Here is a 115,343-nt window from a genome sequence, read left to right on the forward strand (position 1 = left end):
ATGAATTTCATCAAAAAGATACTGCTGCGCATAGGCACAAAAAACATTGGTGACACCTGGGTCAAATCCGCTTCCTAAAAGCCCTAAAATGCCAGCTTTTTTAAATTTTTCATCGCGTGCCCATTGCTCTTTATACTCAAATTTTGCCACATCAGGGTGCTCATAATTTGCGGTATCTAAATAATCCACTTGCGTCTGAATACAAGCGTCCATGATGGTTAAATCTTGATAAGGCAATGCAATATTCATCACAAGGTCAGGTTTTACCTTCTCAATCAACGCCACCAGCGCATCAACATCATCAGCATCAACGTGTGCCGTGTCAATTGAGACCCCCAGTGATGCTTTGATCTCTTTTGCGATTTGGTCACACTTTGATTTTGTGCGACTTGCCAATGTAATGTGCTCAAAAACATCATGATTCATGGCACATTTTTTGGTAGCGACTCGACTCACGCCACCGGCTCCGATAATCAATACATTTGCCATAGATTTTACCTCTTTAAAGTTTTTAGTATTATTTTTGCATGTTTTAAGGCGCGTGAGCGATGAGAAAATTGCGCTTTGACATCCGCATCCAACTCACCCAGTGTCTTATCATAGCCTATGGGTTCAAATATTGGATCATACCCAAAACCATGATTGCCTCGCTTCTCATCAATCACATGGCCGTACATCCAACCATGCACACAAAATGCGCCGGCATCACATACCAAAGCAATCGCTGCGGTGTAGTGTGCGGGTGTTCTTGAGAGATTTTTTTCTTTTAGTGTTTTGATAAGTTTATCAAGATTTTGCGCCGCATTTGCCTCATCTCCAGCATATCGTGCACTATAAATTCCCGGCTCTCCCCCGAGTGCATCAACACTAATACCGCTATCATCGGCTAAGACAATCGCCTCTTTGTCTGAGAGCTTTTCATAAACAGCTTTGGCTTTAATGAGCGCATTTTCTTTAAAACTAGTTCCATCTTCTATAATCTCAAAGGGCTCAAGCACTTCCTCATAGGAGTACACTTGTCCCCCTTGTAGGTAAGATTTAAACTCTTTGATTTTCCCTTGGTTTGCTGTGGCCAAAATAATTTTCAATACATTCCCTTTATGTCCCAAAATCACCGGGAGAAGTTTCAATATTTTGCAAAAATTCTATCTATTTTTTGTTTAAAAAATAGCATTTTTTTAAAAAGGAAATCAAATTTATGAGGATGGCGCTACACGCCAAGGGGAAAAACGATATTGTCACCCCTTAGTATGCAGCTGTAACATTAATTAATAGGCTTAGGAGTCGTAGCCGTACTCTCAGGCAATTGGGGATAGGTTATGAGCGGTTTTTTACCCTTGAGTGCCTTTAAGAATGTCTCGATTTTTGAGGCATCTTTATCATCAATGGTAATACCCAGTTGGATACTTCCCATCATCTTAATAGCTTCTTTGAGTGACCACACCTCGCCATTGTGAAAATAGGGAGCGGTTTCTGTGATATTTCTCAAGGTCGGCGTTTTTACCATGCCATTTTTATCCCCTTTAAAATCACCCACATTAGCAAATTTATACTTTTGTGCTATTTCAAAAGGTTGCATCGTCCCACCTAAAGCAATGCCGGTGTGACAAGCCGCACACCCTTTATCAATAAAGATATTTAACCCCTCTTTTTCAGCTTTTGACAGAGCCTCTTTATGGCCATTGAGAAATTTATCAAAACGTGATGGCGTAATTAAGATTCGTTCAAAAACAGCAATGGTTGATGTAATCTTGGCAAAATCAATCTTTACATTCGCACCATAAGCTTTTTTAAATGCGCTCACATAAGCAGGAATGGAAGTAACCACCCCTTCAATGTGCTCGGGAGTAGCAGCCATCTCCGCATCGGCTAGCGTGGGACCCATCGCTTGATCAGCCAAATGGGGGCTTCTGCCATCCCAAAATTGGGCACTAAAAAATACGGAGTTATACACCGTAGGAGAATTCAAGTGGTGTGGATTTGGGGTCCATTGGTTACCAATGGCCACGCTAAGCCCATCAACCCCTCCTAAACCAAGATTATGACAGGTATTGCAGCTGATTAGCCCACTTTTTGAGAGTCGGGGATCAAAATAGAGTTTTTTGCCCAAAATAACCTTGGCATCGGTGATGGGATCTTTGGGATCATCGATGAGCTTTAAAAGCTCCTTTTTATTGTCAGGAATCGCGCGTAAACCATGCTCTTTAGCTTTTTCTATCAAAGTATTAGCACCATACAAAACGCTTGCCCCGAAGACACACAATATCATCACTTTGACGTGCTTCATCATCTCCCCTTTATCATAAAATATTTTATTTTAATCTTTTTTTCTTTAGTTACTGCTATAATCTAAATAAATCTTTTTCGATTGGAGGGATTTTGTTCAGATTTTTTGAAAATATTGGCGATGTTGTTGTGGATAATGTGAAACACTTTATCGACCTTTATAAATTTTCTATTATATGTTTCTTCCATATCTTTAATCCCAAAAGTTATAATCCTGCGAGCAAAAAAATATTAATAGAAGAAATTTATTACACCTCCATCCAAGTATTGCCGGTTTTTTTACTCTCCGCTATCATATTTGGCGCTCTTTTTATGGGCTTTATTGTAGATTTATCTCTGCGATATGGCTTGCAAAATTCTCTTAGCACTATTATTGTCAAATTTATCATAGTAGAATTTGTACCTTTTTTTATGGCGCTTTTTATCTCTCTTCGTACGGGATTGCGAGTGGGTATCAAAATAGCGAGAATGCGTGTCAATAATGAATTTAATAGCTTGAAGCGCTATAAGATTCATGACATGAATTATCAATTTACACCCAGAGCTATCGCGAGTATGATCAGCTTTTTGTCGCTTGCTATTCTCTTTTCTGTCATTATGATTCTCAGTGGGTATGTTTTTATGTTTTTTTCTATTAATATGAAATTTGATACGTTTATTGCAATGCTCGTGAAAGTTGTCAGTATCAAAGATATTGTATTATTTACTCTCAAATGTCTGTTTTTTGGATTCATTATTATTGTTATTCCCAGCTTTTCAGGCTCTATTATCAAAAAAAGGTATATCGAAATTCCTCTTTTTATCTCAAAAACGATGATGGTGCTTTTTGTTTTTATTGTTGTTACGGAGGTGATATCATTAACCATACAGTATCTATAAAACTATTTAGTGAAGTCGCTCTATTGCAACAATATTTGAAGCACAAAGAGGTGGCACTTATTAGCAAAAATACCCCTTTGCTCGCAAATCTCACGGTAATAGACAATATTGCATTGATTTTGGAATATCACAATCGTTGCAGTGTCAATGTGGCTATCATCAAGGTGATGGAACTCTTAAAAAAATGTCATATTGAAACCATTCGAGACAAAAAACCGCATCAGCTGAGTAGAAAAGATATAATAAAAGTAAAGTATTTAAGAGCCCATGTGAGTGATTACAACATGATTGTCATCGACAGACCGTTTATGATACTCGATGAACACAACGATATTGATTGTATTTTTGAAATGTTTGAGCTTTTAGATGAAAAGGATGTGGAGATCGTCGATCTTGAATCAAATCATTATTATAAGGATAAACAATGTCATATAATAAAATGAGGATAGCCGTAGGAATTTTTACAATTTTTACCATTGTAGCGCTTGGTGCCACAGTCTATTTTGTCCTAAAGCACAAAGGAATGTTTGAGAAAAAATACTCTTATGCCTTTTATGCCACCAGTGTAGAGAATTTAAATGTCGGCACGCCCATTAAATATTCTGGATTTGAAATTGGATATATTAGCCAAATAGACTTGACTTATGCGGGACGAGCTTTTGTACAATTTGTAGTCAATAAAGAGTATCAAAAGTGGATTAATTACCATTCCTATCTTAAATTGACAAAGCCCCTATTAGGCGAATCTACGATTTCACTCATATCAGAGGCCAATAATCCACCTCTCTCGCCTCATGCTATTTTAGGTTATGAAGTCCAAGATGATATTGACTCACTCATCGTAGCCCTTCAACCGGTACTCCTTGATGTCAAAGACATGATTAAAAATATTGACATGCTCACTAAAGAAATCGCCGACCCTCATGGTGCGTTTATTAATACTCTCAAAAATGTTGAGACAATCAGTGGCAAACTTGCCCAAAAAGATTCCCTCATCGAAGCTATGACCGGAGAACGCCAAAGCAGTCACAATATCATCCAAACCATAACATCACTCAAAGAGAGCATGCAGGAGATAAAACAAATCACAATAAAACTCAATACACTCTTAAAAGAAGTCGATCATGATATCATCACCCCAAGCAAAAAAATCCCTCATCATATTAATGATATTTTACAAGATATCAAACAAAAATTAAAAACCTTAGACAACCTTGTCAATACTCTTGGAAAATCCGATCAAGATGTCGTCTTGCTCAAGGAACAAATTCTCTTGGGTGTTGACAAAACAAACACACTCATCGACACGATTAACCGTATCGTCGAAGAAGAGAAACACAAGGTGACACTGCCATGAGAAGTACTATTTTGATACTATTTTTATTGATTTTCACGGGATGCTCTTTTAAGACAACACCACAAGATATGTGGCGAAAAAACGCGGCTACTGCATTTGAGCGTTATAGCGATTATTATCTCAAAGGGGAAACCGCCCTCGCGTCAGCATCACTAAACAGTGCTATCAAAAATGCAAAAAGCAGTGCGGATTTGAGACCATTGTCCAAGATATACTTGGGAACTTGTGCTTTGCATATCGCCGTTTTAATCGATGATCCTTGCTCTGAATACAAAGCAATCCGTGACATGTTAGACCCTGAGCATAGTTCTTGGGATTACTACAATATGCTACAAAAAAACTTTGATAACATCACCATCAAAAATCTACCTCCACAATATGGTGATTTTGTTACCGCAATGCAAAAAGAAGATTTTCAAGGAGCCTTTCAATCTATCCAAAAAATGCCAAAAACATCTTCTTTGCTTATTGCTGCCTCATTGATGCGAAAACATTTGAATGAATCACAAATCCATGAAATCATCAACGCGGCATCCTTCCGCGGCTATAAGAAAGCAGTCGTACGATGGCTTGGGTTTTTAAAAGAAAAAAGTAGTGGCATTAAAAAGCAGAAAATAGATAAAATGTTAGATTTATTGACCCACTAATCATGCGGTTTTGATTTTGGACTTTTTAAATAAAAAATAGATCAATAATCCCCATAATATCACGCTACTAACATCAGAAATCCAACCCAAATCTTCAGAGCCATCAATCAAAGTAATGGGATTAATCTTGGCAATATCAAAGAGATAATCCAGACCTAAACCAAAAACAATACTCCCTATGACAATGCTACAGAGATAAATATAGAGTGATTTTGAGCCCAAAATCTTTTTTACCACACCCATCGTCACGATATTTGTAGCCGGACCTGCACACAAAAATACAAAAGCAGCACCCGCACTCACCCCTGAGAGCATGAGTGAGGCGGCGATAGGAAGAGATGCTGTGGCGCAAACGTACATCGGCACGGCAATGGCGATAGACAATAGATACGCAATCCACGCATGGGTCATCAATATATCACTAAGATTTTGAGGGATCATGATACTAATCAGAGCACCCAAAATCAGCCCATAAAACAGAGGTTTTGCGATATCACTCAAAAGGGTGACAAAACTATAATGCCATGCCTTTTTAAAAGAGAATTTTTTATGAACACCCTGTGGTTGTGATGATTTAATAAACGATGTTTTATGAAAATTCACACCCTTTAAAGGCGTCACTTTCATGGAGAATTTTGGCGCTTTTATCGGTGCCTCTTTATCAAAAAAATTTGTCAAAATACCGGCAATCATTGCAATCACAATCGAGGTAATCACGCGATAAATCGTAAAAACAAAACCAAAAATACCATAGGTTGCCAAAATCGAATCCACACCAGTGATGGGGGTGGAGATTAAAAATGAGAGTGTCGCTCCTTTACTCGCACCACTTTTTTTGATCCCCGTAGCCAAGGGCACCACACCACAAGAACAAACCGGTAGGGGAATCCCAAAAAGCGTGGCTTTTATCACTGAGAAGATATTGCCTTTACCTAAATGTCGGCTTACAAGATCTTGTGGGACAATCTCATGTAAAATCCCCGCAAATAGCAGTCCAAATAAAATATAAGGCGCCATAGCATTACTGAGCATCATCAATGAAATAAAGAAATCTAACACAATTTGCATGGCACGAATCCTTCGGTTTAAAATTTATTTTTATATAATGTAGTATAATATTACGGCATCATATCAATATTAATATTAATTATCAATAAGGTTTAGAAATGAATCAAAAAGTTGAAGACATTTTTGAGTATCACGAACAGACAAAGCACTCATACTCAAGGTACGCGCGCTCTTTGGGCTATATGGATTGGGCCAATCAACCCGACCCTTACCGCTTTTATCAAGGGGCACCAACACGAAAACTTCCTATCATGATAGAGGCAAAAACACCTGCTTATCATGATCTTTTCACCGACACGCTACTAGCCCGCGAACTCAATATTGACACGCTATCGCAATTTTTGCAATTTTCACTCGCTCTTGCGGCTATCAAGACAGATGGCTTCAATGAATGGGCTCTGCGCTGCAATGCTTCTAGTGGCAATTTGCACCCGAGTGAGGGCTATTTGATCTTGCCACCATGTCATGATATCAGCACCCAAACAACACTAACGCACTATGCACCAAAAAATCATAGCTTAGAGATTTTAGGAACATTTGAAAGTGATATTTGGAACCATTTACCTAAAGATTCTTTTTTTATCGCTATCTCCTCTATCCTCTACCGAGAGATTTGGAAATATGGTGAGCGCGCGTTTCGTTATTGTCTTTTAGATGCAGGACATGCACTCAGAGCTCTTCAAATCAGCGCACAAACATTAGGCTGGCATCATCAACTCATCGGAGCAATCAGCGACACTCAAATCTCTAAAATTTTTGGCTTTGATCAACCACAACGTTTTAATGAAAATGAAAAAGAGGCGCCAGAGATGCTGCTACTCATTTCTTCGCAAAAACCTGAAAACCTACCTGAGATTGCGCCACTACTTCAAAATCTATTCCCCAATGTGGAGACCATCGCCAATCATATCGCCCAAAATTATCAATCATGGCCTTTGATTGATATCATCGAAAAAGCAACGCATGCATCGATTCAAAAAACTAAAACTCAAAAGATATCTAACCTCCTGCGCGAATGCAAAAAAGAAGCCAAAGAGGTAATTTTAGAAAGAAGAAGTGCCCAAGTGATGGATCAACATAAGAGTAACATCACGTACAAAGAGTTTATGATTATGCTTGAGAGTACCCGCGAATGCTTTAGCGGGCTTGATAATGCCATCAACCTCATCATCTTTGCGCATCGAATCACCGGTTTGAAAGAGGGGCTTTATATTTATATAAGAGAGGCCACGTTCAAAGAAAAATTACAACAATCGATGCATCCCTCTTTTTCTTGGGAAAAAAGAGATGAAAATTTGTATCTACTAAAAAGGGGGGATTTTAAAACGAGTGCGAGGAATATCTCCTGCGCGCAAGCCATCGCCAGTGACTCCGCCTTTAGCTTGGGGATGCTTTGTCATTTTCATGATGAAATCTCACAAAAGGGGACGCACCGTTACAAAGAGTTGTATTGGGAATGTGGAGCCATCGGACAACAACTCTATCTAGAAGCAACGTCTCTGGGTCTCAGTGCTACGGGAATCGGCTGTTTTTTAGATGATATTTTTCACACACTCTTAGGACTCAAATCAGACACGTTTCAATCTTTATACCACTTCACCATAGGACGAGGAATAAAAGATGAGAGACTCATGAGTAAAAAGCCTTATAATTAAACATTATAACTTTATATGATTACTATTTAATCACTATTATGTATAATAATGATATTTACTTTTGTATAATCCTAATCAGAAATTCGTTTTCTAAAAAAAAATAGGAGAAAAACATGGTAAAGATACTTTCGAAATATTTATCCATACTAGCGTTCATTGGTATGAGTTTCACGATACAAGCTGCCGATACAATTAAAATTGGAGTGCTACATTCTCTTTCAGGCACGATGGCGATTTCAGAGACAGCACTCAAAGATACTGTTTTGATGTTAATTGCAGAGCAAAACAAAAAAGGTGGCGTCCTGGGTAAAAAACTTGAGCCTGTTGTTGTGGACCCTGCATCAAATTGGCCTTTGTTTGCTGAAAAGATGCGAGGATTATTAAGTAAAGATAAAGTGGCCGTGACATTTGGCTGTTGGACATCCGTTTCAAGAAAATCTGTACTTCCTGTTGTCCAAGAATTAGATGGTATTTTGTTTTATCCCGTCCAATACGAAGGCGAAGAATCTTCTAGAAATGTCTTTTATACGGGAGCGGCTCCTAACCAGCAAGCCATCCCTGCGGTTGATTATCTTATGAATGAAGTTGGCGTTAAAAGATGGGTATTAGCAGGAACTGATTATGTTTACCCAAGAACCACAAATAAAATCTTAAAAGCGTATTTGAAATCAAAAGGCGTCAAAGATAGTGACATTATGGTCAACTACACCCCATTTGGATATTCAGATTGGCAAAGTATTGTCTCAAAAATCAAAAAGTTTGGAAGCAGTGGCAAAAAGACTGCCGTGGTTTCTACAATAAATGGAGATGCTAATGTTCCTTTTTATAAAGAATTGGCAAATCAAGGAATCAGCGCAGAAAATATCCCTGTGGTTGCATTTTCTGTTGGTGAGCAAGAACTTTCAGGCCTTGATGCTAAACCACTAGTAGGTCATCTTGCCGCTTGGAATTACTTTGAAAGCGTTGAGAGTCCGGCAAACACGAAGTTTATAGCGGATTGGAAAGCATTTACCAAAAATCCAAAAGCGGTCACCAATGATCCAATGGAAGCGACTTATATCGGATTTCACATGTGGGTTAAAGCTGTTGAGAAAGCAGGAACCACAAAACCAGACGCTGTGATTGATGCCATGGTCGGAGTTTCCGTACCAAATTTAACTGGCGGAATTGCTACGATGATGCCAAATCACCACTTGACAAAGCCGGTATTTATCGGTGAAATCCAAGGAAATGGTCAATTTCAAACGGTCTGGAGAACACCAGGTGAAGTTGTTGGCGATGCTTGGAGTGATTTTCTACCGGGAAGTAAAGATTTGATTTCAGATTGGAGAAAACCTTTAAGTTGCGGTAATTACAATGTAAAAACCGGAAAATGCTCAGGACAAAACTTTAAATAATATCTTGGCCGGGATCTTCCCGGTCACCTATACTGGAACAATATGAAACTATTTATAAAAATCATACTTTTAAATTTATTATTATTTTCATCACTCTTCTCTAGCGATTTTGTGAGTGAACTGTATCCTTTTACAAAAAGCTATAGTTTTAAACAAAAAGAGCAAACAATACAAAAACTTGCTCAACAATACTCAAATGATGAAGTACTACATACTTTGTTTACTTCTTTGCTTGATGGAACTCTTTACTTTATAAAAGAGAGCAAAAAATTTGTTGTTGTAATTAAAAAAGATACAGATGCTTACGAAATCATCGATCTTATGACAAAAAAGAGATTGAAACCGATGAGTAAGTATCTACTTCAACGTGTCAAAACTAATAATAAATTAAGAAGTATCACAAGAAGTCGTCTTGCGGATTTAAACCTTTTTTCAAAGAATCAAGATACCAGGCTAAAATCTGCAAAAAATATTTTAAAAAATTTAAACCAAGACTCAATGGTTTTGATCAATAAAGCACTAAAAAGCGAAAAAGATGCATCAGTAATTCGGGTGTTAGGAGAAGCGAAGAGTATCTTACAAGTAAATTACGGCACGCAAGCCGAGCAATTAGTAGCCGTTCAAAAATTGGGTGATTTCCTCTCTCCTCAAGCTTTGGAGGCACTGCAAAAGTTACATGACACAAGCGCAAATCAAGAAATCAAAAAACTAGCAGCCACCGCAATCGCCACCATTCAATCCAAGAAATCTTTTTATGCCTTTGTTGAAAAAGCATTTTTTGGACTGAGCTTAGGCTCGATTCTTTTACTTGCTGCTATCGGACTGGCGATTACCTTTGGTGTGATGAAGGTAATCAATATGGCCCATGGTGAGATGATGATGATTGGCGCGTACACGACTTATACCCTGCAACAAATATTACCGAATATGACAGAATACTCAGTCATCCTTGCAATTCCTCTTGCATTTATCGTGAGTGGCCTGATTGGTATTATCCTGGAGCGCCTTGTCATCAGGCATCTTTATGGCAGACCATTAGAAACCCTTTTGGCTACATTTGGAATCAGTTTAATTTTGCAACAATTGGTGCGAAGTATCTACTCCCCTCTCAATCAAGAGGTCAAAACCCCACAATGGATGAGTGGCGCTTGGGAGATAAACGGGGCACTCTCTTTAACCTATAACAGGCTCTATATTATTATTTTTGCCCTTTTAGTCTTTGCAGGAATTTTACTACTTTTAAATAAAACATCTCTAGGATTAAAAGTACGCGCTGTCACACAAAATCGTGAAATGGCGCAAGCCATGGGCATCCGAACGGGACTCATCGATGCCCTCACTTTTGGCTTGGGCTCCGGAATTGCAGGAATCGCAGGAGTAGCCCTGAGCCAACTCACCAATGTCGGACCAAATCTTGGACAATCTTACATCGTTGATTCATTTATGGTCGTCGTCTTTGGAGGCGTGGGTAATCTTTGGGGCACGCTCATTAGTGCTTTGACACTAGGAGAGATCAATAAGTTTATCGAGCCGGTCGCGGGGGCCGTATTGGCCAAAGTCATCATCCTTGTCTTTATCATCTTATTTATACAAAAACGACCTCGCGGACTCTTTCCGCAAAAGGGTCGCGATGCGCAGGATTAAAATATGAAAACAAGAAAACCTATAGTATTACAGATTTTAGATGGTGACAAGGGCGGAAAAATCGTACTTTCCCTTCTTTTTTTAATTGTGGCCTTTGTTTCGATTACCAATCTATTTGTCTCTCATGATTCAATCTTTTATTCTTCAACATACTTGGTGACCTTGTTGGGGAAATACATCACCTTTGCTCTTTTAGCCCTTGCTCTGGACTTAGTCTGGGGATATATCGGAATTTTAAGTCTGGGTCATGGCGCATTTTTTGCACTAGGCGGATATGGCATGGGTATGTATCTCATGCGACAAATCGGAGATCGTGGGGTTTATGGTAATCCACTACTACCAGACTTTATGGTTTTTATGAACCTCAAAGCCTTGCCTTGGTTCTGGCACGGATTTAATCATTTCTTTTTTAGTATGTTTATGGTCGCCCTCGTCCCAGGACTCTTAGCTTTTGTATTTGGATGGCTCGCCTTTAGGTCCAGAGTCACGGGTGTTTATCTCTCAATCATCACACAAGCTTTGACTTATGCCCTCATGCTTGCTTTTTTTAGAAATGACATGGGACTTGGTGGCAACAATGGCTTAACAGATTTTAAAGATATTTTAGGATTCAATCTTGATAGCGATGCGACACGCGTCACGCTGTTAATCCTCTCTTTTTTGGCACTTCTCATAGCTTACATGATCAGCAGATTTATAATCAATTCAAGGCTAGGTCGCGTTTGTATTGCCATTCGTGATTCTGAAAGCCGTGTGAGGTTTTTGGGCTATAAGGTGCAACAATACAAACTTTTTATCTTTGTGGTCTCTGCTATCTTTGCTGGTATCGCAGGAGCACTTTATGTCCCTCAAGTGGGCATCATCAATCCCAGCCTCTTTTCACCGCTTTTTTCAATCGAAATCGTAATTTGGGTGGCTGTTGGAGGAAGAGGAACACTCTATGGTGCAATCATCGGTGCCTTTATCGTCAACTATGCAAGTACTTACTTTACGTCTGCCCTACCGGAGGTTTGGCTTTACGCTCTTGGCGGATTGTTTGTTGTCTCAACACTATTTTTACCAAAAGGCATCGTCGGACTGATGTCAAAATTAGAAATCTATCGAAACAAAAAAAAGGCAACCCATGTTCTTTCTTAAATCCAATAATGCCGACAATGTCGGAAAACTAGAAAGTGGAGAGCGTATCTTGTATCTGGATAATGTCACCGTGAGTTTTGATGGTTTTAAAGCACTCAATGCGCTGAGTTTAACCGTCAATTACCGAGAACTTCGATGCATCATCGGCGCTAATGGCGCGGGAAAATCCACTATGATGGATGTGATTACCGGCAAAACGAAACCCCAAACCGGAGATGTGATATTTGGGCGAGCGGTCAATCTCCTTGAGATGGATGAGCCTTCAATCGCGGAGATAGGCATCGGTAGAAAATTCCAAAAACCAACCGTGTTTGATGGACACAGTATTTCTGAAAATTTGGAACTTGCTATGAAAGCAGACAAAAGATTTTTTAAAACCTTATTTGCTAAAATGAGTGGAGACGAAAAAGATAAAATCGAAAAAGTGATGGAATTAATCGGATTACAAGATTTTTATAACAAAAAAGCCAGTATTCTCTCACACGGCCAGAAACAGTGGCTGGAAATTGGCATGCTCGTCATCCAAGAACCAAAGCTCCTACTTGTAGATGAACCTGTGGCTGGCATGACACCCGCTGAGGTTGAGAAAACCGGTGAAATCTTAACCAATCTCGCCAAAACCAATAGCGTCGTGGTCGTCGAACATGACATGGAATTTATCCGAAGTATCGCCAAAAAAGTAACGGTATTACATGAAGGCTCTGTCCTAGCAGAAGGGCCAATAACCAGCATCCAAGAGAATGAAAAAGTTAGAAAAGTATATTTAGGTGAGTGATATGTTAAAAATAAATAAAGCCAATCAATTTTATGGAGAAAGTCACACTTTGTGGGATCTAAGCTTGGAGATAAAACCTGCAAAATGTACTTGTATCATGGGAAGAAATGGCGTGGGAAAAACAACGCTCACCAAAGTCATCATGGGATTGCTCCCCATAAAAAGCGGTGTAATTTTATATGAAGGAGATGATATCTCAAAACTAGGTTCTGATAAAAGAGCGGGGCTGGGAATCGGATATGTGCCACAAGGCAGGGAGATTTTCTCGAACCTATCCGTCAAAGAAAATCTTGAGATTGGATTACTAGGCAATCGAAATAATCTCAGAAAAGTGCCCGATAAGATTTATGAACTCTTTCCTGTTTTAAAAGAGATGTTGAAGCGAAAAGGCGGCGATCTTAGTGGAGGACAGCAGCAGCAACTCGCCATCGCCCGAGCCTTATGTCTGGAACCAAAACTTTTGATACTAGATGAACCCTCAGAGGGAATCCAACCCAACATCGTCCAACAAATCGGAGGCGTCATCGACTATCTCACCAAAGAAGAGAAACTGACCGTCGTATTGGTTGAGCAAAAATTACCCTTTGCAAGAAAACATGGCGATGAATTTTATATCATCGAACGCGGTAAAACAGTTGCAAATGGAGAAATAGCAGCATTAAGTGATTCTCTAATCAAACAGTTTTTGTCGGTATAAGATGAGCATCGCTTTAGAGTTCAAAGAGAATATATTTAGACTCACAAAACTCAAACTTCCTGCACGATATTATCACTTTTGTGATGAAGAAAACTACATCAAACTCCTATGTGTCGGAGAAGGAATCTTTCCTGGTGACAAGTGGCGTACTAAAATAGCGTTGGAGAATTCAAGCGTGATTTTTTCAACAGAATCGGCAACAAAAGTCTACCCCTCAACCCAAGAATTTAGTATCAATACTATCGCCTTATCTCTCAATAATTCAAATTGTGAATTTATCAATGATGAGTTGATTTTATATAAAAGTTCAAAATTGATTCAATTTCTAAAAATCCATGCCGATAAAGAATCCACCTTCTTTTATACCGATATTTTAAGTTCCGGCCGAAGCTTTGAAAATTTTGATTTTACTTCGATGCAGATTCGTAACAAATTTTTTATAGACGGAGTGCTGGAGTATTATGAAAATTTTGATATCAGTGGTGCTCATATACGAAATTATCTGCAACGCCATGAGACAAAAATGCTGATATTTGCTAAATTATATATAAAAACTGGCACTAATGATGCTTTTTTAGATACCTTGGCACTACAAGGTTTTCAATCATTTAGTTATACTAAAACAAAGAAAATGATTATCGGTACGATGAGTGCAGAAAATATGTATATCATAAAAAATAAAATCAACAAGGTCTGGAATATTTACAGAAATACGCTGAATAAAAGTAAATTTAATCTGGGCAAACCGTAGGAGAAAACGATGTTTTTAACCAACAAAGAACAAGAAAAACTGATGATTTATACCGCATCAAAGCTAGCACATGAGCGTAAGAACAAAGGGTTAAAGCTCAACTACCCCGAAGCTGTAGCAATCATTAGCTCTTTTATACTCGAAGGCGCTAGAGAAGGCAAAAGCGTGAGTGAACTCATGGTGAGTGCCACACAGATTTTAAAAGAAGAAGATGTCATGGAGGGAGTACCTTCGATGATGGAAACCGTACAAACTGAAGCCACTTTTGATGATGGCACGAAACTGGTCACTGTCCACAATCCAATTCCGGCAAAGAAATCTGAACTCACACCGGAAGAGTATTTTATAGACGATGGAGAAATCGAACTCAATGTTGGAAATGAAACAATTAGCATCGAAGTGGAAAACCGCGGTGATCGACCGATTCAAGTCGGCTCACATTACCACTTTTTTGAAGTCAACGCCTTTTTATTTTTTGATAGAGAACAAGCTTATGGCAAAAGACTGGGCATCGCTTCAGGAACTTCTGTACGGTTTGAGCCCGGATCCCTTAAAAAAGTCGACTTGGTAGACTTCACAGGAAAACGATACATCAGTGGATTCAATGGCTTAGTAGAGGGCTATTTGGATGATAAAGACACAAAAGAGCGCGCCTTAAAGCGCTTGGCAACATTTTTGGGAGAAGCAAAATGAAACTATCAAAACAAAAATATGCTGCAATGTATGGTCCCACTACGGGAGATCGATTTCGTCTCGCCGATACTGCTTTGATTGCGTGTATTGAAAAAGATTTTACGATTTATGGCGAAGAGAGCAAGTTTGGGGGCGGAAAGACCATACGAGATGGGATGAGCCAATCTCCCACGGCCACCAATACCGCTGATCTCATTATCACTAATGCTGTGATTATCGACTATAGTGGAATTTATAAAGCAGATATCGGCATCAAAAATGGCAAAATCTCAGCGATAGGCAAAAGTGGTAACCCGAACAATTGTGATGGCATCACAGAAGGCTTAGAGATTGGGGCAGAGACTGAAATCCTCTCCGCTGAGGGTAAAATCATCACAGCCGGCGGCATCGATGCACACATCCATTTCATCTCTCCAGGACAAATCGATGAAGCCTTTTCAAGTGGCATCACCACGATGATTGGGGGAGGCACGGGGCCTAACACGGGAACCAATGCCACGACTTGTACCCCCGGAGCGTGGAATATCCATAAGATGATTGAATCTATCGATGATCTACCGCTCAATTTTGGTTTTATGGGCAAAGGAAACAGTAGCAATTATGACGCTTTAAAATCACAAGTCGAAGCCGGTGCAATGGGGCTAAAACTCCATGAAGATTGGGGTAGCACGCCCAATGCCATCAATACCTGTTTAAAAGTCGCAGACGAACTTGATGTTCAAGTGGCCATCCACACGGACACACTCAATGAGTCGGGTTTTGTTGACAATACAATCAACGCTTTTAAAAACCGAACCATCCACACCTTTCATTCAGAAGGTGCCGGAGGAGGCCATGCCCCTGATATTATGAAAGTTGCAGGTCTGGACAATATCCTACCCTCTTCTACCAATCCAACCCTCCCTTATACAAAAAACACCATAGAAGAGCACCTTGACATGTTGATGGTATGTCATCACTTGAGCGCAAAGATCCCTGAAGATGTCAGCTTTGCAGAATCAAGAATCAGAGGCAAAACCATTGCTGCTGAAGATGTCTTACATGACATGGGAGCAATTTCGATGACAAGTTCGGATTCGCAAGCGATGGGACGCGTGGGTGAAGTGATTATCAGAACGTGGCAGGTAGCTGATAGTATGAAAAAACAACGCGGTGCACTCAAAGGAGATAGTGAACAAAACGACAACAATCGAATCAAGAGATACATCGCAAAATACACTATCAACCCCGCAATCGCTTGTGGTATCAGTGAACATGTCGGCAGTGTAGAAGTAGGGAAGATGGCCGATCTTGTGCTTTGGGATCGCGCATTTTTTGGAGTCAAACCCAATCTCATCATCAAAGGCGGATTTGTGGCACTCAGTATCATGGGGGATGCCAATGCTTCTATCCCTACACCTGAGCCCAATCTGTATCGGCCGATGTTTGGAAGCTTGGGCAAAGCAGCATCAAGAACCAGTGCTATTTTTGTCTCAAAAGTTTCATTAGATAAGGGATTAAGCAAAAAGTTGCAAATCGACAAAGTGATGATTCCAGTGAAAAATACTCGAAATATCAGTAAAAAAGATATGAAGTTAAATGATTTTATCGGAGATATCCAAGTCGATCCTGAAACTTACGATGTCAAAGTCAATGGGGAATTAATCGAATCCAATCCAATGGAGGCATTGCCCTTAACCAAAAAATACTTTTTATTTTAGGTCCGTTCATGATAAAAAAAGTCACAGAGATAATAAAAACAACCAAAGCAGATGACCGTGTGCAACTGAGCTGGTTTGATATGCAAAAACCAAACCTGAGTGCGGTAACCAATACCGGTGTCGCCTTTATCATCAAGGCAAAATTCACCCATCTCCATGTGAATGATGTCTTAGTGTGTGAGGATGGATATAAAATAGAAGTGAAAAAAATAGAAGATGCGCTCTACATCTTAGAATTTAGCAATCATGTAACTTTTGCAAAAGCAGCTTATGAGATTGGGAATCGTCATCAGCCCATCATGATAGATGATTATAAAATCACCGTTTTAATTGACCAATCCATCGACGATATCATCGCCTCTCTTTCCACAGATCCCCAGGTGAGCATCAGAAAAACGAAAGGATATTTTCATCCCAATGGAAAATCACACCATTCACACTAAGGCGCTCAGTCGTCTCGTGCAAATCTTCGATGGCTCTTTCCCTTCTGGTAGTTTTGTGCACTCATTTGGGCTGGAACCCCATGTACTCTTAGATGTCATAAATGATGCACAAAGTCTCAAAGCCTATCTTTTAAACTTGATTTTAGATCAATATCAAAAATTTGAGTTTGCTTATGTCAAAAACGCATATAAAAATCTTCAAAACGATAAATTAGAGCGCATTATCAAAGAAGATGCGAGATATACCTCAATGCAAAGTTACGAGATTGCGCGTGCATCGCGTGATTTGGGAAGTAATTATCTCAAACATATCAATTTTGATATCAAGAAAAAAATCGTGAAAGATTATTTTAAAGCAGTGCGTATGGGTAGCGCAGAGGGCAATGAGCTGATGATATTAAGTGCTTACGCCTACGAATTGGATGTCGATTGCGATACTTTTTTGCTTTTGTGGTGCAAAAAAAACATCGTCAATATCGCTTATGCCTCGCTAAAAATCTCCCGCATCAAACCCTCGCAAATTCAAAAACTCCTTTTTGAGTTTGATGATTTACTTGCAGAACTGATCGCAAATAGCGCAGAAAATATCAGCAATTTTAATCCACTGTTTGAAGAGATTATTTTCCAACATAAAAATTTAGAACCAAAATTATTTGCAACATAAAGGTAAGAAAATGAGCGTAAAAATAGGCATCGCAGGTCCCGTTGGAAGCGGTAAAACTTCCATCATCGAATCCTTAACCAACAGGCTAAAAGATACATACAAGATAGGTATCGTCACCAATGATATTTACACACTTGAGGATGCAAACTACCTAAAAAAAAGACTTCCAGAACATCATGATATGATACTAGGCGTCGAAACCGGAGGATGCCCACATACGGCCATAAGAGATGATATCTCGATGAATGAAAAAGCTTGTCAAGAACTCGAAGCAAAATTTAACCCTGATATCATTTTTGTAGAAAGTGGTGGCGATAATCTCTCTGCTACTTTTTCATATGAATTGATTGATTATTATCTCTATGTTATCGATGTGGCGCAAGGCGGTGATATCCCGAGAAAAAAAGGTGCGGGACTACTTTTTTGTGATCTGTTAGTCATCAATAAAACCGACCTGGCCCCATATGTCGATGTGGATTTAACTATAATGGAGCACGATGTCAGAGAAAACAGGAAAAATAAACCCTATGTTTTTATATGTAATAAAGAAAAAGAAAGCCTTGAAAAAATAAAAGAGTGGATCTTCGCACTGATTGATTAAATAGAATTAAGTATAATTAGGGTAAAATTTCTCTTATTTCAATTATAAGGCAAATTATCATGATGAAAACTATTATGCCAATCACGGCAATTGTTGCGCTTAGATTTATGGGACTTTTTATCGTATTGCCCGTACTATCAGTATATGCACTAGGTTTAAAAGGCTCAAATGAATTTTTAGTCGGTATTACCATCGGGGGATATGCCCTCACCCAAATGGTACTCCAAGTTCCCTTTGGTATGTTATCAGATAGAATCGGGAGAAAAATCACCATCGCCATCGGCTTGGTCATCTTTATCATCGGGTCATTGATTTGTGGATTTTCAACCGATATCTATATGCTCATGTTTGGTCGCTTTGTACAAGGTGCCGGAGCTATCGGTGCGGTAGCGATTGCGATGATTAGCGATATGGTACGAGAAGAAGTCCGAGCCAAAGCGATGGCTGTCATGGGCAGTTCAATCGCGCTCTCGTTTGCTTTTTCTATGATGGCAGGCCCTTTGATAGGCGGATATTGGGGCGTTGATAAACTCTTCTTTATCGTGGCTCTTTTAACGATTGTTGCTATTGTCGTGCTCTTTACAAAAGTAGCGAACCCTCCCAAAATACAACACCAATATGACAACAGTGAGCGTCAATTGCTACAAATCATGAAAAACAAAGATTTGATGCGCATGAATATCACCAACATGCTACAAAAAGGGATGATGACATTGGCTTTTTTGGTCATTCCTATTATCATGCAAAAAGAGTTCGGTTGGGAAAAAAAGGATCTGTGGATGGTCTATATTCCTGCGATGGTTTTTGGGATTTTGGCAATGGCACCGGCTGCAATTATCGGTGAAAAATACCACAAAGCCAAAGAAATGTTGATGGTAGGAATCGGATTTTTTGCTCTGAGTTATACATTGATGGGCTACTCTCATACTGCCACATTTTTTATTATAGGAGTTATTTTATTTTTTATCGGCTTTAATATGCACGAACCGTTGATGCAATCTATGGCAAGTAAATATCCAAGAATCCACCAAAAAGGAGCAGCCCTTGGTATATTCAACTCTTTTGGTTATATCGGTACCTTTATCGGTGGGGTATTTGGTGGTTATTTTTTACAACATTATGGGATGAAAGAGATTGCTTGGGTAATCGTCATCATCGCTATAGCATGGTTATTTCTAATCAAAAACATCACCAACCCAAAAATCAACAAAAATCTTTATATTAATCTTGATAGTATCGACATCAGCAAGGCTGAAAAACTTCATGACATTGATGGTATCGTAGAGTGGTATCAAAATGAAAGTGATCGTATCCTCATCGTAAAACACAACACTCTCAAAACCAATAAAGAAGAAATCGAAGCGTTTTTAGGCATTAAGTCATAATTGCACTTTTTTTCATTTCATTAGGCGCTGCCACCTTATTACCCGGTGGTAGCGAAGCTTTTTTTTTATACAAATTACAACAAGAACCACAACTTCAATACCAATTTTTAGGGGTTGCAACCCTCGGCAACACGCTGGGTTCTTGCATCAACTATCTTTTAGGCCGGTACCTCAGTGAGCTGGCCATCTCAAAATCCTATTTTAACCACAAATCCGTCCAAAAAGCTAAAAATATCTTTAACCGATATGGTTTTATCTCCCTGCTCTTTTCTTGGATGCCTATTATCGGAGATCCCATCACTTTTGTTGCGGGACTTTTTAGATATTCTTGGATGAAATTTGTGCTATTTGTTACTGTAGCAAAATGTCTTAGATACAGCTTTTTACTCTATTTATGGATGCGTATATAGAAACTGATATCGCACAAATAACCGCATGATTGTATCATTAGTACCATTAACAGAGTTAGAATAATTAATTCCGACACTCAGATGATCTTGATTCCATATTTTACCGCCATACCCTGCTTCAAACCCATAGCCTAAGCCTTGAGATCTATTATTATAATAAAGTCCCGTCTCAAAGAATGGACGCCATACGCGCGTATAAATCTCGCTATTGACATACCCATACCGTAATACTAATCCAATATTATAAAAATCCTCAGGCAAAATTCTATCAGGAGTTCGCTGCAACGATCGTACCAGATTATGTGAGCCTGATTTTTCTTGGTAGGTTCCAAAATCAGCAAAAAGTTCCGTAGAAATATCAGGATAGCCCTCTCTCAGACGTCTATTTATAAAAATTCGACCGTATTGTCCTGTACCGAGATTATCACCATCTTGTGCGTGGTATTGGTTGTATTCGGTACGAATACCAATCTGTGTTGAACGCAGTATCTGCCAATCAACTCCCAATGTCATACTGTCTTTATTGCCACTTAAAATCAGGAGGTTATTTTCATCTGCCACACGATTTTTGTACAATCCCAAATCCACACTCACCCGACTGTGTGCTTTGTAATGTCCGTGTAATTCATAAGTGAAATAACGCTTCATGACATCTCTAAAACCCACACGTGCAATCACATAAGCTCTGGCATCAAACTCTTTTTTGAAACCAACATCAAATTGTGATGTGGTCGCAGGAACATCCATCAGCGTATCATCATTGGTGGTGCGATTTTTCAGAACTTCTAATCCATTTAAAAGATGCCACCCTTCACCCAGATACAAACGGTGATCGATTTGAGCACCCTCTTGAACCAAAGGTTTATTCTCTTGAAAAATACCTTTTATTTCTAGAAGATTGCTACGTTTTTTTGAAAGATCTAGATGATGAATATAAGCATTTTGCCCGTATCGATTTGTATTTAAGGCATCATAATTCAAATCTTGAGAGAGTGCGATTTGTCCATCATTTTCTGCGGCTACTGATGCTTCACCGCGAGGTAAGTCCTCGGTATAGCTTTTCAATAAATTTTCGATATTCGTGTGATGGGTCATGATCATAGCATTACTGAGTTTGAGCCATAATTCAGGATGGGTCATACTCCTATAAAGCTGATGACTTCGCTCAAATGCTTTGTGACGCACCGCCCAAGAATAAGAGAGTTCTTTATAATGTGTCTGCGTCAAATACGGCTTGGCGTCGGAGAGTTTTTTCTCAAAATAATCCGCTTGTAACACATACATTGCCGCATTTAAATACGTATTCCAATACACATCGGTTTGTTGTAACATATCAGGGGTATCAAGCTGTTTTTCAATGCCACGCATCTTGCTGCTGAAGGCATTAGTTTTGCTTTGAAGTTGATAGATATAAGCTTGCATAAATTCAAACTCAACACTCTTGATAATCGGATTCTTCATCCTGATAAGTTTTTGAGCGTAAAAATCTGCCTTGTTAACGTTTTGCAAAAACAGATACGCTGAGGCCATAGGAAAATAGAGTGTCTCTTGTTTTTCTGATGATTCATCCATGCGCTTGAGTAACTCTCTAAGATCATGATTGAGATGATAATCAGTCATAAAATACAACAAAGCCAGCTTATTTTCTTCACTCTCAGGATCGATTGTTATCGCTTTTTTGATGGCTTCTGTTGCCAACGCTGTTTGTTTGTAATGCAAATATAAACTGGCTCGAATCAACCAATAATTCACTTGTTTACTCACCTCAGGATTGATAGCCACAAGTCTATCAATGTCTTGGTGCAATTCATCATAATGATTGAGCGCTATAAGATTATTGGCATAAATATAAAAAAGATAGGCAACGTGAAATTTCTCATACCCCTCTTTTGCAATGCTAGCACTCAATAATGGGTTGCTGGTCTGTTTAAATTGTACCACACGTTCAAAATCCACCAATCTTCCCTTGTCCATATGAATCATATTAAGCGAGGCATCTACGGCGCGTTTAAAATCTTGCAAATACCAACCAATATCACTCAACAATGCATAATACTGCGCATTTGGTGGGATTTTTGACTCTTGTATTTGAAGCAAAATATCATACGCATGTTTCATATCTCTCTTGAGATAATAAAAATAAGAGACCATGGCAATATTATCTCTATTGTAGGCATGTTTCGCATCAATCAATGCCACAACTTTCGATGCAGCATCTAATTCACCCGCATCAAGGTACACGCGTAACGCTTTGGTCAAATACTCTGTTTTGGTTGGATCTTTTTGGTAGAGATTCATCAAAATCGTAGCAGCTTTTTGGGGTTCTCCCACTTGATAAAAAATATACACAAGGGTATCAATATGTTTTTTAGATGGATTTTCTAAAGTTTGCGCCACTATAAGATGCTTAATCTTATCATACTGATAAAAACTCAATCCATAAGTAATGATTTGATTCCGAAGTGCTTTGCTAGGCTTGTGTCGATACAAAAACATCATATGTTTGATTGCGATTTGACTGTGTCCGGTCCATCTGGCAATCTTTGCAAGATTATCATTCCAAAAATAGGAGTTTGGATATTTTTGATACCCTTTTTGTGCCACTTGATACGCATGTGTCAGATCATTTTTGAAAAGAAAAGATTGCAACATCAACTTCAACTCTTCTTCTTGCTCTCCTGCCGCCTGCTTGTTAACAACCGCAGAATCAGGGAGTGTAGCGGCCATAGAAGCAACACCATACAACGTAAAAATGAGTAATATCGATAATAAACGCATCATTAATCTTTCTTATCCAAAATTTTCTTAGACAAACTAGCCGCCTTAGGGACATCTCCTGCCGCGGTGTAGAGTTTCAGCAATAAAATCCTCATCTCTCTCTCTTTTAAAAAGCGATTTTGATATTTGTATGCAAAATCTGATGCCATCTTCGTGTGATTTCCGGCTCTTAGCATTTTGATTGCCAAAAGATAATAGTGCTTCTTTTTACTGTATGTTGATGCCGTTTGAAACAATCTTTTATACACCATTGCCGATTTGATTTGCTCATTTTGCGCATTATAAAATTCAGCCAATTTATTGCTCCAATACACCGAGCCCGGCGCCAATTTGAGCAATAAACTCTCAGCTTGCGCTATATGTTTGATTTTGACTAAAAATTGGTACTCCTCTTCTAGCCATTGAGACAGGTGAGCCCCATCATGACGTTGTAGTGCATGAAGATATTGAATCGATTCTGTGCTTTTGCCCACTTGTTCTGAGAGATAATACGCATCTTTCAAATACGCAATATTATCAGGATGTTCTTTGAGTGTTATTTGGATAAACTGATATGCTTTTTGTGTCTCTTTTAAGAAAAGCGCTTCTTGATACCAGTGGTAACTCTCCTTAGTATCATAGTAGTGCTGTTGTACGATGACGGAGAGATTTGATTTGAGTGCTTGAATCGCCTCTTCTTTGCCTTGGCTGTCTTTTGCAAAATAATAAGTAGCTTTTTCTAATTGATACCCTAATAAATAAGCCTCTTTTCGAATATGTGCATCCGTACTTTTATACAATAATCCCACGATACCCAGTGCCAAATGCAACTTGCCCGCTTTGAGACTTTTTTGTGCCAATGAGAGCATCAAAGGTTCACTGGTGGGATCACTTCTTATCATATTTTTGAGATAAATAATACTCAAATTATAATTGGTATTTTCAGATAATACCTGCTTTTCCAAATTGCTTTTGGGATAAAGAATCACCAAAATAAAGACAAAAGCAGCCAATATGAAGATTATCTCTCTAAAGGAAACAACGTATTCTCTAGGCTTATTTGCAAACAACATCGATTTGTGCTTCCTTCTTGTTGTTGTAGTAAAGCTTCACATCATTTTGTTTTCGTATGATTTTAGAGGCTTTAGGTTTTGAGGTGATTTGACACGCGGCTGGGAGATTAAAATGTAATTTGAGCCCAACATAACCTTTAAAATGAAAAACCTGTTTCTTCTTACTAACATCATAGCTCACAAGAGGAGCATTCGCATCAATCAAGTAGGGTTTATTTTGAATTTTATCTATCGGTTTTAGCAATACACTTGGCGTATTTGCGGTATGAAAATAAGTATGTGATTCAAAATGTTTGACACCTATGATATCTTTGGAAGCTTCAAAATCAACACCCGCTCCCCTTTTTTCTTCACGCAATGTATGCAAATCTCGCATTCCGGAGACTTTCCATGCTCCGGCCTCTTCGGCTAGAGATACCGTATAAAAATCCATCACTTTAGGAATATAATCGGAAGCAAACAGCGGTGTCGTATCTTGTTTCATTGCCCAATCAAAAGCATATTTTAGCGCATTTAATGAAGCTCTTTTGGATCCAGAATAGTAGTGGTAATATATATCGATTGGCTTAAATCTTCTCGGTGAATTGGTGAGTTTAAATGTTTGCACTACCTTTTTAAAGCCCCAAAAAGGGCCTCGCCAATCATTGGTATAGACATTTTCATCTTGGGCACCAGTATAAATCTGATAATAATGCCCGCGTCTGATTCCAAAAGGGGCGATATAGCTAAGCCATGGCGCATCATTGGTGATATAGGTATCTCCACCATTGAGATTTAAAAGATGGTGTTGGTAAACATAAGCCAAATCGCTCTCACTAGGAACGCAATCTCCCGTCCAAAAGATGGTGCGTGCCAAACGATCTTTTGGTTTAGAAGGAGGCATCAGTTTAGTATTAATCATCTTGATGGTACCAAGCATTTCACGCTCATAAGAAAAGGTGTACCCTTTTGGATCAAGACGATACTGTGGCGCCAGTGTTTGATTATGAATTTTTTCCCAATAAAACGGATGAGAAAAGGTATGAGAGGCTCCCTCTACATTAGGAAGTGCATAGATTTTTTTGGCTATTTTCATCAACTCAGGAGAGAGTTTGGGATACAAACCATCAGGCTCAATCTCAGCACCTACAATCGATATGGAGTGAGGAATGGCATAACGTTTTAAAATATCGCGATAAATAATCTGAGCTGAAAACAGCTTCGGATTCCACTCCACACGATTCATAAACGCATCACCATCAACATGAGAATACAAAATACGATTGCCGTTTTCTGTGGTCGGATCAGGAACTATCAAAGTTTTGAGTCGCAAGGCTTCTTTGAAAAATTTAAAAGGGTTCATCACCCAAATATTATCTTGATTCAAATCCACCATCCAAGCATCACCCACAGCATACCCACCCCATGGGGTAATAGCCGCTTGCGTAGTCTTTTCTTGTTTTTCATCTTCAAGCACCAATAATGCTCTCGCATCACTAGGGTTGAGATAATAGCCAATATTTTTAGTAGGGGCCACTTCAAATCCCATCATAGGATCTTGAAAGATGATTTTATTCTTCTGTATAGGATCCACACCCACTCGAGAAATCGAAATACCCAGTGGATTTAAAATATTTCGAGAGAGATTGACACCAAAATTATCGACAAAGACAACTTTCACACCAATGTGCTGTAAACTCTTGGCCCAATCGATTAACTCTTGCGGATTTTTATAAGCATCACGTAACCAAACAATGACACCAGCGTATTGCCCCATATCTTCTAGTTTTGGTAACCCGCGCTCATCAATATCGCGCATTTTTTCGATGTATCCCATGTACTCTAATGGCAATGCTCCTACTTGATGCGCTGCAAGTTCTATCCGATCTTTTTGCTTCTCGTCAATCAATGTCAAAATCTCTCGCTTCAGCGCATTTTTAGAAGAGCGCCCATAACGGGTTAAATCTTTATTTGAGATATAAGGAATCATACCTTTTGCTTTGATTTTTGCCACTAAGGCATCGGCTTGATCTCTATCTTGAAAAGAGAGATAATCAACATCAATCACATCTAAATGATAGGATTTGACCTTTTGTATTTGGGCATCCAGCCACGTACGGTCAGCATCACTGACATCTTGATAATGCAAATCTTTGCCGCCTAAACCTTTATAGTAAGATTCAAATAAAACAGCAGTAATATCACTGTGAACAGCATCTAAGAGTTCAAACCCTCGATTGATAATCAACTTGGCCTTGGGATAGGTATCATGAAACCGTTTGATAAAAGCAATCAATGCCTGTTTGCTGCGCGCTTTTTGCTCAGGTGTTTTGCTCACAATTTCATAAGAATCAAGGGTGTCAAAAAAGAAGTTTTTAAACCCCTTTTCCACCTCAGGCTGAATCACCGTATCAAATAAAAAGTTTTGATACGCTTCATTGGTAATATCCATAACAGCTGCATGCCATGGTTTGTTTTCTCCCGCAATCCATGCTTTGTTAATTTTATTATAATAGGCACCATCTTTATCGATTTCTCCGACACTCACATAGGCATACATCTTATCTTTGTAAACAGAAAAGCCATGGGTATTGGTATCAATATGATTGGGCTGAACGATAATATAATCATGAATGCCAACCATGGGATATGAGATGTCTTCTCCATAATAGACCATAGCACTCTTGTCGCTAAGGGATCCAAAAGCGACTTGCATCGCGAGCATCATCATGATGATGATTTTATTGTAACATGAAAGTTTCATAATCCAACTCATCTAATTCTCTCCTTATTACAACCAAACTGGCGATAAATACAATCAAAAGAGATACGGTGTAGCCGTATCCAAACATAGCAGGCCCGAGATAAATAGATAATAAACTCAAAGAAAAATTTAAAACAAAAAATGCAATACACAGCCACATCGCTACTTTTTTTCTATCCAAATAATACAAGATTGCCAACAATGACATGAAGAGCACCTGCAACATCGCGCCCACTGTCAAGATATGAAACAGCCCCAGATAGAGCTGCGGAATGTGTAATTTTACAAAGATGGAAGGCATCACAAGAAACAATAAGATGTTGATAATGCCTTGCAATAATAAAATCTCCAAAAGGGCTTGCCGGATGACACTCACCATCTCATTACGATATTTTCTAATCGTCCCCAACGTTCCACCTTCTCGAACCGCATCATAATAGAGATTGTACTTTTCCGCAAAATCCGCTTCCAAACGATAAAAGAAAATGGCCATACTCGGAAGTATTGACAAATACGCCATAAAAATCGGGATATCATACACCACAGAAGCATGCAAATGTCCAATCACCTGATTTCCCGTCATCGGATGATACCAAAAGACAAACTTATCCACCCAAGACCCCAGATTGTACATCAATCCAGCAATTCCCAAAGTCCAATAAAAGTTTTTGGCGCCAATAAATTTAAGGCTCATAAAAATATGAGAATCGTAGCTTTTAATAATCAAAGACATCAAGGCCACAAACAAAATCGCATTGCCTAGGAAAAATATAAAAATCAGTGATTCAATGGTATTGCCATACAGATAAGAAAATAATACAATCAAACAATAAGCAACCAGATAAGACCACACCACGCTAAGATAGTATTTTAAACTCGCCGCCAGGATACTCGAAATCCACACGCCGCACAACACCAAGAATGTCGCAATAACGCCACACAAAAATATCCAACTCTCACCCTTAAAAACCCATAATACCAGAGGAACGATGAAGATGATTCCTGCCACCCAAGAGAGAAAAATCGCACCAAAATATGAAGGCAACACCTCATCTTTTCGCTCTGCAAAAATCAAATCGGCAACATACCGTGTAAAAGGAAGTTGGATGATGCCGGTGATAACCAGACTTGAGGCTAGCGCAATCGCATAGGTAATGACCACTTGAAATTTGGCCGTTTCACCAATCTCTCCCAAATGTATAATATTGATAAAGCCTACGAAAATAATCGCAATAATCGAAATCACCCAAGGACCAGAACTCAAGATGGCAGAGTATCCATAGACTTTTGCCAATGAAAATAAACTATTAGCTTTTAGTATTTTACGAAGTTCAAAACCGATACCTGCCATGATTATGTTTCCTTCATCATATCGTGATAGATTGCATCATACTTATCTAAAAATATCTCTTTGCGATAGTACTTTTCAACCCTTTTTAATGCGACAGCACGTGCTTTCTTCCATGCATCTTCATCAGATAAAAAATGAATATATTGCTCTGCCAATTCACTAGGATTCGCAATCACACTCAGCGCTCCAGCAGATCCCAAAGCGATATCTTCATCATCAAGACCCCCTTCGATTAAATCTTTGCAACTGCCCACATCCGTCGCGACACAAGGAATACCCGCAGCAAAACCTTCTAAAATCACCAAAGGCATCCCCTCACTAATGGATGTGAGTGTCAGAAGTTTGGTTTTGGGCAAAATCTCAGTGATGCTTTTAAAGCCTAAAAATCTGACGTGTTTTTGTAAATTTAAGGATTCTACCATCTTGACACACTCATCTGCATACTCTACATCTTCATCCATCGGTCCAACAATCCATGCTTCTGCCTCTTTGATTGTATTCACAACAATACGTATGGCACGGATAAAGGTTTTGATATCTTTGATTGAGACTACCCGACCAATCAAGGTAATAACCGGGGCACACGGTGCGTCTTCTGGTCGCATAATAGCATGCAGAGCATCAACATCGACGCCATTGGGAATCACTCTTGTTTTGTTAGGTTTCGCACCAAACGCCACCTGGATTTTCTGTGCGCCTGGGTACAAGGACAAAATAAGATTGGCACGTTCGTATGAAAAATACCCTATCTTTTCAAAAAATTTCACCCACATGGACTTGATATAGTTAAGTTCTTCTGGCTGTTTCAATAAAGACGGCTTTTTATAATCAATCCATTGCGCGGTGAGCATATCGATTTTCCGCTCTCTTGTATAAATCCCGTGTTCTGTGAGAACAAAAGGCTTCTTGAAACTGTGTGCCGCTAAGCCTCCAAGAAAACCAGCAAAACCGGTCGAGGGAGCATGAAACACCTTCACAGAAGGAAAATTAGCAGCAATTTCGGCTAACACCCAAATCGAACGGTTTGAATTTTTCAGTGTCCAAAAATAGTCGATAAAAGGGATATTAGGACAATGTTTCATATAGTGTTTGTTGATAAATTGCCACGATTGTCTCGAATACAAAAAATCCTCAAACGGTACTTGATTGATATAAAAATCGATATCTCGCATCGCAGGAGGCAAATCACTTTGTGAATGTTCAAATGACTCATGTAAGGCGGATATTGCTTTAAAGGCTTCTTTATTCCCCTCTCGTTTCTCTGGACTAAAAGCGTGTTCCTCCGCAATATAATGAACTTCAAGATGCACAAGATTGTCTGGTAATTCATATTTGATCCCATCATAATCATCTGCGCGAGAACCAATAAAACAGATACCAAATTGAATATGCGTCAATCCTTCGAGTATTTGGGCAATCCAAGATGAGACACCCCCTCGAATATAAGGATACGTCCCCTCCGCGAGCAACATCACATCTACATGCTTTGCTTGTCGTATATACTTAGTCATGATGTTTTGCCGTCCATTGTTCAAAAATCGAATTTAAACTCAAATTCAATTTTAAATCTTCTGTGTTAGAGAGAAGGGATTTGACTAAAAAATACCGTTTGGAATTAAAATACATTTCTGACAAATAGGGAATAACAAACTTAAAATACTCATAATTACTCTCAATAATAAACACAAACTCTGTCGTCGCTTCATCATATCTTTTTTGCAACATATGAATGCGTCCTAACAACAAGTGAGCAGACAAATCATAAGGCGTCACTTCTAATACCTCATCCAAATAGTGATACACTTGTCGAACATAATAATCTTCCAAGGCATCATCAGAGAGGTTATAGTAGATGATTTCCCAATACGTTTCGGCCAACTCTTTGGCTAGGGCTGCTTTTTTTGTCCGATTTTTTTCCATTTTATAGTCGCCTAAAAGACCATGAATCACCTCTTGTAGTGATTTTTCCATCTTATTGATAATAGCAAAACTATAGAGACGGATTTCATCGTTTTGATTCGAAAAGTTTTGTTTGATAATGCTAATGTTTTTATTGCTTATATTTTCTGAGATAAAGGCCAAACCATCCATTTTCTTCTCTAAACCAATACTGTCATTAATCATAAGATCAGACATAGACCCCTCACCAAATGAGCGATTTATCGTAATAAACGTATCTTCAAACTCATCCATATTAATCATATGTGCCGATTTGATTTCATGAGGATAATCCACACATCGCATATGATAAACAATCCAAATCGAAAATACAAATCCGACAATAGGGACGACGATATGAAAGAGGAAAAAGAATAGAAAAACGATTTTCTTCTGTTCTGGGAAGCGCTTCTCTAAGCCTTTAGCTACCAGAATAGATACTAATAGATTGAGGACAATATACGCCGTACATAATAATGCAAGATGCTGGTATCCAAATACTAATATATCATTTTGCATGTTCTAATCTTAAGAATTTATCCATCAGTTCAATCTGTGACATATCAAAAGTGAGTTGCTCAAAATCATCCGCATCAATATCATCAAATCGTGTCAAAAGTCGCTTCATAAACCCTTCGATCATATCTTTATTGGCGAAAGGAAATATCATGACAATTTTATAATATTGCGGTCCCTTCACAGCCGTTACCTTATCGAGTGATCGCAACAATCTGCAAATCATCGAATACAATCGCTCTCCCATGAGGGCATCATCGGTTTTGATAACAAGGGCGCTAGAATTGACCTGATAGCGCTCTTGCATCTGTATCAAACGCGCACATTCTAATCGGAAACTTAAATCCTCGATTATCTCTAAATCCGTAAAACCATCCAGTTCATCTTGAATCCGGATTTGCGAAAAGAAATAGTCAAACATGATAGAAATAGCAATCAAATTCTCTTTGTTAAAAGACATAAATGGCATCTTTTCTATCAGTAACATTCCCTCTATTTTATCTTGATATACGGTTGGAATGGCAGCGATATACTGACTTTGCGTTTTGGCATGGTCACTGATATAAACCGGTCTTTTTGATTCCAGACTCATTTTCACAAGGGGATCTTGCAAATTGAGGTGCCCCTGCTCTTGCGTGCCTTCTGATTGTGCCACCACCTGCAAAGTCTTATCGGTTCTACTTTTATACAGTAATGTCGCGATGTTGATTTGAAAGGTATTTTCTATGAGGCTGAGAAATTCTTTAAAATAGCGATCTTCATTCTGGCTCATCTGCTTGATGTATCGGATCGAGTTACGCAAACTCATCGGCTTAAATACATAGTTTTTTTCTAATTGATCGTGTGAGATTTTAAGAGCATAAAAGGACTTGCTAAGCTCTAATAGTTTGGTTTCTTGATAATCCGAACTGATTTTATATTTTCTGATTTTTTTATTCCAAAAATAGTAAAATTCGCCACAAATCAGAGTAATAATCATACCCATCAAAAACTGGACATAATAAAATTCAGGATAAAAATACCACATACAAACGGCAAAGAGGCCAATGAGCAAGAGCCCCCCTTCTAAGCCATGGAACAGTGTGACGACAATCAAAAGAATGGTCATATATGACACTTCTGAATTGAGCATACAAATATCATGAGGATCAATCAAATACCCAATGGCCACATATAATAAAAATATCGCAATCGTTTCAAAGATAGGATATTGAGATATTCTATTAAATAAATTATCGTTTAAAGACTCATGATCAACGCGTCTTTTTTTATTTTTTTTCATAAAGCAAAGCTTATGGTTTCAACATCTGTTCAAGTAAATTTTGAGCGGTAGTACCAATCGAATCATTTCCCCATCGACTATCAGCACCTGTTGCGCTCCATACCACGGCTAACGTTTTTGCATCATAAAGGGTACATTGAAAACTCACAGCGGGCTCGCCGTCGATTCCCGTTTTATAGCGCCATTCACTCACACCGCCACGGAAAAAATAATCTGAACCATCTTGCTGTGCGATTTGTGCAGCTTTTTGTAAACTCAAATGCGTCGCATCAAAATGCTCAACAACATGATATCCTTTGGAGATCAACATCCCTTCGATGATATTGGTGACACGCATACCTGCTTCTGGAGTATCAGTATAATTATGTAAGACAAAAAGTGAAATTTTTGCATTTTTTGTTGGGAGATTGGCCTGCTGTGAGGTGATAACACTAGAGGGCATCTGATTTTTTACTACGATTGCTTTTGTTCCACATCCTGCTATCAATAGTAGCAATGATGCAAAACCGATGGTTTGAATAAACTTGTTCATAATCTCTCCTAATTATTATTAGAATTGATTATATTAGATTGTTTCTTAAAAATCACTTGGGATTGATAAAAAAAGTGATATTGTGAAACATTATCAAAAATGAATGCAATATTTTAGGGATTTGTAACATTGTAGGCTTTACCTATATCATGATACATGTAAATATTTTGATATGAGAAAGAGACAAAACGTATAGGCAATGTACATTTTCAACGTATAAAAGATATTGAGCTTAAAGATTCGACTGCCCTCTAAATTATATCGTGATATTAGTGTCAAATTCACGCCGCTAAAAGGTGACGTGGAGACAGAAGTCGACCATGCCATCAAAACGACGGCGGCTAAGAGCGTATTGTTGACATCTGCAAACAAATTGCCAATGGTCGCGATGGTGATAATCGGATGCACCCCGATAAACGACAGGATGATAAATCCAGCAAGTAGCATCGATGCTTCCATCCACTCAAAATTTTCAAATGGCATACGCAGATGCAATCCCGCGAGTATTGAACCTGCTGAGACTCCGAACATACCAGCTATCAAAAAGAGCGACAATTCAGACTTCATATTGGGCAACTCATGCACAACATGATGCCAAAGCGCACGCTGAGCTGAAATCTCACCTTTTTTTATTAGCAAAACGCATAACACTAAGATAATAGAAAAAACCGGAATCAAGATAATAATCTTAATATGTGGGAAAAAGTGATTGGCAACCAAGACTAACAGCGCCAAAGCAAAAGGCAAATAAAGAGAATCATACGACATAGGATATCCCAAAAAGGTTTCAATTTTGAGTTTTGGGTCTTTTATAACTTCTCGATACGTCAACAAAAATCCCACCAACGCCAAAAAAATCCCTATCACTAAAATCACCGGTGTTTTTACATGAGGCGCATACGTAATCATCGCAGCAAATGCCACAAAAAATGGTGACCACAACGCATCTGAAGCAAAAGAACGGGTGAGCATGATAATCTGCGAATCTGAAAGTGGTGATTTTTTATATAATTTATCTCCCACTAAAATGATTGAAGACATATTGATAACCGAGCCAAATAGATGCAAACTCACATAAGTCTTCATAAAAGAGGTAATACCTTTTGGAAGGTTATGAGAAAAATCTTTTTTAGGATTGGTAATCAGCCGCAAAAATCCCACGCCAATTAGCAGTGTCAGCATGTATTGATTGACTGTGAACACTCTAAAAAAATCTATCGTGAAATCATTATAATACGAGATTGAAAAGTTGATAACGCTCAGCAATAAAAAAATATTTAACATTTTCTTCTTTTTCAATGATGAGAAAAGTATAATCATAGCAATCCATGCTAAAATACCCGCATATATGAGATATTGTGGGTTAAGAAAATATGCCGTAATACTTAAAAGAAAAGAGATACCAATAAAAAATCCTGCTAATTGCGATGCCTTGTACATGTAAATTGCCTAAAAAGTAGATTCTGTTCTATATATTTTATAAGAGACATATTATATCCTAATTGCATTTATGTTAATTTTAAAATAAATACTAACCAGAAAAGTTTATTTCAAATCACCAAGGCGAAACATGAAACAATTCTGTTGATTTTGATATTCATATTCCAAGGTGCCCCCATGCTTTTTTAAGATGGCATTGACAATATAAAGTCCCAATCCCAAGCCTGATGTTGCGCCTTCTGTTTCTCGGTTAAAGGGTTTGGAAAAATCCAATTTTTGAGCCTCTAGTGCCTTGGCAAAACTGCAGATTTTAATATGCGTAGCACTAATATGTATCAAAACATCAGCCTGTGAATATTTGAGCGCATTATCAAGAAGATTTTTAAAAGCCGTCGAAAAGAGTTCAAAATCTACCGTAATGAGAGGGGCTTGTGCGATTCCGAGTATTTTAATCCGGGAGGTATCACACATCAAAAGATCGCGAGCATGATCTAAAATATCCACCAACCGATACTCTTGCTTTTTTAATTTCCACTCATTTGAGTTTAATTTTTCTATTTTTACCATTTCAGAAAGCAGCCGTTCCAATCGGACAAAGGCTTGTTGCAGTTGTTGTTTTTTCTTGGATTCTTCAAGCGAATTTGACACAATTTTGCCCATCATGATAGGCGTTTTTAATTCGTGTAAAATATTGCGCAAGAAAAAGGTTCGCGCCTCTTTTAAAAGATGGATTTTTTCCATAGCCTGATTAAATTCATGGGCAATATCTCCCAACTCATCGGCACTATTTAAGACAATCGGATTAAAATGATTCGTCTCTTCGATGCGCATAATCGCTTGTTTTAAGTTTTTGAGATTCAAAAGTTTGTTTAGTACCACCCAAAAGAAAAGCAACATCAAAACATTGATAAGTCCGCTTAAAATTATAAATCGTCCATAAGAAAATTGTTCCATGTCTTCTAAAATCAATGGATTTTGGAATGTTCGAAGATGCAAAACATCCCCATTGATAGGAGGTCTTGGCGGTGGTTTTGGTATAAAAAAGAGTTTCCCTTTATAGCGCATCATATCAGAAAATTGACTTTGAATTATCATTTCCCCCTCTTTTTGAAGCACCGATTTAGACATATGACTGGTTTTGATTTTGAGCTTTGTTTCTTGGTCTAATGTCTCTTTGGTATTATCATGTATCAATTTCATGGCCATTTCAAAACGTTGCAATGCAAAATATTGCCACTCTTTTTTTTGTCGCTGGTGTTCAAAATATAAAGCCGTATTAATCAGAGCTAACATAAAAATAAAAAACCCTGAAATCAGTGCGACAATCGATAGCTTAGGCATTGACAAACTTATATCCAATACCACGTACGGAGATAATAAATCGAGGGTTTTTAGGATCGTCTCCAATTTTTTGTCGAATTCTACCGATAATCACATCAATACTTTTAAAACTACTTTCGTATTTGATAGAGCCAATATTGAGCAGTAGCTCTTCTCGAGAGATCACCATTTCCTCTTTTTTCAACATGTAGGCGATAATATCATATTCTGCATGTGTTAATCTCAAATTTTGATCTCCTTTTTTGATCACATGCTTGGCTTCATCTAATAAAAAAATGGCTTTATTGGGAACGTCTGTTGCTTCGCTACGCCGCATGATTGCTTTTAGGCGAAAGACTAACTCCCTAGGGTCATAAGGCTTAGGCAGAAAATCATCTGCGCCTCTTAAAAATCCCATCTCTTTATCACTAATATCAGAGCGTGCTGAGGAGATGATAATCGGTAAATTCGGTATGGATTCTCGCACCACCCGACAAATCTCCAATCCATCAATCTGAGGTAAAGAGAGATCAAGCACCAAAGCATCAAAAGTCTCATCCTGAAGGGCCATCAATCCATCAAGCGGTTTGAGTGCGATACGCACCTGAAGGCCTTCTTCTTTGAGTGCTTGTGCTAATAATTGCGCCAATTCCGCATCATCTTCTATCAATAATATTTTTATCATGAGCTCTATTATATCAAAGCCTTAATAAAGATAAGACAACGCGCCACGTTTTGCCTAGAGCGTGGCGAGTTATGCTAGGCACTAAGATTGAGTGCCGATGTGGTCGTGACATCCTCAGTAGCATACTGAGAAATAACGTGACCTAAGAGCGATTGCATAAAGTCTCCGTTTTGGGGCTTTGCATTGTTGCTCACACTACTCTCTTGCATGGATTGTTGGTATGCTAATGCTTCTTCCAATGATACCGTTCCATCATTGTTGGTATCTGCTGCATCATAGATCGTTGTCTCACTATCACTTGATGAAGTCGTACCAATAGCACTCAACGCATCATCCTCTTCACTCTTTCCACCACTACTTGAGGAAGGAGGTGGAGGAGGTGGAGGCATACCACCGGTTGCACCGGCTTGTTGGTTCATGATTCCTTCGATTGAACTCGCAAGTTCATCGACATTAATATTGCCATCTTGATTCGTATCGAGAGATGAAAAGGCGGTCTCGATACTCGATGTATCACTGGCATCAGAAAGCGCAAGTGCTGCATCACTAAACTCTGCAACATCAATGCCACCACTAGAATCACTGTCCATAGAAGAAAGCAAATCGTTTGCAAACTTGGTACTCAAAGAACTACTACTATTACTAAAAATAGAGTTTGACATCGTTGTCGGGTAGCTTGAGCTAGAAGTTACATTCATATTGGCCTCCTTTATTTTTTTGGGAATAACCCATTGACTATGCTAGCACACAAGGAGTAAACAATCGGTAACAATTTAGAAAAAATTTATCATGATAGCAATCATATTTTGTGCCAATTTTATATAAGAAATAGAAAAAATAACCTTCTTTTAAAATAGCCTTGATATAATCTGCCTTATTAATATTATAGAATAATATAATGGAGTTTTGATGAAAATCTGGATGATTTGTTTTTTACTGATTGGTGCGACAAGTTTTGCAAAGCCTATCGACAGAGTGGTAGCCATCGGTCCTGGAGCATTGCGACTTTTAGTCTATATGCAAGTGCACGATAAAATTGTGGGTGTCGAAAAAATTGAAACAAAATCGATAAATTTTTCTGAATACCGCAGTATTTTAGGACAAAAGCGCATCGCATCACTGCCTATTATCGGCTCAGGCGGTGCGGGTAAACTGCCCAATCCAGAGATGCTCATCAGGCTCAAACCCGATGTCATCATCGCTTCTTTTATCGACAAAAAACAACGTCAGCTCATATCTCAACAAACGCACATCCCGATTGTCGCCATCAGTTACGGGGCAGGATATGGTGGCACGCAGGATAAACTCGATGCCATCAAACAATCCTTGAGAAAACTAGGAGAAGTTTTTCACAAAGAGAAAAGAGCGAAAATGTTGATTGATTTTATGACCCAACAAGAAAAAGAACTCGCCGCCTTTCATCTGAAAAATCAGGATTTGTATATCGGAGGCATTGGTTTTAAAGGCGCACATGGCATCACAAGCAGTGAGCGACATTACCCTCCATTTGAGCTTTTAGGTATCCAAAACACCCTCTCTAAAAATGCCAAAATCAACCATATTATTATTCATGAAGAGGACCTCATCAGAAAAAATCCTCCGTTGATATTTTTAGACTTGTTTGGCAAAAAAATCCTATTAGAAAATTTTAATAATAAAAAAACACTCTATCAATCACTCACCGCATATCAAAACAAAAAAATCTTTTGGCTTTTGCCTTATAATTTTTACAATACCAATATCGCAAATATCTATATTAATAGTTGGATTATCCTCTCAAAATTGGGCTTTGACATCGATGTTAAAGCGAAAATGAGTGACATCTATCATGCATTTTATGGCAAAGATTATGCTAAATTATTGCCCTCAAGATATCCGATTATGGAATTTCGATGAGACAGACCCAACATCTCAAAAAACGGATTCAAAAACGCATTATCGGCTTTGTCGCGCTCTTATTTTTGTTATTGTTTTTCTTACTCATCAACCTCTTAACTGGTTCTAATGGCATTAATTTTCACGATCTCAATATCTTGTTTGATAGCCAAAACAATCTTTTTATCACCCAACTCAGACTCCCAAGAGCACTCGGAGCCATTCTAGCAGGGGCTCTCTTAGCCCTGAGCGGGGCCATCATGCAAGGCGCGCTCAAAAATCAGCTGGCCTCTCCCTTTACGCTTGGTATCTCGCAAGCTGCGGCCTTTGGCTCCTCTTTTGCCATCATTGTCTTGCAAGCTTATTCTAGTGATAATACCACTATCTCGACACTCAGTGTGGGATTTTGCGCCTTTTTGGCGAGTATGCTCTGCATGCTTTTCATCGTCTTATTATCGCGTGTCTCTTCGCTTTCTCCCAATGCGATGGTTTTAGCAGGGGTGGCGCTGGGGTCTTTATTTCATTCTATGACGATGTTTTTGCAATATTTTGCCGATGATATGGAAGCATCCGCAACACTGTTTTGGACCTTTGGAGAACTAGGGAAAGTGACCTGGAATCATATTATCATGATGGGGATTGTCTTTGTGCCTGTGTATGTTTATTTTGCTTTTTCACATTGGAAAATGGACGCTCTGAGTTTCGGTGATGATAGCGCGATGACTCGCGGTGTGCATGTCACAAGGTTTCGATTTGGTGCATTATTGCTCTCCTCTTTGCTTAGTGCGGTTGCGGTGTCATTTTTGGGGATTATCGGTTTTGTGGGTCTGGTCGCCCCTCACATCACCAGGATGATTTTTGGCGCCAATCACTTTTCTATCCTTGTATTTTCATCATTCATCGGTGCTATTTTGCTCCTCAGTGCGGATTTTGTTTCAAAAATCATCTTGATGCCTATCATCTTGCCGATTGGCATTCTCACCTCTTTTATGGGAGTACCGATGTTTCTTTATCTCTTATTACGAAAGGGGCGTTGATGTCACTCAAAGTCCAAAATATTTCCTATCAGCTCAAATCACGCTTGCTCTTAGATGCGCTCTCTTTTGAAGCACATGAGGGTGAGATGAAAGTCATCATCGGCCCCAATGGTGCGGGGAAAACGACGCTCTTGAAGATTGTATCGCGAATATTAAAACAACAACAAGGCCATCTGTATCTTAATGAACAATCCATCGATGACTTCTCTCCTAGAGACATCTCAAAAATCCTCTCTTATATGCCACAATTTAGTGAATTTCCCTCGATGCGTGTTTTAGAGGTTTTGGAGTTGGGAAGATATACGAGCGCCAAAGGAAGGATTAAAAAAGAGGATCGGATGTTGATTGAGCAAATGATTGCCGATTTATCGCTTGAGAAAGTTTTGGACAAAAATATCGCCACCCTCAGTGGCGGGGAGCGCCAAAAAGTTTTACTCGCGGCCTCACTCATACAAGAGCCAAAAATTTTGATACTGGATGAACCTATATCAAGTTTGGACCCTAAAAATCAACTGGAAGTTTTGAAAATTATCAAAAAAATGACAAAAGAGCGCCATATCATCACCCTCATTGTGCTTCATGATATCCAACATGCTTTACACTATGGTGATGCTTTGTTGATGCTCAAACAAGGGCGTGTGTTTAAAGAAATCCGAACACACGAGATAGAAGCAGCCCATCTCAATCAACTTTTTGAAGTGGAATCCAAATTATTTAAAGAGGAACATCATACCTTTATCTACTACACGCATTCACACGAAAATCACGACAAATGGCACACCCATTAAGATGCAGCAAACAGTAAGATTTCAAACTCCGCCCCTTCTTCTCTATTTTTCGCATGTATCATGCCCAACATATTGCGTTCGATGATGAGTTTGGACATATACAAGCCCAAACCCGTCCCTTGTTGCTCTTCTTTGCTTGAGATATAAATATCAAAAATCGAATCTAGCATCTCTTCTTTGATACCCCCACCGCTATCTCTGATACGAATCGATAAATCACTCATCTTCCGCTCAATAAGAACTGAAATTTCTTTTTTTGATGTGGGATCACTTTTGAGCTTTTCTTCGATAGCCTCGCGTGCATTATTGATAAGATTAATCACCACTTGCTTGAACTCACCCTCATAACCATCGACGTCAAAACAATGTGCGAGGTCATGTTTGGCTTCATCACATCGCGTTTTGACCGTGACACTAATATCATGAGCTTCTAATTGTTTGCCGATTATCTTCAGGGCATCTTCTATGGCTTTTTGTGCATCAAAAACCTTTTTTTGTTTATCTGGCTTAAAAAAATCACGAAAATCATTGATAGTTTGTGACATATAATCAAGATGCTCCAAAACCTCTTTATTGAGTGTTTTTAACTCATCTTTTTGTAAAAGACCCGCATCATATTTGAATTCTATCTCTTGGGCTAAAACGCCGATGGCATTCAGTGGTTGCCGCCATTGGTGGGCTATGGCACCTATCATCTCACCCATGGCAGACATTTTAGATTGTTGCAAGAGGACTTTTTGCTGGTCTCTATTTTCTATATAAAGCGTTTTGGAAACATAATAAATAATGAGTAACATGAGAATAATCATAGCCATATTCAAAACAAAAATCGTGATAAGATTGTGACGTATTTTGGCATCATGATTTTTAATATGCGTCATGATTGTGGTAATCAAATAGGCATCAACTTGCTCTAAAATATCAATTTTTTTAGAAATCAAACGAAACCACTCAGCAGAATTTACTGTAAAAATATCAGAATCTTTACCTTGAATCAAAAGATGCTCTATCTCCGTCAATTGTTTAGAGGGTACGGATGTAGCAATATTCTCATAATAATCAAGGACTTCTTGATCAGCATGCGTCAAAAAGAAAGTCAATGATACATCTTTTTGTGCCAAGATCTTGATTAATTTGACGCGCATCCCAGGAGAAAATCTCTTATTTTCAAACGTGTTAGTCCCGATAGCCCGCTCAATGCCAATATCCTCTTGCACATGCAAAAAGCTCACATACACCATCAAGGTACGTGCAATCCACACATCTTGGGAATACTTAGAAAATGTAGAGATCATATTGATATTCCTCATGATAATCTTACTATAAATCTCTAGCTGCGTTTTAGCAGAGATATCCAGCGTATCAGTGATGGCGCGCACATCTTTGAGCTCTTGAAGCAAGGAGGAGATTCCATAAATCTTTTGCGTACCAGCATGATGATTGAAATCTTCTAAAAGTTTTTGTACCGATTTGTATTGTGCATCTACTAACGTGCGCTGTGTCGCCAATCGCTGCACAAATGTTTTACCTTTTGAACCAAGATACCCAGCAGAAAGACCGCGTTCTATTTGAAGTTCGTGCACCAATTTGCCAATATGTGGGGCAATCATGAGGACACGCTCGACCTCACGCAGATTTTTATTGTGGGTATAGACTGCATAGAATTTTTGGGCGCTCATATATAAAATAATAACAGCAGGAGGAATGATAAGTAGCAATAATTTACTGATAAAATGAAATCGGGCAAGATAATTTCGCATATACTATTTCCTTGTTGATTGATGGATACGCAGGAATAATATCGACCGATATCTAAAGCGCTGAAAGTGGTTTGGGTTTTGAAAAATGATAACCCTGATACATATCCAAATTGAGTTTTTTTAATTTTTCGAAAATATTCGCATCTTCAACAAATTCCGCTACGGTTTTGATATTTAACTTACGTGCAAATTCTACAATCGTCTCTAGGGCAATATACCCGCGATAATCCCCCACCCGCTTAATCAAAGAACCATCGATTTTTAAGATATCAATAGGAATATCGAAAAAGTAGATAAAATTAGAATAGCCACTTCCAAAATCATCGATGGCGATATTAGCCCCCATACTTTTCATATTTTTGCAAAACCTGATGGTTTCACTCACATCAATCAACCCTTCTACCTCGAGTAATTCTATCGTCACCGTTTTACCTTGATGACTTTTGAGCATATCTTCTAACATCAAAACAATTTCGGGGTTTATAATATCAACAAAAGAGAGATTGATGCTAAATTCAATATTTGATGCGCCAAAATCAGCAAAGGCATTTTTGATGACTTGCTTGGTGAGAAGGGGGTAATTTTTGGACTCTCTAGCAATATCCAAAAATTGATAAGGGGTCAAGATTTCTCCATTATCAGGGTCTTCCATCCTCACGAGTGCTTCGTACTTTATCACCTCGCCTTTAGAATCTACAATGGATTGATAATAATTAATGATTTTAGACTCTCTGAGTGCTTTTTTGATTTTATTTTGCATCTTTAAGTTTTTTTCTGCTGTATGTTTCATATCGGTAAAATTATTAAAACACTTAAAATCACTGCGCGTTCTTTTGGCCATTTCCAAAGCCAAAGAAGCTTCAATATAGAGATCTTCTTGTGTACTGCTACTCGCACCTATTGTGATACCAATATTGATTTCGGTATCGTCTAAAATCACGAATTGATGGGATTCAAGATCTTTGATAATCTCCATAGAAAGCGCTTCTACCTGCGACAAATCCTTTGAATCTGGCTTGTCAATCACAACAACAAAAAGGTCCATATCACTTTTGTATAGGGCGTTGATACGTCCATCGCTCTGATATTCTGTGAGCACTTTGGCTACTTCTTTTAGGACAATATCTCCGGTGTGAAAGCCATAGAGGTGGTTGATTTTTGAAAAGCCATCGATGTCGATGAGCAGCATACAAATTTTTTGATGAAATTGAAGCAAGTCATAAAATAATTTTTGACGATTGGGCAAGCCTGTTAATTCATCTTTGTATAAGCGATCAATTAGTGCTTCTTTATCTCTTAATATTGTCGTGATATCTTTAAAAAGAATCGTGATTTCTTTGATGTTGTCGTCTTCTATAGAAGAGGCAAACGCTGTGACTAAAACTGAAAATTTTTCATGATTTAGATTCAGCGTCACCGAATCGCTAAAAATTTTATATTGCAACACGCGCTCCATCAAATCATGCTTATCTTGCTTTTGAAAGATATCATCTATGGATTGAATACTATCTGGGTCCATACCCAATCTCATGATAAAATCGCGCAATGCCTCGTTGATATTGGTGACTTTTTTATCAGAATCAATATACATACTAAAATTGGTCTCTTCTATTACTTTGCGATAGCGTGAGAGTTCTTCGATTTTTGCCGTTAAGAGTCGTTTGTTTTCAATAATATCGGCTTGTTTGGTGACCGCATCCATCAAGGTGACCAGACGAATCGGCTTGAGAATAAATTTTTCGATATTTAAGTCGATTGCTTTTTGCAGATAATCCGTCTCATTAAAAGCCGAAGTAATAATCACTGGTACCACAAGACCTTCGTTTCGTAATGTCTCCACAAAACTCAATCCATCGAGTTTGGGCATACGGATATCTGTGATAATCAGATCAATCGGATTGGTTTTCAGACAAAGCAGTGCGTCCTCTCCATTTTCAGCAGTATAAACGTGATCAGCAATGAGAGAGAGTGAACGCGCCACCGAACTTCGGACTGATTTTTCATCTTCGACATATAAAATCGAGATATGAAAAGCGTGGCTCATGTAACACCTCCAGATAGAACATTAAAACAACATAAATACCATCAGTCTATATTATAACTAAAAAAACAATTTATTTTCAAAAATTACTTAAAACTGCTCCGAAAATATCATTTTGGCGCGAATCTGTTTATATTTGGATGACCGCATTTTGGCGATTTGCTCTTTGGTGAGCGCAGTCGCACCGATGAATCGCATCGGTACTTTTAGTTTTAGTATCGCATTGTCTCCACGGTAAGGATGGGTGATGAGGGGATTATCATGACATCGCTCGCAGGATTTGGCATGTTTTGTAATCGTATGCGGCGAATAGGGAATCCAAGCTTCTGTTTTTTGGCCATTGGCGTTGCGCACATCATCCAAAATCATCGTACCATTTGCATCACGGTAACTGATGCGGTATTGATACAGCGGACGCAAAATCTCTATCTTGCCCTCATCGCTATTACCAAGCACAACATCTTCCCATCTTCGGTACCTATAACCACTATACCACACGCCCTTTTTGAGTCCCCCACTCACCCAATCGGGCATCAGCGGTTTGATTTGCTCTTTAGACCTCAAAGCACGATGCAAGAAGTTGCTCAGGTATTCATCTTCTTGCAAAGTGAGTTTTTTCCATTTCGCATAATCTGCCATATCATCTCGAAACACGGAGAGCTCATAAGAGCTGTTATTCCAAGAAGCGTGACAGGCACTGCATGAAATATTATCATGATAAGCAGGATGGTTTTTGGCACTTGGATTTTTATGGCAATCTTTACAGCTTACTTTTTTGCCCTCATGCATATCTTTTGCCGTGTGACAACTCACACATGTCATGCCTTTTTGAAAATGTACATCGCTTTGGAGATGATGATAATCGATGCCATATTTCACTTCTGGGAAATACCCGTTTTGACGAAGTGGCGCACGATAACTCGCCTCTTCATCTTTTGGGAAAAGCCCTTGATAATCCCCACCGACATAGTTTTTGTTATGACAACTCAGACATTTGTCCATGCTGATTTTATCTCTTTGGCATTTTCCACTTGTTTGATGGGGCTCATGACAGGCTAGACAACTCACACCCCGCTTTATTCCGGAGTCTTTGATGTTGGTTTTACTGTCGATATGACATTTGAGACATTTGCGCCTTAGAAAATCATCGACTAAATCACTGGGATTTTTGATATCTTTTTTTGCTTGTGGGAGCGTTTGAAAAGTGACATTGGAATCTTTCACTCCCCATGCCTCTCTTGTGATATTGATGGCTTTACTCAAAGTATAGTGAAGATTATGCTGATAATTTTGCACCTCTTTTTTGTGACACTGCACACAATTTTGCGCCATCATGATAGTGCTAAAGGCCAAAGAGAGGATTATTTTTTGAAACATGAGGTTTTCCCACTAAAGAAAAGTTTTTTGGAACGGTTAAAATCGACATAAATCGGGTCACTGTAAGTATCATGACAGAGGATACACCGATACGCACCGATGATGCGGTGGAGCTCTTTTTGGTTGAAACTTCGCGCATATTTTCTCGAAGTGCTTTGAAATTGTTTGCCCTCTTTTGAGACAAAACTATCAAGCGGATATGATACAGGCTGCCCACTTTTAACAGAGTTGTAAAATGGCTCAAAGATAATCTTGCCTTTTTTGATATCCAAATTCCCTCGCCCCAGTCCCAAAGACGCGGGCTTAAAGTGACAATCCACACAAGTCCTACTCTTCTTTTGTGTGGTATGCGGGTCCCAGCCTGCCATCGCTAAAGCGTGGAATTTTTCTACTTTGTTATTCTTAAACACAGTCCCAATCACCTGACATCCTGGAGCAAACGGCATAATCTTTTTGTTGTAACCCACCCCCAATGAAGGCTCTTCAAATCTCAAAAAGCTGCGCAATTCCTGCCACTGCCCTGGGGTTACTTTTTTGGCTACCCAATCAAACTGTTTTCCCTTATCAAAATATACTTCATGACAGCCATAACAACTCGGAGCCACAGGGGCATGACACGCACTACAATCGAGCCTTTTATGAATGGCGAGCGTATGATAGGGCTTGTCGCTCATCATCGTAATATCAAAACGTTTGCCATCTTCTTTTCGGTACATCACCGCTTTGTCTTTTACTTTTTGTACATGATACAGTGGGGCATGTTTTTTGAGCGTATATGCAATCGTTTTGGGTTCTGGAATGTGTCCATTTAAATCACTAAGCGTTTGCGCGAGTGAATCAGCTGGAGCAAAATGTGGTTTATGACAATCAAGGCATTTCACATCTTCGGCTTCTTCCATGTGAAAATGTTTGTGCCCATCGCCCATGACACCCTTCTCGCTGTGACAATCGATGCAACTCATCCCCGCTTTTGAGTGATGGATATCAGCGGGTAGTTTATAATAGTACCGGCCATCAAACATTTTATGAGTAAATTGACCGTGTTTATAAGGCGTACCATAGCCCTCACTCTCAAAGATACCTTGATAAGCCAGCCCGATTCGGTTGGAGCGGTTGTGACACTTGGTACAATTTTGAATCGGAATGATAGAGCTAAAAGTGGCGTGGTGATTGCCTTTGGTATCGGTAATTTTGTGGCAATCTGCACATCCCCCACCTCGTGCGATTTTTTGATTGTGGAAGATTTTGGGGTCTTGATTGACATGACACGCCGCGCAGAGTTTTCTAAAATGACTCTCCGCCATCGAACTGGTATTGATATCGCCCCGGATATCTTGCACGCCAATCGTAGAATTTAAATCTTTGGATTCACCCCATTGGTATTTGAGAACATTTAAAATCCCACTTTGGGAATTCATCATCGAATTTGTGACACGCTTGATAATATCGCTATGACATTTGCCACAAAACAGGGGTGCGTGATCTAAGCTAGCAGGGTTTAAAACGATGCCTTGATGCGCGTCTTTTTTATCAGTTGCAAATTTATTGCCCCCATGACACATCGCACAGCCAAAGATTGCTTTGGGATGCGCATGATCGATATCACTCATGCCAGAGTGACAGCTGAGGCATTGGTCAGGCTTGGTGATCTCAGATTTTGGTAGTGGTTTGTTTTGGAAAATCGATACCACCACAAACACAAGAGAGAGCACCACTGCAATAAAAAGAATATAGGTTTTTTTAATCATACGAACCTCATCGCAATACCCCAAATTTTTAAATAATTGTATCAAAATTTGCTTTAGCAAGCACCTTGTTGTTTGTTTATGCTCTCCTTATCCTATCAACTGATGCAACGCTTTAAAGTTTCCATGCTATTTGAGAATCTGTCGCTTTGTGAGTCACTTCTTGATTTTTGCCTTTTACTTTCTAACCCATCTGGCGATTTGAGCGATATCTTCTGGCGTAGTCTGACAGCAGCCTCCGATGATGCGCGCACCTTTTTCGTACCAGCGATGCGCCATCATGCCATAAGATACAGTGGTGGCTTTCGTACTCCAGCTTTTGCTCTGTGCATCATACACCTCACCGGCATTGGGATAGACGATGATGGGTTTACTAGATACTGCTTTTATCGCTTCAATGAGCGATGCGATATACTCCGGTGCCGTACAATTGATACCGATGGCGACGATTTGTTCGCAATCATCAAGCCATGCGGCACACTCTTGAATCCGTTCACCACTGTTGATGTGTTTGCCATCTTTGGCACTAAAACTAATCCAAGCGTTCGCCTTGGGAAATTCTCTCAAAAGCTTCACGTATGCTTTGGCTTCGATAAGACACGGTACCGTCTCACATGCAAGTAAATCCGGATTTGTTTCTAGGAGGGCACTGACACGTTTGCGATGAAAATCTACCAACTCGGTTTTACTCAAACCATAATCTCCTCGAAACTCAGACCCATCAGCCAAATAAGCACCATAAGGTCCCACTGACGCTGCGATGAGAGGCTTCATACGCCCGACTCTGTTGTTTTTGTCCTCCCAGAATTCATCGCGCACTTTTATGGCGAGCGTCACAGCAGACTGCAACAATGCTTTGGCCTCTTGTTCATCAAGCCCGCGTTTCATAAACCCCTCAAATGTTGCTTGATAACTCAAAGTCGTAATACAATCGGCTCCGGCTTGGAGATAATCTTTATGAATCATCTCAATGGCTTTGGGATTTTCCATCAAAAACTTCGCAGACCAAAGCGTGTCTTTTACATCATAACCTCTGCGTTCAAGCTCCGTTCCCGTGGCGCCATCGAGAATCATAATTTTTTGTTTTTCTAGTATCGCCTCCATTTTATTCATCCATCATCCTTATTTTTATTTTACCAAATGAGACTCATCGCAAAATATCCTAAAACCCATGCTACGATGAGTGTCTTAATACTCTTTTTATAACCAATATGAGGCAATGCCATCAGCAATCCAAAAGGAATAAGCAAGATGAGATTGACCGCCAAAGAGGAGAAATTAACACGCAATAAATTCTCCGCACCCCAAAAGAACCAAGGCCCTTTGAGGGTATCGACTTTTTGAGTAAGCGCGATGTCTGGTGGCATGACAAAGAGTAAATATCCTGCAATACTCAAACCAATCGCAATCGTGAAGTATTCTATCTTTACGGTGAGCGTACTCACGTGTTTATAAATCGCCAACGATAAAACAAGCGGCAAAAAGATAACATGCCAAATAAAAAATTTATAATAATAGACACTTTCGTCTTGAAATAGCGGTACCAAATGGCTCAATATCGGCGTATTTTTCATGAGGTTAAAGGCCACATCCGTTGCCGCCGATGCGCTTTGGTCTCCTTTGAGTACAAATCCTGTAAACATCAACACCACCACAAGAAAAAATCCTAAAATCGAATAATTCCAAGAAGTGTTGGATATCTTGATCTTTTTTTTCGCTACTTCAAATCCGATGTGCAAAAGTAACATCAGAGTAAAAGCTTCAGAACTAAAATAATGCAAAGCTCTAAAAAAATCTCCATACGGAATAATAAAGCGCATCTTTTGCACACTATCGTAAGCCAAAGAGGGATGATACGCAAAAACGACAATCAAACCGCTTGCCATACTAAGCAAAAATAAGCCCATACTAAGCCATGATACAAATGTTGACATTTTGAGATGCATCTAAATCAACCTATATAGAGTGTTTTATTTTGAATTTTATAGCTAATTGTATCCAAATTTCTCTTTGCGGGACCTCTGAGTCGCACGCCCTCGATGCTAAAACGACTTTTATGACAGGGGCAATTGAAGACCTTGTGTTGTGAATCAAAATGAATAATACACCCCATATGTGTACAGTGGGCATCAAAAACGGTAATCTTATTGGCTCTTTTATAGATAAAGTACTCTTGTTTGGTGATTTTAGTGATGCCCTCACCAATATCTTTGAGGGCTATCGAGGTTTTTCGGTTTGGCTTTTCACTAAACAAAGCAAACCGGTAGAGGGGATAAGAGAAAGCTCCTGCCACCATGATAGGCAAGAACTTTAAAAATCTTCGTCTCTTATCTAGTAGATACTGTTCTAAATCACTTCTAGCACCCCTCAAACTGACTTCCATCATCATCGCTTGGAGCAGGCGCTTGCGCTTGTACTTCAGCCGGTGGTGCCATCGTATCGGCTACCGGAGCGGTGAAATCTTTCACACCGCCTGCTTCTACCATCTTTTTGACGATATCATTATAATTATCCCAAGCTTTTTTACTCCAGCTGTTAGCTTGTACCGCTTTTTGAGCGTATGTCAACGCAAGGTTTAAATTATTGTTTTGCACCTCAGCCCTAGCGGCACTGATATAGTGTTCTGCTTGAATATTGTCCATCTTATAATAATACCGATTTTGAGCCGGCAAATTAATACTCAAAATTCCTACTGCTAATAATAAAATGATTGCCCATACAGTTTTTTTCTTCATAATTCACGCCCCCTTAATAATTAATCGTGATGTAATAGACATTTGGAAGTGTTCCTTTGTCTTCTTTGAGTCTGGTAATCGAAGTGGCATTTTTCATCATCTTGGCAACATTACTATCAGGATCATTCAAATCACCAAAATTTCTCGATTCTCCGACACACGTCACCACACAAGCTGGCTCTAAGCCATTGTTGAGTCGTGGCAGACAGAAGGTACATTTGTCCACCGATGCCTTTGTCTCATCATAGTACCGTGCATCATACGGACAGGCCACCATACAAGCTTTACATCCAATACACATATCTGAATTTACCAAAACGATGCCATCTTCATCTCGCTTAAAGCTCGCTCCCGTCGGACAAACATCCACACAAGGTGGATTATCGCAATGATTACATAAAACCGGCAAAAATCGAATGGTAGGATTTCCAAAATTATCTTCCCCTTCAATATCCCAGACTTTGGTACGATAGGCTTCTTTTACCGGAAGAACATCCCAATCGGTTTTACAAGCTGCATAGCACGCATCACATCCGATACAACGATCTCCCACGATAACCATGGCAAGATTTTGGTTTTTGTTTCCTTTTTTATTGATTATACTCATCACTATGCCTTTACTAATGTTACAAAACCGTTGTTAAATGCAGCGGCTCCACTGATAGGGTCAATATCATCACTCACGAAGAAATTATCTCCGATGCCTTTTTCATATCCTCTGCTCCACGCTTTTGTAGTATGACCAAAACCGTGATGAATAAATACAGCACCTTCTTTGATGCGTTTGGTCACTTTGATTTTCTCAGCATGTTCTGCTTTGACACCGGTTTTCGGGTTGACCATATAGACCATCTGTCCATCAGAAAAACCCAAACGTTTTGCATCTTTTGGATGAATCCAAATCGGATTATCATCTTGCAACTCTAAAAGCAACCAATTGTTTTGTGTTCTTGCATGTGTGTGCCTTGGACTTTTCCCAAAAAGCAAGCGAAAGGTATCTTTTGAATCTGCCATAATAGGATCTTTATAGATAGGCATCGGTGCAAAATCATCGCCATGTTCTTGGTAGAAATCTGTCAGATTTGGTACATAAAGTTGTACTTTTCCCGTAGCAGTGCGAAAGGTTGGTGTCGCACCACTAGCCAGAGGATAAGGATCCACCGCTTCAAATCGCAAGACTCCATCATCTTTTAATTTTTTGGCTTGTTCGGGACTTAATGCCTTGTACAAGTCTGCTATCTGTTGTGTCGGTGAGTGTTCAAACCAATGGGCTATCTTGAATTTTTCAGCAATTCCCTTGCAAATATCAAAGCACCCTTTGGTATCATAAATGGGCTTGATAGCCGCTTCTCTCAGCGCGATAAATGGTATTTTGTCTTTTTGTACAAAAGGCGCATCATCCCGTTCTAAGTAAGTAGATTCTGGAAAGACGACATCTGCATACATCACCGTATCGCTAAATTGTGTATCAATAGCAATCAATAAATCTAAATTTTCAATGGCCTTATAAATATCATTGGTACCCGCACTAGAGTGAAACAATGGATTGGTGCCATAGAGCATCCATGCTTTGATGGGATAGGGTTTTTGGGTTAAAGTCGCCTCAATCATCCCATTGGTACGACCAAGATTTTGTGGTGCCAATGGATATTTTTCACCTTTTCCTGCGCCATCGGCACGTCGTGTTGTAGGTTGTTTTGGTTCTTCATATTCGGGCAAATCAATCGGTACACCAGAGCGCACCCAAAGTCCTCCTGGAACACCCCAATTCCCCATCAGGGCATTGAGTATGGCGATGGCTCTCACGGTTTGGGTATCATTGCCATAGCGGGTCATTCTCCTTGGAGGAACTGCAACAACGTGGGGTGCATATTTTGCAAAGTCCCAAGCAATACGCTCAATCGTCTTAGCATCAATACCACACTTATTACTCGCCCAATCGGGAGTATATTGTGCCACATGAGCTGAGAGTTGGTCAAACCCATAGCAATATTTTGAGACAAAATCCATATTGACAAGATTGTCTCTAATAATCACATGAATAAAACCTAGAGCCAAGGCCAAATCCGTACCCGGATTAATTTGCAACCAATCAGTCGCATTGACACACGATTCAGAGAGTCTTGGATCCACATAGGTAAGCTTCGCACCCCGGGCTAATCCTTCTGCAAAATCTTCTGCTTCTCGCACTTGAAGGGCTCCGGCCATGTTTCTACCAAACAGTATCATATGTCTCGTGTTGGCCATATCATAGGTCTCATGACCACTCACTCCGGTACCAAATGTTAAAATCCATGCCATCTCCCGACTGCCCAAACATTGTGAATACGCAGGTACCACGATATTGGGACTGCCCAGAGCTTTGGTGAGGGCATGGACATAAGGCTCACCCGTTCCATGCATAAAAGTAGCCAAAGTCTCAGGTCCATATTTTTTCATCAGTGGACTTAGTTTATCAAAAACGTATTGACTCGCCTCTTCCCAGCTGACTTTTTTAAACTTGCCTTCTCCTCTTTTACCCACGCGTATCAGCGGATGCTGGATGCGATCGGCATCATAAGTGGAATCAATTCCAGAATTTCCTTTCGCACAAAGGTGGCCATTGCTGTTGGGGTTGAGAGGATTTCCCTCTAATTTGTGAATTCTGCCATTTCGCGTGTAGACATTGAGTCCACAATTCCAAAAACACATCTCACAAAAGCTCGGGCTTTGCACGCCTCTGTCATAATGTAAAAACATTTCACTCTTCGCATCATTACTTTGGGCAGCTTTTAGCGGAGAAGGTATCCCAGTGATTCCAGCAGAAGCAGCCACTCCGGTGGCTCCGGCTAATTTTAAGAATCCTCTTCGTGTCAGGTTGTGTCTACTCATGGCGTGCCTCCTCTTCTAAATTAAAAAACTTTGCCCCCAAGAAATAGACCACGCCGACGATTCCGATACTACAAATGAAAAGAGACAATTCCGTTGCGGTCACAGAATAGGAATATTGTATCAAACCAACATCATTACTAGGTCGTGCTAGCAGTTGTCCCCCGATGACCGCATCATATCGGGCAAAAAAGAGACCAAATAGGACAAATAATCCAGCAAGTGCGCCTAAAAATCCACTTTTAAATCGTCCGAGTACCAAAAGAATAATTGGTATTACCATACCGATGAGGACTTCATAATAGTAAAAATTATGCGATAAAACACCGCCATTTACAAAGAGTTTCATTGTCGCCCCCAATTCCGTATCTGAGGTATACGAATTGATGACGATATTCCAAAAGTCAATAATCAACATTAACGATAAAAAGAAAAAGAGTGCTTTACTCAGGGCGTTAATACCATTTTGATATTTTTGTGTGCTCCTGCTTAGAAATATCATCAGCAACACGACAGCAAAACCGCCCGCGATTGCTGAGATGATAAAAAATAAAGCAAAAGAACTCGTATGCCAAAGCGGTCTAGAGCCATTGGAATCAAAAACCAAAGCCATAGTACCGTAGGCAATCAAGCCTAAAAAAGAGCCGATGAGTGAAGCAAAAAATGCTGAGTTTGCTTTTTTGCTGAGTAAAAAGTAGACTTCTAACGCTAAAAATGGCAATTCAGAAGCATACAGCACGACCAACCACCAAATCGGCGATGATATCTTGAATTCTGTAAAATAGACCACCAATCGCAATACTTGCAATTTAAATGGCCCGCCTAAATCCCAAAATATAATAAAAAACGCCGCGATTAAAGAGGAGAGTGACACTAGGGCTACTTTTTTGCTCATGATATTGAATGCTTCAATCTTAAATACGTGCGCTAATGCGCCCACTACCGCGGTTCCTAATGTAATCCCAACAAAAAAAGAGTATCCGATAATCAAAATACCCCAGGGGACTTCTCTGCTCACACCATACGATGCTTCTTGTCCGTATAAAAATACTTGCACCATGCCATAGACACCGACTGCGGCAACAAGGAGTGATAAAACCAACCACACATTATCGTGTCTTTTTTGTGCAAATCTTATATTATTGCTCATATTTTCTCCTTAAGAGCGTGCATAATATTGAGAGTGATTTCCCCAGCTAATGGGAAAATCCTCATCTTTGTTGCTCCATTTAAAGAATTTACAAATGTTTCAAACCAACTCAAGAAACCGATAAATTCTTTTAATTCTTCTTGTTTTCCATCTTCTAACAAAATTGCGACAAATCGTATCATGAACGAAATATGATCTGCCGGTCTTTTCATATTTTTCGAATCAAATTCATAACCACACTGTGTATAAAACTGATTAATTTTAGAGAGTGTCGCGCCTGACATTTTGCCATCAAGCCACCATGAAGCATAAGGAACACATTTCAACGTTACCGAATTGATAGCAAAAATCCGAATATACTCCGCTTCAACGTCATCTTGCTCCGCAAATTTACAACCAAACAGGGGAGCGAACATCGTATTGAAATCTTCGCATGCTTGAGGGGTAGGATAATCAAAAATTTCAGCGCACAAAAATAGTGCCGCTATAGAATCTTCTAAAGAGATATCTTGCAACATAGTGGCACTCGTTTTCATACATACTCCTATACTAAAATTACTTCACCAAAGGAAGATTGGTTCTAGAATAACCAAACATTGACGCATCAAAGTTGCGCACCTGTTTTGCTCCTGCGATGAACTTCATCACAAACCAATCCGCAGATGCAAAGTGACCGGTATTACAATAGGCAATAATCGGTTTATTTAAAGCTATGCCGGTTTTTTTGAGGACAGATTTTACGTGGTCTGCGCTAACCATCTTAAACAATTTTCCCTCTTTTTTTTGAAAAAAGTACAGAGACACCCTCTTGGCGCCAGGAATATGTCCGTGTCGCAACAATCTTTTGTCTTTATCTTTTCCTAGAAAATGAGCCGGTTCTCGGGCATCTGCCAATTGGACATTTTTATTGACCAAAGCACTTTCAACATCGACGATACCGGCAATATCTGCTCGAAGATAACGATTGGCTGTGAAATGTCCTGGTTTGACAACGGTTTTTGCAGTGGTGAGTTTACCGCCATGAGCGACCCATGCTTCAATACCACCATCTAAAATCGCTGTGGTTTTCAACCCATAAACCCAAGCCGTCCAGAGGCTGCGTGTCATGGTCGCATAATCCGTAGCTTTTTTTACATGAGAGACAAAAACAACAGTACTATTGTTGGAAATACCCGCATGGCTCAATACGGTTTCTATCTCTCGTGGGGTATCTATAAGATGTTTGACACTCCCCATTTTCCCTTTAAAAAAATCTCTGTGAAGTGGCATATTGACAGATCCGGGGATGTGCCCCTTAACAAAAACTTTAGCAGGACTCAAATCCACAATAACAACATCTTTGGCATTAGCATTTAACCAAGATGCAGAAACGACATGAGATGCCGGAAGACTCATAGCAAAGGAAGGGATGACTACCATTGCAACAAAAACGAAAAATGAAAAAATCTTTTTCATAGTGACTCCTTAAAATTGTACAATTTTGCATTGTACTATTAAATTCATCGCAAAAACGACGTGATTATCTCAACAAAAGAGGGGAAAACAGGGGTACAATATTGTAGTTCCTGATACATCTCCTCACCTCAAAACTCATCAGTGAAAAACCATTCACTGATAAAATGATAATCCCAAAAAGTTTAAACAGAGCTGAAAATTTTGCCATTTTGTTAAAATTAGGTAAATATTATTTTACAAAAATGGCAAAAAGATGCTTTTTTTATACTTATTTTTTATAAGAAAGATAAGTGCTACTTTTAGTTAACATGGCTAACTAAAAAATTTTATATAAAAAAATATTATATAGCTATGATTTAAAAAATAACATTCGTTCGTGAGCATGGTATCAAATGAAAATTTTCATTTTTTGGATTTGATTTTTTTAGCATCATAATCCGCAGTATGGTGAGGTGTAAAATTTGAAAGGTTAAATTTATTTTGAAAATTCAAAATCTAACGCTTCAAAAAAAGACTTTTTATTCATAATTTTTTGTTTGTCCGCTCATAAAAATGAGTCAATAATGTTATTTTTATGTTAAAACTATCATGATGGAGCAAAATGGAGCCGATTCAATGCATGAGGAGATTGAATCGGTGATTAAATGAGAGATTTTTTGTCTTAAAAGTTTTGATCCAATAAAACAACTTCGACCAAACTACCCTTTTTGAGCTCTTTGGTCTCTTCATCAATACATAATAAGGCCGCATGGTTGAGCATATTGTTCAAAATCGCGCTACTGCCAATCTTTTTACCCTTCAAATCTACCACAGCACGTCCTTCTTCAAATGCGATATTACAAGCGGTAAACTCTTTGTATTTGGAGCGTTTTGCATAATCTTCTTGGAGATATGCCATCATCTTAGGAGCATAAAACGCTCTCGCAGTGATTTTGCGCAAAAATGGCACGATATATAAAAAAGCAACAACAGACGAACTGTAAGGAAATCCTGGCAATGAAAAGATATATTTCTTACCAATTTTGACGATTTTTATATGGCGCCCGGGTTTGATAAAAGCACTATTGACGATGAAATCAATCTGCATCTCCCCTAAAACCTCTTTGACAAAGTCAAAATCCCCAACACTCACCCCTCCGGTTGTAATCAAAACATCTGAGTGCGTGAGGGCATCTCGCATCACTTTTTGAATCTTTTCTTTATCATCTTTAACGATTTCCAATCGAGAAGTCGAGGCCCCTTGCGCTCTCATGATAGCCTCTATCGTCACGTGATTAGAACTTCTAATTTGCGAGATATTTTCTTTTTCTTCACCAAAATCTAGGATTTCACTACCTGTCGCCAAAATCGCAACACGAGGTTTAATAAACACGGAGACTTGCACCCATCCCAGTTCTGCCATGACACCAATCTCCGCATAGCCAATTTTTGTCCCTCTTTTGATTAATACTTCGCCTTTTTTATAGTTTTCTCCCACCGGTCGTACTGAAAAACCCGCTTTAACCGGTGTGATGATTTTGATAGTATTATCAATCACTTCAACATTTTCGATAGGAAGCAAGGTATCGCTCCCTTGACTCATCAAAGAGCCCGTGAATGTTTTCACACACGTCCCCTTTGTCACAAGATTTCCCTTGTAACTTCCAGCGGGGAGATTATCGATGATGGTCAAGGTGCCGAGCGATTGATCCTCCGCTCTGAGCGCATAACCATCCATAGAAGCGGTTTCAAACTCTGGATTATCAAATGTCGCAACAATATCTTCTGCCAAAATTCGTCCCAACGCTTCGCTCAAAAAGAGTTTTTCTTCTCCTAACATAAAGTCAATAGATTGTTCTAAAGCTTCAAGCGTTTTATCATATTTTTCAAGCATCATTTTCCTTTGTATCTGCAAGCAATCCCGCGCCATTGAGCGGAAGGCTTCTACTTTTTGCATAAATTCTTTTTCCCCCTACTAAATCATATTTCCAAATCGGGGCATTGGCTTTGAAATCCTCAACAAAATCATTGATAATTCGAAGTGCCGCTTTGCGTTGTGGGGAGACAACTGCGGAGATATAAGAGCTGGTATGATTTAAAACATCACCCCGTGAATGTGCCATAAATAAGATTGCATTATCAGGGGCTACTCTTTTTTGCCACGATTCAAACCATTGTGTCAAAATAGGCTCATAAATATCAAAACTCAAACCATCAATACCGTCTTCATCGCGTACAATCCCCACAAAAGGGATAAACGCACCATAATTTTTATCTTTGACTTCCTGATACCAATTTGCTAAAATTTTTTCGACTTGCAAGGAGCCATCATAGAGTTCTAACATGAGTGTTACCCGCCGCAAACTGGAGGAAGCAGTGATATTTTATCGTTAGGCCCTACGGCCACATCAAGCGAGCTGACCAATTGGTCATTAATCGCAACCGCACAAATACTCAGCCACTCTTGCAATGTTTCGTCATCTTTGAACATTGCTTTGAGTTCATTGAGATTTTGTATCTCTGCCTCAAAACTATCTTTACTGATAGGGCCGAGAAATTCTATTTTTGCCATTTTTTGATCTCCTATATAGTGTATATCAAGCATGATAATTCAAGCTGGCTTGTAAGATTTTGTAACATTATATCGAAAAAAATGAGCTCCAAAGTTAAAGAAAAGATAAATCTCAAACTAGAAAATTTCTTAGAGTTTCCATTAAGTTTGATGTTGTTATAATTTTTCCAAAAATATGGAGATGTGTTATGATTTTTGGCAAAATAGATTATATCAATCTTCTTCCTTTCCATATATTTCTCAAGAAATCTTCTATGGGAAACTCCTTTAAAAAGACCGTGTTCTTCAAGCAAGGGGTTCCATCTTATATCAACTCAAAATTTCAAAAAAGACAAGTGAATGCCGCATTTATTTCAAGCGTAAAAAGTAATAAAAAAAATGCCAAAACATTGCCTGTTGGTATCGTAGCTAAAAAAAGAGTCAAGAGTGTTCTTGTGGAAGAAGGAAGTCCTAAAGATGATCCTGCATCAGCAACATCAAATGCCTTATGCAAAGTGTTGGGATTAAAAGGAGAAGTGAGTATTGGAGATGATGCGCTTAGGAAATACATCCAAAATCCAGATATTTATGTGGATCTTGCATTGGAATGGAATAAGAAGTATCACCTGCCTTTTGTATTTGCCGTACTTTGTGTCAATAGCCACTATGGGATTTACAAAAAGCTTTCAAAGAATTTTATCAAGCAAAAGATTAAAATTCCACAATACATACTCAATGATTATTCAAAAAAAAGAGGAATCAGTGCCCATGAAATAAAAGAATATCTAAAACTAATCAGTTATAAAATCAACAAAAAAGAGGAGAGAGGATTGAAACTTTTTCTAAAAAAAAGTAGCAATCTAGGCTTTAAAAAATAAAGCACCAGGTGGGTGCGAAACAAGAAAGGAAAAATAAGTGTCAGTTCAAAAATATATACATAAAGTCATGAAAAGTACGATGGAGAGCACTCCAGGTCAGGCTGAATTTTACCAAGCGGTTGAAGAAGTCTTAAGTACCCTAGAGCCACTCTTACAAGCCGAACCAAAATATGACAAGTACAATATTTTAGAGAGAATCGTTATCCCTGAGAGACAGATCTTATTTCGTGTTGTATGGATGGATGATGCAGGTAAAATACAAACCAACATCGGGTATCGTGTTCAATTTAACTCAGCAATCGGACCATACAAAGGCGGTCTTCGTTTTCATCCTAGTGTTAATCTTGGTATTATCAAATTTCTAGGCTTCGAACAAATCTTCAAAAATTCACTAACCGGACTTCCTATCGGTGGGGGTAAAGGGGGTAGTAACTTTGACCCTAAAGGTAAGAGTGAAGGTGAAATCATGAGATTTTGTCAATCTTTCATGACCGAATTGTCAAAACATATCGGCGAGACCAAAGATGTCCCTGCTGGTGATATCGGTGTTGGAGGTCGAGAAATTGGATATATGTTTGGTGAATATAAAAGAATCACCGGAAATTTTGAGGGAATCCTCACCGGAAAAGGACTCAACTGGGGAGGTTCTCTGGCGCGAACAGAAGCAACCGGTTTTGGTTCTGTCTATTTTGCAGAAAACATCCTAGCAAAACGCGGTGATACCCTAGAAGGCAAAGTCGCAACTGTATCGGGTTCTGGTAATGTGGCGATTTATACAATTCAAAAACTTTATGACTTAGGTGCTAAACCGGTGACGTGTAGTGATTCTCGTGGGATGATTTATCATGAGAAAGGGATTGATTTACACACATTGAAATTAATCAAAGAGGTAGAGCGTAAAGGATTAGATGAATATGCACAAATCCACAAAGATGCGGTCTATATTCCAGTCGGTAAATATCCAGAAGGAACCAATGCTGTTTGGGGCGTACCATGTGATATTGCATTCCCAAGTGCAACACAAAATGAGCTCAACTTTGCAGATATTAAAAACTTACACAAAAATGGCTGTATCTTAGTCACAGAAGGTGCGAACATGCCATCAACACCTGAGGCCATCCACTACATGATGGAAAACAAAATCATGTACGGTCCTGCTAAAGCGGCCAATGCCGGTGGTGTTGCGACCAGTCAACTTGAAATGAGTCAAAATGCCAGCATGGCAACGTGGTCTTTCGCTGAAGTTGATAGTAAATTGAACTCTATCATGAAAAATATCTTTAATCTCTCTTATGAAACGTCTAAAGAATTCGGAGATGAAGGAAACTTGATGATGGGTGCGAATATCGCTGGCTTTAGAAAAGTAGCCGATTCGATGATCGATCAGGGTGCGGTTTAAAAGATAAGGGGGAAATCATTCCCCCCTTTTTTTAGTTTATGGTATTAAAAACACGATCTCCTGCATCTCCCAGACCTGGGACGATGTATCCTTTTTCATTCAATCCATCATCAATACATGCGGTATAAACTTTCACATCAGGGTGAATACTTGAGAATTTTTTCAATCCTTCTGGCGCAGAGACGAGTGCAAGGAATCGAATATCTTCTACCCCTTTGTCTTTTAGGAAATTCACAGCATCAATCGCGGTGCCTCCGGTTGCAAACATTGGATCGATGATGATAGCGGTGCGTTCTTTGTGATCAACTGGCAATTTAGCATAAAAGAACTCTGCTTCTAGTGTTTTTTCATTGCGTTGAAATCCCAAAAATCCTACACTTGCATCAGGAATTAGTTTAAAGACACTATCCAACATCCCCAAAGCCGCCCTCAAAATCGGACAGATCATCAATTTGGTGTCTAATTTTTTGGTTTGTGCCACTGCGACGGGTGTTTTGACACTCACATCACGAAGGGGTAAATCCCGTGTCGCCTCAAAAAGCATGAGATAAGAAATCTCATCAACTAAAAGCCTAAAATGAAAAGGGTCCGTCTTTTCATCTCTTAAAATTGAGAGCTTGTGCTCTATTAATGGGTGTTTGATTACGGTTACGTTTTGCATATTAATCCTATTTTTAAAGATATCTTTTGCCCAAGATTCATTGGGCGTAGTTTACTAAAATTGTCGTTAAAGTGAGTTTATAAAGTGAATCTATCCCTAGCACTTCATCAACATTTACAGCAGTATCATGAAGCATCATGAGCAAACAAGATACTGTTTGCTCATGATAAAATTATTTTGCGTCTATTTTGGCTTGAAGCGATGCTCTATAGGCATCAATATCAAAATCTTTGACTCGAGCCACACCATCTTCGATAGCAGCTTGCGCCACAGCAGTACTCACCCAGACGAGTACTCGTTTATCAAATGGCGTCGGAATGATGTATTCCAAACCAAATTCTAAGTCTTTACCATTATAAGCATCTTTGACGTATTGAGGGACTTCCTCTTTTGCTAATGCAGCCAATGCTTTTGCCGCCGCCATTTTCATACCTTCAGTCACTTTAGTAGCGCGCACATCAAGCGCTCCTCGGAAGATAAATGGAAAGCCTAGAACATTATTGACTTGATTAGGATAATCACTTCGTCCCGTACCCATCATGACATCGTCTCGCACTTCTTTGACGACTTCAGGAGTAATCTCAGGAACCGGATTGGCCAAAGCAAAGATAATCGGATGCGGATTCATGGATGCGACCATTTCCTTGGATAAGATTCCAGGAGCGGAGAGTCCTAAGAACATATCAGCACCCTTCATAGCATCGGCGATGGTACGATCAGGAGTTTCAAGCGCAAACTCTTCTTTGTATTTATTCAAATCCGCACGTCCACTGTGAATTACGCCTCTTGAATCAAGCATGACAATATGTTTGGCACCCAAAAGTCGGTACATCTTAGCACATGCGATTCCTGCAGCACCAGCACCTGAGACGACGATTTTCATCTCTTCGATTTTTTTGCCACTGATTTCAAGCGCATTGATAATCCCGGCACTCGTAATCATCGCCGTACCGTGTTGGTCATCATGCATCACAGGGATATTGACCGCAGCTTGGACTTTTTCTTCAATTTCAAAACATTTTGGAGCTTTAATATCTTCTAAGTTGATACCGCCAAATGTCGGAGCGAGTGCGATACAAATATCGATGATTTTTTGGGTCTCTTTTTCGTCTAATTCGATGTCAAAGGCATCCACATCAGCGAATTTTTTAAACAGTACTGATTTGCCTTCCATGACGGGCTTACCGCCCATGGCACCAAGATCTCCCAAACCCAAAACTGCCGTACAATCACTAATAACCCCTACTAAATTTGATTTATTAGTATATTTGTATGCCAATTCTTCATCTTCTGCGATTTCTAAACATGGGAAAGCAACCCCTGGCGTATAAGCCATAGACAATTCACGCGCTGTCGTACAAGGAGTCTTGAGATCAATACCGATTTTCCCTCCAATATGATATGCTAAAGATTCCTCTTTGGTTACTTTATTGTCTTTACTCATCGTTTTTTCCTTTATGATTTAATAATCGCTCGATCCGAGCTATCACATTTTGATGTCCTATGATGCTTAAAACTCCAAACACCGAAGGACTCACCGCTCCCCCCACCATAGCAATTCTTAGAGGTTGGGCGAGATCTTTTAATTTCAACCCTTTCTCTTCTAAAAATTGTTTTGCCAAAACTTCAAACGCTTCAGCACTTGAGCAGGACTCATGGGCTTCTAACGTTTGTTTGAATGCCTTCAAATTTTCCAAGGCATCACCTTTTATAAACTTTTTGTACGCTTTTGCATCATAATCCGTTGGTGCGTTGATGATGGCTCTGGCCATATCTGCCAACTCTACTAATGTTTTTGCCCGATCTCTAAGCAAATCAATCAACTCATGCGCTTTGGGATGATCGGCGAGGGAGAGATTAAAATATTCCAATTCTTTTATCAGTCGATCAGCATCGAGTTGTTTGATATATTGAGCATTAATCCAGACGAGTTTTTCTTCATTAAAGGCAGAGGCTGATTTATTGATATGATTGGGGTCAAAAAACTGAATCATCTCTTCAAGACTAAAGATTTCTTGATCACCATGACTCCATCCTAGTCGTACGAGGAAGTTCAGCAGTGCTTCTGGCAAGTACCCCGCTCTTTTGTATTCCATAACATCCAGCGCACCATCTCGTTTGGAGAGTTTTTTGCCTTGATGATTTAAAATCATCGGAACATGATAGAATTTTGGGATTTTAAAACCAAGGGCATTATAAATCACGATTTGTTTGGGCGTATTTGAGAGATGATCATCACCACGAATCACATCGGTGATTTCCATCAGAGCATCATCAATCGTCACCACAAAATTATAAGTCGGCGTACCATCACTACGCGCGATGATAAAATCATCCAACATATCGCTCACATTAAAATGCACTTCACCTTTAACCCCATCAACAAAAGAGATTTCACCCTCACGCGGTGCTTTGATGCGGATAACCGGTTCGACTCCAGCAGGCGGTTCTCCGGTAAAATCACGATATCTTCCATCATAATGCGGTCGTTGTTTTGCTGCGGTTTGTTCAGCACGCATGGCGTCAAGCTCTTCTTTGCTCATATAGCATCGATACGCTTTGCCCTCATCAAGAAGTTTTTGAACGTAGGATTTGTAAAGGTCAAATCGATTGGATTGGTACACTACCTCCCCATCATAAGAGAGACCCGTCCATTCAAAAGCCTCTTCAATAGCCGCGGCGGCCTCTTTTGAGTTTCTGGCAAGATCCGTATCCTCGATACGAAGTAAAAATTTTCCGTTTTTATTTTTTGAGACGAGATAGCAGTAAAGAGCAGTTCTAAGTCCACCAATATGAAGATACCCTGTTGGGCTTGGTGCAAAGCGAGTGATTGTCATATATAAACCTTAACATGTAAAAATAATGTACAAAACGTAACGGATAATGATTGCTTATCTTTTAAAGGATTAATTAAACTATTTTTAAATTTAATTTACTCAAAATAATGTTATCATTATAAGTTATCATGTAAAAAATTATATAAGCTTTTTACTTAACATTACTTAACAAAGGACAATTAGTGAAAATATCTATGCAATATTTATCTAAAATCTTCATCTCAGTTGCGCTCATATCATCAGTTTCATTTGCCGGTTTAGTCGATGCCATCTCTGTTATCGTCAATAATCAACCCATCACGCTATATGAAGTCTATAAATATGCCCATCAGTTTAAAGTCTCAACGAGGGACTCACTAGATCTTCTCATCCGAAAAAAACTCGAAGAAGCACAAATCAAAAAGCTTGGCATTACCGTCTCTGATTTTGAGATTAATGCATATGTCAAAAATCTTGCGACTAAAAACGGTGTCTCTGAATTTCAATTTTATGAAATGCTACGTTCTAAAAACATCGATGAAGCCGACTACAAAAACGACCTTCGCAAAAAACTAGAACAAGAGAAACTCTATAAAAGAATCATTCATACCAAAGCCATAAAGATTAGTATGAAAGACCTCCAAGACTATTATGCCAAAAATAAATCACAATTTGTGACGACCGACAGCTTTGATGTTGTTGCTTATACTAGTGCCCATAACGCTTCTCTTGAGGCCATCCAAAAAAATCCGATGCAAAATTTACAAGATGTCACCGCCAAAGATCTCACCTTTAAATCAGGCACAATGGACTCAAAATTAGAAGGCCTTCTCAATGCAACAAAGACGAATGCTTTCACACAAGTGTTTCAAACCGGCAACACCTATACGATGTTTTATGTAAAAGCGAAACATGGTGTCAAACCGGTCCCTTTTGATGAAGCCAAAAATTATATCTATTCGGTACTCTCATCACAGCAAGATAAAGCAACCATCAATGACTATTTTGATAAGTTGAAATCTGTGGCTACGATAAAAGTACTCAGAAGACCAAATTCTTAAAAAAAAAGAAAGGAAAATATCGATGAATACATTTGATAAAATTAGAAGATTTTGCCGTGTATTTAGAATCATATTGGGTATTGTTCTCATTGGGGTAGGAGTGTACCTCAACAATGCGTGGTTCTATCTTGGCATCGTGCCTCTTATTGCAGGGTTGACAAATTTTTGTCCCCTTTGCATCTTCAGCAAAAAATGCTCCACTTGAGCACTTGCCTCTTCTTAGAGGCAAGCTTTATTAATATTTAGATAAATAATTAGTATCGAATTGATTACTCACAAAATCTGGATTTTCCATCATCTTGATATGAAAATCTCGTACGGTCGCAACCCCTTCGATTTGAAGTTCTGCTAATGCTTCGTGCATCTTAGCGATAGCACGCTCTCGGTCTTCACCCCACACAATCAATTTGCCAATCATCGAATCATAATGAGAAGGAATCACATAGTTTTGATAGAGATGAGAATCAATGCGAACATTGCGTCCACCCGGAGCGATATATTTGGTGACTTTGCCCGGACTTGGTATAAATTTTACCGGATCTTCTGCTGTGATACGACACTCAATAGAGTGTCCTTTGAGCGTAATCTCTTTTTGCTCAGGAAGCGTTTCTCCCTCAGCCACGCGTATCATCCACTCGATGATATCAACACCACTGACCATCTCACTCACACAATGTTCGACCTGAAGACGCGTATTCATCTCCATAAAATAAAAGTTTTTATCACTGTCTAGGAGGAACTCAAAGGTTCCGGCATTTTCATAGCCGATAAATTTAACCGCTTTGATGGCAACCTCATGAAGATTTGCCCTTGTTGTCGCATCGAGTATCACCGCAGGAGATTCTTCTATCAGCTTTTGATGACGACGTTGTAGTGAACAATCACGCTCACCGATGTGAATCGCATTGCCATGAGAATCGCCCATCACTTGCACTTCAATATGTCGTGGATTTTTGATGAATTTTTCCATATATAATGTGCCATCGCCAAACGCACTCAACGCTTCGCTCTCAGCAGAAAGGTAAGAGACTTCAAGGTCTTGCTCTTTTTCAACAACACGCATACCACGACCCCCGCCACCGGCACTGGCTTTGACAATCACGGGATAGCCAATCTTTTTGGCTAATTCTCGCGCCTCAGCAATACTACTAAGTGCGCCATCACTTCCTTCTATGACTGGTACTCCGGCTTTTTTCATGACTTCTTTTGCTTTTGATTTGTCGCTCATCAACACCATAGAATCCACCGATGGTCCGATAAATTTGATGCCATGAAGTCCACAAATTTCCACAAAATCTTGATTTTCACTCAAAAATCCATATCCTGGAAAAATCGCATCACAGCCACTAATCTCTGCCGCACTGATGATGGCAGGAACATTGAGATAACTGTCGGCGGATTTTGGCCCTCCGATACAAATGCTCGCATCTGCATATTGTAAATAGAGTGCATCTTTATCTGCTGTTGAATAAACCGCTATGGCTTTCTTCCCCATCTCCTTGATCGTCCTAATAGCACGCAGGGCAATCTCACCCCGATTGGCTACTAGAATTTTTTCTATTTTGGCCATTAAACTTTCTCCACTATAAATAATGGCATGCCATACTCTACAGGCGTACCATCTTCTACTAGAACCTCCAAAATCTTACAGGTGAATTCTGCTTCTAGCTCATTCATGATCTTCATCGCCTCAATCACTGCAACCGGTTCTCCTTTTTGGATAATCGATCCTACTTTGGCAAAAGGTTCACTTCCGGGACTTGGTGCGACGTAAAAAGTACCAACCATCGGTGACTTGATAGAGTCGCCACTTTCTGCAGCCGCTTTGCTAGGCGCGGCCGCTGGTGCACTCTCAACTGGTGCACTTTCGACACTTGGAGTTACCGCAGCGGGCTGTGCGACTACGGTACTTTTGGGTAAAAGGTCACTATCAAATCCTTTTTGGAGTTCGATTGAAAATTCACCATCTTTAATTTTTACTTTTGTGATATTGCTTTTGTCAAAAAAACGCATTAATTCTCTAATTTCTGTTTTATTCATCAATTTCTCCTGAGTTTAGTAATCATGTGCCAATGCACTCGTATAAATTTTGCTATAATAACATATATTTAATTATAAGCACTTAAGGAATAGTATATGGGATTGAAGTCTGATCACTGGATAAGAGAGAAATCAATAAAAGAAAACATGATAAGTCCGTTTTGCGAAAATCAAGTCGGAACCGACGTAGTAAGCTATGGTGTCAGCAGTTATGGATACGATATTCGGGTAGGAGATGAGTTTAAAATCTTCACCAATGTCAGCTCCACTGTGGTAGATCCAAAAGATTTTAATGAAAAAAATATCGTTGATTTTAAGGGCGATGTATGCATCGTACCTCCAAACTCTTTTGCTCTAGCACGCACGGTGGAATACTTCAAAATTCCCAAAAATGTCTTGGCCATTTGTCTGGGCAAAAGCACTTATGCCAGATGTGGTATTATCGTCAATGTGACACCTTTTGAGCCAGAATTTGAAGGCCACATCACGATAGAGATTTCCAACACTACGCCACTTCCTGCTAAAATCTATGCCAATGAAGGCATCGCGCAGGTCTTGTTTTTAGAAGGGGATGAACAGTGTCAAACCACCTATAAAGACAAAAAAGGCAAATACCAAGGACAAGAGGGCATCACGCTCCCTAGAATCCTAAAATAAGATGCTTAGTGCATCTTATGAATCACTTCTTTGAGCGTCTTTTCAAAATCTTTGTTTTCCAAAACATCTGCATGCGTACTCCCCTCAAGCGTGATGTTAGAAGAGAGATTGGGGACGCTTTCTTTGAGTTTGACAAAATGTTGGTGCGTAATCATCGTATCCCCCGCGACTTCGATGAGGGCCACGGGATTTTTCACATGCGCCATATATTTTGTCGATTCAAACTTGTTTTTTAACAGCAATCCAATAGGAAAGATAGGATAGTTCTCTTTGGCAATGGACGCAATAGAATCATACGGGGTGATGAGTACCAATCCACTCACCTTTCTTTGGCTAGCAAGATAGGTTGCAACACCTGTACCTAAACTTCTACCGATAAGAATCACTTTTTTATCTGCGCCATATGTATCATAAATCTTCAAAGCATCGCTAAAAAGATTTTTTTCACTGGGCTTACCACTACTTTTTAGATACCCGCGATAATTAAAAGCAAGCCAATCAAAATCACGCAAATGTTGGACATGAAGCAAAATCCGTGTCGCATCATCCGCATTACCACCAAAATAGATAATCAAAGGAGCATCCTTTTGGTTGGCGTATCGATAGATTCCATCCAAAATAACATCATGATCTATTTTGAGAGAGAGCTCTTTTGTATTGGGCAGGTGAAAGGGAGGGTTTTTATCTATGGCTCGGGTATTAAAAAGCAGTCTGTTTTGGAAAAAATACAGATACGCCACAGCGCCAAGATATGCCAATACCACTAAAAAAAAGATTATTTTCAATTCTCATTCCTCATATCATGATGGGATCATACACACATTATATCACGGATAGGGAAAGATTTTCAAGAAGAGATGCCATAGAGAGAGATAAAGCCCTCTATGGCATAAAGTGAGCGACTGTGTCGCGTCTTCAACTTTTACTATTGTAAAAGTTTTAGAACATTTTCACAGAAACTTATCTAAGATTACTGAAGTAATTTTAGAACGTTTTGTTGTACGGTGTTGGCTTGACTCATCGCATAACTTCCTGATTGTGCCAAAATGTTATGTTTTGAGAAAGTTGCTGATTCTTCTGCGAAGTCAACATCCATAATTGCAGATTGTGCTGCGGTTACATTCACTTGGGTAACAGAGATATTGCTCACAGTTGATTGCAATTGATTTTGAACAGAACCCAATTGAGATCTAATCGTATCAATATCAGTTAACGCATAACTCATACCAAGAATAGTTTTTTGTGCTTTTGCACTCGTACTAACATCTGCTGTATTGATAGCGTTTGTAGCACTAGTAGTTCCTGATGTGAACCCTAAATCTGTACCAGCAGCAGTCACCGTAATGGCATTAGCCGATGTCAAAGAAACCACACCTGTGTTGGTAATAGTTGCAGAGTTATCCCCTGTATGGGTTACGGCATCCGTACTATTAGCACCACCTAATGTAATATCACTACCATCATTGGCTGTTAATACTAATTTACCCGCATCAAGAGTCGCAACAACACCCGTTTGATTAGACACGGCATTGATAGCATTTGTCAATGACCCATCAGAATCATTGCTAGAAACTGTAACGGCACCAATATCAACACCATTAATAGTAAGATCTCCAGCAGCTATAGTGCCAGCAGTCACAGCGGCAGTTCCCGTTACTGTAGTTTCAGCAGTCGCTTTAACCCCTGTGGCATCAGTAATAGAGTTGATTTGAACTGCTTTTGCCCACGCAGAGTTAGCTGAGTGCGCCGTAGTATTGGCTCCAGAAGCATTATCTGCAACACTCGCACCAGTCAAAACACCATTGATAGCAAAAGTAGCACTCAATGCTACACCTGCTGTGGTAGCGGTACTATCAACAGAAGCATAGGCACCAATAGAGCTAGTTTGAGCGTTTGAAATACTAATACCAACGGTTTGATTCGCATAAGCACCAATTTGAAAACTTTTGTTTGTAAAAGTCCCATCCAAAAGATTTTGACCATTAAAAGAAGTAGTCGTAGCAATATTTTGAGCTTCTTCTAGCAATTTGTTAACGTCTCTTTGGATTGCTGCTCTTGAATCTGTATTTTGACCATCACTTGCAGCTTGGATTGCTTTGGTTCTGATGGTGTTAATAATATTGCCATATTCTTGCAATGCACCATCGGCTGTTTGTACCAAGTTGATACCATCATTAGCATTTGAAATCGCTTGTCCCAAACCACTAGCTTGTGCTTGCAATTGATTGGCAATCGCCAAACCTGAGGCATCATCTGCTGCTTTGTTGATTCTCAAACCAGAACTCAAACTAGCAAGAGATTTGTCCAATCCCAAGTTGTTTTGTGTCGCATACATGTGAGCGGTCATCGCCGCAACGTTTGTGTTAATTCTAAATCCCATGATAAATCCTTTTATCTTAAATTTTCAGTAGCTTCCTTGCCATTGATACAAACAAAATCGACAGCATAAAAAAAAAGTTTATACTTAAAATTATCAAAAATTTCTTTTTTTCTGGTACAATCACAGAAAAGTTTTAGACATATATAGGTAGAGAATGAAAAATTTAATCATAGTAGAATCACCAACAAAAGCAAAAACCATCAAGAATTTCTTAGGCAAAGATTACGCTGTCATCGCATCAAAAGGACATGTCAGAGACCTTCCCAAGAGTAGTTTCGGTATCAAAATCGAGGACAATACCTTTACGCCAGAGTATCGCACCCCCAAAGATCACTCCGCTATTGTCAAGGAAATCAAGGCTTTAGCCAAAAATGCAGAAACCATCTATATCGCAACCGATGAGGATCGTGAGGGAGAAGCCATAGGATTTCACATCGCCACAGCAATTGGCAAAAAACCCGAAGAACTTCCCCGCATCGTCTTTCATGAAATCACGCAAAATGCCATCACGCATGCCCTAGAAAATCCTCGTACACTAGATTTTTCGAGTATCAATGCGCAACAAACCCGAAGATTACTCGATCGCATCGTCGGATACAAACTCTCACCGTTATTGGCTTCCAAAATCCAAAAGGGGCTTAGTGCTGGAAGGGTGCAATCTTCGAGTTTGAAAATCATCGTCGATCGTGAGAAAGAGATTCGTGCCTTTAAACCGCAAGAGTTTTGGAGTATCGATGCCCTCTTTAATAAAAATATCGAATCCCTTCTTGTGGAATTTGACGGACAAAAAATAGAGAAAATGACCATATCGATGAAAGACCGCGCGAATGAAATCGTATCACGGTTAAAAAATGAAACGTATACCGTAGGAAAAATCGAGCGAAAAGAGCGCAAAAGCAGAACCAATCCCCCGTTTATGACCTCAACACTCCAACAAAATGCTTCCAGCATGCTCGGATTTTCTCCGAAAAAAACCATGATGCTAGCACAAAATCTCTACGAAGGGGTCAAAACCCACAAAGGGACGATGGGGGTCATCACCTATATGCGAACCGATTCTCTTAATATTGCCAAAGAAGCGATTGAGGAAGCACGCCATCAAATCCTAGAGCAATTTGGAGAAAAATATCTCCCTAAAAAACCAAATTATTATAAATCAAGTAGCAAAGGCGCGCAAGAGGCGCATGAGGCAATCCGCCCGACGGTATTGGATTTCACGCCTGAGCTTGCCAAAACCTATTTAGAGCCTGATCAACTCAAACTCTACACTTTGATTTACAATCGTTTTCTTGCCTCTCAGATGAATGATGCCTTGTTTGAATCCCAAACGCTCATCTTCGCCAGCGAAAGTGGTAAATTTAAAGCCAGTGGACGCAAACTCTTGTTTGATGGGTTTTATAGAGTCTATGGCGCCAGCGACAAAGACAAACTCTTACCAGATCTCTCCCAAGGTCAAGAAGTCAGTTTAGACAAACTCGATGCCAATCAACATTTTACCGAGCCGCCGGCCAGATTTTCAGAAGCCAGCTTAATCAAAAAGCTAGAATCTTTGGGCATTGGGAGACCTTCTACTTATGCACCGACTATCTCAACACTCAGCGCACGCTCTTATATCACAATAGAAAAAAAACAGATTATTCCTAGTGAGATTGCTTTTACCGTTATCGAACTACTAGAGAAAAATTTTCCGAGTATTGTGGATTCTTCTTTTACTTCGGAAATGGAAGAAAAACTTGATCTTATCGCAGAAGATTCTGCCGATTGGCAACAAACATTGAGTGAATTTTATGGTCCTTTTATCGAGCGCGTTGAAGAGGGAAAGAAAAATATCAAAAGCCAAAAAGTCGTCATCCCAACGGGTGAAATTTGTCCCGAATGTGGCGGCGAACTCGTCAAGCGAAAAGGACGTTTTGGTGAATTTATATCATGTAATAATTTTCCAAAATGTAAATACACCAGAAATCTCGGTAAAACCGAGAAAAAACCTCTCAAAACGATTGATGTCAAATGTCCCGAATGTGGTGGCGATATCGTAGAGCGCACCTCAAGAAGAGGGAAGTTTTTTGGCTGTGCCAACTATCCAAAATGTAAATTTATCTCCAACTACGAACCCACCAATCGCAAATGTTCTGAATGTGGTGGCATGATGGTGACACGCGAACTGAGAAAAAAACAGATTTTTGAATGCATCAAATGCAAACACAGAGAAGATGCCGATGCCTAAAGAGATATTTTTGTGTGCCATTAGCAATATATCCAGCGGAAGCTGTCTGGAAGATTGTGGCTTTTGCACTCAAAGTCTCGCACATCATGCTGATATCCAAAGATATAAATACAAAAAAATACCAACAATTGTAGCAGAAGCCAAAAGAGCCAAAGCAAACGGTGCTATTGGCTTTTGCTTAGTCACCTCAGGCAAGGGTCTGGATGATACAAAACTCTCTTTTGTGTGCGAAGCAGCGCAAGCCATCCAAAAAGAGTGCGATGAGCTCAACCTCATTGCCTGCAATGGTCTGGCCTCACTCGAACAACTCAAAACGCTCAAAAAAGCGGGCATCACACTCTATAATCACAATTTGGAGAGTTCCAAAAACTTTTACAACACGCTCTGCAGTACACATACTTGGGAAGAGCGCTATGCGACATGTCTTCATGCCAAAGAAGCCGGATTACACCTTATAAGCGGAGGAATTTTTGGCTTGGGCGAGAGCGATGAGGATCGCGCCTCCTTTGTGCAAAGTATCAAATCACTCGATCCCTTCACCATCCCTTTGAATTTTTTTCATCCCAATCCTGCCCTGCCCATCAAGACAACACCCATGGACGAAGATCACGCACTCACACTGGTTCGCTATGTCAAAGCAGCAATCCCGCAGGCGAGACTGATGATTGCCGGAGGAAGAGAGATTACCTTCACAAAACATCCAGGAGCTATTTTTGAAGCGGGTGCCGATGCGATAGTCATAGGAGACTATTTAACCACTGCCGGTGACACCCCGAGTCATGACAAGCTCATGATACAAGAAGCCGGATACACCATCGCTACTTATTGTCATGAATGAAATAGCCATCATCGTCACCATTTCGGTGATTTTATCGATTTCTCCTTTTTTCTCCAAACTGCTCCGTATTCCCACCCCTGCCATAGAGATCATGATGGGAACGATTGGGGCATATTATGGATTTTTGAGTGACCATTATCTCTTTAAATTGATTGCCGAAGTTGGCTTCTTTTATCTCATGTTTATGGCGGGAATGGAGGTCGATTTACGACTCTTTAATAACAAAAAAGCCCCCATCATGAGAGAAGGGTTTTTGTATTTAGTGCTGCTTTATGCTGTTTCATTTTTGGGTATCTTATACTTTGACTTAGACAAAATCCTCATCATTTTATTGCCGATGATTTCAGTGGGACTGATATTGGCATTGCACAAAGACTATGGCAAAGATGCGCGTTGGCTCAATCTCTCTATGGTAGTCGGTACGATGGGCGAGCTCACGAGTATTGCTCTTTTGACATTTGCCGGAGCGGCATTAGAATATGGTATTGGTATCGAACTTTACAAAACGATTTTATATCTCGTACTCTTTTTGCTGGGTATCTTTTTACTCTTCAAATGTCTACGCATCGTTTTTTGGTGGTATCCGGAGCTTAAAACCTTTTTGATGCCGCATTTTGACAAAGAAGAAAAAGACATCCGACTCTCGATGGCCATCTTCTTTTTATTGATTGCGATTATGGTCTTTTTACATCTTGAAGTAGCATTTGGTGCCTTTATCGCCGGTATCTTTATCAATACCTTTTTTGAGCACAAAAAAGAGTTGCCTGAGAAACTCTCCTCTTTTGGATTTGGTTTTTTGGTGCCGGTCTTTTTCATCTACATCGGTTCGACATTTAAGCTAGATGCCCTGCTCTCAGATGGTCTCATCACCAATGCTATGTTGATTACCGCCATCATGATATTCGCCCGTATCCTCGCCTCTTTTGTATTTATCAAGATGCTTAGCGTCAAAGAAGTCATCCTTTTTGGGCTCTCCCATTCGATGCCATTGACCCTTTTAATCGCCGTAGCAACCATTGCATATAATTCTCACAGTATTAACTATTTTCTATATTTATCCTTCGTACTTGCGAGTATCTTCGAAGTGATTTTGGTGATGCTTAGTATCAAAATCATCATGGCTTTTGGCCTAAAAAACAAGCCACACCATACGAAGACAAAAAGAGACTAAAAGTGAGGGAACTTTAAAGTTCTCCTAAGTCCACAATATAATCATACAAATTTTATTTTAATTTTATTTTTTTTGGTATAATCTTTTCAAGACAAAACAACAATACTATAAAGGATATTTATGGCAAACAATACGGTTACTATCATAGACAATAGAACGGGTAAAAAATTTGATTTCCCAATTTTGTTACCGACTATTGGTCAGAGCGTTGTGGATATATCTGATTTTTACAAAGATACGGGGATGTTTACATTTGACCGCGGCTTTACCTCGACGGCAAGTTGTAGATCACGCATTACGTATATTGACGGGGCAAAAGGTAAGTTGATGTACCGAGGCTATGATATTTCCTATCTTGCCAATAAAAAAACGTATTTGGATGCAGCGTATCTATTGTTACACAAAGACCTTCCGACAAAACAACAATATGATGCCTTCAGCTATGAACTTAAAAAAAGATCCTTTATTCACGAGGGTATGAAAAAATTGTTTGACGCCTTTCCAGATAATGCTCATCCTATGGCAATACTCTCTTCTGCTGTGGCGGCATTATCGACATTTTATTTTGATTCTCTCGATATGGATACACCAGAAGAAGTCATCGAAATGGCGCATCGAATTATCGCAAAAATTCCAACTATCGCGGCATTTTCATATCGATACTCCAATGGCTTACCGGTTATTTATCCAGACCTTGACAAAGGATTTACGGAAAATTTCCTCTACATGCTCCGTGGATATCCACATCATCATGTCGAACTGAGCCCGATTGAAGTCGAAGCACTGGATACTATTTTTACCCTACATGCCGATCATGAACAAAATGCTTCAACCACAGCGGTCCGTGTGGTTGCCTCGACACATGCTCACCCTTATGCCGCGATTTCTGCGGGTATCGGCGCGCTTTGGGGACGCGCACATGGTGGAGCCAATGAATCGGTTATCCGACAACTTGAGATGATTGGTACGATTGATAATGTAGAGAAGTTTATCAAAAAAGCAAAAGACAAAAATGACCCATTTAGATTGATGGGCTTTGGTCACAGAGTGTATAAAAACTTTGATCCAAGAGCAAAAATACTCAAAAAACTCAGAGACCAATTGGTCGATGAGCTGGATATCGATTCAGAATTGATTGCCGTAGCCAATAAAATAGAACAAATTGCGCTCAGTGATGAATACTTTGTATCAAGAAATTTATATCCGAATATAGATTTTTATTCCGGGCTTATTTTAGAAGCGCTCAAAATACCAAAAGAGATGTTTGCGGTTATTTTCGTCATCGGAAGAACGCCAGGATGGATTGCGCAATGGATTGAACTCAAAGAACAACCAGATATGAAAATTGCACGACCACGACAACTCTATCTTGGACCAAACGAAAGAACGCCAGAATAGTATTATTTAAGGGTGATGCGATATTCACCCTTTTGCTCTTTATTTAGGGTATAACCATACTGCCCATCGAGTGTAATTGCCACACGATAATACCGATCATGATTACCTAAAACAATTGAGACAAACGGAGTAGTATCTGTTTTGAATGTCTTCGTAAGAAAACGCGCATCTCTTCTGAAATCCAACACTACTTTATACGGTTTACTGACTAAAAAATTGCGAATCAGCTTGTCTTTTGTCATAACAATCAACGCTTTGCCCATGATTTTAAATTGGATAAAATCTTTAAATTTATAATGTTGCGAGTGCGCTACAATAGGAGCAGGCTTATCTATTTTTGTCATATTGTGCTCAGGGGCTGCATCAGGTGGCGCAGCCACTTCATGATAAGAAGAGATGTTCCCTGCTATCCCCAGCTTGAAGGTATCATGCCAATCAATACTTTTATCGACGGTTACGGTTTTTGTCGCAATGGACCCATCAAGATTTTGATAAGAGATGGCGACGCTTTTCATAATCCGTGCACTATCAGGTAGCGTCATCGTCGCTTCTTTAAAGCTCTCATTGGTACTTTTTTGATGTGTTGCCTGGTCTATATTTTCAACCGCTTGAAAGGGATTGTCCCTTGCAACACACGCCAATGACAAACATAAAATAAAAGCTAATTTTCGCATACCATATCCCTCATTATCACAAAATCTCTCAAGGCTCTAATTGGTCGGTTCGAGTTGTTTGAGTTCAAAATAATCTTTTTGCAACAGTGCATTTTCTGCTTTAATCGCTCGTACATTCGCTTTGAGAGTATCACGACTCTCTTGCAACCCGAGCAACACTTCGAGCGAACTTTTTCCAAACAGCACATTTCCAACATAAACACCAAAGACGATAACGGCCAGTAGCAGCAATACCACTTTTGAATAAAAACGCGTATCAAACTTCTTCTTTGCGCCGTTATCGAGTTCATTTACAATCGTGCTCATCGTGCTCTAACTAAAGAGTTTTTCTCCTAAATATTCACCATATCCAAGTTCACGCTCAATCTCTAAAAGTCGGTTGTATTTTGCCGTACGTTCGCCTCTTGCCGTAGAACCTGTTTTGATTTGTCCCGCATTCATGGCCACAGCAAAATCAGCGATAAAGGCATCTTCGCTCTCACCACTTCGGTGACTCACGATACAAGTATAATCATTACGTTGCGCAAGGCGGATGGTCTGCATCGTTTCGCTAACGGTTCCGATTTGATTGAGTTTGATAAGGATTGAGTTTGCAATACCTTTTTCAATCCCCTCATTGAGTATTTTTTTGTTGGTGACGAACAAATCATCACCCACGAGTTGGATTTTACCACCGAGTTTATCGGTCATGATTTTCCATCCTTCCCAATCATCTTCACTCAAACCATCTTCAATCGAAACGATAGGATACTTTTCACAAAGGTCCACATAATAATCCACCAATTCTGCACTATTGAGTGTGCGTTTTTCAGATTCGAGTCGGTATCCACCATCACACACAAATTCACTACTTGCAGTATCAAGAGCAATCGCGATATCACTACCTGGTTTATAACCAGCCGCTTCGATGGCTTGCATAATCAATTTCAATGGTTCCTCATTGCTTTTGAGGTTGGGAGCAAAGCCACCCTCATCACCCAAAGCAGTACTCTCACCCATCGATGCGATGATTTTTTTGAGATGATGATAGACTTCAGAACAAGAACGAAGGGCTTCTTCAAACGAGTCAAAATGTAGTGGCATCACCATGTATTCTTGAAAATCGACATTATTATCAGCATGGCTACCACCATTGATAATATTAAACATCGGAGTCGGAAGTGTGAGGGCATTGACCCCACCGAGATAGCGATACAATGGCATGCCTAGGCTATTGGCGCATGCTCGTGCGACAGCCATCGAAACGCCCAAAACTGCGTTTGCTCCAAGTCGGCCATAATTTTGGGTACCATCAAGTCGCTTCATGACATTATCAATATCGGCTTGGTCAAACGGGTCGAGGCCTATTAATTCATCTGCGATTTCAACATTGACATTTTCTATCGCTTTTAACACCCCTTTGCCCATGTATCGCTCACCACCATCTCGCAATTCTAGTGCTTCACGCTTTCCGGTACTCGCACCACTTGGCACGACGGCACTCGCAGAAATACCATCACTTAAGATTACGGTTGCTCTCACTGTAGGATTTCCTCTGCTATCCAAAACTTCGTCGGCGAATACTTCGTTTATGTAGATCATTCCTCTATCTCCTCGATTATGTTGATAGGTGTCATTCCCATCGCTTCTTTGATTTTATCCTCTAACTCTGCCGCTAACTCTTTATCTTCTTTTAAAAGTGCTTTGACATTTTCACGTCCTTGCCCCAATCGTTTTTCACCATAACTAAACCAGGCTCCACTTTTGTCAACAATATCCAATTTCACGCCGTAATCGACGATTTCACCCTCTTTACTGATACCTTCACCGAACATGATATCAAACTCCGCTTGACGAAATGGCGGAGCCACTTTGTTTTTGATGACTTTGGCTTTGACACGGTTACCGATTTGCTCATCACTTTGTTTTAATGTCGCGATTTTTCGCACATCAATCCGAACAGAGGCATAAAATTTCAAAGCATTTCCCCCTGTTGTCGTCTCAGGAGAGCCATATCCCATCGTACCAATTTTCATACGAATTTGGTTGATGAAAATCACCGTCACACCCATTTTACTGACAACCCCTGTTAATTTACGCAAGGCTTGACTCATGAGTCGGGCTTGAAGTCCTACATGGGTATCGCCCATATCCCCTTCAATCTCACTTTTTGGCGTCAATGCCGCAACCGAGTCAACCACGATCACATCAACAGCACCACTTCTCACTAATGTTTCAACAATATCAAGTGCTTGCTCACCAAAATCAGGCTGTGAAACAAAAAGGTTCTCCACATCCACACCTAAATTGCTGGCATATTTTACATCCAGAGCATGTTCTGCATCCACAAAAGCACAAATGCTGCCATTTTTCTGAGCTTCTCCGGTAATTTGCAGCGCGAGGGTTGTTTTCCCTGAACTCTCAGGTCCATAAATTTCGATTATTCTTCCTTTTGGAACGCCCCCGATACCAAGAGCCAAATCCAATCCTAAAGAACCCGTACTGATAGAATCGATGGGCTCGATTACCTTGTCACCTAATCGCACAAGCGACCCTTTACCAAAAGCTTTGTCGATTTGCTTAATGGCCAGGTCCATTGCTTTTTGTTTGTTTTCGTCGATTTTCATTGATTTCCTTTGTAGACTTTTTGTAAAATCCAACGCTTACACTTTACAAAAAGTCTCTCAGTTTTTTAAGATACTTTTTGTATATATTTTATCACTTTGTGCTTAAAAAAGCCCTTTTAATCTTCGGCGCAATAAAAGTTTTAATAAAAAAGTGATAGAATTATCGCATACAAAAGGAGTTCTATGAGAAACATTACCGTAGCCCACTCACCCGATGCCGATGATATTTTTATGTATTATGCCATCAAGTTCGGTTGGGTCAGCGCACCTGATACGAATTTTCAAAATATCGCCTTAGATATTGAAACGTTAAATCAAAAAGCTTTAAATAATATTTATGATATTTGTGCCATTAGTTTTGCACTCTATCCAAAAATTCGAGACGAGTATGCCCTCTTGCGTACAGCTGTAAGTTTCGGAGAAGGATACGGTCCTAAACTCATCAAACAAAAAAATAAAACACTCAAACGCCATTTTAAAGTCGCTTTGAGTGGGGAACACACGACCAATGCCCTACTCTTTAGAATCGTCTATCCGGATGCGAAAATCGTCTACAAAAATTTTCTAGAGATAGAAGATGCGGTCATTCAAGGAGAAGTGGACGCGGGTGTTTTGATTCATGAAAGTATCCTGGATTTTGATGAAAATCTAGAGGTTGAACGCGAACTTTGGGATGTCTGGCGCGAACTTTGCAAAGAAGATTTACCTCTGCCTTTGGGTGGTATGGCAATAAGAAGGTCCATCCCTCTCAATCAAGCCATCCAATACGAAGCACTTCTCACCAAAGCGGTACAAGTGGCTCATGATAATCAAAAATTACTTTCTAAAATGTTATTGCAACGGGGATTAATCCGTGTCGATGCGCAAACGCTTGAGACCTATCTCTCCTTGTATGCCAATGCTAAATCTATCTCTATGGATGAAGCACAACTCAGTGCGGTTGATAAACTCTTTGCGATTGGCTATGATCATGGATTTTATGATGCAAAAATCACAGCAAGAGATTTGATGATTCCCACAGAATACGAAAGCATAAGGAACTCTTAGCATGGAAGCCAAGCTAATAGGACTCGGTGTCGAAACCTTTAAAATCGCCCTTTATTTATCGATGCCGATGTTATTAGCAGGCTTGTTCGCCGGTCTGGCTATCAGTATCTTCCAAGCTACCACACAAATCAATGAAATGACCCTCAGTTTTGTGCCTAAGATTATTGTGGTCGTGCTCGTGGCGATTTTTACGATGCCTTGGATGATGAATCTCATGATTGAGTTTACGACTCGGATTATCACGATGATTCCCACCTTTATATTTTGATGACAAAGCAAATCGATTTTTCAACATTTTCCAGTATCAAAATCGGCCCTGTGGTCGATGTCGAGGTGATTGATACGATTGCCGCGTATCCGGATGTGACTCTTTTGGGTGGCGCTAATAATCTCTTGATTGCGCCCAATCCTCCGAAACTAGCGATGCTTGGCAAAAATTTTGATTTTATCCACGAAGATGAATCGCATCTTTATATCGGTGGGGCGACGATGAGTGGCAAAATACTCTCATATGCAAAGAGGCACGATATCGCACACTTTGAGCTTATGCAAAAACTTCCCGGAACCCTCGGTGGTATGGTCAAAATGAATGCGGGACTCAAAGAATGGGAAATTTTCAACCACCTCATCGCAATGAGAACCGAGCACGGTTGGATTCAAAAAAAAGATATTACCTATGGCTATCGCAAGACGCACTTTGAGGGCATCGTATTTGAAGCTAAATTTGAAAAAATAAAAGGTTTTGATACTTCATTGTTGGCGATGTTTCGACAATTTAGAGACAATCAACCCCATCTACCAAGTGCCGGCAGTTGCTTCAAAAATCCAGACCATAGGTATGCAGGCAAACTCTTAGATGATGTCGGACTCAAAGGGGCAACAGTAGGAAATATGGCATTTAGCCAATCGCATGCAAATTTTTTAGTCAATCTCGGTGGAGGAACGTATGAAGAGGCCATCACCCTCATCGAAGAGGCAAAACGACGTGTTTTTGAAAAGTATGGCATTGATTTAGAATTAGAAATAAAGATTTTAGGGCACAAAATCTAAAAGATTCCCCAATGTGCCCTTTCCCTATATAGCTTAATGAAGTTATTAAAACTTTTGTGAATTATAATGAAAATCAGGTATCAAAGCTCTTATGAGTCAAAATTAGGTAAAAAAAATATGTTTTCTTAAAGAAATCTTAACATAATTATGACATTATTTTATAAATTCACTCGATCTTGGATGTGCCAAAATCTGATCCATTGGCACAAATCGCTTCAGCTTATACGCATCAATCGCACAGCGTCCAATCATCGCAGCATTATCAGAACAATACGCCAAAGGGGCGACATGCAATTGCGCATCATGAGATTGGACAAATTTTTCCAATTCTGCACGCAAACTCAAATTGGCACTCGCTCCGCCGACAACACCCAGATGGCGTAATGGCTTATTTTTATACACTTTGTTTAATTTTTGCATCAGATGAGCAATGGCCACTTTTTGAAAAGAGGCACAAATATCTGCGCGAAGGGTATCATCCATCGGCGTATGCGCTTCGATACAGAGTCGTACTTGATTTTTTAATCCTGAAAAACTAAAAGCCATTTTGGGTGAATTTGAAAGGGGCACGGTAAAGTTAAAAGCTTGGGCATTCCCCTCTTTTGCATATTGTTCTACTATCGGGCCACCCGGATATCCAAGCCCCAACATTTTGGATACCTTGTCAAAACTCTCTCCAAAACTATCATCCAATGTTGTCGCCATAATATAGATATGATCATAATCATCAATATGCAAGATTTGCGTGTGCCCTCCTGAAACCAATAACACATCTAAAGGAAACTGCGTTTTTTGTTCTAAAAACAATGAGTAAATATGCCCTTTTAAGTGGTTAATTGGCAAAATCGGCAATTTCAACGCCACGCTGAGTGCCTTGGCCATGACAATACCCTCCACCAATGAGACACTAAGTCCAGGCTCATTGGTCACAGCAATCGCTTTGAGTTCGGGAAAATAGGCTTTGGTCTCTTCCAAAATTTTGGGAAGGGCTAGAGCGTGAAGCCTGGCCGCTAGTTCTGGCACGACGCCGCCATAAACACTGTGATCTAATTCTTGGGATATTTTTTTATGATACAGCAGTGCCCCATCACAAATCCGTGTGATGGCAATCGAACTATCATCACAACTGCTTTCAATACTTAAAATCAATCGTTTCTCCAGTTTTCTTAAAAATTATTTTGAATTATATCATTTTTTATAATATGCCCGACAGGCCACTTTTGCATTAAGTAAATTTTTTTTTACATTTTTATGTAAATTTCAATTAAATTTTATCTTTCTTAGGGTATGATTTCAAAAGCTAATGTAAATATCTATTCACTTGCGTGGTGGGCTATAGATTTTATGAGGGAATTTGCGTTTTTTGGTTATGATTTGTAATCAATTTAAAATAGGGTTATCCTAGAAACTATTCGGAGGTTTAGAATGAAAAAATTAGTCGCTCCATTGCTGATTGGAGCAATTTTTGGTTCTTATGCGTTTGCCGCACAAGATGCAGATTTGAAAGCGGAAGTCGAAGCACTAAAAGCTCAAATGAAAGAGTTACAAAATACTCAAAAAAAATTTAATATAGAAGCGTTAAAATCGCAACTGTTGGAAGTCAAAGCACACGATGCTCATGATAATATAAAATTCAGTGCAGATTTTAGAACGGCATATGATGCGATTAGTTACGGAACTAGCGATGCAGCCGGCGCTAATAGTACTGTAAAAAATGGTATTTGGACCAATAAATTAATCTTAAATATGGCCGCACAACCTCGAGATGATTTAGTCTTTAGAGGGGCTTTGGGCATGTATAAAACATTTGGATATAACAACACAGCTGCATTGAATGGTTTTCAAAATATGGATTGGTATTCTAGTGAAACACCAAGTGATACTACTTTAAGAGTCAAAGAAGCCTACTTCTTATACCTAGGTCAAGCAGGGGATATGCCATATACTGTTAGTTTTGGTCGAAGACCTTCTGTGACTGGATTTTTAACCAATCTTAGAGAAGATGATACGCATCCTGCCTCTCCAATTGGTCACAATATCAATATGGAATTTGATGGTGCTAGTTTCATGGTCAATGTTGAAAAATACACCGGTGTTTCAGGTATGTACTTCAAACTTTGTTTGGGTAGAGGAAACTCAAATGTAAATGGAAAATATCCAGCCTTCACAGGATTTAATGGAAGTAACTTATCATATGCTGGAGCAACATCATTAGCACTTCCTTATTCACAAGGAGTAAGTCAATATTATGCACCTAATATGGACTTAGCAGGACTGTTAGCACAACTTTATAATGATGGTCAATACAAGGTCATGGCTAACTGGTTCAAAGGTTGGAACATGATGGGCGCAGACTTTACAAGGGTAGGTGGTGCTGGAACACCTTTGGATCCAACAGATGACACTTTTTCAATGCATCTAAAAGATGTTGGCGATTTAACAGGTGGTGCCCTTTCATTACAAGTTGATGGTATTGGTGATGGTATCAGTGATTTCCTTGATGACACGACAGCCTTTGCATCATTTGCCTGGAGTACTACACATCCAAAAGGTGTTACAAATACAATTGCAAGTGAAGAAGGAATGGTGTCTGCAGGACCAGGCATGTTAGGTTCTTCAAAATCTGAAACCGGTACTTCTATTTATGTAGGTGTTCAAATGCCAGGTTTCTTTGATAACGATAGAATCGGTATTGAATACAACCACGGTAGTAAATACTGGAGAAGTTTCACTTACGGTGAAGACACTCTCATAGGCTCTAAACTATCTACTAGAGGTAATGCGTATGAAATCTACTACAACTTCCCAGTTCTTGATAGATTCTTAACCGCACAAATTCGATATACTTATATTGATTATGACTATACCGGAAGCGATATGTTCTTTGGATCAACCGGTACTCCTTTGACAAAATCTGAAGCAGCAGCACAAGGCATGGGCTTTGTTGATAATGCACAAGATATCCGTCTATCTTTAAGATATAGATACTAGAATACCCCTTTAGAAGAGACTTCGGTCTCTTCTAAAACACTTCCAAACAATTTTATAGTATAATTTCCATCAAATCATAAAGATGGAGCACTCCATGATGTTTATCAAAAAAAGCCTAGTCCTAATTTTTTGTTGTTTTAGCACCCTGGTGTATGCCACAACCATCAAAGCCGTTTTAGTCCCAGGCGATGTCTTTGGAATTACTCCTAATTCTAAAGCATGGATTAGTACCGACAGTACGACCATCTTCAGCTATCCGCTTCGTCCGCACAACACTCAAGAAAATATTTCAACCCAAAATCAAAAAAAGAGCACCACCATAAAAGCCCTCTATGATGGCAAAAATGTTGCAATTTTATTCAAATGGAAAGCACCCCTACTCCCAAAAGAAAACAATACCACGACGATTTTGAGTGAAAATTTTACGGTGCAAATCCCCAAAGAGGGATTGCCTTATGTGAATATGGGCTACCAAGATGCTCCTGTTTTACTTTATACCCTGCGTGCAAACGAAGAGATTAATGCAACCACAAGAAGACTCCAAGATGCAAATATCAGTGAAAGCACCCGATTATCTCAAGCACAAGGGCCAGAGCATATCAAAGAACTCTTCCCTCTCACTCAAGATTACACAATGCATCTAATCTATAAAAAAGGGTATTATCTTGCTAGTTTTACGAGGGTTCTCAAAAGCACGATAAACAATCTCAATAGTGGTGTTTTTGCCATCTCTTTTTCTTCTCATCTCACTTTTCAAAACGACAACAATCACACCCAATACCTCTCGCCGTGGATTGCCATACAATTATCAGGTGAACACGGCAATGACACCCTTCGTGAAAGACTCAATATGAAAGCTACAGGAGATATCGCTAAAGGGGCGAAGATAGCTTATGAAAACTGTGCTATTTGCCATCGTTACAAAGATGTCAAAAGAGCACCTGAAGATATGGCTCCTGATCTCTCGTTTGCTGGAGGATTATATGATTTGAATTATCTCAAAGAATCCCTCATCCATCCTAGCAAAGTCATCATGAAAAGTTACCGTGATGACAATCAAACCAATGCAGCATGGAGCGGTACAAATGAAGCAGGAGAAAGCACCTCGACGATGCCTTCTTTTGAGTGGTTAAGCCAGCAAGAGATGGATGATTTGCTCACTTTTTTACAAACACTAAAGTAGGATTAGCGCGTTATTTATCATCTTTTTTGATACTGTCTTTAGCATTTTTCACCGCATTATCCAACATATTTTTGGCCACTTCCCAAGCACGAAGTCCTAATTTTTTGGCTTCAGCCGTCGCTTTTTTGGCAGTTTCATTTTGTTTTAGGGATTCTATCTTTTTATTGGCAATCTCTTCGAGAGAGTTGACATCTTTTTTCAAAGATTCGAGTTTTTCACTCGCCAAATCTTTAAGGTCATCGATAGAGACTTCATCTTTTAACTCTTCCACTCGTGAAGTAATTGCTTCTGTGGCTTCATGGGTTGCTCGTTTTAATCGTTCCACAGCACTACTATATTTTTCAACTTTTTCATACAGTATTTTTTGTATCTGTTCATCATACTGGGCACTGATATCTTTTAGAAGTTCAATATACTCATCCTCGACTTTTAGAAGCTCTTTTTTGGTTTCAGCCAAACTTTTACCCAGCACATCTTCGACCTCTTCGGGAGCAAATTTAATATCATTTTTGAATTTATCAATCGATTTTGCAATCCCCTCTTTCACCCCATCAACCGCACCATCAATCAACTCACGTGAATGATTGATATTTTCTTGCGCAATCTCCAAGGTGACATCCATAATCGTGTTGGCAATGTCTAAAAATCTTCTTTTGTTAAATTCTCCATCATTGATTGCTTGAAAAGTGAGGTTTTTGGTAATCTCCAAGGTCGTCTCTGTAATATAACTACCCTGCTCTAGCGTCGTCAAGAGTGCCTCTTCTGTTGTTTCTCGCAAGATTCCGAGCATCTCAAGCGCATTGAGTTTTGTATCATTGAGAGCACGAAATGCTACATTTTTAGTGTCCTCAGGAAGTGAATCGATATGTTTTTCTAGCACATAATACGTCCCTGTAATCGTCTCTTTGATATTCTGTTTTTGTGTCTGAATCGATTTTTCTATTTGCTCTTTTTCATAGATGGTTTTATAGAGAAATTCCTCTTTATCATAGCTCGCAGCACGCAATAATCCAGTGATAACCGCTGCAATATTCTTAGCATTTTTGGCATTCTCTTGCTCTAAAGTGATGCAATAAAGATCAAAAAGCTCCCCCACCCGATCACGGATTTTTTTGTCATCCTTTAATCGTTGTATTTTCTGTTTGGTGAGATCAAAGCTGACATCTTGCAAAATCTTTAAAAACTGATGACTGTCTCTATTTTCTTTTATTGTATTGGCGAAAATTGTTTGTGCTGACTCCATATCTACTGGTCTCCTTAAAGTACAAATTTGATTTTTTTGTGCTGTTTTAAGGCATCAAAAATAGCTTTTCTATCTTCATCACTATGAACCACAACTTGCAAAGCATGGCTTGAATATTTACCTTTTGTGCTATCTTGAGATTTTTTGACACGGTGATCACGATCTTTGAGTAACTCTTTGCTGATCAACGCAGCGTCATGTTCTTTTTCTAAAATAATTTTATATTCCCACGACAAGGGATATTCTAATTTAAGTTCTTTTGAATACGCCACTCTTGCCTCCACTTTTCTCTTCTAACATAACATCACGAATCACCATCGTTCTATCGATGGCTTTAGCCATATCATAAATGGTCAACAATCCAATACTCACACCCGTGAGGGCTTCCATCTCAACTCCGGTTTGTCCTCGTAGTTTTGTCGCGACGGTGAGTTTAAAACCTGGAAGTTCTGGCAACTCATCCACATCACAATTCACCGATGTCAACATCAAGGGATGGCACATCGGGATCAAAGAACTGGTCTGTTTTGCCCCCAAAATCGCGGCGATGACTGCGGTTTGTAATACGGGCCCTTTTTTTGTTTTCTCTGAGACAATCATCTCATAAGCGTCCGGGCTCATCTTGATGACCCCACTGGCTACGGCAATGCGTGTTGTATCATCTTTGTCCGAGACATCGACCATCTTAGGTCTATCTTTTTCATCTAAATGTGTTAATTTCATCTACCCTTTTCCCTTATTAAATAACTGCTGCATTATATCGAGTTTTACCCTCATCTAAAGAGTGTCTCAAAAACCCAATGACTCATCGACTAAAATAATATGCGTTCTGTCTGGTTCATCGCCATTGATGTAGGCAAATTTGTTTGCGATATTGTTCCAATTGTATCGAGGCTCTTTGCCCATCTCCAATGCTTTGGTATTCATGCGATCGATATTTTTTTGAGCGGCGACATTTTTGATGCGCTCAAATCCCGCTTCACGTGTCGGCACTATTTTATTGACGCCTGCGATAATCAATACTTTTTTGGGGCCAAATATTTGTGCCGCGACACGATTACCGCTACCATCGGCATTGATTAACTCACCCTCTTGGGTAATCGCATTACATCCTGTGACGTACAAATCACTCAACATGCCCTCGCGTCTTCTTCGGGTGTTCTCCTCCATGCTGATGCCACTTTCGTATTGGTTCGAGACTTTTATCTCTTTTTGCTCTAGTAAATAATCTAATAATCCGATTTGATTCACCGTGGTGGAACCTCCAAGCCCCACTGTATGCACGCCTTGTAAAAATGTTTTTGCCAACGCCAAAGCTTCCTCTTTGTTTTTCACCCTATGAACGCTAAAACCATTTTTTTCAAGATTTTCTATCAATTTTTGCATAAAAACCTATCCTTTTTTTCTTATTTTATCAAACATTTTATAAAATGTTTGTTATGATTTCACAAAAGGATTATAGATGCGATGTTCCCAGATGAGTTCATTTATTGTGATGGATATAGTGCGTGATGCCCTCCAATATGAAGATGCCATACATTTTGAGGTAGGACAACCCGATATTCCCCCTTCTCCAAAAGTCAAACACGCGATGATTGAAGCGATTCAAGCGGACCACTTTGCTTATACTGAGAGTTTGGGATTGTATGATTTGCGCCTCAAAATTGCCAAGCATTACTACAAAACATACGGGGTACGCGTCGATGCTAAACAGATATTTTTAACACCCGGTACGAGTGGCGCTTTTTTGATTGCCTATGCGCTGAGTTTAAAAACTGGAGCCAAATTGGGACTCTCTGATCCTTCATATCCTTGTTATCGAAACTTTGCAAGAATTTTGGATATTGATCCGGTATTTATGCCTATCGATAAAAATGATGATTTTCAACTTCATGTGGCCGATTTACAAAAACACCCACTCGATGCACTTCAAATCTCCTCTCCGGGAAATCCAACAGGAAATCTCTATCATGATGACAATCTCAAAGCATTAATCGCATATTGTGAACAAAACGATATTGCCTTTATCTCTGATGAACTCTACCATGGCCTCACTTATGAAAAAGACGCGAGAAGTGCGCTAGAATTTAGCGATAATGTCTTGGTAATCAATGGTTTTTCAAAATACTATTGCGTCCCGGGAAATCGTTTGGGTTGGATTATCGTACCCAAACACCAATGTGAAGCCGCAGAAAAAGTGTGCCAAAATCTCTTTATCTCCGCTCCAACACTCAGCCAATATGGCGCATTGGAAGCTTTTGATGAGGAGTATCAAGCCAAAGTCAAAGCAGCCTTTAAAGAGAGACGGGATTATCTTTATGAGCAATTATCGCAGATCTTTGAGATTGACGCTGCTCCTGAGGGGGCTTTTTATATCTGGGCCAATGTGTCAAAATATAGCGATGATAGTTTTGAATTTGCCAAAAGCTTGCTTCATGATATCCACGTCGCTGCCACTCCGGGGATTGATTTTGGACAAAATGGAACCAATCAGTACATCCGATTTGCCTACACAAGAAGCATTGAGCATATGAGTGAAGGCATCAGACGTATGAGAGCGTATCTCAATATTGAGGCATAAATAACGCCAGCATCACAGGGATACTCACAATCGAAATCACCGTGCTTAAGATAACAGCAAGTGAGGCTTTTTCAGGATGCACATTTAAAAGCGAAGCCACAGCGACGGTATTGCCAGCCATGGGGACAATGGAGAAGATAAACATCACCCGATACAAATCCATAGAGAAAAAATGAAAAAACATACTATCAATCCAAATGAGCAATAACACCATCGCAGGATAGATGATAAATTTGATAAAAAATGCGACCCCCATAAAGAGTTTATCAATGCCCACATGCGCCAAACCTTTGAGTCCCATGCCGATCATCATCATACCTAAAATAGCATAGGCTCCTTTAAAATAATCCAGATACGCCACAAGATCATGACTCAATTCGATGTGCGCAAGATTAAAAACTAACCCCAAGATGAGCGCATAAATTGAAGGTAGTTTTGCCACCTTAATCAAACTCTGCTTGATACTATAGTGCCCCTTAGCCACCACAAAAAATCCGACCGTACTCTCATATAACAGTGAGGCAAGCACGGTAAAGATATAAATATTAGCCAAGCCCTCATCGAGCAACATAATAGCAAGAGGAATGCCAAAATATCCCGTATTACCCGTACCGGCTGTGAACGCTAGTATATTTTTGGTGTTATCTCTAAAAAAGAGACTTCCAAATTTGAGTGAAATGAGCGCCAAAAAACTACTTAGAAGATAGAGAAGAATGGGCAAAGAGACGACACCAAGATTGAGTTTGACCTTATATGAGGCCAAAAATATCACAACTGGTCCGATGATATAAATCAACAAAGAGGCCATGTTTTCACGTCGAGCACCAAAAAAATGCACCACAACATAGCCAAGCACAATGGTGATATAAAGGGGGAGAATCTTCAACCCCAAAGAAGTCGCGATTGCTACCATCTGCAACCTCCTCTCTTATCGTGTGAGCGCAAAACCGATACCGATTCTGTCATTTCTTTTATTATAGTCAATCAAACTCTCACCATAACCGCTAAAAATCTGAATATAGCCAAACATATCTTTGACGTTTTTAATCGGAAACGTCCAATCAAACTGAATCGCCCCTTTGTTGTTGCTGTCAAATTTTAGGTTATTGCGTATTAAAAGGGTGAAAAAGTTTTGCTTATAAGGATAAGAGATTGTCACATCCCCATATCCGAGATAATCATAAATATCGGGATTATCATCGCCGTTTGGATCGGTGATATTGCGCTTTTTCTTCTCCGGCAAACGGTACCACGCCCTTGGGATAATAAAAAATCCATACTTTTGAAATGCCGCGCTCACATAGACACGGTTCCATGATCGTGATGCCAAGCCCCCTTGACCGTTGGATTGGTGCACCAAGCCCACTTTATAAGCTTTCAAGGCACTTTGCTCATTCGCATTGGGAATCATCATGAAGAGTTCTGGCTCATAATTGGTTTCTCTAAAAGGAGAAGATGGTGCGCTTGTTTGCCACCATGAAGTCTGCGTATATCCCAAAAACAATTCATCTTGCAAACCGAGCAGATTTTTGGCAAGACTCTTTTTGAAACTGATTTGAAATTTGGTCTCGGTGTCCTTCCTGCCAGCATGATTCACAAAATCATAAGTCAGAGGTAAGAGATAGTTCATCTTGTACGCTTTGATATCAAAATTTGATTCGATAATTTGCTGTACCGTCTTATCTGTAGAACGATTTTTATAACCGTCAATATGATTGACACCAAACTCAGCAATCGGAGCATCAGGATTGCTCTTTGTGCTGGCATTATTTTCCACAATAGTAAGGGGCATGGACAAGGCAGCTGCTTTTTTATAATAAATCATCGCCTGTTTGAAATCGCCGTTTTTTTCGTAAGCTTGCGCCTTTAGATAGGCTTTTGTTGCACTACTAGCATACATCATGATAGAACCAAAAAGAAGAAACGTGAATAAATATTTTTTCATAATTCGTAATCAACTACATGTGTTTTTTCTACCAAATTTTTAATAGCACCTAAAGCCTCAAGATGTTGTGGATGCGTCGCATAATATTGCAAAGCTGATAATGTATCAAAATCTACTATAAGAGCGAGATCATAAGCCCGCGTCTCTTTGCTAAAATTGAGACCCATCTCAATATGTTGGACCCCTTCAATCTTACCTTTTAAAGATAAAATCTTCGTTTTTACTGCCGTTTTATTCGCAGCACTGCTCTCTTTTAGCTTAAAAAACACAATATGTCTAATCATCAAATCTCCTTTTTAGGTCGTGCTATGAGAAATCCTTGAAAATACTCACAACCCATTGCTTTGGCAATCTCATAACTCTGTTGGGAATTAATACCCGTAGCAATCATCGGTTTGCCATAGCGTTTGAGTGTTCCGACTAAGTCTTGATATTGTTGGATATTCACCTCGCGAGTCGTATCTGGATGCAATTTAATAAAATCTATCGCTTCAAAATCAATTCCCTCACAAACATCGAAGCTTTTTACATTATCCAAAAGCACCTTGATACCCGCTGCTTTAAGTTTGGCGATAGACGCATTGGCATCGTCTTTGAAGTTTTTTATATCCAATTCAAAAAGGATATCTTTCTCTCTTAAGATGGATAGCATCATCTGCAAAATCGCTTCATCTTCAAGGTCTTGTTGGCTGATATTAAGACTCACAGTTGCTGGCTTTTGTTCGAGGATGGTCACTAATTTATGTAACATCACTTCTAGAAGCTCTTTATAACGTCCAAACTGATGGGCAAGATTAAAAAAGAGTATCGGTGATTGTAAATTGTCAGCATCATCAAAACGCGTCAATACTTCACAAAACGCTCTATTTCCATGTGCATCTACCACCGGTTGAAAATAAGGGCTAATCCGCTCTTTTTCAATAGCCGTGGCAATCAATTGTTGCAATGCTTTTGCATTTTCATCCAGTAAATTTTTGGCAAAGAGTGAGTAGGTCATGTACTCTTGGTCTTGCGCTTTGGCAACTTTTAAGGCAATATCAGCTTTTAAAAGGGTATTAAAATGGTCAATACTAATCCCCATATTGTAAGAAATCACCACGTCATTACCGGAAAAGATAATCTTTTTATGTTGTAAAGATTCCGGAATCTCTATCAGGAGTGATTCAATTTTTTCAAGCTCAAAAGGTGCTTTTGACAACAGCACAAAAGCATCATTGTGAAGACGAAATGCATCCATATCATGCGGTGCTGCAAAAGCCTTGAGATTATGGGCAAACGTTTGGAGGACCTTATCCCCACACTCATCTCCATATTTAAGGTTAATATTTTTAAAATTTTTGATATCCAGCTTGAAAATAGATGGAAATTTTGTATTTGCTAAGAGCGCATCTAAATCCTGAGCATCGGGAAGCGTCGTCAATGGATCTATCATGATTGAGACTCTTTCATCAGTGCTAAGGCATGTTGATAATCCTCTTGTCGGTTGAGATTGAGAAAAGGAGCACTATCCTTTATATCCAAATATTTTATATTGGAATTTTCAAATAAATTTTGAATTTTGTGTTGATTTTTGTTAAGATTCTCTTCTATTTTTGGAAGCAATGAGCAAGAGTAAATGGCACACAATTGCTGAGTACGCTCTCCCGTGCGAGCAATCACCGCATCACTATCATGATCGAAGACATCATACATTTTTTTATAAATATCAGATGTCACAAAAGGCGTATCCACACTCAGCACACAAATAGGGGTTTGTAGCTTTGTCATGATACTATAAAGTGCCACAAGTGGAGAATACGCCTCGAATGTTTTCACATCTTCAATAAAATTAGCATCAAAATCAAATTTGCTGCGATCTTTACAACTCACATACAAGGCCTGAAACGCTGATTGGTTGCGTTGTATTTGATACTCTGTGAGTGTTGAAAACCCACCAAAAGGGAGCAATGCTTTGTCACTCCCCATGCGTGAGCTTTTCCCACCTGCGATAATCACACAAGGTAAGGGTATAATCATAAGCTTCTAGGGTCAGTGATTTTCCCACTCACCGCACTCGCTGCTGCGATGGCGGAGTTGGCAAGATAAATTTTACTACTACGATCTCCCATACGTCCGATAAAGTTACGATTGGTAGTAGAGATACATACCTCATCTTTACCTAAAATACCCATATAACCGCCCAAACAAGCGCCACATGTCGGATTGGAGAACACCGCTCCTGCTTCGATAAAGATATCAACCAAGCCCTCTTTTTGTGCTTGCATCGAGATTTTTTGCGTTGCCGGTGTGATGATAAGTCGAGTTTTTTGGGCGACTTTTTTGCCTTTTAGAATTTTCGCAGCAATACGTAAATCTTCCAATCTACCATTGGTACAGCTGCCGATAAAGACTTGATCTACGGCAATTTCATCATGCACGGCTTGGCTCAGAGGCTTGCCATTTGAAGGAAGATGTGGGTAAGCGATAACGGGCTCTAGTTTCGTGACATCAATCTCGATAGTTTGTACATAAGTGGCATCTGCATCAGAGTAAAACTCTTTTGGTTGGCGAGCTAGGTTTTTATCTTTCAAAAAGTCCCGCGTAATATCATCCACAGCAATGATGCCATTTTTTGCACCCGCTTCAATGGCCATATTACACAGTGAAAAGCGATCATCCATGCCAAGATATTGAAGGGTATCTCCGGTGAATTCCAATGTTTTATACAGTGCACCATCCACTCCAATTTGGCGGATTACTTCCAAAATCAAATCTTTTCCATAGATTAAATCAGCAGGTTTCCCACTAAAGACTACTTTGATAGCTTCTGGCACTTTAAACCAATTGCCTCCGGTAATCAGCCCAAAAGAGATATCAGTCGAGCCCATACCAGTTGAAAATGCTCCAAGAGCACCATGCGTACACGTGTGAGAATCCGCACCGATGATAACATCTCCGGGGACGACCAAACCTTTCTCTGGCAACAAAGCATGCTCAATTCCCATATCTTTTTCATCAAAAAAGTATTTGAGGTTGTGTTTATACGCAAAATCGCGGCTAATCTTTGCTTGATTGGCACTTGCAATATCTTTTGCCGGGATGAAGTGATCCATCACGATACTAAATCCATCAGGATTGACCAATTCTTTAACACCACTCTCTTCAAATGCTTTGATGGATATCGGTGTTGTAATATCATTACCAATAATCATATCAATATCAGAACGGATGATTTCCCCGGCTTTTACGGGATGTCCGACATGTGCACTAAATATTTTCTCTGTAATCGTCTGACCCATTATCTTTTCCTTCGTATTAACTAGAATGTTATCTTGATTTTATCAAAAAAATCTTTAAAAAATTATCACGGAATTATCGGAGCCTTAATCGTGACGCCTAAGTGAGCATAATCTCCTCCAATACGTGCAATTGCGGGAAATTCAAAATGCATTTTTTCTTTGTTGGTAATATAGGCATCCTCAAGATACATGTGCTTGATTTCAACGATGAGGGGCTTGTGTGCACTGCCTTTGATATCTAATTCCTGATAGAGTTCACAAAAAAATGCAACCGGCGCACCTTGAATCATACTGGGATAATTTTGAAACTTTTTTTCAAGCGGAATATCAAAGAGCGTTGCTTCACTCGTCTCTTCATCCAACTCTTTAGAGCTAAAATGCATCATTTCGAGTTGATTATCTTGCGGGATACAAATCGTGCATTTTTTTGTCTTTCTGATATTTTTAAGCGTATCTTTAGGCTCACCATTGCGCTTGTGTCCGATTGAAACAATCATCGTCGCAGGGGTGGAAGTCAGCGCCATAAAATAGCTAAATGGAGCAATATTAACCACGTGATCTTCTGTGACAATCCAGGCAATAGGGCGGGGTATTACCGCCTGTCGCATCAACCGATAAGCGTCAGTGTTTTCATCAAAATCTATGAGCATCGCATCTCCTTTTTAGGACAATTATAATATAATTTCTTCATGAAACGAAGTACTTTAATCCAAATATCACAATATTTACAAAAATTTAAAACCATTAGTACCATCAAGCGTGTTGATGATACGATTATCAAGATTGTCTTTGATGCAGATGAAGTCCTCTTTTTTGATATGAGAAAAGGGGATGCGTATGTTTTCAAAAAAGCAGTTTACAACCGAGCAAAAGTCTATAATGCCCCTTTTGATGTAGTACTAAACAAAAGATTTTCCCGTGCGAAAATCGAAAAAATCGAAGTTCAAGAAAACAACAGAGTCCTTACTATCATGACCAAGGCAAGTAGCAGTTACAAAATTCAAAACACTTCGCTAATCCTTGAATTTACAGGCAAAAACACCAATTGCATCCTCGTAGATGAGACCCACCACGTCATCGAAGCCTTGCGACATATTGACAGCAGTGTATCCTCTAGAAGCGTCAAAGTAGGGGAAACTTTAGAAGATTTGCCTCCCTTTGAGATCAAAGAGACTCCCCAAATCATTGATAATATGGAAGAATTTTTGATTGAGCAGTACCATACAAGAGCAACACAACGCTTACAAGCGATGAAAAACCAACGCATCAAAAATATCCAAAAAAAAATTGACAAATTTCAACGTATTTTACAACAATTAGAAAATGAAGAGAGTCTGATAGAAAAAGCCCAACAATACAATTTCTGGGGCACACTCATCCTCAGCAATTTAGAGAGCATCAAAAACTATCAAACCCACATCTCCTTGCACGATTTTGAAGGAAACGCAGTGGAAATCACCCTGCCCAAAGAGGCAAGAAATGCCACAGAAGCGGCCAATATCTTGTTTTCTAGCTCAAAAAAATTCAAGAAAAAGGCCAAATCACTCTATATTGAACGAGAAAATTTAGAAGAAAAGATTGCTTTTTTGCAAAAAATGCAACACGCAATCGCCCATGCAAAAGATGCCATGGAACTCAATATCCTCGCCCCAAAACAGAAGCAACAAAAAAAATCAAAAAATATGCCAACCTCCTATGAAAGCTTCTATATTGAGGGCTTTAAAATCATGCTAGGCAAGAATGAAAAAGGTAATATTGAGCTACTCAAAGAGGCTAAAAAACGAGATATTTGGATTCACATGAAAGATATTCCCTCTTCACATGTTATAATAAGAACCAACAAGCAAAATATTCCCAACAATGTTTTGGAATTTGCGGCACAATTGTGTGTTGATTTCAGCGTGGATAAAAAAGGTCTCTATTTGGTCGATTATACACAAAGAAGGAATGTCAGAATCAATGAAGGGGCTCATGTTAATTATGTGGATTATAAAACAATAAGCGTATCAAAGGAGTAACAACGATGTCTCTTCTTGGTATGTGAACCAAAGGAGTATGTTATGGCAATAGGTCCAATCGGCGCAATCACGTATGCGAACCAAGCAACCCCGTCACTCGCGACAAAACAGACAAATTTCCAAAATAGACTTGATATGCAAAATACTATTGCTGCGGCTGCTTTGGATGACAAAGAGGTCGAAGTCACCGAAATAAGACCCACAGAAGAAACTTATAAAATAGATCCTCAAAACCAACATGAAAAAGAGAAAAACCAAGAACAAGACAAGGAAGAAGAACAAGAAAGCTCCCCCAAAAATCCAGAGACAAAAGCGCATCATGATACGCAAGAAGTCACAGAAGATGTGCCACCATCACCGCATCTTGACATCAAAGCATAAGCAAAACCACACGATAGATTGGGTAGAATACTAAAAAAATAATGGGACACACTATGAACATTAAAGAGATTTATAACACGAGCAAAAGCCGCACCCTAACCACTTTGGCACTACTTTTGCTAGTCTTTGGGGTATTTATAGCCGACAATATTCTACTGACTTGGACGATTTTAGGCGTAGCCTATCTGATTGCATTTTATGAAGCTATGGCACTTTTTGGATACAAAAATAGTAGCTTCTTTGCCTATGCCTTAGCGATTTGGTTGGGAGCTTATATCTATCCCAATCCTGATGATATTTCCTTTGTCGTCATTATCATTGCCTTATCCATCATGGCACACAAAAAAGATATTAATTATAAAATTTTAGCACCATTTGTTTATCCAACAATCCCTATGCTGTTTTTATTCACACTCTATAAAGACTTTGGCGTCTATGCACTGCTTTGGCTTATCGTTGTCGTTGCAAGTTCTGATATCGGTGCTTATATCATCGGCAAAGGAATAGGGAAAACGCCTTTTTCAAAAACATCACCCAACAAAACATGGGAAGGCACCCTAGGAGGTATTTTATCTGCTACGATACTCGGTACCATCATTGGTCTTGGTAGTGTTGCCTTCGTGCCAGCACTAGTAATATCACTGCTCACCGCACTCTCTTCTGTTTGGGGTGATTTATTTGAAAGTTATCTCAAGCGAGACGCCGATGTCAAAGACAGCGGTGATATTTTCCCGGGACATGGTGGCATGTTAGACCGAATTGATGGCTATATGTTTGCCTCCATCATTATGCTCGTTTTGCTTCGAGGGCTACTCTAAGTGATTATTTTAGGATCAACCGGGTCCATCGGAGTCAACGCCCTCAATATCGCACGAAGATTCTCTCTTCCCATAGAAACACTGACAGCGGGCCGTAATGTCGCACTACTGAATCAGCAAATCGAAGAATTTCACCCTCGCTATGTCTGTATCAAAGATAAAGAGTTAGTCCAAGACGTGCATCATGATCATGTCTTTTATGGTGATGAGGGACTACTAGAAGTCATCGAAAAGAGCCAAAGTGACCTCCTTATCAACGCTTTGGTGGGCTTTAGTGGTTTAGCTCCTTCAATATTGACACAAAAATTAGGGAAACGTCTCGCCCTTGCCAATAAGGAATCACTTGTCGTTGCAGGAAACCTCCTTGATACTTCCAAAATCATTCCCATTGACAGTGAACATTTCGGGCTTTGGTACCTTTTGCAAAATAAAAAACCCCATTCCATGACCATTACCGCTAGCGGTGGGGCATTTCGAGATACTCCAATAGAACAATTAGCACGCATGACCCCCAAAGAGGCACTACAACATCCCAATTGGTCTATGGGTAAAAAAATTACCATCGATAGCGCTACGATGACCAATAAAATATTTGAGCTTTTAGAGGCAAGATGGCTCTATGGGTGTGAAAATTTAGACGCAATTATCGAGACAAATTCGATTATTCATGCTATGATTAACTTCGTAGATGGCAGTACCACCGCCCACATGGCTGTGGCAGACATGAAGCTGCCTATCTCATTTGCACTCCTCGGTGATGTCAAGGAACAGATTCTTCCACATGTCAACTTACTTGAGGTCGGCTCACTCAATTTTAGAAAGATTGAGGCAGCACGCTACCCGATATGGGAGATGAAAGAAGAGATTGTCAAAAATCCACAAAGAGGCGTGGTACTAAACGCGGCCAATGAGATTGCAGTCGCAGCGTTTTTAAAAGGGCAAATCAATATCCTTGATATCGCAAAAATCAACAAGCAAGCCTGCTTGTTTTTTCAAGATACCCAAGCCAATACATTGGCAGAAGTATTTGAAATCGATAAGGAGGTACGACTCTATCTCAAAAATTATACAAAGGATATGCGTGAATAGTACAGACTATAACTTTCGCTGGAAAGACAGCATTGTGGGTTTGCAGTTTTTGTTTGTGGCATTTGGTGCCTTGGTTTTAGTGCCTATTTTAACAGGTCTTGATCCTAATGTGGCACTTTTTACAGCCGGTCTTGGAACGTTGTTATTTCAAGTCATCAATAGACAAAAGATACCGCCGATATTTTTGGCTTCCTCTTTTGCATTTATTGCGCCAATTATTTATGGTGTCAAAACATGGGGAATCGCAGGAACCATGTCTGGACTCATCGCAGCAGGACTTCTGTACGTCGTCTTGAGTTTTGCCATTAGATGGAAAGGTTCTGCTTTTATTCATAGACTCTTACCTGCTGTCGTTGTCGGTCCGGTTATCATGACCATCGGACTCATCCTCTCTCCTGTAGCCGTACACATGGCGATGGGTAAAACCGGAGATGGTGCTATCGTCTTAGTTCCCTTCAACCAAGCCATCGTCATCTCATTGGCCTCATTAACCACAACACTGCTCATCTCATTACTGGGCAAGGGTATTTTTCGCTTGTTGCCAATCTTATCGGGCATCGTTGTGGGTTATGTAATTTCGTTGTTTTATGGTATTATTAGTTTTGACAGTGTCATCAACGCACCATGGTTTGCAATGCCAAATTTTGTCTCTCCAGAACTCAATTGGCAAGCTATTATCTATATCTTACCGATTGCTATTGCGCCGGCGGTGGAACATATTGGAGATATCCTAGCGATTAGTCGAGTCACCAAATATGACTATCTCAAAAAGCCTGGTCTTCAAAATACACTGCTCGGAGATGGATTAGCGACCAGTTTGGCATCATGTTTTGGCGGACCTCCAAATACGACTTACTCAGAAGTTACCGGAGCCGTCACGATTACAAAAGCATACAACCCTGCTATCATGACATGGGCTTCAATCTTTGCGATTGTATTAGCATTTGTAGGAAAATTAGGTGGGCTTCTCGCCACCATACCTGTACCGGTAATGGGTGGGATTATGCTTCTTCTTTTCGGCATTATTGCCTCAATCGGCATGGGCACTTTGATCCGAGAAAAAACGGATTTAGAAGACCCTCGCAACATGATTATCGTCTCAATGATTTTGGTTTTTGCCATTGGTGGTATGACCTTTGATTTTGGAGGCGTTGCATTTAGCGGCATCGGTTTAGGTGCGGTTGTTGGTATCTTTTTAAACCTAGTGCTACCAAGAACCCGACATCTTGATGGTTTTTAGACCCTAAAAAATACAACAGAGGCCATATGGAACAAACACACGGTGATAGTGACAGATTATTAAAAATAATGATCTTTATATTTATCTTTGGGTTTTTATTGGTCTCTGCTATGCTTATTTTTATCTTTACAAAAAATTTCTTCAACAACTATAATCACTCCACAGAAGAGACGAGAAAACAGTACGAACGCCAAGCAAAAGTCGAAGCACTTGATCGTATTGAAAAACTCTCAAATTTTATTAATATCTACGAAAGATCTCTCGAACAATCTGAACAAAACAAAGTAAAGAATAGTGTCGATTTTGGTATCGATATGATTCAAGAAGTTTACAATCAATACAAATCTTTTCCCAAAACAATCATCTTTCAGAAAATCAGAGACAAAATGGAAAAATTAAGATTTTTTGACAATAAAAGTGGATATTTTTTCGTGTATGATCTCAAGGGCTTGACGATTGCACTACCCACTTCTCCACAATTAGAAGGAACCAATCAATATGATTTGAAAGATGCTCAGGGAAAACATATAATTCAAGATGCTATCAAAATAGTCAAGACCAAAGGAGAAGGCTTTGATTCTTGGTACTGGTATAAGATAAACGAAAAAAAGATGAAGAAAAAAATAGGCTATGTGAAGTTATTTAAGCCATTAAATATCTTTATAGGCACAGGTCGATATGAAGAAGATATCTTAATAAATGTGAAAAAGGAGTTGAAGCGCTACCTTCAATCTTTGGATGAAAACCAATATGGATATATTTTTGCATACAATTCCAAAGGAGAAAGGATTGAAGGAAAGGGAGAATTCCAAAGTATTCAAAGTTGGGATGAGAAAATCAGAGGACGACACATCGTCAAAGATATCATTCATGGTGCTAAAATAGTCCCTGAGGGATTTTTCTTAAAATATCATTCGACCCAAGGAGAAAATCGCACCGCCTACGTCCGAGATGTCCCCATGCTCAATTGGATTGTGGGCACCAATGTACAAGATACAAAAAAAGTTTATCAAACACAAATAAAAATGCTCCAAAAAAATCTTAAAGGCACAATTTATCAATCTATTACGATATCGGTCATTGTTTTATTTTTCATGGCAACAATTTTCTTGTTTATCGCCCTAAAACTACAAAGTCGTTTTCGAGATATACAAGAAATTCTGGAACAAAAAAATAAAGAGCTATGGGAACAAAAAAATATTTTTGAAACCATCTTTAATGAGTCTTATGATGGTATTATCATTTCTAAAAATATGCAAATTATAGACTGTAATAATGCCGCGGTTGAAATGTTTGGATATCCTGATAAAGAAGCGCTACTTCATGCAAACAATGAGGATCTCATGCCAACATTTCAAGAGAATGGAAAGCACTCTTTAAGTGAGATGGACCAACAGTTGCAAGTAGTCAGAGAACACGGATATGCAGAATTTGAACTCAGAGCCAAAAAAGCTTCGGGGACTGAATTTTGGATTCACTTTTCTGTCACAAGAATCAACCTTAAAGATGGACCTATCGGACATTTCGTGCTAAGAGATGTCACAGAGAACAAGAAGATTGAACAAGCATTAAAAGTGGAACAAAGCAAGTTGGTATTTCAAACCAAACATGACATACTCACCTCCCTACCCAATCGTGCCTTATTAATAGACAGACTCTCGCAAAATCTCAAATATGCCGCAAGAAAACAGAAAAAAGTAGCCGTAGCATTTTTGGATATTGATAACTTTAAAAATGTCAATGATATCCATGGTCATGATATTGGTGATTTATTATTGAAAAAAGTAGCAACAACACTACAAACTTCTATGAGGAATACCGATACGGTTGCGAGATTAGGAGGAGATGAATTTGTCATCATTCTTGATGAGCTCCACGATGCCACAGATTGCTCCATTGTGCTCAAAAAAATCATCAAAAATTTAGATATAAATTTGAAATTAGACAAAGATTTACCGGTCGTCTCTGTTAGTATTGGTATCGCAATATATCCTAATGATGCAAAAGATGTGACGACCTTGCTAAAATACGCAGACATGGCGATGTATAAAGCAAAAGAAGAAGGCAAAAGTCGCTATGTCTTTTATGATCACAGTATGCATACACACATGATTGAGCATCTAAAAATTGAAAATGAGCTGCAAACCGCCATTAAAAATGATGAATTTATTTTGCATTATCAGCCTCAAATTGACATAAAAACTCAAAAAGTAACGGGATTTGAAGTGCTAATTCGATGGCAACATCCCGAACGTGGCCTCTTGTATCCTGCCTCCTTTATTGAAATTGCTGAAGAGAGCGATTTAATTATATCGATTGGCAATATTGTTATGAAAAAGGCAATGCTACAAACAAAGTTGTGGCATGAAAGCGGCTACAATCCGGGTTTGATATCCATCAATTTTGCGACCAAGCAACTTGAGTCAGAAAAACTCTCCCAAACATTTGAATCTATGCTACAACAAACTGGCTGTAATCCAAAATGGCTAGAGATTGAAATACTCGAGAGATTTGTCATGAAGAATCCAAAAAAATCAATCAAAATGCTCTCTTATTTTATCAATATGGGGGTCAGTATCGCTATTGATGACTTTGGCACGGGATACTCATCTATGAATTATCTAAAACTCTTGCCTATCACAAAATTAAAAATTGACCAATCCTTTATTCGAGATATTACTGTCAATAAGAAAGATTTAGCGATTAGCAAAAGTATTATCGATTTGGCAAAAGGATTGGATCTTAAGATTTTAGCAGAAGGAGTGGAGACAAAAGAACAATTCGATCTCTTGTCTGCGCTCGAATGTGAAATAGTCCAAGGATATTATTTTTCACGACCTCTTAATAGTGAGAAAGTTGAGATGATATTACAAAATGATAATCACCTTATCGATGAGACATTTTAAGCACTTTATCTCCCAATAAATACAACCCCATAGATGTCGCACTCACCATAATAATACTAGCACCAGAAGTAATATTAAAATAATAAGAGATGAACAGTCCTCCAAGTGTAAAGACTATCGATAATACACTGGAGATTGCCATCATTTGAAACAAAGAAGCGGAGAGTTTTTCTGCAATATATACAGGAATCGTCAACAGTGCGATGACCAATATCAATCCCACGACTTTGATAGATATGACAACCGTCAAAGAGCACAAAAGTAAAATCAAGGTATAAAACACTTTGACGTTAATCCCTCTAAGGCTGGCATATTCACTATCATATGAAACGGCTAACAAATCACGGTGCCATATAATAACCACAAATAAAATTACTACCAATAGCGTGGCGATAAAATAAATATCATCACGACTAACCGCCAAGATAGAGCCAAATAAATAACTCATCAAATCCACATTATATCCCGGTGTTAAATCCACAAAAATGACACCAATAGCCATCCCCACGGCCCATATCAAACCGATGAATGTATCCATCCGATTTTTTTGTTTGAAACTGATAAAGGATAACAGCAACGCCGCCCCTACTGCAAACAATGAAGCACCTAAGAAAATAGGAATACCAAAATATATCGCCATTCCAATGCCACCATATGAGGTGTGGGCAATGCCTCCCGCTAAAAACACCATACGATTTACGACAATCAAAGAGCCAATGATACCCGCAGCAATACTAACAAGTACGCCCACTAATATGGCATTTTGCATGAACGTGTATGTTAAAATATCCATCAGACACGCTCCTTTAGTAAATTTAGTAATTCAACTTCACAAAAATGTTCACCATGTTTTTGAAATCTTTCCTTATCGATACTAATATCATGCATCACTAAGGTTTTATTAATATATGCCACCTTTTTTGCATATCCGATAATGACCGATATATCATGACTCACAACAACAATGGTAATCTCTTTATTTAATGCTTGTAAGAGTTTATAAATATCCTCTTGTCCCTGCGCATCGATACTAGATGTTGGCTCATCTAAGAGTAATATCTTAGGGTTTGCACACAACGCCCGTGCAATCAAGACACGCTGGCGTTGTCCCCCTGAGAGTGCTCCGATTTTAGTGTTAATAAAATCTTGCATCCCCACTTGCTTCAAAGCATTTTTTGCTTGAGCAATTTCTTCTTTAGAGTAACCAAAAAAAGGTGTTTTCTCCCCCGTATATCCCATCAAGACCACTTCAATGACCTTGATAGGAAAATCCACATTAATATTAGTATTTTGAGGCACATATCCAATCATAGAAAGTTGTTTCGCGGCCTCTTTCCCGGCAATTTTAATTGATCCCTCTTGCATTTTATTAATACCTAAGATCAGTTTCAAAAAGGTTGTTTTACCACCCCCATTTGGACCAATAATCGCCAAATAGTCTTTTTCTTCAACACTCAGTTTGATATGTTCTAAAATCTTTTGTTTTTCGTACGAAAATGAGACATCTTCTACTTCTAAAATTGGCATTTATCGTTGGTCCTTGGCAATCGAAGTTGCAAAATTAATCAAATTCTGTGACCAATTTGCAGCCAGTGGTGTTGCTTTAATAACACGAATATTTAACTCTTTAGCAATCACATTAGCCACGTGATCAGAAAATTCAGGCTGCGTAAAAATTGCTTTAATATGCTCTTTTTTAGCCGTATCTATAATATGCGCTAACATCTTTGGTTTTGGATCCTTTCCTTCCACTTGTATTGGGAATTGGGTCAAATGATACTCTTTTGCAAAATAGCCCCATGCAGGGTGAAAAACCATAAATTTTGTACCATGAGGAACATCTTTCAAGATTTCTTTGAGCTGTTGGTCGACACTGTCAATCTTAGCCAAAAATGCATCATATCGCGCTTTATAGTAGCTTTGATGTGCTGGATCAACATCAGCTAACGCATTATAAATATTTAGTGCGATTATTTTAATCTCTTTGGGACTGGTCCACACATGTGGATCTTTATGGCCTTCTTCCATCTTTTTATGGGTATCCATAAAAGTTGGCATACCAATTTTTGTAATCCCTTTGGTCACATCAACAACTATCATATTCTTGTTTTGGTTCATGAATTTTTTCAACCATACTTCTTCAAATTCTACGCCAATAGCAAAATAAACATGTGCTTTCATGACATCTTTCATCTGTGAAGGTTTAGGCTCATAATTCTCTGGCTCATCCCCAGGTTGTACCATCAGTGATGTATGAACGTGTTCTCCTCCGATTGCCTTCACAAAGGTCATCTCTGGCAAGATGCTCACCACTGCATTAATTTGTGCAAAAAGTGCACTCTGTGCGACAAATATCAATGTTATCAATAATTTTTTCATAGGTTCTCCTGTTTTTGAGTGAATTATATTGCATATCCACTTAAATGCGACTTAGTCGCATAAACATTTCTTAAAAAATCACTACTTCGAAATAAAGAGTTAAAAAAAATTGTTATGGGAAAGGATTGTTGTTGGATAAGTAAGTAAAAAGAAACAAGAATCCGGCAGCGACCTACATTCCCACAACAGTAAGCTGCAGTATTATCGGCGATGAGTTGCTTAGCTTCCAGGTTCGAAATGGGACTGGGCGTTTCCAACTCTCTATAGCCACCGGAAATCTTGAAGTAAATCTATGAATGATAAACTTACTTCAAGATTTTGATTCTTGAGTGTTTATTGTTATGTCAACAAGACGCTACATTAAAAACAATGACTTTAGATTTCTCTAAACCCTTGTAGCCTCTTATTATACTTAATAAGAAAGTGATACAATTGAATATAAAATTTAAGCCAAACGACCTATTAGTACTGGTCAGCTAAAGGGCTTTCACCCATTACACACCCAGCCTATCAAACATGTAGTCTTCATGAGGTCTTCAGGGAAAGTTCATCTTGGAGTTGGCTTCCCGCTTAGATGCTTTCAGCGGTTATCTCATCCGAACATAGCTACCCAGCGGTGCCCTTGGCAGGACAACTGGTACACCAGTGGTTCGTTCAACCCGGTCCTCTCGTACTAGGGTCAAATCTCCTCAACTTTCCTACGCCCACGGCAGATAGGGACCGAACTGTCTCACGACGTTCTGAACCCAGCTCGCGTACCGCTTTAAATGGCGAACAGCCATACCCTTGGGACCTGCTCCAGCCCCAGGATGCGATGAGCCGACATCGAGGTGCCAAACCTCCCCGTCGATGTGAGCTCTTGGGGGAGATCAGCCTGTTATCCCCGGGGTACCTTTTATCCTTTGAGCGATGGCCCTTCCACACAGAACCACCGGATCACTATGACCGACTTTCGTCTCTGCTCGACATGTATGTCTCACAGTCAAGCTGGCTTGTACCATTATACTCTGCGGACGATTTCCAACCGTCCTGAGCCAACCTTTGTAAGCCTCCGTTACTTTTTAGGAGGCGACCGCCCCAGTCAAACTACCCACCAGACATTGTCCTGCTTGAGGATAACTCAAGCCAGTTAGCTATCAGAATAAAGAAGAGTGGTATCTCAACAATGGCTCATCATGATCTAGCGACCATGAATCAAAGCCTCCCACCTATCCTGCACATCTTTATCCCAACAGCAGTGTCAAGCTGTAGTAAAGGTCCACGGGGTCTTTCCGTCTTGCCGCGGGTAGGAGGAATTTTCACCTCCACTACAATTTCACTGGATTCCTGGTCGAGACAGCTCCCATCTCGTTACGCCATTCATGCAGGTCGGTATTTAACCGACAAGGAATTTCGCTACCTTAGGACCGTTATAGTTACGGCCGCCGTTTACTGGGGCTTCGATCAACTGCTTCGACGAATCTAACAGCATCAATTAACCTTCCAGCACCGGGCAGGCGTCACACCCTATACATCCTCTTACGAGTTAGCAGAGTGCTGTGTTTTTGGTAAACAGTCGGGAGGGACTCTTTGTTGTAACCTTCAATGCTCCACCCGCAGGGGTTTCACAAAGGGAGGCACACCTTATACCGAAGATACGGTGCTATTTTGCAGAGTTCCTTAACCAGGATTCTTCCACGCGCCTTAGAATACTCATCTCACCCACCTGTGTCGGTTTGCGGTACGGGTAATTATAGATATACTTAGAAACTTTTCTTGGCTCGACGGCATCAACGATTCACCGTCCACTCCGAAGAGTATCAAGTGCCTATCAGGTCTCGAATAAAAGATCACGGATTTGCCAATGATCTAATCTACACCCTTCGACCAACTATTCCATCAGTTGGCTCGTTTAGCCCTAAGCGTCCTTCCATCGCGCTCTATAATTAGTGTTGGAATATTAACCAACTTTCCATCGTCTACCCCTTTCGGACTCGACTTAGGTCCCGACTAACCCTACGATGACGAGCATCGCGTAGGAAACCTTGGGTTTTCGGCGAAGGGGATTCTCACCCCTTTTATCGCTACTCATGCCTGCATGCTCACTTCCGCACGCTCCACCACTCCTTACCGGTATGGCTTCAACGCTGAGCGGAACGCTCTCCTACCACTTGAAATAAATTTCAAATCTACAGCTTCGGTGGATATTTTTAGCCCCGTTATATTTTCCGCGCAGAATCACTAGACCAGTGAGCTATTACGCTTTCTTTAAAGGATGGCTGCTTCTAAGCCAACCTCCTGGTTGTCTAAGTAACTCCACATCGTTTTCCACTTAAATATCACTTTGGGACCTTAGCTGGTAGTCTGGGTTGTTTCCCTCTTGACGACGCATTTTATCACCCGCCGCCTGACTGCCAAGATTACGCATAGGGTATTCGGAGTTTGACAGGGTTTGGTACATTGGTGTATGCCCTAGCCCAATCAGTGCTCTACCCCCCTATGTTACGACTTGACGCTATACCTAAATATATTTCGGAGAGAACCAGCTATCACGAAGTTTGATTGGCCTTTCACCCCTATCCACAGTTCATCCGGTGAGTTTTCAACCTCAATCGGTTCGGTCCTCCACTAGTTCTTACACCAGCTTCAACCTGACCATGGATAGATCACTTCGCTTCGGGTCTGCAGCCAGTGACTAAATCGCCCTATTAAGACTCGCTTTCGCTACGGCTCCGGGTTTCCTTAACCTTGCCACTGACCACAACTCGCAGGCTCATTATGCAAAAGGCAGTCCATCACCCTGATAAATCATAGGGCTCTGAATGATTGTAAGTAAATGGTTTCAGGTTCTATTTCACTCCCCTCACTGGGGTTCTTTTCACCTTTCCCTCACGGTACTGGTTCACTATCGGTCTGTAAGTAGTATTTAGGGTTGGAGGGTGGTCCCCCCGGATTCAGACAGAATAACACGTGTTCCGCCCTACTCAGGATACTGCTATGTTGTTATCAAGTTTCGTGTACGAGACTATCACTCTCTATGGCTAAACTTTCCAGATTATTCCACTACTATCTAACATACAATATCGCAGTCCTACAACCCCTGTTGTAAACAACAGGTTTGCCCTAATCCACGTTCGCTCGCCGCTACTAGCAGAATCTCATTTGATTTCTCTTCCTCTGGCTACTGAGATGTTTCACTTCACCAGGTTAGCCCCCCGCAGGGTAACTGACATCACTGCCAGCTGGGTTGTCCCATTCGGAAATTCACGGATCAAAGCCTCTTGACGGCTCCCCGTGACTTATCGCAGTCTAGTACGTCCTTCATCGCCTCTTACAGCCAAGGCATCCACCATTCACTCTTAATAGCTTACCTTTTATATTCTAATTAACGTATCACTTCCTTATTAAACATAATAAAACGTTTAACAATGAAATTGTTTTTTATTTGCGTTTGTTGACATTAACAATAATAATTTAATGAACATAATCTTTAAATATTAAAGATTAATTTTTAGACTTATAAAGTCTAATATGAATATTAGTATTAATACTCATATTAAACCTCTAAAGTACTTCAATGTTAATTGGTGGAGAATAGCGGGATCGAACCGCTGACCTCCTGCGTGCAAAGCAGGCGCTCTCCCAGCTGAGCTAATTCCCCTACTGGTGTGTTTCAATCTCTTTTTAGAAGACTGCTGATAAGTATTAGCTGAACGAAGCAACAAGATGCGAAGCTTACTATAAGTAAGTGAGCAGATTGTTAACGATGTTCAAGGCTAAGAATGGTGGGCCTAACAAGATTTGAACTTGTGACCTCACCCTTATCAGGGGTGCGCTCTAACCAACTGAGCTATAGGCCCCTTGACATCAATCTTTCAAAACTAAACAAGCAACACTTAATCCTTTGGTTACCCGGGTAAACATTGTGAGACGTTTACCCTATACTCTAGAAAGGAGGTGATCCAACCGCAGGTTCTCCTACGGTTACCTTGTTACGACTTCACCCCAGTCGCTGAACCCACCGTGGTCGGTAACTACTTTAGTATTCCGACTTCGGGTGAATTCAACTCCCATGGTGTGACGGGCGGTGAGTACAAGACCCGGGAACGTATTCACCGTAGCATAGCTGATCTACGATTACTAGCGATTCCAGCTTCATGGAGTCGAGTTGCAGACTCCAATCCGAACTGAGACTAGGTTTTAAGATTTGCTCCACCTCACGGTATTGCATCTCTTTGTCCTAACCATTGTAGCACGTGTGTAGCCCTGGACATAAGGGCCATGATGACTTGACGTCGTCCTCACCTTCCTCCTCCTTACGAAGGCAGTCTCCTTAGAGTGCTCAGCCGAACTGTTAGCAACTAAGGACGAGGGTTGCGCTCGTTGCGGGACTTAACCCAACATCTCACGACACGAGCTGACGACAGCCGTGCAGCACCTGTCACTTGGCTCTAGTAAACTAGCACTCTCATATCTCTATAAGATTCCAAGGATATCAAGTCCAGGTAAGGTTCTTCGTGTATCTTCGAATTAAACCACATGCTCCACCGCTTGTGCGGGTCCCCGTCTATTCCTTTGAGTTTTAATCTTGCGACCGTACTCCCCAGGCGGCACACTTAATCTGTTAAGTGTATTACTGAAGTGACTAGCACTCCAACAACTAGTGTGCATCGTTTAGGGCGTGGACTACCAGGGTATCTAATCCTGTTTGCTCCCCACGCTTTCATGCCTCAGCGTCAGTTAAGTTCCAGCAGATCGCCTTCGCAATCGGTATTCCTGGTGATATCTACGGATTTTACCCCTACACCACCAATTCCATCTGCCTCTCCCTTACTCTAGGTTACCAGTTTCAGAAGCAGTTCAACGGTTAAGCCGTTGGATTTCACTTCTGACTTGGCATCCAGCCTACGCATCCTTTACGCCCAGTGATTCCGAGTAACGCTTGCACCCTCCGTATTACCGCGGCTGCTGGCACGGAGTTAGCCGGTGCTTATTCATATGATACCGTCATTATCTTCTCATATAAAAGGAGTTTACGCACCGAAATGTGTCATCCTCCACGCGGCGTTGCTGCATCAGGGTTTCCCCCATTGTGCAATATTCCCCACTGCTGCCTCCCGTAGGAGTCTGGACCGTGTCTCAGTTCCAGTGTGGCTGATCATCCTCTCAGACCAGCTAGGCGTCATAGTCTTGGTGAGCCATTACCTCACCAACTAACTGATACCGTACAACCCCATCCTTTAGCACCGGAGTTTTCCCGACTTATCTTATGATAAGAAGGAGTATGGGGTATTAGCAGTCGTTTCCAACTGTTGTCCCCCACTAAAGGGCAGGTTAGTTATATATTACTCACCCGTGCGCCACTAATCCGTTCTAGTAAACTAAAACTTCATCGTTCGACTTGCATGTGTTAAGCACGCCGCCAGCGTTCACTCTGAGCCAGGATCAAACTCTCCATTAAAATGAAGTGTTTAACTTGTTCAGAGATAGTTAATCTCATTTTTTAGTAACCTTAAAGTACTCAAGGTCGCTTGTTTAGATTTCAAAGATTGAATAATTAACATTGATAATTTTAATGAACTTGAATCCCTAAACTTGGGACTCTTTAACACCCGTTCTCTCAAACGAGGACGAAATTATATACAATCATTCCTTAGAACTAGCTTAGTTTTTTTCGGGTTTTTTAGAAAAATATATTTTGTCTACAATTCGTTTATATTTTATTTAGGATGGTGTTATAAAATACCATAAACATATATAGGTTTTTACTTTTATTTTAAGGAGATTACAATGGCACTATATGATAGAGAATATATCAGCCGTGGGACGAGTGAGAGTGTCAGCGAAGGGCAAAGAACCGGAGCTAATAGCAATCTTGCTATTTTTATCAAACAAACATACCAGCTTTTTGCTGCCTCTTTGTTAGCTGCAAGTGCAGGTGCTTATATAGGTACCAGCATGGCACCTCAAATATCAAGATTTTATTTGGGTCTTGTGATTGTAGAGTTTATTTTACTCTTTGGTCTTTTTGCTGCGAAAAAGAAAGCAGGACTAAACTTGATACTGCTCTTTGGTTTTACATTTATCACAGGATTAACACTAGCCCCCCTACTGTACCATATAATGGGAATGAATGGTGGTGGTTCTATTATCGCTAATGCTTTTATGTTAACCACAGTAGCATTTGGTTCACTTTCAGTGTTTGCAATGAATACAAAACGAGATTTTTCAGCAATGGGCAAGATGTTGTTTGTGACACTGATTGTCATCGTAGTAGCAGGATTGATTAATATCTTTTTGCACAGCCCTGTGCTTCAATTAGCAATCGCGAGTATCGGTTCTATCCTTTTTAGTGCGTTCATACTTTATGACACACAAAACATCATCAAAGGCCGATATGAAACACCAATCGAAGGTGCTATTGCACTTTATTTGGATTTCTTGAACCTCTTTATATCACTACTTCAAATATTAAGCATGTTTGCGGGGAATTCTAACAAATAGTTTCAGAAGCAGAAGAGGCGTAACGCCTCTTCTTTTATTTTATTATCTTTAGAGTATAAAATCTAAATCCTGCTTATGTTGCAACAACCTGCTGCTTTTAAGATTAACAAGATGGAACATTGCCGCTATCGCTAGCAAAGTTATTAAGAAAGTCATATACATGTTTAGTATATTTTTTCTTCAACGGTTTCGCTTTTGGACATAGCTTTTGAAGCTCGTCGTTCAACTTACCGGCTTTATAGATTGCAGTCCATTCGCCTTGAGTATGTTTTTTAGCTAGAACACCACCATTGAAGCCACAAGGTTTTTTCAATTTTTTGATAATTATTTTTTGTCCCTTGTCAGAACTTGCAAAAGCAGAAGTGCTAATAAAACTCAAGCCAACAATGGCTGCAAACACTAATACAAGCAGTTTTTTCATTTTTTCTCCTTTCATAGATTTCTTAATATTATATCATATCAAACGTGAATCAATTGTGAATTTAATGCTCTCTGAGCTTGGACACAGAAAATAAAACATTCACTAATTTATACACAGCAAGCACAACACCTATAGAACCAATCACGATGAATATCTCAGCTTGATGTGGCCATGTGTAGTTGATTTTGTCTGCAATACTATACATGTCATATTTTTCATAACCGACACCAAATCGATCTGAAAGTGGATTGGCATTACCACCATATACGAATATATATCTTCCTATATAACCACCAACAACGGTACATACTGAGGCGAGTACCACCCAGATAGGGTTACCTTTTTGAAAAGTCAATAAAAATGGTACTATCATCGCTAATAGAATATAGCCACCAAAATATGCATATTTAAAAGGTCCAAACAAAATGATAAAAGCCCAAGATTTATCGACTGCTAAATATCCGATAATTTCATAAGCGGCTAAAACTATAATGAAAAATAACATTGCTTTTCGAATGATCTCAATCAAATGAGAATACTCTCCGCTTTTTCTGTGTGCAAAGTAAGCATATAATCCCATAATTCCCAATGAGGCTACAAATGCTGAAATAATAAAGTAAAATGTCAATATTGGAAATTCTGTCCACAAGTGACGTGCTGTATTCATAGCAAAAAGTTTTGCTTGAATAAAATATTCCACAACATCCACACCCACACTTAATAATAGTACTGGCATTGCCAATCGTTTTGCCCATTCTCTTTTGTTGGTAATCAAAAGATAAATTTCAAACAATACAAAAGGGATATAGGTCAAATAAAGTGGTAACATGAGCCACATACCCGCATTCACATTTGGTGTTGTAATCATGCTAAGCATATTTAACATATTTAAATCGGTTGCAATCGTGAAGAGTCCAGCAAATACCATCGACAAACCAACGACCATAAAACCCGCAGCTGCTTTAGCCACGACTTCAATATTCATCAATTCCGCCAATGCCACTAAAAAGATTACCCCACTACCGGTATAAATCATATACATATAGTTTACGATAAACAAAGTCCAAGGCTCTTCTCTACTGACTTCTCCAACATGACCAAATACCGCTTGCTTCATCGCTTCAGCTAAATAAGGATTCGTAGGATCCAATCCGGCAGTATGCGCATTGGCCACAATACTAAAGTATCGCTCATCAAATGCTTCATAAATACCATAACATCCCACTGCTAGCAAGACATAAGCAATAATCATGGTTTTATTAAACAATAACTTAAAAATATTGACCTTGTTGATTTCAAGTCCGGCTATTATGATTTTTTCCATTCTTGACTCCTTTTAGCTTTCACTTGGTCATAATAGGGTTTAATCTCGTCCCAAGTATGAATTTTTGTATTTTTGGATACGGTTTGAATGAGGAAATTCTCATCTTCTGGTACCAAATAAAATAGTTTAGGAACCGTGCCTTCGCTCTCTTTTTGAAAAAAGAATTTTCTCGTTTTGAGCAGCTTGACCAAATCACCTTCTTCATCATCCAAATCCCCAAATAGTCGCACTTTTGTAGGACAAGTGGCTTGACATGCTGTGGTGCCGTACTCATCAATACGTTGATTACAAAATGTACATTTATCAACGGCTACAACCGTATCATCAACAAATCTCGCATCATAAGGGCATGCTTCCATACAACCTTTACACAAGATACATTTTGTAGGATCCACCATCACAATACCGCCATCTATAATGTGGCTGGCATTGGTTGGGCACACACTCACACATGGAGCATCCAAGCATTGGTTACATTGCGAAGGATATAGATTGACATATGGTTTACCAAAAGTCGTCCCTTCTGTGACACCGACCCAAATTCTTTGTTTGTCAGCACCAAGCTGTACTCCATTTTCTTCCTTACATGCCACTTCGCATGCTTTACAATTGATACAATTTTGATAATCAAGTGCCATTGCATAGTTCATAATTACACCTTCCTTACATCGACGATAGTATCATGCATAATTGCACTACCAAAAACTGGCTCTATCTTATCTTCAATGATTTCATTATCACTTGCACCGTTTCGATGTGCAAATGTCAAACCGGTTGATTTGGCTCCAAATCCGTGGATATAAAAAAGTGTCTCAGGTAAAATTTTAGGTGTTGGGTATGCTTTAATTCTCACACTTCCTACATTACTAGTCACTTCGATTTCATCACCAAATTTGATGCCTCTTTGTTCTGCTTCTTTATCATTAATCCAAGCATAATTTTCTTTCATCATCTCAAGCAACATAATATTATTTTGTGTTGCATCTTGAGTAAATTGTGCGTGACGACCGGTGATAAATTTGAATTTGCCTTTTGGTACTTGAACAAACTCTTCATCATGCCATGTCGGCATCGGATCCACGCCTCTTTTAATCATCGCTTTGAGATAACATTCCACTTTTTTACTTGGTGTTGAAAACATTTTACGAAGAGCCGCGATGTCTCGTGGATTGATACAAGTATCATGTAAATAGGCATCTTTATCCGGTTCTTCTTCTAACTCTTTGGTTGAGTAAGCTTTTTTGTTTTCAGGATAATATTCAAAGGTATTTTTATCAATTTCTTTAAAATACTCATTCATATGAGGATAATAAACACCTTTTTCACGAAGTTCACCCCAAGCTTCCTCTCCATATTTGCTAACAAAACGCTCTTTATTGATCTCTTCTAGACTTTTTTCAAATGCATCAGCGAGATCAAAACCGTTTTCTTTATAGTATTCTTCTTCACTATCTGCATCTTCGAGTTCATCTTGGACGTCTTCGTCATATTTTTTAGTATTTTCCCAAAGTGGTTTTGATATTTTTTGCGCTAATCCTTTCATGATTTCAAAAACAGGCTTAGTTTCATACATTGGATCAATCACTTTTTGTCGTAACACAATCGCAGGCATCGCACCACCGAATGACTTGATTGGATCTTCCCGCTCTAAATAGGTACATTCTGGCAAAATCACATCGGCCATCATCGCAGTATCACTTGGCATCGTATCAATGACGACAACCAAATCAAGTTTTTCAAACATATCTCTTGTTTTTTTGGTATTAGGCACAGAGAGCATCGGATTTTGTTTATAAACAAACATCCCTCTAATAGGATAAGGCGTATTGCCTTGAGCCACCATATTTCTCCATGCAATCCAAGAACCCGTTGCCCCCACAATAGCGGCTGCATTTTTTTCTATTCTACCTTCGGCATTGGCATATAGTGGTGCATTAATTTCATGTTCGCCTAACGGAAGGTTTCGACCAAATATAATCCCGCCTCTCACATCAATACCGCCACCAAGAGCACTAAAAATCGCCATCGCACGTCGGAGTTGGAAATCGTTCACACCCCACGTACTACGTCTTCCTTGATAATAGACAGATTGTGGAGCATAAGCCATGAAATCTCTCGCAATTTTTTCTATCTCAGAGGCAGGAATTCCTGTAATCTTTTCAGCCCACTCTGGAGTATAGCCTTTGCTTAACACATGTTGCTTATACACATCAAAATTATCAAAGTTCTTGGAAACAAATTCGAGATTGTATAATCTTTCACGAATCGCGACATTGGTCAACGCCAAAACAAATGCTAAGTCGGTACCCACTTTAATTGGAAGATACGTATCAGCGTGAATGGCTGTATTCGTAAATCGAGGATCAATAACTACGAGTTTAGCGCCTCTACCTCGTGTTCTTTTAAATAAATCCATGGTATCTGGTGTCAATATTGCTTCTGCTCTATTGGCTCCTGCCATGATAATGTATTTGGCATTTTCAAGATCTGCTTGTCCATAGCCCCCTATGGTAAGTGCATAACCTGATATTGCTGTTTGAAGACAAATAGATGCATGATTGACAAAATTGGATGAGCCAAACTTATTTGACATAAAGTCTTTAAATATTGGTTCTCCCATTCCTTCGCCCGCGCAATAACCAATACAAGATCGGTTATCTTTCTCTTCATCTAGGATTTTGACCAATTTGTTTGTAATATAATCATACGCTTCATCCCAGGTTGCTCTTTTGTATTTTCCATCACCACGTTTACCTGTTCGTATTAGTGGATATTTGAGTCTATCAGGATCATACAACGCATGAATCCCTGCATCACCTCTTGCGCACAACATATTCTTAGATTTTGGGAATCGTGGATTTGGATCGAGTTTTTTAACGATACCATTTCTCACTTGTGCGATAGCGGCACACTTATTGACACACATTTCACAAAGTGTCGGAACTTTCTTCGAAAGTGTATTGTTAGCTTCTGCTT

General features: G+C 39.5%; 105 protein-coding genes, 2 tRNA genes and 3 rRNA genes (2 of these 110 cut by a window edge). 43 read left to right on the plus strand and 67 right to left on the minus strand.

Features of this window, described 5'->3' with window-relative positions; all coding sequences use genetic code 11:
- The 3 genes from SFB89_RS11310 to SFB89_RS11320 all read right to left on the minus strand — a co-directional run.
- Window positions 1–489, minus strand: partial view of a saccharopine dehydrogenase family protein gene (locus tag SFB89_RS11310; protein WP_331774796.1) — the start only. 738 nt of this gene lie to the left of the window's left edge; 489 of the gene's 1,227 nt are visible here — the first part of the coding sequence; the start codon lies at window positions 487–489; its stop codon lies off the left edge, out of view.
- 5 nt (window positions 490–494) lie between these two features.
- A complete protein-coding gene (gene rdgB, locus SFB89_RS11315) occupies window positions 495–1,088 on the minus strand; it encodes an RdgB/HAM1 family non-canonical purine NTP pyrophosphatase (protein WP_331774797.1) in 594 nt (197 codons plus the stop codon).
- A 176-nt stretch (window positions 1,089–1,264) separates the two neighbouring features.
- Window positions 1,265–2,287, minus strand: a complete 1,023-nt coding sequence (locus SFB89_RS11320) for a cytochrome c peroxidase (protein ID WP_331774798.1) — start codon at window positions 2,285–2,287, stop codon at window positions 1,265–1,267.
- A gap of 92 nt (window positions 2,288–2,379) precedes the next feature.
- Between SFB89_RS11320 and SFB89_RS11325 the strand changes: the two genes are divergently transcribed.
- The 4 genes from SFB89_RS11325 to SFB89_RS11340 are packed head-to-tail and all read left to right on the plus strand — an operon-like array spanning window position 2,380 to window position 5,169.
- On the plus strand, window positions 2,380–3,165 hold the full coding sequence (locus SFB89_RS11325; protein WP_331774799.1) for an MlaE family ABC transporter permease: 786 nt from the start codon (window positions 2,380–2,382) through the stop codon (window positions 3,163–3,165).
- A 23-nt stretch (window positions 3,166–3,188) separates the two neighbouring features.
- Entirely contained in the window at window positions 3,189–3,608 is a 420-nt protein-coding gene (locus SFB89_RS11330; protein WP_331774800.1) for a hypothetical protein, read from the plus strand.
- Window positions 3,590–4,522, plus strand: coding sequence for an MlaD family protein (locus SFB89_RS11335; protein WP_331774801.1), 933 nt, complete (start codon window positions 3,590–3,592; stop codon window positions 4,520–4,522). The genes SFB89_RS11330 and SFB89_RS11335 overlap by 19 nt, the downstream gene beginning before the upstream one ends.
- Window positions 4,519–5,169 (plus strand): hypothetical protein, encoded by a 651-nt coding sequence (locus tag SFB89_RS11340; RefSeq protein WP_331774802.1) that lies wholly within the window; start codon window positions 4,519–4,521, stop codon window positions 5,167–5,169. Before SFB89_RS11335 ends, SFB89_RS11340 begins: the two co-directional genes overlap by 4 nt.
- Here SFB89_RS11340 and SFB89_RS11345 read toward each other — a convergent pair whose 3' ends face one another.
- Window positions 5,170–6,237, minus strand: a complete 1,068-nt coding sequence (locus SFB89_RS11345; RefSeq protein WP_331774803.1) for an SO_0444 family Cu/Zn efflux transporter — start codon at window positions 6,235–6,237, stop codon at window positions 5,170–5,172. It lies immediately after the preceding gene.
- Between the two features lie 98 nt (window positions 6,238–6,335).
- Here SFB89_RS11345 and SFB89_RS11350 point away from each other — a divergent pair, with 98 nt between their 5' ends.
- The 14 genes from SFB89_RS11350 to SFB89_RS11415 all read left to right on the plus strand — a co-directional run bounded on the left by SFB89_RS11350 (window position 6,336) and on the right by SFB89_RS11415 (window position 20,189).
- Window positions 6,336–7,892 (plus strand): SagB/ThcOx family dehydrogenase, encoded by a 1,557-nt coding sequence (locus tag SFB89_RS11350; RefSeq protein WP_331774804.1) that lies wholly within the window; start codon window positions 6,336–6,338, stop codon window positions 7,890–7,892.
- A gap of 113 nt (window positions 7,893–8,005) precedes the next feature.
- Window positions 8,006–9,289, plus strand: a complete 1,284-nt coding sequence (urtA, locus tag SFB89_RS11355) for an urea ABC transporter substrate-binding protein (protein WP_331774805.1) — start codon at window positions 8,006–8,008, stop codon at window positions 9,287–9,289.
- Window positions 9,290–9,331: 42 nt separating this feature from the next.
- Complete coding sequence (gene urtB / locus SFB89_RS11360; RefSeq protein ID WP_331774806.1) at window positions 9,332–10,933, plus strand: urea ABC transporter permease subunit UrtB; 1,602 nt, start codon at window positions 9,332–9,334, stop codon at window positions 10,931–10,933.
- Window positions 10,934–10,936: 3 nt separating this feature from the next.
- The gene (urtC, locus tag SFB89_RS11365) at window positions 10,937–12,070 is read left to right on the plus strand and encodes an urea ABC transporter permease subunit UrtC (RefSeq protein WP_331774807.1); all 1,134 of its coding nucleotides are present in this window, start codon (window positions 10,937–10,939) and stop codon (window positions 12,068–12,070) included.
- Window positions 12,057–12,845, plus strand: coding sequence for an urea ABC transporter ATP-binding protein UrtD (urtD, locus tag SFB89_RS11370; RefSeq protein ID WP_331774808.1), 789 nt, complete (start codon window positions 12,057–12,059; stop codon window positions 12,843–12,845). The genes urtC and urtD overlap by 14 nt, the downstream gene beginning before the upstream one ends.
- 1 nt (window position 12,846) lies before the next feature.
- Window positions 12,847–13,542, plus strand: a complete 696-nt coding sequence (urtE, locus tag SFB89_RS11375; protein WP_331774809.1) for an urea ABC transporter ATP-binding subunit UrtE — start codon at window positions 12,847–12,849, stop codon at window positions 13,540–13,542.
- Between the two features lies 1 nt (window position 13,543).
- Window positions 13,544–14,293 (plus strand): urease accessory protein UreD, encoded by a 750-nt coding sequence (locus tag SFB89_RS11380; protein WP_331774810.1) that lies wholly within the window; start codon window positions 13,544–13,546, stop codon window positions 14,291–14,293.
- Window positions 14,294–14,302: 9 nt separating this feature from the next.
- Window positions 14,303–14,986, plus strand: coding sequence for an urease subunit gamma (locus SFB89_RS11385; RefSeq protein ID WP_331774811.1), 684 nt, complete (start codon window positions 14,303–14,305; stop codon window positions 14,984–14,986).
- Window positions 14,983–16,686 carry an urease subunit alpha gene (gene ureC / locus SFB89_RS11390; RefSeq protein ID WP_331774812.1) on the plus strand — a complete coding sequence of 568 codons (1,704 nt, stop codon included), beginning with the start codon at window positions 14,983–14,985 and terminating at the stop codon, window positions 16,684–16,686. The genes SFB89_RS11385 and ureC overlap by 4 nt, the downstream gene beginning before the upstream one ends.
- Before the next feature lie 8 nt (window positions 16,687–16,694).
- The gene (locus SFB89_RS11395; RefSeq protein ID WP_331774813.1) at window positions 16,695–17,129 is read left to right on the plus strand and encodes an urease accessory protein UreE; all 435 of its coding nucleotides are present in this window, start codon (window positions 16,695–16,697) and stop codon (window positions 17,127–17,129) included.
- Window positions 17,104–17,793, plus strand: a complete 690-nt coding sequence (locus tag SFB89_RS11400; RefSeq protein ID WP_331774814.1) for an urease accessory protein UreF — start codon at window positions 17,104–17,106, stop codon at window positions 17,791–17,793. The genes SFB89_RS11395 and SFB89_RS11400 overlap by 26 nt, the downstream gene beginning before the upstream one ends.
- Window positions 17,794–17,803: 10 nt before the next feature.
- On the plus strand, window positions 17,804–18,394 hold the full coding sequence (gene ureG, locus SFB89_RS11405; protein WP_331774815.1) for an urease accessory protein UreG: 591 nt from the start codon (window positions 17,804–17,806) through the stop codon (window positions 18,392–18,394).
- A 59-nt stretch (window positions 18,395–18,453) separates the two neighbouring features.
- A complete protein-coding gene (locus SFB89_RS11410) occupies window positions 18,454–19,779 on the plus strand; it encodes an MFS transporter (protein ID WP_331774816.1) in 1,326 nt (441 codons plus the stop codon).
- A 14-nt stretch (window positions 19,780–19,793) separates the two neighbouring features.
- A complete protein-coding gene (locus SFB89_RS11415) occupies window positions 19,794–20,189 on the plus strand; it encodes a YqaA family protein (RefSeq protein WP_331776087.1) in 396 nt (131 codons plus the stop codon).
- Here the strand turns inward: SFB89_RS11415 and SFB89_RS11420 are convergent.
- The 12 genes from SFB89_RS11420 to SFB89_RS11475 form a co-directional block, all read right to left on the minus strand.
- Window positions 20,172–22,967: a tetratricopeptide repeat protein gene (locus tag SFB89_RS11420; RefSeq protein WP_331774817.1), complete on the minus strand. Its 2,796-nt coding sequence runs from the start codon at window positions 22,965–22,967 to the stop codon at window positions 20,172–20,174. The two genes, SFB89_RS11415 and SFB89_RS11420, sit on opposite strands and share 18 nt — an antisense overlap.
- A 2-nt stretch (window positions 22,968–22,969) precedes the next feature.
- Window positions 22,970–24,019, minus strand: coding sequence for a hypothetical protein (locus SFB89_RS11425; RefSeq protein WP_331774818.1), 1,050 nt, complete (start codon window positions 24,017–24,019; stop codon window positions 22,970–22,972).
- Window positions 24,003–26,774, minus strand: coding sequence for an endo alpha-1,4 polygalactosaminidase (locus SFB89_RS11430; protein ID WP_331774819.1), 2,772 nt, complete (start codon window positions 26,772–26,774; stop codon window positions 24,003–24,005). The genes SFB89_RS11425 and SFB89_RS11430 overlap by 17 nt, the downstream gene beginning before the upstream one ends.
- Complete coding sequence (pelG, locus tag SFB89_RS11435; protein WP_331774820.1) at window positions 26,740–28,113, minus strand: exopolysaccharide Pel transporter PelG; 1,374 nt, start codon at window positions 28,111–28,113, stop codon at window positions 26,740–26,742. The genes SFB89_RS11430 and pelG overlap by 35 nt, the downstream gene beginning before the upstream one ends.
- Before the next feature lie 2 nt (window positions 28,114–28,115).
- Window positions 28,116–29,624, minus strand: a complete 1,509-nt coding sequence (pelF, locus tag SFB89_RS11440) for a GT4 family glycosyltransferase PelF (protein WP_331774821.1) — start codon at window positions 29,622–29,624, stop codon at window positions 28,116–28,118.
- The gene (locus tag SFB89_RS11445) at window positions 29,617–30,570 is read right to left on the minus strand and encodes a tetratricopeptide repeat protein (RefSeq protein WP_331774822.1); all 954 of its coding nucleotides are present in this window, start codon (window positions 30,568–30,570) and stop codon (window positions 29,617–29,619) included. Before SFB89_RS11445 ends, pelF begins: the two co-directional genes overlap by 8 nt.
- The gene (locus tag SFB89_RS11450) at window positions 30,560–31,849 is read right to left on the minus strand and encodes a PelD GGDEF domain-containing protein (RefSeq protein WP_331774823.1); all 1,290 of its coding nucleotides are present in this window, start codon (window positions 31,847–31,849) and stop codon (window positions 30,560–30,562) included. The genes SFB89_RS11445 and SFB89_RS11450 overlap by 11 nt, the downstream gene beginning before the upstream one ends.
- A 10-nt stretch (window positions 31,850–31,859) precedes the next feature.
- On the minus strand, window positions 31,860–32,381 hold the full coding sequence (locus SFB89_RS11455) for a hypothetical protein (RefSeq protein WP_331774824.1): 522 nt from the start codon (window positions 32,379–32,381) through the stop codon (window positions 31,860–31,862).
- A 147-nt stretch (window positions 32,382–32,528) separates the two neighbouring features.
- On the minus strand, window positions 32,529–33,821 hold the full coding sequence (locus SFB89_RS11460) for a tellurium resistance protein TerC (protein ID WP_331774825.1): 1,293 nt from the start codon (window positions 33,819–33,821) through the stop codon (window positions 32,529–32,531).
- A gap of 105 nt (window positions 33,822–33,926) precedes the next feature.
- A complete protein-coding gene (locus SFB89_RS11465; RefSeq protein WP_331774826.1) occupies window positions 33,927–35,162 on the minus strand; it encodes an ArsS family sensor histidine kinase in 1,236 nt (411 codons plus the stop codon).
- Complete coding sequence (locus SFB89_RS11470; RefSeq protein WP_331774827.1) at window positions 35,155–35,826, minus strand: response regulator transcription factor; 672 nt, start codon at window positions 35,824–35,826, stop codon at window positions 35,155–35,157. The genes SFB89_RS11465 and SFB89_RS11470 overlap by 8 nt, the downstream gene beginning before the upstream one ends.
- A gap of 74 nt (window positions 35,827–35,900) precedes the next feature.
- Complete coding sequence (locus SFB89_RS11475) at window positions 35,901–36,524, minus strand: EF-hand domain-containing protein (protein WP_331774828.1); 624 nt, start codon at window positions 36,522–36,524, stop codon at window positions 35,901–35,903.
- Window positions 36,525–36,735: 211 nt separating this feature from the next.
- On the opposite strand from SFB89_RS11475, the gene SFB89_RS11480 reads away from it, so the two are divergent.
- From SFB89_RS11480 to SFB89_RS11490, 3 genes are read left to right on the plus strand one after another with little or no spacing between them, the layout of a single operon-like run.
- Window positions 36,736–37,722 (plus strand): ABC transporter substrate-binding protein, encoded by a 987-nt coding sequence (locus tag SFB89_RS11480; RefSeq protein WP_331774829.1) that lies wholly within the window; start codon window positions 36,736–36,738, stop codon window positions 37,720–37,722.
- On the plus strand, window positions 37,719–38,738 hold the full coding sequence (locus SFB89_RS11485; RefSeq protein ID WP_331774830.1) for a FecCD family ABC transporter permease: 1,020 nt from the start codon (window positions 37,719–37,721) through the stop codon (window positions 38,736–38,738). The genes SFB89_RS11480 and SFB89_RS11485 overlap by 4 nt, the downstream gene beginning before the upstream one ends.
- Window positions 38,738–39,526 (plus strand): ABC transporter ATP-binding protein, encoded by a 789-nt coding sequence (locus tag SFB89_RS11490; protein ID WP_331774831.1) that lies wholly within the window; start codon window positions 38,738–38,740, stop codon window positions 39,524–39,526. Before SFB89_RS11485 ends, SFB89_RS11490 begins: the two co-directional genes overlap by 1 nt.
- On the opposite strand, the gene SFB89_RS11495 is transcribed toward SFB89_RS11490, so the two are convergent.
- The 16 genes from SFB89_RS11495 to SFB89_RS11570 form a co-directional block, all read right to left on the minus strand.
- Complete coding sequence (locus tag SFB89_RS11495) at window positions 39,523–41,286, minus strand: nitrate- and nitrite sensing domain-containing protein (RefSeq protein ID WP_331774832.1); 1,764 nt, start codon at window positions 41,284–41,286, stop codon at window positions 39,523–39,525. The two genes, SFB89_RS11490 and SFB89_RS11495, sit on opposite strands and share 4 nt — an antisense overlap.
- A 52-nt stretch (window positions 41,287–41,338) precedes the next feature.
- Window positions 41,339–43,330: an EAL domain-containing protein gene (locus tag SFB89_RS11500; protein WP_331774833.1), complete on the minus strand. Its 1,992-nt coding sequence runs from the start codon at window positions 43,328–43,330 to the stop codon at window positions 41,339–41,341.
- Window positions 43,331–43,417: 87 nt separating this feature from the next.
- Window positions 43,418–44,704 (minus strand): hypothetical protein, encoded by a 1,287-nt coding sequence (locus SFB89_RS11505; protein ID WP_331774834.1) that lies wholly within the window; start codon window positions 44,702–44,704, stop codon window positions 43,418–43,420.
- On the minus strand, window positions 44,689–46,452 hold the full coding sequence (locus SFB89_RS11510) for a hypothetical protein (RefSeq protein WP_331774835.1): 1,764 nt from the start codon (window positions 46,450–46,452) through the stop codon (window positions 44,689–44,691). The genes SFB89_RS11505 and SFB89_RS11510 overlap by 16 nt, the downstream gene beginning before the upstream one ends.
- 174 nt (window positions 46,453–46,626) lie before the next feature.
- Window positions 46,627–47,562, minus strand: coding sequence for a homocysteine S-methyltransferase (mmuM, locus tag SFB89_RS11515; RefSeq protein ID WP_331774836.1), 936 nt, complete (start codon window positions 47,560–47,562; stop codon window positions 46,627–46,629).
- Window positions 47,563–47,582: 20 nt separating this feature from the next.
- Window positions 47,583–48,395 carry a cytochrome b N-terminal domain-containing protein gene (locus tag SFB89_RS11520; RefSeq protein ID WP_331774837.1) on the minus strand — a complete coding sequence of 271 codons (813 nt, stop codon included), beginning with the start codon at window positions 48,393–48,395 and terminating at the stop codon, window positions 47,583–47,585.
- Between the two features lie 5 nt (window positions 48,396–48,400).
- The gene (locus SFB89_RS11525) at window positions 48,401–48,832 is read right to left on the minus strand and encodes a QcrA and Rieske domain-containing protein (RefSeq protein WP_331774838.1); all 432 of its coding nucleotides are present in this window, start codon (window positions 48,830–48,832) and stop codon (window positions 48,401–48,403) included.
- Window positions 48,807–49,184, minus strand: a complete 378-nt coding sequence (locus tag SFB89_RS11530; protein WP_331774839.1) for a hypothetical protein — start codon at window positions 49,182–49,184, stop codon at window positions 48,807–48,809. Before SFB89_RS11530 ends, SFB89_RS11525 begins: the two co-directional genes overlap by 26 nt.
- Window positions 49,185–49,197: 13 nt before the next feature.
- On the minus strand, window positions 49,198–49,791 hold the full coding sequence (locus SFB89_RS11535; RefSeq protein WP_331774840.1) for a 4Fe-4S dicluster domain-containing protein: 594 nt from the start codon (window positions 49,789–49,791) through the stop codon (window positions 49,198–49,200).
- Window positions 49,792–49,793: 2 nt separating this feature from the next.
- Window positions 49,794–52,055 carry a molybdopterin-dependent oxidoreductase gene (locus SFB89_RS11540; RefSeq protein WP_331774841.1) on the minus strand — a complete coding sequence of 754 codons (2,262 nt, stop codon included), beginning with the start codon at window positions 52,053–52,055 and terminating at the stop codon, window positions 49,794–49,796.
- Window positions 52,048–53,202, minus strand: a complete 1,155-nt coding sequence (nrfD, locus tag SFB89_RS11545; RefSeq protein ID WP_331774842.1) for an NrfD/PsrC family molybdoenzyme membrane anchor subunit — start codon at window positions 53,200–53,202, stop codon at window positions 52,048–52,050. Before nrfD (SFB89_RS11545) ends, SFB89_RS11540 begins: the two co-directional genes overlap by 8 nt.
- A complete protein-coding gene (locus SFB89_RS11550; RefSeq protein ID WP_331774843.1) occupies window positions 53,199–53,738 on the minus strand; it encodes a TorD/DmsD family molecular chaperone in 540 nt (179 codons plus the stop codon). Before SFB89_RS11550 ends, nrfD (SFB89_RS11545) begins: the two co-directional genes overlap by 4 nt.
- Window positions 53,739–53,757: 19 nt before the next feature.
- Window positions 53,758–54,657, minus strand: coding sequence for a sulfurtransferase (locus SFB89_RS11555; protein WP_331774844.1), 900 nt, complete (start codon window positions 54,655–54,657; stop codon window positions 53,758–53,760).
- A gap of 661 nt (window positions 54,658–55,318) precedes the next feature.
- The gene (locus SFB89_RS11560; RefSeq protein WP_331774845.1) at window positions 55,319–56,530 is read right to left on the minus strand and encodes a molybdopterin molybdotransferase MoeA; all 1,212 of its coding nucleotides are present in this window, start codon (window positions 56,528–56,530) and stop codon (window positions 55,319–55,321) included.
- Window positions 56,523–56,981 (minus strand): molybdopterin synthase catalytic subunit, encoded by a 459-nt coding sequence (locus tag SFB89_RS11565; protein ID WP_331774846.1) that lies wholly within the window; start codon window positions 56,979–56,981, stop codon window positions 56,523–56,525. Before SFB89_RS11565 ends, SFB89_RS11560 begins: the two co-directional genes overlap by 8 nt.
- Window positions 56,982–56,986: 5 nt before the next feature.
- Window positions 56,987–57,208, minus strand: coding sequence for a MoaD/ThiS family protein (locus tag SFB89_RS11570; RefSeq protein ID WP_331774847.1), 222 nt, complete (start codon window positions 57,206–57,208; stop codon window positions 56,987–56,989).
- Between the two features lie 188 nt (window positions 57,209–57,396).
- Here SFB89_RS11570 and SFB89_RS11575 point away from each other — a divergent pair, with 188 nt between their 5' ends.
- Both SFB89_RS11575 and gdhA read left to right on the plus strand, forming a co-directional pair.
- Entirely contained in the window at window positions 57,397–58,065 is a 669-nt protein-coding gene (locus SFB89_RS11575; RefSeq protein WP_331774848.1) for an MqnA/MqnD/SBP family protein, read from the plus strand.
- A 37-nt stretch (window positions 58,066–58,102) separates the two neighbouring features.
- Complete coding sequence (gene gdhA, locus SFB89_RS11580) at window positions 58,103–59,464, plus strand: NADP-specific glutamate dehydrogenase (RefSeq protein ID WP_443082172.1); 1,362 nt, start codon at window positions 58,103–58,105, stop codon at window positions 59,462–59,464.
- Window positions 59,465–59,495: 31 nt separating this feature from the next.
- Here the strand turns inward: gdhA and upp are convergent, their stop codons facing one another.
- The 3 genes from upp to gltX all read right to left on the minus strand — a co-directional run bounded on the left by upp (window position 59,496) and on the right by gltX (window position 62,962).
- The gene (gene upp / locus SFB89_RS11585) at window positions 59,496–60,125 is read right to left on the minus strand and encodes a uracil phosphoribosyltransferase (protein WP_331774849.1); all 630 of its coding nucleotides are present in this window, start codon (window positions 60,123–60,125) and stop codon (window positions 59,496–59,498) included.
- 172 nt (window positions 60,126–60,297) lie between these two features.
- On the minus strand, window positions 60,298–61,569 hold the full coding sequence (locus tag SFB89_RS11590) for a malic enzyme-like NAD(P)-binding protein (protein WP_331774850.1): 1,272 nt from the start codon (window positions 61,567–61,569) through the stop codon (window positions 60,298–60,300).
- On the minus strand, window positions 61,562–62,962 hold the full coding sequence (gltX, locus tag SFB89_RS11595) for a glutamate--tRNA ligase (protein ID WP_331774851.1): 1,401 nt from the start codon (window positions 62,960–62,962) through the stop codon (window positions 61,562–61,564). Before gltX ends, SFB89_RS11590 begins: the two co-directional genes overlap by 8 nt.
- Window positions 62,963–63,144: 182 nt before the next feature.
- On the opposite strand from gltX, the gene SFB89_RS11600 reads away from it, so the two are divergent.
- Together SFB89_RS11600 and SFB89_RS11605 are read left to right on the plus strand one after the other, a co-directional pair.
- Complete coding sequence (locus SFB89_RS11600; RefSeq protein WP_331774852.1) at window positions 63,145–64,002, plus strand: peptidyl-prolyl cis-trans isomerase; 858 nt, start codon at window positions 63,145–63,147, stop codon at window positions 64,000–64,002.
- Between the two features lie 22 nt (window positions 64,003–64,024).
- Window positions 64,025–64,207 (plus strand): YgaP family membrane protein, encoded by a 183-nt coding sequence (locus tag SFB89_RS11605; protein WP_331774853.1) that lies wholly within the window; start codon window positions 64,025–64,027, stop codon window positions 64,205–64,207.
- Window positions 64,208–64,237: 30 nt separating this feature from the next.
- Here the strand turns inward: SFB89_RS11605 and SFB89_RS11610 are convergent, their stop codons facing one another.
- Together SFB89_RS11610 and accB are read right to left on the minus strand one after the other, a co-directional pair.
- Window positions 64,238–65,572 (minus strand): acetyl-CoA carboxylase biotin carboxylase subunit, encoded by a 1,335-nt coding sequence (locus SFB89_RS11610; protein WP_331774854.1) that lies wholly within the window; start codon window positions 65,570–65,572, stop codon window positions 64,238–64,240.
- On the minus strand, window positions 65,572–66,042 hold the full coding sequence (gene accB, locus SFB89_RS11615) for an acetyl-CoA carboxylase biotin carboxyl carrier protein (protein WP_331774855.1): 471 nt from the start codon (window positions 66,040–66,042) through the stop codon (window positions 65,572–65,574). The genes SFB89_RS11610 and accB overlap by 1 nt, the downstream gene beginning before the upstream one ends.
- Window positions 66,043–66,138: 96 nt before the next feature.
- Here accB and dcd point away from each other — a divergent pair, with 96 nt between their 5' ends.
- On the plus strand, window positions 66,139–66,699 hold the full coding sequence (gene dcd, locus SFB89_RS11620) for a dCTP deaminase (RefSeq protein WP_331774856.1): 561 nt from the start codon (window positions 66,139–66,141) through the stop codon (window positions 66,697–66,699).
- 5 nt (window positions 66,700–66,704) lie between these two features.
- Here the strand turns inward: dcd and SFB89_RS11625 are convergent, their stop codons facing one another.
- Window positions 66,705–67,484: an alpha/beta hydrolase gene (locus SFB89_RS11625; protein ID WP_331774857.1), complete on the minus strand. Its 780-nt coding sequence runs from the start codon at window positions 67,482–67,484 to the stop codon at window positions 66,705–66,707.
- 185 nt (window positions 67,485–67,669) lie between these two features.
- On the minus strand, window positions 67,670–69,079 hold the full coding sequence (locus tag SFB89_RS11630) for a flagellin N-terminal helical domain-containing protein (protein ID WP_331774858.1): 1,410 nt from the start codon (window positions 69,077–69,079) through the stop codon (window positions 67,670–67,672).
- A 154-nt stretch (window positions 69,080–69,233) separates the two neighbouring features.
- Between SFB89_RS11630 and topA the strand changes: the two genes are divergently transcribed.
- The 4 genes from topA to SFB89_RS11650 all read left to right on the plus strand — a co-directional run bounded on the left by topA (window position 69,234) and on the right by SFB89_RS11650 (window position 74,710).
- Window positions 69,234–71,303 carry a type I DNA topoisomerase gene (gene topA, locus SFB89_RS11635; RefSeq protein ID WP_331774859.1) on the plus strand — a complete coding sequence of 690 codons (2,070 nt, stop codon included), beginning with the start codon at window positions 69,234–69,236 and terminating at the stop codon, window positions 71,301–71,303.
- Window positions 71,296–72,141, plus strand: a complete 846-nt coding sequence (locus SFB89_RS11640; RefSeq protein WP_331774860.1) for a biotin synthase — start codon at window positions 71,296–71,298, stop codon at window positions 72,139–72,141. Before topA ends, SFB89_RS11640 begins: the two co-directional genes overlap by 8 nt.
- Window positions 72,134–73,312 (plus strand): cation:proton antiporter, encoded by a 1,179-nt coding sequence (locus SFB89_RS11645; protein ID WP_331774861.1) that lies wholly within the window; start codon window positions 72,134–72,136, stop codon window positions 73,310–73,312. Before SFB89_RS11640 ends, SFB89_RS11645 begins: the two co-directional genes overlap by 8 nt.
- Before the next feature lie 120 nt (window positions 73,313–73,432).
- Window positions 73,433–74,710, plus strand: a complete 1,278-nt coding sequence (locus SFB89_RS11650; RefSeq protein ID WP_331774862.1) for a citrate synthase — start codon at window positions 73,433–73,435, stop codon at window positions 74,708–74,710.
- A 2-nt stretch (window positions 74,711–74,712) separates the two neighbouring features.
- On the opposite strand, the gene SFB89_RS11655 is transcribed toward SFB89_RS11650, so the two are convergent.
- The 4 genes from SFB89_RS11655 to recA are packed head-to-tail and all read right to left on the minus strand — an operon-like array spanning window position 74,713 to window position 77,984.
- Window positions 74,713–75,384, minus strand: coding sequence for an AMIN domain-containing protein (locus SFB89_RS11655; RefSeq protein WP_331774863.1), 672 nt, complete (start codon window positions 75,382–75,384; stop codon window positions 74,713–74,715).
- A gap of 36 nt (window positions 75,385–75,420) precedes the next feature.
- Window positions 75,421–75,690, minus strand: coding sequence for a septum formation initiator (locus tag SFB89_RS11660; protein ID WP_331774864.1), 270 nt, complete (start codon window positions 75,688–75,690; stop codon window positions 75,421–75,423).
- A 6-nt stretch (window positions 75,691–75,696) separates the two neighbouring features.
- Window positions 75,697–76,965, minus strand: a complete 1,269-nt coding sequence (gene eno, locus SFB89_RS11665; RefSeq protein WP_331774865.1) for a phosphopyruvate hydratase — start codon at window positions 76,963–76,965, stop codon at window positions 75,697–75,699.
- Entirely contained in the window at window positions 76,962–77,984 is a 1,023-nt protein-coding gene (gene recA, locus SFB89_RS11670) for a recombinase RecA (RefSeq protein ID WP_331776089.1), read from the minus strand. The genes eno and recA overlap by 4 nt, the downstream gene beginning before the upstream one ends.
- Window positions 77,985–78,173: 189 nt before the next feature.
- On the opposite strand from recA, the gene SFB89_RS11675 reads away from it, so the two are divergent.
- From SFB89_RS11675 to SFB89_RS11685, 3 genes are read left to right on the plus strand one after another with little or no spacing between them, the layout of a single operon-like run.
- Window positions 78,174–79,037, plus strand: a complete 864-nt coding sequence (locus SFB89_RS11675) for a menaquinone biosynthesis family protein (protein ID WP_331774866.1) — start codon at window positions 78,174–78,176, stop codon at window positions 79,035–79,037.
- Window position 79,038: 1 nt separating this feature from the next.
- Entirely contained in the window at window positions 79,039–79,305 is a 267-nt protein-coding gene (gene fliQ, locus SFB89_RS11680) for a flagellar biosynthesis protein FliQ (protein ID WP_331774867.1), read from the plus strand.
- Entirely contained in the window at window positions 79,305–80,087 is a 783-nt protein-coding gene (locus SFB89_RS11685; protein WP_331774868.1) for a UDP-N-acetylmuramate dehydrogenase, read from the plus strand. Before fliQ ends, SFB89_RS11685 begins: the two co-directional genes overlap by 1 nt.
- 153 nt (window positions 80,088–80,240) lie before the next feature.
- Here SFB89_RS11685 and tsaD read toward each other — a convergent pair whose 3' ends face one another.
- Window positions 80,241–81,236, minus strand: coding sequence for a tRNA (adenosine(37)-N6)-threonylcarbamoyltransferase complex transferase subunit TsaD (tsaD, locus tag SFB89_RS11690; RefSeq protein WP_331774869.1), 996 nt, complete (start codon window positions 81,234–81,236; stop codon window positions 80,241–80,243).
- Window positions 81,237–81,512: 276 nt separating this feature from the next.
- On the opposite strand from tsaD, the gene SFB89_RS11695 reads away from it, so the two are divergent.
- Window positions 81,513–83,078 carry a DUF3373 family protein gene (locus tag SFB89_RS11695; protein WP_331774870.1) on the plus strand — a complete coding sequence of 522 codons (1,566 nt, stop codon included), beginning with the start codon at window positions 81,513–81,515 and terminating at the stop codon, window positions 83,076–83,078.
- Window positions 83,079–83,172: 94 nt separating this feature from the next.
- Entirely contained in the window at window positions 83,173–84,261 is a 1,089-nt protein-coding gene (locus SFB89_RS11700) for a c-type cytochrome (RefSeq protein WP_331774871.1), read from the plus strand.
- A 10-nt stretch (window positions 84,262–84,271) separates the two neighbouring features.
- On the opposite strand, the gene SFB89_RS11705 is transcribed toward SFB89_RS11700, so the two are convergent.
- From SFB89_RS11705 to SFB89_RS11720, 4 genes are all read right to left on the minus strand, one after another.
- Window positions 84,272–85,504: a hypothetical protein gene (locus tag SFB89_RS11705; RefSeq protein WP_331774872.1), complete on the minus strand. Its 1,233-nt coding sequence runs from the start codon at window positions 85,502–85,504 to the stop codon at window positions 84,272–84,274.
- A 14-nt stretch (window positions 85,505–85,518) separates the two neighbouring features.
- Window positions 85,519–85,776, minus strand: a complete 258-nt coding sequence (locus SFB89_RS11710; RefSeq protein ID WP_331774873.1) for an HP0495 family protein — start codon at window positions 85,774–85,776, stop codon at window positions 85,519–85,521.
- Window positions 85,754–86,227 (minus strand): cyclic pyranopterin monophosphate synthase MoaC, encoded by a 474-nt coding sequence (moaC, locus tag SFB89_RS11715; protein ID WP_331774874.1) that lies wholly within the window; start codon window positions 86,225–86,227, stop codon window positions 85,754–85,756. The genes SFB89_RS11710 and moaC overlap by 23 nt, the downstream gene beginning before the upstream one ends.
- Window positions 86,228–86,293: 66 nt before the next feature.
- Window positions 86,294–86,890 carry a lactate utilization protein gene (locus tag SFB89_RS11720; protein ID WP_331774875.1) on the minus strand — a complete coding sequence of 199 codons (597 nt, stop codon included), beginning with the start codon at window positions 86,888–86,890 and terminating at the stop codon, window positions 86,294–86,296.
- A 76-nt stretch (window positions 86,891–86,966) separates the two neighbouring features.
- Here SFB89_RS11720 and SFB89_RS11725 point away from each other — a divergent pair, with 76 nt between their 5' ends.
- A complete protein-coding gene (locus tag SFB89_RS11725; RefSeq protein ID WP_331774876.1) occupies window positions 86,967–88,085 on the plus strand; it encodes a pyridoxal phosphate-dependent aminotransferase in 1,119 nt (372 codons plus the stop codon).
- Here the strand turns inward: SFB89_RS11725 and SFB89_RS11730 are convergent.
- The 7 genes from SFB89_RS11730 to SFB89_RS11760 all read right to left on the minus strand — a co-directional run bounded on the left by SFB89_RS11730 (window position 88,069) and on the right by SFB89_RS11760 (window position 93,958).
- Window positions 88,069–88,998 carry an AEC family transporter gene (locus SFB89_RS11730; protein WP_331774877.1) on the minus strand — a complete coding sequence of 310 codons (930 nt, stop codon included), beginning with the start codon at window positions 88,996–88,998 and terminating at the stop codon, window positions 88,069–88,071. The two genes, SFB89_RS11725 and SFB89_RS11730, sit on opposite strands and share 17 nt — an antisense overlap.
- A 15-nt stretch (window positions 88,999–89,013) precedes the next feature.
- A complete protein-coding gene (locus SFB89_RS11735; protein ID WP_331774878.1) occupies window positions 89,014–90,030 on the minus strand; it encodes a phospholipase A in 1,017 nt (338 codons plus the stop codon).
- Window positions 90,027–90,314 (minus strand): Dabb family protein, encoded by a 288-nt coding sequence (locus SFB89_RS11740; protein ID WP_331774879.1) that lies wholly within the window; start codon window positions 90,312–90,314, stop codon window positions 90,027–90,029. Before SFB89_RS11740 ends, SFB89_RS11735 begins: the two co-directional genes overlap by 4 nt.
- Window positions 90,314–91,462 (minus strand): EAL domain-containing protein, encoded by a 1,149-nt coding sequence (locus tag SFB89_RS11745; RefSeq protein ID WP_331774880.1) that lies wholly within the window; start codon window positions 91,460–91,462, stop codon window positions 90,314–90,316. The genes SFB89_RS11740 and SFB89_RS11745 overlap by 1 nt, the downstream gene beginning before the upstream one ends.
- Window positions 91,459–92,046 carry a molybdenum cofactor guanylyltransferase MobA gene (mobA, locus tag SFB89_RS11750; protein WP_331774881.1) on the minus strand — a complete coding sequence of 196 codons (588 nt, stop codon included), beginning with the start codon at window positions 92,044–92,046 and terminating at the stop codon, window positions 91,459–91,461. Before mobA ends, SFB89_RS11745 begins: the two co-directional genes overlap by 4 nt.
- A complete protein-coding gene (gene leuC / locus SFB89_RS11755) occupies window positions 92,043–93,308 on the minus strand; it encodes a 3-isopropylmalate dehydratase large subunit (protein ID WP_331774882.1) in 1,266 nt (421 codons plus the stop codon). The genes mobA and leuC overlap by 4 nt, the downstream gene beginning before the upstream one ends.
- 65 nt (window positions 93,309–93,373) lie before the next feature.
- Window positions 93,374–93,958, minus strand: coding sequence for a flavin reductase family protein (locus SFB89_RS11760; protein ID WP_331774883.1), 585 nt, complete (start codon window positions 93,956–93,958; stop codon window positions 93,374–93,376).
- Window positions 93,959–93,997: 39 nt separating this feature from the next.
- Between SFB89_RS11760 and SFB89_RS11765 the strand changes: the two genes are divergently transcribed.
- The 6 genes from SFB89_RS11765 to SFB89_RS11790 are packed head-to-tail and all read left to right on the plus strand — an operon-like array spanning window position 93,998 to window position 101,760.
- On the plus strand, window positions 93,998–95,326 hold the full coding sequence (locus SFB89_RS11765) for an NFACT RNA binding domain-containing protein (RefSeq protein WP_331774884.1): 1,329 nt from the start codon (window positions 93,998–94,000) through the stop codon (window positions 95,324–95,326).
- 42 nt (window positions 95,327–95,368) lie between these two features.
- Window positions 95,369–95,707 carry a hypothetical protein gene (locus SFB89_RS11770; protein ID WP_331774885.1) on the plus strand — a complete coding sequence of 113 codons (339 nt, stop codon included), beginning with the start codon at window positions 95,369–95,371 and terminating at the stop codon, window positions 95,705–95,707.
- Window positions 95,708–95,760: 53 nt separating this feature from the next.
- Window positions 95,761–96,525, plus strand: coding sequence for a phosphatidate cytidylyltransferase (locus tag SFB89_RS11775; RefSeq protein WP_331774886.1), 765 nt, complete (start codon window positions 95,761–95,763; stop codon window positions 96,523–96,525).
- A complete protein-coding gene (gene dxr / locus SFB89_RS11780; RefSeq protein WP_331774887.1) occupies window positions 96,526–97,614 on the plus strand; it encodes a 1-deoxy-D-xylulose-5-phosphate reductoisomerase in 1,089 nt (362 codons plus the stop codon). It abuts the gene before it with no gap.
- Window positions 97,607–98,854 carry a uracil-xanthine permease family protein gene (locus SFB89_RS11785; protein WP_331774888.1) on the plus strand — a complete coding sequence of 416 codons (1,248 nt, stop codon included), beginning with the start codon at window positions 97,607–97,609 and terminating at the stop codon, window positions 98,852–98,854. Before dxr ends, SFB89_RS11785 begins: the two co-directional genes overlap by 8 nt.
- 26 nt (window positions 98,855–98,880) lie before the next feature.
- Complete coding sequence (locus SFB89_RS11790; RefSeq protein ID WP_331774889.1) at window positions 98,881–101,760, plus strand: bifunctional diguanylate cyclase/phosphodiesterase; 2,880 nt, start codon at window positions 98,881–98,883, stop codon at window positions 101,758–101,760.
- Here the strand turns inward: SFB89_RS11790 and SFB89_RS11795 are convergent.
- The 8 genes from SFB89_RS11795 to SFB89_RS11830 all read right to left on the minus strand — a co-directional run bounded on the left by SFB89_RS11795 (window position 101,741) and on the right by SFB89_RS11830 (window position 109,579).
- Window positions 101,741–102,556, minus strand: coding sequence for a metal ABC transporter permease (locus tag SFB89_RS11795; RefSeq protein ID WP_331776090.1), 816 nt, complete (start codon window positions 102,554–102,556; stop codon window positions 101,741–101,743). The two genes, SFB89_RS11790 and SFB89_RS11795, sit on opposite strands and share 20 nt — an antisense overlap.
- Window positions 102,553–103,287 (minus strand): metal ABC transporter ATP-binding protein, encoded by a 735-nt coding sequence (locus SFB89_RS11800; RefSeq protein ID WP_331774890.1) that lies wholly within the window; start codon window positions 103,285–103,287, stop codon window positions 102,553–102,555. The genes SFB89_RS11795 and SFB89_RS11800 overlap by 4 nt, the downstream gene beginning before the upstream one ends.
- A complete protein-coding gene (locus tag SFB89_RS11805) occupies window positions 103,288–104,139 on the minus strand; it encodes a metal ABC transporter solute-binding protein, Zn/Mn family (protein WP_331774891.1) in 852 nt (283 codons plus the stop codon).
- A gap of 159 nt (window positions 104,140–104,298) precedes the next feature.
- Window positions 104,299–104,414, minus strand: a 5S ribosomal RNA gene (gene rrf / locus SFB89_RS11810).
- A gap of 166 nt (window positions 104,415–104,580) precedes the next feature.
- Window positions 104,581–107,491, minus strand: a 23S ribosomal RNA gene (locus tag SFB89_RS11815).
- A gap of 212 nt (window positions 107,492–107,703) precedes the next feature.
- A tRNA-Ala gene (locus SFB89_RS11820) sits at window positions 107,704–107,779 on the minus strand.
- A 122-nt stretch (window positions 107,780–107,901) separates the two neighbouring features.
- Window positions 107,902–107,978, minus strand: a tRNA-Ile gene (locus SFB89_RS11825).
- A 90-nt stretch (window positions 107,979–108,068) separates the two neighbouring features.
- Window positions 108,069–109,579, minus strand: a 16S ribosomal RNA gene (locus SFB89_RS11830).
- The 16S, 23S and 5S rRNA genes sit together here with 2 tRNA genes alongside, the layout of an rRNA operon.
- A 329-nt stretch (window positions 109,580–109,908) precedes the next feature.
- On the opposite strand from SFB89_RS11830, the gene SFB89_RS11835 reads away from it, so the two are divergent.
- A complete protein-coding gene (locus SFB89_RS11835; protein ID WP_331774892.1) occupies window positions 109,909–110,622 on the plus strand; it encodes a Bax inhibitor-1/YccA family protein in 714 nt (237 codons plus the stop codon).
- A gap of 103 nt (window positions 110,623–110,725) precedes the next feature.
- On the opposite strand, the gene SFB89_RS11840 is transcribed toward SFB89_RS11835, so the two are convergent.
- From SFB89_RS11840 to SFB89_RS11855, 4 genes are all read right to left on the minus strand, one after another.
- A complete protein-coding gene (locus SFB89_RS11840) occupies window positions 110,726–111,043 on the minus strand; it encodes a cytochrome C (protein WP_331774893.1) in 318 nt (105 codons plus the stop codon).
- Window positions 111,044–111,104: 61 nt separating this feature from the next.
- Window positions 111,105–112,367 (minus strand): NrfD/PsrC family molybdoenzyme membrane anchor subunit, encoded by a 1,263-nt coding sequence (gene nrfD / locus SFB89_RS11845; RefSeq protein WP_331774894.1) that lies wholly within the window; start codon window positions 112,365–112,367, stop codon window positions 111,105–111,107.
- Complete coding sequence (locus SFB89_RS11850) at window positions 112,352–113,017, minus strand: 4Fe-4S dicluster domain-containing protein (RefSeq protein WP_331774895.1); 666 nt, start codon at window positions 113,015–113,017, stop codon at window positions 112,352–112,354. The genes nrfD (SFB89_RS11845) and SFB89_RS11850 overlap by 16 nt, the downstream gene beginning before the upstream one ends.
- 2 nt (window positions 113,018–113,019) lie before the next feature.
- Window positions 113,020–115,343: the 3' portion of a molybdopterin-containing oxidoreductase family protein gene (locus SFB89_RS11855; RefSeq protein ID WP_331774896.1), read on the minus strand. 109 nt of this gene lie beyond the right edge of the window; 2,324 of the gene's 2,433 nt are visible here — the last part of the coding sequence; its start codon lies off the right edge, out of view; it ends in the stop codon at window positions 113,020–113,022.

This window comes from Sulfurospirillum sp. 1612, assembly GCF_036556685.1.
Classification (GTDB): domain Bacteria; phylum Campylobacterota; class Campylobacteria; order Campylobacterales; family Sulfurospirillaceae; genus JAADIZ01.

Excerpts from the sequence above, each read along its gene's own strand:
- SFB89_RS11530 (WP_331774839.1), bottom strand. The coding sequence starts at position 49,184 with ATGAAGAAAAAAACTGTATGGGCAATCATTTTATTATTAGCAGTAGGA.
- SFB89_RS11540 (WP_331774841.1), bottom strand. The coding sequence starts at position 52,055 with ATGAGTAGACACAACCTGACACGAAGAGGATTCTTAAAATTAGCCGGA.
- SFB89_RS11610 (WP_331774854.1), bottom strand. The coding sequence starts at position 65,572 with ATGGCCAAAATAGAAAAAATTCTAGTAGCCAATCGGGGTGAGATTGCC.
- SFB89_RS11565 (WP_331774846.1), bottom strand. The coding sequence starts at position 56,981 with ATGTTAGAACTCTATGATGGCTCCTTGCAAGTCGAAAAAATTTTAGCA.
- SFB89_RS11445 (WP_331774822.1), bottom strand. The coding sequence starts at position 30,570 with ATGCAAAATGATATATTAGTATTTGGATACCAGCATCTTGCATTATTA.
- SFB89_RS11485 (WP_331774830.1), top strand. The coding sequence starts at position 37,719 with ATGAGACAGACCCAACATCTCAAAAAACGGATTCAAAAACGCATTATC.
- SFB89_RS11335 (WP_331774801.1), top strand. The coding sequence starts at position 3,590 with ATGTCATATAATAAAATGAGGATAGCCGTAGGAATTTTTACAATTTTT.
- SFB89_RS11720 (WP_331774875.1), bottom strand. The coding sequence starts at position 86,890 with ATGCAAAAATTGATAGAAAATCTTGAAAAAAATGGTTTTAGCGTTCAT.
- SFB89_RS11740 (WP_331774879.1), bottom strand. The coding sequence starts at position 90,314 with ATGATTAGACATATTGTGTTTTTTAAGCTAAAAGAGAGCAGTGCTGCG.
- SFB89_RS11510 (WP_331774835.1), bottom strand. The coding sequence starts at position 46,452 with ATGATTAAAAAAACCTATATTCTTTTTATTGCAGTGGTGCTCTCTCTT.
- SFB89_RS11760 (WP_331774883.1), bottom strand. The coding sequence starts at position 93,958 with ATGCTCATAGATTTTGATGAAAACACTGACGCTTATCGGTTGATGCGA.
- SFB89_RS11570 (WP_331774847.1), bottom strand. The coding sequence starts at position 57,208 with ATGGCAAAAATAGAATTTCTCGGCCCTATCAGTAAAGATAGTTTTGAG.
- SFB89_RS11450 (WP_331774823.1), bottom strand. The coding sequence starts at position 31,849 with ATGAAAAAAAATAAAAAAAGACGCGTTGATCATGAGTCTTTAAACGAT.
- SFB89_RS11800 (WP_331774890.1), bottom strand. The coding sequence starts at position 103,287 with ATGCCAATTTTAGAAGTAGAAGATGTCTCATTTTCGTACGAAAAACAA.
- SFB89_RS11590 (WP_331774850.1), bottom strand. The coding sequence starts at position 61,569 with ATGAGTAAAGACAATAAAGTAACCAAAGAGGAATCTTTAGCATATCAT.
- accB (WP_331774855.1), bottom strand. The coding sequence starts at position 66,042 with ATGAATAAAACAGAAATTAGAGAATTAATGCGTTTTTTTGACAAAAGC.
- SFB89_RS11500 (WP_331774833.1), bottom strand. The coding sequence starts at position 43,330 with ATGAGCCACGCTTTTCATATCTCGATTTTATATGTCGAAGATGAAAAA.
- SFB89_RS11660 (WP_331774864.1), bottom strand. The coding sequence starts at position 75,690 with ATGAGCACGATTGTAAATGAACTCGATAACGGCGCAAAGAAGAAGTTT.
- SFB89_RS11765 (WP_331774884.1), top strand. The coding sequence starts at position 93,998 with ATGAAACGAAGTACTTTAATCCAAATATCACAATATTTACAAAAATTT.
- SFB89_RS11640 (WP_331774860.1), top strand. The coding sequence starts at position 71,296 with ATGCCTAAAGAGATATTTTTGTGTGCCATTAGCAATATATCCAGCGGA.
- SFB89_RS11850 (WP_331774895.1), bottom strand. The coding sequence starts at position 113,017 with ATGAACTATGCAATGGCACTTGATTATCAAAATTGTATCAATTGTAAA.
- SFB89_RS11805 (WP_331774891.1), bottom strand. The coding sequence starts at position 104,139 with ATGAAAAAATTATTGATAACATTGATATTTGTCGCACAGAGTGCACTT.
- SFB89_RS11695 (WP_331774870.1), top strand. The coding sequence starts at position 81,513 with ATGAAAAAATTAGTCGCTCCATTGCTGATTGGAGCAATTTTTGGTTCT.
- SFB89_RS11470 (WP_331774827.1), bottom strand. The coding sequence starts at position 35,826 with ATGATAAAAATATTATTGATAGAAGATGATGCGGAATTGGCGCAATTA.
- SFB89_RS11320 (WP_331774798.1), bottom strand. The coding sequence starts at position 2,287 with ATGAAGCACGTCAAAGTGATGATATTGTGTGTCTTCGGGGCAAGCGTT.
- topA (WP_331774859.1), top strand. The coding sequence starts at position 69,234 with ATGAAAAATTTAATCATAGTAGAATCACCAACAAAAGCAAAAACCATC.
- mobA (WP_331774881.1), bottom strand. The coding sequence starts at position 92,046 with ATGATTATACCCTTACCTTGTGTGATTATCGCAGGTGGGAAAAGCTCA.
- SFB89_RS11350 (WP_331774804.1), top strand. The coding sequence starts at position 6,336 with ATGAATCAAAAAGTTGAAGACATTTTTGAGTATCACGAACAGACAAAG.
- SFB89_RS11700 (WP_331774871.1), top strand. The coding sequence starts at position 83,173 with ATGATGTTTATCAAAAAAAGCCTAGTCCTAATTTTTTGTTGTTTTAGC.
- moaC (WP_331774874.1), bottom strand. The coding sequence starts at position 86,227 with ATGAAATTAACACATTTAGATGAAAAAGATAGACCTAAGATGGTCGAT.
- SFB89_RS11480 (WP_331774829.1), top strand. The coding sequence starts at position 36,736 with ATGAAAATCTGGATGATTTGTTTTTTACTGATTGGTGCGACAAGTTTT.
- gltX (WP_331774851.1), bottom strand. The coding sequence starts at position 62,962 with ATGACAATCACTCGCTTTGCACCAAGCCCAACAGGGTATCTTCATATT.
- SFB89_RS11460 (WP_331774825.1), bottom strand. The coding sequence starts at position 33,821 with ATGTACAAGGCATCGCAATTAGCAGGATTTTTTATTGGTATCTCTTTT.
- SFB89_RS11730 (WP_331774877.1), bottom strand. The coding sequence starts at position 88,998 with ATGGTAGCAATCGCGACTTCTTTGGGGTTGAAGATTCTCCCCCTTTAT.
- leuC (WP_331774882.1), bottom strand. The coding sequence starts at position 93,308 with ATGGGTCAGACGATTACAGAGAAAATATTTAGTGCACATGTCGGACAT.
- SFB89_RS11420 (WP_331774817.1), bottom strand. The coding sequence starts at position 22,967 with ATGCGTTTATTATCGATATTACTCATTTTTACGTTGTATGGTGTTGCT.
- pelG (WP_331774820.1), bottom strand. The coding sequence starts at position 28,113 with ATGGCAGGTATCGGTTTTGAACTTCGTAAAATACTAAAAGCTAATAGT.
- SFB89_RS11605 (WP_331774853.1), top strand. The coding sequence starts at position 64,025 with ATGAATACATTTGATAAAATTAGAAGATTTTGCCGTGTATTTAGAATC.
- SFB89_RS11675 (WP_331774866.1), top strand. The coding sequence starts at position 78,174 with ATGAGAAACATTACCGTAGCCCACTCACCCGATGCCGATGATATTTTT.
- SFB89_RS11535 (WP_331774840.1), bottom strand. The coding sequence starts at position 49,791 with ATGAGTATAATCAATAAAAAAGGAAACAAAAACCAAAATCTTGCCATG.
- nrfD (WP_331774894.1), bottom strand. The coding sequence starts at position 112,367 with ATGGAAAAAATCATAATAGCCGGACTTGAAATCAACAAGGTCAATATT.
- SFB89_RS11505 (WP_331774834.1), bottom strand. The coding sequence starts at position 44,704 with ATGTTTCAAAAAATAATCCTCTCTTTGGCCTTTAGCACTATCATGATG.
- SFB89_RS11650 (WP_331774862.1), top strand. The coding sequence starts at position 73,433 with ATGGCAAACAATACGGTTACTATCATAGACAATAGAACGGGTAAAAAA.
- SFB89_RS11525 (WP_331774838.1), bottom strand. The coding sequence starts at position 48,832 with ATGGAAGTCAGTTTGAGGGGTGCTAGAAGTGATTTAGAACAGTATCTA.
- SFB89_RS11560 (WP_331774845.1), bottom strand. The coding sequence starts at position 56,530 with ATGCTTGAAAAATATGATAAAACGCTTGAAGCTTTAGAACAATCTATT.
- SFB89_RS11575 (WP_331774848.1), top strand. The coding sequence starts at position 57,397 with ATGATTTTTGGCAAAATAGATTATATCAATCTTCTTCCTTTCCATATA.
- SFB89_RS11400 (WP_331774814.1), top strand. The coding sequence starts at position 17,104 with ATGGAAAATCACACCATTCACACTAAGGCGCTCAGTCGTCTCGTGCAA.
- SFB89_RS11705 (WP_331774872.1), bottom strand. The coding sequence starts at position 85,504 with ATGGAGTCAGCACAAACAATTTTCGCCAATACAATAAAAGAAAATAGA.
- SFB89_RS11790 (WP_331774889.1), top strand. The coding sequence starts at position 98,881 with ATGGAACAAACACACGGTGATAGTGACAGATTATTAAAAATAATGATC.
- SFB89_RS11725 (WP_331774876.1), top strand. The coding sequence starts at position 86,967 with ATGCGATGTTCCCAGATGAGTTCATTTATTGTGATGGATATAGTGCGT.
- SFB89_RS11495 (WP_331774832.1), bottom strand. The coding sequence starts at position 41,286 with ATGCGAAATTATCTTGCCCGATTTCATTTTATCAGTAAATTATTGCTA.
- SFB89_RS11550 (WP_331774843.1), bottom strand. The coding sequence starts at position 53,738 with ATGAAAACGAGTGCCACTATGTTGCAAGATATCTCTTTAGAAGATTCT.
- ureG (WP_331774815.1), top strand. The coding sequence starts at position 17,804 with ATGAGCGTAAAAATAGGCATCGCAGGTCCCGTTGGAAGCGGTAAAACT.
- SFB89_RS11645 (WP_331774861.1), top strand. The coding sequence starts at position 72,134 with ATGAATGAAATAGCCATCATCGTCACCATTTCGGTGATTTTATCGATT.
- SFB89_RS11775 (WP_331774886.1), top strand. The coding sequence starts at position 95,761 with ATGAACATTAAAGAGATTTATAACACGAGCAAAAGCCGCACCCTAACC.
- SFB89_RS11655 (WP_331774863.1), bottom strand. The coding sequence starts at position 75,384 with ATGCGAAAATTAGCTTTTATTTTATGTTTGTCATTGGCGTGTGTTGCA.
- SFB89_RS11630 (WP_331774858.1), bottom strand. The coding sequence starts at position 69,079 with ATGGGATTTAGAATTAACACAAACGTTGCGGCGATGACCGCTCACATG.
- SFB89_RS11475 (WP_331774828.1), bottom strand. The coding sequence starts at position 36,524 with ATGAATGTAACTTCTAGCTCAAGCTACCCGACAACGATGTCAAACTCT.
- mmuM (WP_331774836.1), bottom strand. The coding sequence starts at position 47,562 with ATGAATAAAATGGAGGCGATACTAGAAAAACAAAAAATTATGATTCTC.
- SFB89_RS11770 (WP_331774885.1), top strand. The coding sequence starts at position 95,369 with ATGGCAATAGGTCCAATCGGCGCAATCACGTATGCGAACCAAGCAACC.
- SFB89_RS11835 (WP_331774892.1), top strand. The coding sequence starts at position 109,909 with ATGGCACTATATGATAGAGAATATATCAGCCGTGGGACGAGTGAGAGT.
- SFB89_RS11395 (WP_331774813.1), top strand. The coding sequence starts at position 16,695 with ATGATAAAAAAAGTCACAGAGATAATAAAAACAACCAAAGCAGATGAC.
- urtE (WP_331774809.1), top strand. The coding sequence starts at position 12,847 with ATGTTAAAAATAAATAAAGCCAATCAATTTTATGGAGAAAGTCACACT.
- SFB89_RS11340 (WP_331774802.1), top strand. The coding sequence starts at position 4,519 with ATGAGAAGTACTATTTTGATACTATTTTTATTGATTTTCACGGGATGC.
- SFB89_RS11430 (WP_331774819.1), bottom strand. The coding sequence starts at position 26,774 with ATGAGTTGGATTATGAAACTTTCATGTTACAATAAAATCATCATCATG.
- SFB89_RS11520 (WP_331774837.1), bottom strand. The coding sequence starts at position 48,395 with ATGCATCTCAAAATGTCAACATTTGTATCATGGCTTAGTATGGGCTTA.
- pelF (WP_331774821.1), bottom strand. The coding sequence starts at position 29,624 with ATGACTAAGTATATACGACAAGCAAAGCATGTAGATGTGATGTTGCTC.
- dcd (WP_331774856.1), top strand. The coding sequence starts at position 66,139 with ATGGGATTGAAGTCTGATCACTGGATAAGAGAGAAATCAATAAAAGAA.
- SFB89_RS11685 (WP_331774868.1), top strand. The coding sequence starts at position 79,305 with ATGACAAAGCAAATCGATTTTTCAACATTTTCCAGTATCAAAATCGGC.
- ureC (WP_331774812.1), top strand. The coding sequence starts at position 14,983 with ATGAAACTATCAAAACAAAAATATGCTGCAATGTATGGTCCCACTACG.
- SFB89_RS11490 (WP_331774831.1), top strand. The coding sequence starts at position 38,738 with ATGTCACTCAAAGTCCAAAATATTTCCTATCAGCTCAAATCACGCTTG.
- urtB (WP_331774806.1), top strand. The coding sequence starts at position 9,332 with ATGAAACTATTTATAAAAATCATACTTTTAAATTTATTATTATTTTCA.
- fliQ (WP_331774867.1), top strand. The coding sequence starts at position 79,039 with ATGGAAGCCAAGCTAATAGGACTCGGTGTCGAAACCTTTAAAATCGCC.
- SFB89_RS11345 (WP_331774803.1), bottom strand. The coding sequence starts at position 6,237 with ATGCAAATTGTGTTAGATTTCTTTATTTCATTGATGATGCTCAGTAAT.
- SFB89_RS11465 (WP_331774826.1), bottom strand. The coding sequence starts at position 35,162 with ATGCCTAAGCTATCGATTGTCGCACTGATTTCAGGGTTTTTTATTTTT.
- SFB89_RS11840 (WP_331774893.1), bottom strand. The coding sequence starts at position 111,043 with ATGAAAAAACTGCTTGTATTAGTGTTTGCAGCCATTGTTGGCTTGAGT.
- urtC (WP_331774807.1), top strand. The coding sequence starts at position 10,937 with ATGAAAACAAGAAAACCTATAGTATTACAGATTTTAGATGGTGACAAG.
- SFB89_RS11745 (WP_331774880.1), bottom strand. The coding sequence starts at position 91,462 with ATGATAGATCCATTGACGACGCTTCCCGATGCTCAGGATTTAGATGCG.
- urtD (WP_331774808.1), top strand. The coding sequence starts at position 12,057 with ATGTTCTTTCTTAAATCCAATAATGCCGACAATGTCGGAAAACTAGAA.
- SFB89_RS11735 (WP_331774878.1), bottom strand. The coding sequence starts at position 90,030 with ATGAAAAAATATTTATTCACGTTTCTTCTTTTTGGTTCTATCATGATG.
- nrfD (WP_331774842.1), bottom strand. The coding sequence starts at position 53,202 with ATGAGCAATAATATAAGATTTGCACAAAAAAGACACGATAATGTGTGG.
- SFB89_RS11455 (WP_331774824.1), bottom strand. The coding sequence starts at position 32,381 with ATGAACAAGTTTATTCAAACCATCGGTTTTGCATCATTGCTACTATTG.
- urtA (WP_331774805.1), top strand. The coding sequence starts at position 8,006 with ATGGTAAAGATACTTTCGAAATATTTATCCATACTAGCGTTCATTGGT.
- SFB89_RS11380 (WP_331774810.1), top strand. The coding sequence starts at position 13,544 with ATGAGCATCGCTTTAGAGTTCAAAGAGAATATATTTAGACTCACAAAA.
- SFB89_RS11410 (WP_331774816.1), top strand. The coding sequence starts at position 18,454 with ATGATGAAAACTATTATGCCAATCACGGCAATTGTTGCGCTTAGATTT.
- SFB89_RS11385 (WP_331774811.1), top strand. The coding sequence starts at position 14,303 with ATGTTTTTAACCAACAAAGAACAAGAAAAACTGATGATTTATACCGCA.
- upp (WP_331774849.1), bottom strand. The coding sequence starts at position 60,125 with ATGCAAAACGTAACCGTAATCAAACACCCATTAATAGAGCACAAGCTC.
- SFB89_RS11425 (WP_331774818.1), bottom strand. The coding sequence starts at position 24,019 with ATGTTGTTTGCAAATAAGCCTAGAGAATACGTTGTTTCCTTTAGAGAG.
- eno (WP_331774865.1), bottom strand. The coding sequence starts at position 76,965 with ATGATCTACATAAACGAAGTATTCGCCGACGAAGTTTTGGATAGCAGA.
- SFB89_RS11555 (WP_331774844.1), bottom strand. The coding sequence starts at position 54,657 with ATGAAAAAGATTTTTTCATTTTTCGTTTTTGTTGCAATGGTAGTCATC.